90 protein-coding genes and 2 tRNA genes (2 of these 92 running past the window's edge) are annotated in these 115,343 nt (G+C 56.2%); 78 read left to right on the top strand and 14 right to left on the bottom strand.

Annotated features, from left to right (window positions below):
- Positions 1–498, bottom strand: the beginning of a protein-coding gene (gene clpB / locus P0120_00775) for an ATP-dependent chaperone ClpB (protein MDF0672863.1). Its footprint begins 2,118 nt before the window's first position; 498 of the gene's 2,616 nt are visible here — the first part of the coding sequence; the start codon lies at positions 496–498; its stop codon lies beyond the left edge, outside the window.
- Positions 499–654: 156 nt separating this feature from the next.
- On the opposite strand from clpB, the gene P0120_00770 reads away from it, so the two are divergent.
- From P0120_00770 to P0120_00750, 5 genes are all read left to right on the top strand, one after another.
- Entirely contained in the window at positions 655–1,485 is an 831-nt protein-coding gene (locus P0120_00770) for a hypothetical protein (GenBank protein MDF0672862.1), read from the top strand.
- Between the two features lie 180 nt (positions 1,486–1,665).
- Entirely contained in the window at positions 1,666–3,141 is a 1,476-nt protein-coding gene (locus tag P0120_00765) for an ATP-binding protein (protein ID MDF0672861.1), read from the top strand.
- Between the two features lie 17 nt (positions 3,142–3,158).
- A complete protein-coding gene (locus tag P0120_00760; protein ID MDF0672860.1) occupies positions 3,159–3,923 on the top strand; it encodes a hypothetical protein in 765 nt (254 codons plus the stop codon).
- Between the two features lie 25 nt (positions 3,924–3,948).
- A complete protein-coding gene (locus tag P0120_00755; GenBank protein ID MDF0672859.1) occupies positions 3,949–5,367 on the top strand; it encodes a sigma-54 dependent transcriptional regulator in 1,419 nt (472 codons plus the stop codon).
- A gap of 226 nt (positions 5,368–5,593) precedes the next feature.
- Positions 5,594–6,184 (top strand): hypothetical protein, encoded by a 591-nt coding sequence (locus tag P0120_00750; protein MDF0672858.1) that lies wholly within the window; start codon positions 5,594–5,596, stop codon positions 6,182–6,184.
- Between the two features lie 51 nt (positions 6,185–6,235).
- Here the strand turns inward: P0120_00750 and P0120_00745 are convergent, their stop codons facing one another.
- Complete coding sequence (locus P0120_00745) at positions 6,236–6,682, bottom strand: hypothetical protein (GenBank protein ID MDF0672857.1); 447 nt, start codon at positions 6,680–6,682, stop codon at positions 6,236–6,238.
- A 513-nt stretch (positions 6,683–7,195) separates the two neighbouring features.
- Complete coding sequence (locus tag P0120_00740) at positions 7,196–7,387, bottom strand: hypothetical protein (protein ID MDF0672856.1); 192 nt, start codon at positions 7,385–7,387, stop codon at positions 7,196–7,198.
- Positions 7,388–8,137: 750 nt separating this feature from the next.
- On the opposite strand from P0120_00740, the gene P0120_00735 reads away from it, so the two are divergent.
- From P0120_00735 to P0120_00695, 9 genes are all read left to right on the top strand, one after another.
- Complete coding sequence (locus P0120_00735; GenBank protein MDF0672855.1) at positions 8,138–9,865, top strand: phospholipase D-like domain-containing protein; 1,728 nt, start codon at positions 8,138–8,140, stop codon at positions 9,863–9,865.
- Positions 9,866–9,891: 26 nt separating this feature from the next.
- Positions 9,892–14,634, top strand: a complete 4,743-nt coding sequence (locus P0120_00730; protein MDF0672854.1) for a hypothetical protein — start codon at positions 9,892–9,894, stop codon at positions 14,632–14,634.
- A gap of 10 nt (positions 14,635–14,644) precedes the next feature.
- The gene (locus P0120_00725) at positions 14,645–16,927 is read left to right on the top strand and encodes a hypothetical protein (protein MDF0672853.1); all 2,283 of its coding nucleotides are present in this window, start codon (positions 14,645–14,647) and stop codon (positions 16,925–16,927) included.
- A complete protein-coding gene (locus tag P0120_00720; GenBank protein MDF0672852.1) occupies positions 16,924–20,433 on the top strand; it encodes a hypothetical protein in 3,510 nt (1,169 codons plus the stop codon). Before P0120_00725 ends, P0120_00720 begins: the two co-directional genes overlap by 4 nt.
- Before the next feature lie 17 nt (positions 20,434–20,450).
- Positions 20,451–22,088, top strand: coding sequence for a kelch repeat-containing protein (locus tag P0120_00715; protein MDF0672851.1), 1,638 nt, complete (start codon positions 20,451–20,453; stop codon positions 22,086–22,088).
- A 16-nt stretch (positions 22,089–22,104) separates the two neighbouring features.
- Complete coding sequence (locus tag P0120_00710) at positions 22,105–24,003, top strand: hypothetical protein (protein MDF0672850.1); 1,899 nt, start codon at positions 22,105–22,107, stop codon at positions 24,001–24,003.
- Positions 24,004–24,051: 48 nt separating this feature from the next.
- Positions 24,052–25,161, top strand: a complete 1,110-nt coding sequence (locus tag P0120_00705) for a hypothetical protein (GenBank protein MDF0672849.1) — start codon at positions 24,052–24,054, stop codon at positions 25,159–25,161.
- Between the two features lie 362 nt (positions 25,162–25,523).
- The gene (locus P0120_00700) at positions 25,524–25,658 is read left to right on the top strand and encodes a hypothetical protein (GenBank protein MDF0672848.1); all 135 of its coding nucleotides are present in this window, start codon (positions 25,524–25,526) and stop codon (positions 25,656–25,658) included.
- Positions 25,651–26,073, top strand: coding sequence for a type II toxin-antitoxin system VapC family toxin (locus P0120_00695; protein MDF0672847.1), 423 nt, complete (start codon positions 25,651–25,653; stop codon positions 26,071–26,073). Before P0120_00700 ends, P0120_00695 begins: the two co-directional genes overlap by 8 nt.
- A gap of 9 nt (positions 26,074–26,082) precedes the next feature.
- Here P0120_00695 and P0120_00690 read toward each other — a convergent pair whose 3' ends face one another.
- The 5 genes from P0120_00690 to P0120_00670 all read right to left on the bottom strand — a co-directional run bounded on the left by P0120_00690 (position 26,083) and on the right by P0120_00670 (position 29,956).
- Positions 26,083–27,300 (bottom strand): GDSL-type esterase/lipase family protein, encoded by a 1,218-nt coding sequence (locus P0120_00690; GenBank protein ID MDF0672846.1) that lies wholly within the window; start codon positions 27,298–27,300, stop codon positions 26,083–26,085.
- Between the two features lie 299 nt (positions 27,301–27,599).
- Positions 27,600–27,675 (bottom strand) — tRNA-Thr (locus P0120_00685).
- A 904-nt stretch (positions 27,676–28,579) separates the two neighbouring features.
- Positions 28,580–28,813 carry a hypothetical protein gene (locus P0120_00680; GenBank protein MDF0672845.1) on the bottom strand — a complete coding sequence of 78 codons (234 nt, stop codon included), beginning with the start codon at positions 28,811–28,813 and terminating at the stop codon, positions 28,580–28,582.
- Positions 28,814–29,394: 581 nt separating this feature from the next.
- Positions 29,395–29,622: a hypothetical protein gene (locus P0120_00675; GenBank protein MDF0672844.1), complete on the bottom strand. Its 228-nt coding sequence runs from the start codon at positions 29,620–29,622 to the stop codon at positions 29,395–29,397.
- Complete coding sequence (locus P0120_00670) at positions 29,600–29,956, bottom strand: BrnT family toxin (protein ID MDF0672843.1); 357 nt, start codon at positions 29,954–29,956, stop codon at positions 29,600–29,602. The genes P0120_00675 and P0120_00670 overlap by 23 nt, the downstream gene beginning before the upstream one ends.
- Before the next feature lie 521 nt (positions 29,957–30,477).
- Between P0120_00670 and P0120_00665 the strand changes: the two genes are divergently transcribed.
- From P0120_00665 to P0120_00545, 25 genes are all read left to right on the top strand, one after another.
- Positions 30,478–30,678, top strand: a complete 201-nt coding sequence (locus tag P0120_00665; GenBank protein ID MDF0672842.1) for a hypothetical protein — start codon at positions 30,478–30,480, stop codon at positions 30,676–30,678.
- 1 nt (position 30,679) lies between these two features.
- Positions 30,680–31,096, top strand: coding sequence for a PIN domain-containing protein (locus P0120_00660; protein MDF0672841.1), 417 nt, complete (start codon positions 30,680–30,682; stop codon positions 31,094–31,096).
- Between the two features lie 172 nt (positions 31,097–31,268).
- The gene (locus tag P0120_00655) at positions 31,269–31,586 is read left to right on the top strand and encodes a hypothetical protein (GenBank protein MDF0672840.1); all 318 of its coding nucleotides are present in this window, start codon (positions 31,269–31,271) and stop codon (positions 31,584–31,586) included.
- Positions 31,587–31,828: 242 nt separating this feature from the next.
- A complete protein-coding gene (locus P0120_00650; GenBank protein ID MDF0672839.1) occupies positions 31,829–32,068 on the top strand; it encodes a hypothetical protein in 240 nt (79 codons plus the stop codon).
- Positions 32,069–32,135: 67 nt separating this feature from the next.
- On the top strand, positions 32,136–32,561 hold the full coding sequence (locus tag P0120_00645) for a hypothetical protein (protein MDF0672838.1): 426 nt from the start codon (positions 32,136–32,138) through the stop codon (positions 32,559–32,561).
- 588 nt (positions 32,562–33,149) lie between these two features.
- Complete coding sequence (locus P0120_00640) at positions 33,150–33,701, top strand: hypothetical protein (protein ID MDF0672837.1); 552 nt, start codon at positions 33,150–33,152, stop codon at positions 33,699–33,701.
- On the top strand, positions 33,698–33,952 hold the full coding sequence (locus P0120_00635) for a hypothetical protein (protein ID MDF0672836.1): 255 nt from the start codon (positions 33,698–33,700) through the stop codon (positions 33,950–33,952). Before P0120_00640 ends, P0120_00635 begins: the two co-directional genes overlap by 4 nt.
- Before the next feature lie 92 nt (positions 33,953–34,044).
- The gene (locus P0120_00630) at positions 34,045–34,404 is read left to right on the top strand and encodes a hypothetical protein (GenBank protein MDF0672835.1); all 360 of its coding nucleotides are present in this window, start codon (positions 34,045–34,047) and stop codon (positions 34,402–34,404) included.
- A 716-nt stretch (positions 34,405–35,120) separates the two neighbouring features.
- Positions 35,121–42,926 (top strand): SpvB/TcaC N-terminal domain-containing protein, encoded by a 7,806-nt coding sequence (locus P0120_00625; protein ID MDF0672834.1) that lies wholly within the window; start codon positions 35,121–35,123, stop codon positions 42,924–42,926.
- A 123-nt stretch (positions 42,927–43,049) separates the two neighbouring features.
- Complete coding sequence (locus P0120_00620) at positions 43,050–43,202, top strand: hypothetical protein (GenBank protein ID MDF0672833.1); 153 nt, start codon at positions 43,050–43,052, stop codon at positions 43,200–43,202.
- Between the two features lie 14 nt (positions 43,203–43,216).
- Entirely contained in the window at positions 43,217–54,028 is a 10,812-nt protein-coding gene (locus tag P0120_00615) for a neuraminidase-like domain-containing protein (protein MDF0672832.1), read from the top strand.
- Positions 54,029–55,381: 1,353 nt separating this feature from the next.
- Complete coding sequence (locus P0120_00610) at positions 55,382–56,833, top strand: sigma-54 dependent transcriptional regulator (GenBank protein MDF0672831.1); 1,452 nt, start codon at positions 55,382–55,384, stop codon at positions 56,831–56,833.
- 172 nt (positions 56,834–57,005) lie between these two features.
- A complete protein-coding gene (locus tag P0120_00605) occupies positions 57,006–59,132 on the top strand; it encodes a tetratricopeptide repeat protein (GenBank protein MDF0672830.1) in 2,127 nt (708 codons plus the stop codon).
- Positions 59,129–60,406, top strand: coding sequence for an ATP-binding protein (locus P0120_00600; GenBank protein MDF0672829.1), 1,278 nt, complete (start codon positions 59,129–59,131; stop codon positions 60,404–60,406). Before P0120_00605 ends, P0120_00600 begins: the two co-directional genes overlap by 4 nt.
- A 16-nt stretch (positions 60,407–60,422) precedes the next feature.
- Positions 60,423–61,835: a sigma-54 dependent transcriptional regulator gene (locus tag P0120_00595; protein ID MDF0672828.1), complete on the top strand. Its 1,413-nt coding sequence runs from the start codon at positions 60,423–60,425 to the stop codon at positions 61,833–61,835.
- Between the two features lie 95 nt (positions 61,836–61,930).
- Positions 61,931–62,419, top strand: coding sequence for a flagellar basal body rod protein FlgB (gene flgB, locus P0120_00590; protein ID MDF0672827.1), 489 nt, complete (start codon positions 61,931–61,933; stop codon positions 62,417–62,419).
- A gap of 62 nt (positions 62,420–62,481) precedes the next feature.
- Complete coding sequence (gene flgC, locus P0120_00585) at positions 62,482–62,931, top strand: flagellar basal body rod protein FlgC (GenBank protein MDF0672826.1); 450 nt, start codon at positions 62,482–62,484, stop codon at positions 62,929–62,931.
- Positions 62,931–63,239, top strand: a complete 309-nt coding sequence (gene fliE, locus P0120_00580; protein MDF0672825.1) for a flagellar hook-basal body complex protein FliE — start codon at positions 62,931–62,933, stop codon at positions 63,237–63,239. The genes flgC and fliE overlap by 1 nt, the downstream gene beginning before the upstream one ends.
- 32 nt (positions 63,240–63,271) lie before the next feature.
- The gene (gene fliF / locus P0120_00575; protein ID MDF0672824.1) at positions 63,272–64,837 is read left to right on the top strand and encodes a flagellar basal-body MS-ring/collar protein FliF; all 1,566 of its coding nucleotides are present in this window, start codon (positions 63,272–63,274) and stop codon (positions 64,835–64,837) included.
- A 102-nt stretch (positions 64,838–64,939) separates the two neighbouring features.
- Positions 64,940–65,188 carry a hypothetical protein gene (locus P0120_00570; protein ID MDF0672823.1) on the top strand — a complete coding sequence of 83 codons (249 nt, stop codon included), beginning with the start codon at positions 64,940–64,942 and terminating at the stop codon, positions 65,186–65,188.
- Positions 65,189–65,417: 229 nt separating this feature from the next.
- Positions 65,418–66,410: a flagellar motor switch protein FliG gene (fliG, locus tag P0120_00565; GenBank protein ID MDF0672822.1), complete on the top strand. Its 993-nt coding sequence runs from the start codon at positions 65,418–65,420 to the stop codon at positions 66,408–66,410.
- Positions 66,410–67,435, top strand: a complete 1,026-nt coding sequence (locus P0120_00560) for a response regulator (protein ID MDF0672821.1) — start codon at positions 66,410–66,412, stop codon at positions 67,433–67,435. The genes fliG and P0120_00560 overlap by 1 nt, the downstream gene beginning before the upstream one ends.
- Complete coding sequence (locus P0120_00555) at positions 67,425–68,732, top strand: FliI/YscN family ATPase (protein MDF0672820.1); 1,308 nt, start codon at positions 67,425–67,427, stop codon at positions 68,730–68,732. The genes P0120_00560 and P0120_00555 overlap by 11 nt, the downstream gene beginning before the upstream one ends.
- Positions 68,729–69,169 (top strand): flagellar FliJ family protein, encoded by a 441-nt coding sequence (locus tag P0120_00550; protein ID MDF0672819.1) that lies wholly within the window; start codon positions 68,729–68,731, stop codon positions 69,167–69,169. Before P0120_00555 ends, P0120_00550 begins: the two co-directional genes overlap by 4 nt.
- Positions 69,166–69,909 carry a hypothetical protein gene (locus P0120_00545; GenBank protein ID MDF0672818.1) on the top strand — a complete coding sequence of 248 codons (744 nt, stop codon included), beginning with the start codon at positions 69,166–69,168 and terminating at the stop codon, positions 69,907–69,909. The genes P0120_00550 and P0120_00545 overlap by 4 nt, the downstream gene beginning before the upstream one ends.
- Positions 69,910–70,144: 235 nt before the next feature.
- On the opposite strand, the gene P0120_00540 is transcribed toward P0120_00545, so the two are convergent.
- Positions 70,145–70,306, bottom strand: a complete 162-nt coding sequence (locus P0120_00540) for a hypothetical protein (GenBank protein ID MDF0672817.1) — start codon at positions 70,304–70,306, stop codon at positions 70,145–70,147.
- 199 nt (positions 70,307–70,505) lie between these two features.
- On the opposite strand from P0120_00540, the gene P0120_00535 reads away from it, so the two are divergent.
- Positions 70,506–70,781, top strand: coding sequence for a hypothetical protein (locus tag P0120_00535; protein MDF0672816.1), 276 nt, complete (start codon positions 70,506–70,508; stop codon positions 70,779–70,781).
- A 386-nt stretch (positions 70,782–71,167) separates the two neighbouring features.
- On the opposite strand, the gene P0120_00530 is transcribed toward P0120_00535, so the two are convergent.
- From P0120_00530 to P0120_00515, 4 genes are all read right to left on the bottom strand, one after another.
- Positions 71,168–71,461, bottom strand: coding sequence for a helix-turn-helix transcriptional regulator (locus P0120_00530; protein MDF0672815.1), 294 nt, complete (start codon positions 71,459–71,461; stop codon positions 71,168–71,170).
- Positions 71,461–71,748, bottom strand: coding sequence for a type II toxin-antitoxin system RelE/ParE family toxin (locus P0120_00525; protein MDF0672814.1), 288 nt, complete (start codon positions 71,746–71,748; stop codon positions 71,461–71,463). Before P0120_00525 ends, P0120_00530 begins: the two co-directional genes overlap by 1 nt.
- Before the next feature lie 310 nt (positions 71,749–72,058).
- Positions 72,059–72,439, bottom strand: coding sequence for a type II toxin-antitoxin system VapC family toxin (locus P0120_00520; protein MDF0672813.1), 381 nt, complete (start codon positions 72,437–72,439; stop codon positions 72,059–72,061).
- The gene (locus P0120_00515) at positions 72,436–72,687 is read right to left on the bottom strand and encodes a type II toxin-antitoxin system Phd/YefM family antitoxin (protein MDF0672812.1); all 252 of its coding nucleotides are present in this window, start codon (positions 72,685–72,687) and stop codon (positions 72,436–72,438) included. The genes P0120_00520 and P0120_00515 overlap by 4 nt, the downstream gene beginning before the upstream one ends.
- A 269-nt stretch (positions 72,688–72,956) precedes the next feature.
- On the opposite strand from P0120_00515, the gene P0120_00510 reads away from it, so the two are divergent.
- The 3 genes from P0120_00510 to P0120_00500 all read left to right on the top strand — a co-directional run bounded on the left by P0120_00510 (position 72,957) and on the right by P0120_00500 (position 74,498).
- Positions 72,957–73,043 (top strand) — tRNA-Leu (locus P0120_00510).
- A gap of 272 nt (positions 73,044–73,315) precedes the next feature.
- A complete protein-coding gene (locus tag P0120_00505) occupies positions 73,316–74,083 on the top strand; it encodes a hypothetical protein (protein ID MDF0672811.1) in 768 nt (255 codons plus the stop codon).
- A gap of 154 nt (positions 74,084–74,237) precedes the next feature.
- On the top strand, positions 74,238–74,498 hold the full coding sequence (locus tag P0120_00500) for a sulfurtransferase TusA family protein (protein ID MDF0672810.1): 261 nt from the start codon (positions 74,238–74,240) through the stop codon (positions 74,496–74,498).
- On the opposite strand, the gene P0120_00495 is transcribed toward P0120_00500, so the two are convergent.
- On the bottom strand, positions 74,495–75,313 hold the full coding sequence (locus tag P0120_00495; GenBank protein MDF0672809.1) for an SAM-dependent methyltransferase: 819 nt from the start codon (positions 75,311–75,313) through the stop codon (positions 74,495–74,497). The genes P0120_00500 and P0120_00495 overlap by 4 nt on opposite strands.
- Before the next feature lie 11 nt (positions 75,314–75,324).
- Between P0120_00495 and ccsA the strand changes: the two genes are divergently transcribed.
- The 35 genes from ccsA to P0120_00320 form a co-directional block, all read left to right on the top strand.
- A complete protein-coding gene (ccsA, locus tag P0120_00490) occupies positions 75,325–76,128 on the top strand; it encodes a cytochrome c biogenesis protein CcsA (GenBank protein ID MDF0672808.1) in 804 nt (267 codons plus the stop codon).
- An 18-nt stretch (positions 76,129–76,146) separates the two neighbouring features.
- Positions 76,147–77,538 (top strand): glutamyl-tRNA reductase, encoded by a 1,392-nt coding sequence (hemA, locus tag P0120_00485; protein MDF0672807.1) that lies wholly within the window; start codon positions 76,147–76,149, stop codon positions 77,536–77,538.
- Positions 77,539–77,565: 27 nt separating this feature from the next.
- On the top strand, positions 77,566–78,513 hold the full coding sequence (gene hemC, locus P0120_00480) for a hydroxymethylbilane synthase (GenBank protein ID MDF0672806.1): 948 nt from the start codon (positions 77,566–77,568) through the stop codon (positions 78,511–78,513).
- On the top strand, positions 78,510–80,081 hold the full coding sequence (gene cobA / locus P0120_00475; protein ID MDF0672805.1) for a uroporphyrinogen-III C-methyltransferase: 1,572 nt from the start codon (positions 78,510–78,512) through the stop codon (positions 80,079–80,081). The genes hemC and cobA overlap by 4 nt, the downstream gene beginning before the upstream one ends.
- Before the next feature lie 49 nt (positions 80,082–80,130).
- Positions 80,131–80,523 carry a CBS domain-containing protein gene (locus tag P0120_00470; GenBank protein ID MDF0672804.1) on the top strand — a complete coding sequence of 131 codons (393 nt, stop codon included), beginning with the start codon at positions 80,131–80,133 and terminating at the stop codon, positions 80,521–80,523.
- Positions 80,524–80,531: 8 nt separating this feature from the next.
- Positions 80,532–81,503: a porphobilinogen synthase gene (gene hemB / locus P0120_00465; protein ID MDF0672803.1), complete on the top strand. Its 972-nt coding sequence runs from the start codon at positions 80,532–80,534 to the stop codon at positions 81,501–81,503.
- 6 nt (positions 81,504–81,509) lie between these two features.
- Positions 81,510–82,457, top strand: coding sequence for a riboflavin biosynthesis protein RibF (gene ribF, locus P0120_00460; GenBank protein ID MDF0672802.1), 948 nt, complete (start codon positions 81,510–81,512; stop codon positions 82,455–82,457).
- A 4-nt stretch (positions 82,458–82,461) separates the two neighbouring features.
- Positions 82,462–83,931, top strand: a complete 1,470-nt coding sequence (gene tilS, locus P0120_00455) for a tRNA lysidine(34) synthetase TilS (GenBank protein MDF0672801.1) — start codon at positions 82,462–82,464, stop codon at positions 83,929–83,931.
- Position 83,932: 1 nt separating this feature from the next.
- Complete coding sequence (gene hpt / locus P0120_00450) at positions 83,933–84,475, top strand: hypoxanthine phosphoribosyltransferase (GenBank protein MDF0672800.1); 543 nt, start codon at positions 83,933–83,935, stop codon at positions 84,473–84,475.
- Between the two features lie 100 nt (positions 84,476–84,575).
- A complete protein-coding gene (gene ftsH, locus P0120_00445) occupies positions 84,576–86,387 on the top strand; it encodes an ATP-dependent zinc metalloprotease FtsH (protein ID MDF0672799.1) in 1,812 nt (603 codons plus the stop codon).
- Positions 86,388–86,529: 142 nt separating this feature from the next.
- Positions 86,530–87,420, top strand: coding sequence for a dihydropteroate synthase (folP, locus tag P0120_00440; GenBank protein MDF0672798.1), 891 nt, complete (start codon positions 86,530–86,532; stop codon positions 87,418–87,420).
- Positions 87,413–88,762: a phosphoglucosamine mutase gene (gene glmM / locus P0120_00435; GenBank protein MDF0672797.1), complete on the top strand. Its 1,350-nt coding sequence runs from the start codon at positions 87,413–87,415 to the stop codon at positions 88,760–88,762. The genes folP and glmM overlap by 8 nt, the downstream gene beginning before the upstream one ends.
- 35 nt (positions 88,763–88,797) lie before the next feature.
- Positions 88,798–91,317: a DNA internalization-related competence protein ComEC/Rec2 gene (locus tag P0120_00430; GenBank protein ID MDF0672796.1), complete on the top strand. Its 2,520-nt coding sequence runs from the start codon at positions 88,798–88,800 to the stop codon at positions 91,315–91,317.
- 227 nt (positions 91,318–91,544) lie between these two features.
- Entirely contained in the window at positions 91,545–91,721 is a 177-nt protein-coding gene (locus P0120_00425; protein MDF0672795.1) for a YlcI/YnfO family protein, read from the top strand.
- A gap of 288 nt (positions 91,722–92,009) precedes the next feature.
- Positions 92,010–92,714, top strand: a complete 705-nt coding sequence (locus tag P0120_00420; protein ID MDF0672794.1) for an HD domain-containing protein — start codon at positions 92,010–92,012, stop codon at positions 92,712–92,714.
- A 10-nt stretch (positions 92,715–92,724) separates the two neighbouring features.
- Positions 92,725–93,519: an SLBB domain-containing protein gene (locus P0120_00415; GenBank protein ID MDF0672793.1), complete on the top strand. Its 795-nt coding sequence runs from the start codon at positions 92,725–92,727 to the stop codon at positions 93,517–93,519.
- A gap of 27 nt (positions 93,520–93,546) precedes the next feature.
- Positions 93,547–95,688, top strand: coding sequence for a polysaccharide biosynthesis tyrosine autokinase (locus P0120_00410; GenBank protein ID MDF0672792.1), 2,142 nt, complete (start codon positions 93,547–93,549; stop codon positions 95,686–95,688).
- Between the two features lie 23 nt (positions 95,689–95,711).
- A complete protein-coding gene (locus P0120_00405) occupies positions 95,712–97,094 on the top strand; it encodes an O-antigen ligase family protein (GenBank protein ID MDF0672791.1) in 1,383 nt (460 codons plus the stop codon).
- Positions 97,091–98,278 (top strand): glycosyltransferase family 4 protein, encoded by a 1,188-nt coding sequence (locus P0120_00400; protein MDF0672790.1) that lies wholly within the window; start codon positions 97,091–97,093, stop codon positions 98,276–98,278. The genes P0120_00405 and P0120_00400 overlap by 4 nt, the downstream gene beginning before the upstream one ends.
- Positions 98,256–99,443 carry a glycosyltransferase family 4 protein gene (locus P0120_00395; protein ID MDF0672789.1) on the top strand — a complete coding sequence of 396 codons (1,188 nt, stop codon included), beginning with the start codon at positions 98,256–98,258 and terminating at the stop codon, positions 99,441–99,443. The genes P0120_00400 and P0120_00395 overlap by 23 nt, the downstream gene beginning before the upstream one ends.
- Positions 99,444–99,484: 41 nt before the next feature.
- Positions 99,485–100,954, top strand: a complete 1,470-nt coding sequence (locus P0120_00390) for an oligosaccharide flippase family protein (protein MDF0672788.1) — start codon at positions 99,485–99,487, stop codon at positions 100,952–100,954.
- Positions 100,954–101,925 (top strand): glycosyltransferase family 2 protein, encoded by a 972-nt coding sequence (locus P0120_00385; protein ID MDF0672787.1) that lies wholly within the window; start codon positions 100,954–100,956, stop codon positions 101,923–101,925. Before P0120_00390 ends, P0120_00385 begins: the two co-directional genes overlap by 1 nt.
- Positions 101,926–101,933: 8 nt before the next feature.
- Complete coding sequence (locus P0120_00380) at positions 101,934–102,674, top strand: class I SAM-dependent methyltransferase (GenBank protein MDF0672786.1); 741 nt, start codon at positions 101,934–101,936, stop codon at positions 102,672–102,674.
- Between the two features lie 35 nt (positions 102,675–102,709).
- A complete protein-coding gene (locus P0120_00375; GenBank protein ID MDF0672785.1) occupies positions 102,710–103,999 on the top strand; it encodes a glycosyltransferase family 39 protein in 1,290 nt (429 codons plus the stop codon).
- A complete protein-coding gene (locus P0120_00370) occupies positions 103,999–104,841 on the top strand; it encodes a methyltransferase domain-containing protein (GenBank protein MDF0672784.1) in 843 nt (280 codons plus the stop codon). The genes P0120_00375 and P0120_00370 overlap by 1 nt, the downstream gene beginning before the upstream one ends.
- Positions 104,838–106,013, top strand: a complete 1,176-nt coding sequence (locus tag P0120_00365) for a glycosyltransferase family 4 protein (GenBank protein MDF0672783.1) — start codon at positions 104,838–104,840, stop codon at positions 106,011–106,013. The genes P0120_00370 and P0120_00365 overlap by 4 nt, the downstream gene beginning before the upstream one ends.
- The gene (locus P0120_00360; protein ID MDF0672782.1) at positions 106,010–106,897 is read left to right on the top strand and encodes a class I SAM-dependent methyltransferase; all 888 of its coding nucleotides are present in this window, start codon (positions 106,010–106,012) and stop codon (positions 106,895–106,897) included. The genes P0120_00365 and P0120_00360 overlap by 4 nt, the downstream gene beginning before the upstream one ends.
- Entirely contained in the window at positions 106,897–107,148 is a 252-nt protein-coding gene (locus P0120_00355) for a hypothetical protein (protein ID MDF0672781.1), read from the top strand. The genes P0120_00360 and P0120_00355 overlap by 1 nt, the downstream gene beginning before the upstream one ends.
- A 4-nt stretch (positions 107,149–107,152) precedes the next feature.
- Positions 107,153–109,084, top strand: coding sequence for an asparagine synthase (glutamine-hydrolyzing) (gene asnB, locus P0120_00350; protein ID MDF0672780.1), 1,932 nt, complete (start codon positions 107,153–107,155; stop codon positions 109,082–109,084).
- Positions 109,081–110,304 carry a glycosyltransferase family 4 protein gene (locus P0120_00345; GenBank protein ID MDF0672779.1) on the top strand — a complete coding sequence of 408 codons (1,224 nt, stop codon included), beginning with the start codon at positions 109,081–109,083 and terminating at the stop codon, positions 110,302–110,304. The genes asnB and P0120_00345 overlap by 4 nt, the downstream gene beginning before the upstream one ends.
- A gap of 10 nt (positions 110,305–110,314) precedes the next feature.
- Positions 110,315–111,502 carry a glycosyltransferase family 4 protein gene (locus tag P0120_00340; GenBank protein ID MDF0672778.1) on the top strand — a complete coding sequence of 396 codons (1,188 nt, stop codon included), beginning with the start codon at positions 110,315–110,317 and terminating at the stop codon, positions 111,500–111,502.
- Positions 111,495–113,075, top strand: a complete 1,581-nt coding sequence (locus P0120_00335; GenBank protein ID MDF0672777.1) for a hypothetical protein — start codon at positions 111,495–111,497, stop codon at positions 113,073–113,075. Before P0120_00340 ends, P0120_00335 begins: the two co-directional genes overlap by 8 nt.
- A gap of 15 nt (positions 113,076–113,090) precedes the next feature.
- Positions 113,091–113,798 carry a WbqC family protein gene (locus P0120_00330; protein ID MDF0672776.1) on the top strand — a complete coding sequence of 236 codons (708 nt, stop codon included), beginning with the start codon at positions 113,091–113,093 and terminating at the stop codon, positions 113,796–113,798.
- An 11-nt stretch (positions 113,799–113,809) separates the two neighbouring features.
- Positions 113,810–114,457 carry a PIG-L family deacetylase gene (locus P0120_00325; GenBank protein ID MDF0672775.1) on the top strand — a complete coding sequence of 216 codons (648 nt, stop codon included), beginning with the start codon at positions 113,810–113,812 and terminating at the stop codon, positions 114,455–114,457.
- Positions 114,454–115,343 carry the 5' portion of a DegT/DnrJ/EryC1/StrS family aminotransferase gene (locus P0120_00320; GenBank protein MDF0672774.1) on the top strand. 190 nt of this gene lie beyond the right edge of the window, so only the first 890 of its 1,080 coding nucleotides appear in the window; the start codon lies at positions 114,454–114,456; its stop codon lies beyond the right edge, outside the window. The genes P0120_00325 and P0120_00320 overlap by 4 nt, the downstream gene beginning before the upstream one ends.

Genomic DNA, 115,343 nt, shown 5'->3' with positions numbered 1-115,343 from the left:
ATCACGTCCGTATTTCACCAGCGACTGATAGGTACTTTCTGGATCCTGACTGGTGACACGCTGATTGCCGCGCACCTGTTGCAATCCGGACAAGAGACGGTCCCTGGTGAGTCCCAGTTTCTTGAGCACTCCTCCTTCCTGAACCATGGCCAACAGCACATGCTCGACGCTGAGAAAATCGTCCTTGAGGGATTTCTGTTCGTCCTCTGCACGATTGAGGGCCTGGGTCAGGCGGGTGGCGATGTGCATTTGGCCGGGAGCAGCCCCGGAGCCTTGCACTTGCGGCAGCTTTGCCAAGGCTTGTTCGACCGCTTGCCGAACCGCAGGCAGGGCAAGACCGGCCCCTTCGAGCAGCGCAGGAGTCGTTCCACCTTCTTGGTCGAGCAGCGCCAACAGGAGGTGCTCGACATCGATGCCCTGATGGCTTCTTCGCTGCGCATGCGCAGAGGCGGACTGGAGTGCCTCTTGCAACTTGATCGTCATTCGGTTCACATCCATGATGACTCACTCCTGAAAAGAGTATGTGTTGATGCAGCATGTGATAATCATCAGGTCGGGGCAAGTCAACCAAGAATCCATAGAATCCGTTTTTCCGTTTCCATGCGCGACTAGTTCTTGACCTCTTGCTCAATCCCGATTAGGGTACGCACCGGCATGGGCAACCTTGTTTCAGCCACGCTTCAGCTGTATCGGCATGTCCTGTATGCGACATGGCGTTCGTTCGCTCGAAGTTGGGTGACCATAGTGGCTCTCATCGCATTCGCCTTCCTGTTTTTGGGAACGTCACGGATCGCCGCTCCATTGGGAATAGGAGGCGGGTTCATACTCGGCATCGTCAACGCATTGTTGGTGGGCGCGACTCTCCGGCTGATCGAGCAGTCTCTCAGTGGGGCGAGGTCCATTCAATTCAGGGATGTGACCGAGAGTTTTGGGCATTATTTCTGGGACGTGATCGGCGTGGGATTCGTGCTGTGGCTGCCGACGATGCTGCTCGATATGGGGATGCAAGCGAATCCATATGGACAGTTTCTCTTGTCGGCGTTTCTGCTTCTGGTCTTCATTCTCTTGAATCCGGCGCCGGAGGTGATTTATCAAGTCCGCCATGATTCAACGCTGAACGTGTTCAAGACCTCCTATGAGTTTGTGTTGGAGCATTGGGTCGAGTGGTTCCTCCCGTTCGCGATTCTCATCTTGCCGGTGGTGCTTTCACCGAGCGGGTTGCAGGAATTTTTTGTGCTTTCCGGCCGTGTGGGTCGGGGAGCGGGCCTCGACTTTTTCCAAATCCTCATGCTGCCGCTCACGGCGATCGGGGGGTGGTTATCCTACGTGGGCTTGGATTCCGAAGGGCAAGGGTTTATTCTTCTACTCCTGACTCCGCCGATGGCCATGGCAATTTTGCTGTTCCGCGGCCACCTTTTTGCCTCGCTCCGTGGGTCGTCCAGACGGCAACGTCTATTTTCTCACCAGTTTGGCGCCAGGCAGTAGGGGTGAAGCGGGATAGGCTGGCACCGAGGCTCATGTCATTACATGCGTACCCGTGCCGGCTCGAGACACTTCTTGAGCTGTTGATGGTCCTTGGCTTGTGATCGGACCTGAAATAGTGTATGGGTTAGCCTACACCTGAGCTTGTTCCATCACGATGTGGTGCGGAGAAGGTGCAGACTCGTGGAACTTTCGATCTTTTGGCGGTTGGTGATGACCTCCCTCGTCATTATTACAGTCATGGGAGGAGTCAATATTTACGCCCTCCTTCAGCTTCGGCAGTTGACAGCAATGAGTACCCAGATGGCGTCCTACCATTATCCGGCTGCTGAATCCGCGAAGAGGCTGTTGGGTTCGCTCTATGCCCAATTGAATAGTGAAAAGAAATATCTTGCGACCAGAGATCACACCTTTCTGACGAACCTGACTGAAGAGGTCGATGAGTTTAAGCGCAGTCTTCAATTGCTACGAGATCAGGAAAGCTCTCCACAGGGGCTCAAACTGCTCCAAGAGACGGACGAACTGCTGAAGGAGCAGCTTCAGTTGTTTCAGAATGAATTGCAGATCGCCAAGGGGAAGATCCGTCAGCCTACTCCCGAGTATGAAACCCGACGCGATGGCCTGATGGATCGCATGTCCGCTTCGATCCAGGGCTATGTCGATCTACACGAGGCTCGAGTGAGTGTCGGGGTGACGGAATCCCGAGCAAGCGCCGCCCAAGCAGAGGCCGTCACAGAGCAACTTGTCTTGGTGGCGTTGGTGTTTGGCTTGGGGCTTGCCGGTATCGCCAGCTATACGATTTTGCGTCCGCTCCGGCAGCTGCAAGGGCACATCAAACAGATCGGGCAAGGAAACCTCGGGGCGTCCCTTCAAATCAAAGCTCCTGCGGAGTTACGCGAGTTAGTCGATACCGTAAATTGGATGGGCAAGAAGCTGCAGGACATAGACGATATGAAAACGGATTTCCTCGCGCACGTGTCTCACGAACTGCGTACCCCAATGGCCTCGATTCAAGAAGGCACGCACCTCCTGCTCGATGAGATTCCAGGTCCGCTGGTACAGGAGCAGCGAACAATCCTTCGGATCATGGCCGACAGCAGCAAGCGGCTGATCCATCTGATCTCCACGATTCTGGATTTATCGAAAATGGAAGCCGGGATGATGGAGTACCGCATTGTCCCGGTGGAACTCCACCGAATCGCTGAAATCTCCATGAATAAGGTTCGTCTGTTGGCGGACTCCAAACATGTGCAACTTATGCTGGATAGTATCGGGGAGCGGACGTGGGTCAAAGCGGACGCCACTCGTCTGGAACAAGTGCTCGACAATTTACTGTCAAACGCTCTGAAATTCAGCCCCGAGGGAGGTGTGGTAAAGGTTCAAATGAAGCCAGACTCACAAGCCGGAGTCCTTGAGGTGACTGTTTCCGATACGGGACCTGGGATCGCTGCGGAGGACCTCCCCCATGTGTTCGAGCGTTTTGTTCAAGGCCGCATGAAGGCGAAGCATACGGCGGGGAGTGGATTGGGCTTGGCGTTGGTGAAGAAGGTGGTTGAGGCTCACGGCGGAAGAATCTGGATCGAAAGTGAGAAAGGCAAGGGGGCGACTGTACGGTTTATCCTACGGTTGGCAAGGCCGGAGAAGGTAGGACAAGTGTGACCAAAAGAGCTCTGTCGATGACAAGAGCCTCCACTATCATCATCAGTTCTATCTACTTGTTGACAGGGTGTGCGGCCTGGACGACGCCACCACCCCGTTCTCATCCCTACTTTTCCGTGGAGTCTCGAGATCTCGAAGTTTTTCAGACGCTTGCAAAGAAACAAGAAAGTTTGGCCTCAAAATGTGGAGCATCGAGCTCCTGCGACCATGTGTACTTTACGCGGGCATTACTCGGGCTCTATGAAAGTCGTGAAGTGGCTGAAAAATATTTTAAAAAAATCGTGACTGTCGCTCCACAGAGCCAACTGGCGGAGTCGAGCAAGGCCTGGCTTCAATTGCTGCAAGAACCTTCTACTCCCGGACCTAAATCCTGGCCGGAGGCGGTGCTTACAGCACCAGCCCTCGCGAAGGCGAGTTCCTCCTCGGCGCTCGTTGCAGATCGTCTGGTGCGGGATTTGCTTGGTCAACAGACGGCGATTCAACAAATTCGTTCATCGAAGGACGGCGATTCTCAGACCGTTGAAGCGTTGCAACGTGAACTCGCCCAACGAGATCAAAAGATTGGGACGTTATCGTCGAAGAAAGATTCGGTCACGAAAGATTCGGCCGCTACGGTTCAAAATCTTCAAAAACAGCTTGCCGAGCGGGACAGAAAGATTGAGGAGCTGTCCACGCAACTTGAGGCGCTGAAACGAATTGATCAGGAGATGCGGGAGAAGGTGCGTCCGATACGTCCACCATTGACCACCGTTCCGGTTCCCGGCCACGAAACGACACCATGACGATCATTAGAAGGGATGGTGCTTTATGGAGCAAGAAAACATTCTCGTAATCGACGATGATGAGGGGCTGCTGCATTTGTTGAAAATGCGTCTGTCCGCGATGGGTTTTGGCGTCACATCTTGTACCACAGGGAAGGATGCGGTCGGAGAGGCGAAGAAAACGATGTTTAACTTAGCGATCACCGACCTGCGTCTTCGCGGGGAAGATGGGTTGGACGTGACCGAAGAGCTCCTCAGGAGTCATCCGGGACTTCCGGTCATCATCCTGACGGCCCATGGGAGTATTCCCAATGCCGTGGAGGCGATGCAACGGGGAGCTTTCGGGTACCTGACGAAGCCGTTTGATGACAAAGAGCTGAAAGCCACGATCGAGAAAGCGCTCGCGCAACAGCGAATGGGCCGAGAGATTCAGCGGCTCAAGTCGCTGGTCAAAGAGCTGTACGGACTCGAAAATGTCGTGGCGCGGAGTCCGGCGATGCAACGGCTCTTCCAGCAAATCGCGCAGGTGGCCGATTCGGATGCGACCATTTTGCTGTTCGGCGAAACCGGAACCGGCAAAGAGGTGATGGCGCGCGTCATCCATACCAACAGCCGGCGCGGGAAGGGGCCTTTCGTGGCAGTCAACTGCGCCGCCATACCCGAAACGCTGTTCGAGAGCGAGTTGTTCGGACATGTGAAGGGCGCCTTCACGAGCGCCCTTGGCGCGAAACGCGGATTGTTTCAATTGGCCAACGGCGGCACGTTGTTCCTCGACGAGATCGGGGAGATGCCGTTGTCCATGCAGGTCAAATTGTTGCGTGCCGTACAGGAGCGAGAGGTTCGAGAAGTGGGGTCGGAGACCTCGGTCAAGGTGGACGTTCGCATCATTGCGGCGACCAATAAGGACCTCGGCGAAGCGGTGAAGAACGGGACGTTCCGCAATGATCTCTACTATCGAATCTCAGTGGTTCCTCTGTTCATTCCACCCCTGCGGGAGCGTCGGGACGATATCCCGTTGTTGGCCCAACACTTCCTCAAACTCAGCGTGAAGCGGGCCAACAAGGAGGTGAAGGGATTCACGCCTGCCGCACTCCATCGGCTTATGGTCAATTCCTGGCCGGGTAACGTGCGCGAGTTGGAAAATGTGGTTGAAAAGGCCGTGGTGATGTCGCGGCAAGATATGCTCACGCCGGACTTGTTGCCGGCGGTCACTGTGTCCCCCGATTCGCCGCTCAAGCCGCTGACAGAGGCCAAAGAAGATTTCGAGCGGACCTATTTGAAAAATGTCCTCCAATTGACGAGCGGAAATATCTCTCGTGCTGCACAGTTTGCCGGGCGGTACCGAGCCGACTTCTACAAGATGTTAAGGAAATATGGTCTTCATCCGTCGACCACGAAAGGAAGGCCGGATTCGGAGATGGAGGAGCTCGAACGCGAAGCGAATATGACTGAAGCGGACCGATAGATCCTCGGCCCCTTTGAGCTGGAAAGAGGCATAGGTGGAATGAAGGAGCTGCGTCTCAGATGGTGCGGCTCTTTGTGTTTCAGGCAGCCCTGTGCCCCACCCCGTCGTATCCTAGAAGCCTGTGGTCCATGTCCGTCACGCCGTGCCTTTTCCATTGCGCTCCCCATCTTCGAACGCCTAGGATATCGATGACTGGTGCCGTCCTGCTGAGAAAGGAGAGGTGCTTATGACGCGAGAGAGGTCGTCCATGCTTGTGCCGGCGGGAGCGTTGATCATGGCCATAACTGCCGCACTATCACCGTCGTCGGTCCTCGGTGAAGGAGGGGCGCGCCGTGACGTAGTCCGTCAGGCAGCCGAATCGACGGGGGCTGAACGGGCCGCACCGTCGTCATTGTCCAAACACGCCACGATCATGAGCCGAGATGGGCAAGTCGTTCGCCAAGGCAGCAATGGATGGACGTGCATGCCCGACAATCCTGGGACGACGGGCACGGATTCGATATGCATGAACGAACCCTGGCTCACCTTCATGGATGCGATGAAGAACAAGAAGGATCCTGTCATCACCCAAGTCGGCATTGCCTATATGCTCCAGGGCGACCGGCCGGTGAGTAATACCGATCCGTATGCGACCGAACCGAAGCCGGGAGATGATTGGGTGGAAGGGGTAGGGGCGCACCTCATGATTCTGGTGCCCGACGCGGAGATGCTGAAAAATGTGCCGACCGATTCAACAAACGGCGGACCATGGGTCATGTGGGCCGGCACTCCCTATGCCCATTTAATGATTCCGATCGATAGTTATCCATCACGGTAGGTCGGGACGGGGGGGCTATTAGGTTTGTAGCATAGGAGTAGGATGCAGGCATCACTCGGCCCGCGGAGTGCCCGTTCCCTGAGTGGCCGGCATCGCTTTCAACATAGATGTACGTTTTCCCAGTGCGACGACATTGAGTATGACCAAGAGGGTGAAGGGCGGGTTAGAAAGAAGATCTTCCGTCTTGTCCAGCAGCGAACTGACGATCTGATACAGGCTGAACAGGACCAGGACTATGTTGAGGCGCCATGCGGTCTGCACAACCCTTAGCGTAGCTGTTGAACCTAATCCACGCCAGGCGTAAGACAGCGAAAGCACGTGAAGCGCAAACACGAGCAACGCGACGGTGAGGAAAGCAGTCAGCGGTACGAAACCTCCCTTCGATAGTCTGCTGATTTCTGCAGAAACTCGGATAGTAGTTCCTAGTACGTACAGCAACAGCATCGCGATGTTGGCAATGCGGAGCAGGCGAATCATCGTATCCATTGAGAAGGTCACAGACATCCTTTCAATTCTACGAACAGCTGATCGGCTGAGAACTTGAGGGCCTCTCCGAAGCCTAGCTCGCGGCTGTTGCTGGGAGGGCCAGACCTCTCACATGCTCCCCAGAATGGGACACATCCCGCAACCTAGTTGACGGTTCGAGACGGAGCTACCGGAGGTGGTTATCAGCCGGCGTCAATTGCGATACTACGATAAAGAGTCGACGGTAAGCATCAGAAAGATATTGAAGGTGCTTATCCAGCGACTCGATCCGATAAGACGATAAATGGCCGCTGGCCTAGCCGAAGGTTGGTAGGGAGCCGGCGAGAGGAATCGAACCGTCCAACCGTCGCCGCTCGGCTCTGAAGCCTGCCTCGCGGCTCCTGCTGAGGGGGCCAGCCCCCTCGCATGCTCCCCACGAAGGGGACACATCCCCTTCGGAACCCCCCGGTTGGAGGTTCGCTTCTTGTGGAGCTGGCGAGAGGAATCGAACCGCCAACCTGCGGTTTAAAAAACCGTCATGGTGGCTCACAATTTCATCGGTTGGAGCGGCTTCCGGCAATGTTTTCCCTGGGACGTGTCGACCGATTGCCGGCCATCCCGTTTTTGGTACTTCTCGACCACGGCACGGCCCGCCTCGACGAGATCCCGTTCTGAGATGATGTTGTAGTAATTCACGGCGTGCCGCTTCAACTCGGAAGTGGACCGGCGATGGTCCATGAAGCTCCTCCTCAGGGGTCTCGTGCCATCTTTTGGGGTGTCCGTCAAAACCGGACCAGGTCAACCTGACTCTGCTTAGGGTTTCCGTAGCGAGCGCGCGGGAAGGACCGTGGTACCAATTCGAGAAGCGCACGTAAAAATACTATTGACACCGGACCGCAGCGTGAGCATAATCCGCACGCCAGCGTAGTGCGGCTTCTCATGTGAGGGGCACCACGATGGGTCGTTACTTCCCCTGTCTCCGTGCGTACTCCCACGCCGCCACTCTCTCCGTCTGTGACCCGTGCCCTCGTCTTGATGATGACGCCTCCGTCACCACTCAACCACGGACCCATCCCGACGCGCCAGGCGGCCACCTCTTCGCGAGCGCTTGGGTTCTCTTGAACGTTCGAACAACGCGCTCAGATTCGCAACCAACGCAACGACTCCGGCCCCCTTGTCGGGGGCTGGCTGGAGCCCCACATGCGGCCCGTGGTGACCTCCATTGGAACCACGCGCGTAAGATTGATTACCTGACGTTCATGATAAGTGAGTCAGTGCTGCTGCCTTATGTGGCCGCGCCATTCACGTCGAACGACATCGAGGAGAGACGGGTTGAGCGGCAGCGTGAGGGCATCATGAACCCTGCATCACCATTCGGTGCGGACAGGAAGGCAGGTACTCGTAAACCGCAGCAGATTCGAAAATATCACTCAGAGCGTCTCACCACAGTAAGCACTCGTTTTTTTGGTTCCAGTTATTGAGGCTAATATGAGCAAATGGGACCCCAGTTACTGGTTTCTCGAAATAGCAGACGACACCGCAGGTGTGAATACGGTCAACCTGAACCAAGTACTTAAAAGTCGCCTTGAGAGCTGGAACCGGAAGAGAAAAGATTGGGGCTTTGAAAAGAATACAGAGTTAACACTCCCGTATACCTCCAACAATGAAGTTACGGCATTGGTCGATGGAACAGACTACATGGGTGACCTCAATAGAAATCTAGCCCTGCTCGGACAAAACGACTTCGTGTTACTAGCCGGATGGGAATTTTGGCAGTATCGGTCTCTTACCCAGCGCGTGTTGCAGCCTCTTGGCGAGCACGTGTTAGGCGTGTTAAAGCGCAACCCCCCGGCGAACGATGCAACGTCCCTGACGGCCGTTCTCAAGCAAGCCGTCGACCGTGGAGTGGAGATACGAGTGTTGGCCTTCGGGAAGGGCCCCCCCGGCTGTGATAAAAGGACGAAGCATTTTGTCGAAGAGGTTAATGGGAAATGTAACCACTCTGCGTGTCTTGCTGCGCCCAGCAACTTCGCAATGTCCCACCATCAGAAGGAAGTCCTGCTTGGTAGAGCCAGTTTCGATGATTCCCGTGCGTACGTCGGTGGGATAGATCTGGCAATTCATCGCATGGATGATCCCGCCCACAAGGCAAACTTCGCCGAGTGGGGTCTGCACACACGGAGAACAGGAAATTTCGGGTGGCACGACATTCAAGTTGTACTTCGGGGCGACGCCCTTATTCAATTGTGGACAAATTTCTCCGAGCGCTGGCGTTATGACGCGAGAACGGTGGACCAAAACCCGCTCCACTGCCCCATTCCTGAGTGGGCTGGACAGGGGCGTCAGAACTCATGGGACAAGCGCAACAGGAAAATCGGAAAGAAACATGTACAGGTGTTGCGAACCATTGGAGAGGCGAGTACGAGTGAAGGCAAGTTAGGACGCTTCATGCCGGAGGGAGAGCGCACTGTGCTGTGCGCTCTAAAAAAAGCCATCGATAAGGCGGAGTGTTACATCTACATCGAAGAGCAGTTCCTGTGGGACTGCGAGCTGGCTGATTTCATCGCTCAGAAGATGAACGCGCAAGGTTCACAACTCCACCTGATCATCGTCATGACGGCAGGCTGTGAGCTTCCCGGTCAATTTGGGGAGTATGGCCTTTTCCTGCGGGATGCGTTCTTTCGAAAAATATTATCAGTCGACAGGATGACAGGGAACGTTGTTTTTGGAGATACAACTAGGATCTATCCTTACGGGCTGTTTCAAAGGAGCGCTGATGGCCACAAGGAGATCTATGTTCACAGCAAACTGGTTATTATCGACGACCGCTACGTGGCAATTGGCAGCGCGAATGTAGATGCGCGAAGCATGCACATCGAGACCGAACTGACTTTGGGAATTGTGGATGGCGAGACCGTGAACAGCATCCTCGACAAGCAACCGACCACAGTCTGCAAGTTTGCCAAGGAGCTGCGCATGAAGCTGTGGATGGAGCATTCGGGCCAAGCCCAACCCATTGACGATCCTATCGCGGCATTGAAGAGCTGGTTTCCAGGTGTAGGTCAGGGCGCCTGGCCGGATAGCTCAAGAGAGGCGAAACAACATCAAAAGCATCATCTCCGATGCTACATCAACAAACCAGGAGCAAATCTCAGCAGGCCGTGGATGCGGCGCCTGATTGACCGCAACGATCGGAAGTTTTATTCATTCACGTAATCGAGCGGTAAGAAAGGACAGCAGCAGTGACGTTGGCTGACTTGCGTGTGGCGCTGACAAAAACGGGCGACACAGGGCAGATGAATGGCGCTCAACTGTCCAGCATCAAAACCTTCTTCGATAAGATCCTGCCCGTCAACTGGTCTATAACCATCGCTGCGGATCCAAAAGACTCGACGTTCAACGACGGCGATACGCAACGCTCTGCTTTAAAAGTGAATGGCACATTGCGCGGCAATTTCTTGAGCGTATTGAATCCCACATTCGAGGCTTGGTTTTTCGTGTCGGATAACGAGAGACCGGATGTTGTGATGACCTTCAGCGAAATATCCGATCTTTCCCGCAGTTTCCCCACTCTGTCCGAGGATCAAGCATTCTCGAAGTGTGTCTTTACGCTCGATTCGCGCCGGATTGACGAATTGGGTGGCGATTTCGACGGGCTCTTCAGTTCCGCCGACAATGTGAGACGGGGTCTGAGCCTCGAGGCAACTTTGAAGATCTCGACGATCGATGAGACTCTCGCCGACTTTAGGATTCCTGATTCCGTATCCGTCAAAGGACCAGTGGAGATCCACAACGGCTTTCCGCGGATGCGCCTCACGACAAAAGCCATGTCACTGCCGGACGTTCTTGAGAACCTTCCTCTAAAGGTTGAGTACCAATACCTGACGGCGGCAGTGAACGGTACGCAGAAAACAAAAGAGCGCCTGCGTTACACGCTGTGCGGGGATGGTGTGACGGTTCCGCTGGCGGTCACCTTTGAACCCAACATGCTCTCAGAGAGCATTCTCATTCGGAGCGACTGGAAGGCAGGTTCATCGCCGCTGGGCCTGAAGAGCCTGCTGAGTCTGTTGCCCAGTGACGTCAACGAGAGCCTCAACGCGTTGATTCCACAGAAGAGCGACACGATCCCCGACATACGATCGAAATTCGACACACGGCTCGCCGATTTGCTCGTAGAGATCAACGCCAATCCGCTATCCTTGTCCAGATTCGATGCCGGGGTTGAACTAGACCTGGATTGGTTAATCCTCAAGGGGCCGAATAACAACGACCTGGTTAAGCTCTGCAAGCTGAGACTGGATCTCAGCGTTTCGCACTTCGGCGCGGACTGGGAGGTATCACCATACCTCTCGGGTACGATGACCCTGTTCGGCGGTACGTTGTCCGGGGGGGTCGACCTCTCAACCGGCCAGTTCTGTTGCGTGCTGGACGATGATCCGGATAAAGACCACCCGAATCAGGTGGACCTCAAGCAATTTTTCACGCAGTCGCTTGGTCTTGCCGAGGATACGTTTCCGTTCACAAACTTCGCACTTACCCGCTTTGAAATCTGGGGCGACATAACGGGTGGGGCCTATGGTATTGACATCGGCACCACAGTCAGTTGGGAGCTCCTGAAGGTGGGCGAGCAAACCGTCACGATCAGGAATCTGTTCCTGCAACTTGAGTATGACAGGAGCCTCACGCTGGCGCTGGGAGGCTCGCTCGAAATCTTCGGGATGACCCTCGGGGCTTTAGCGACTTACCAACAGGGCGGGTGGACGTTCACTGTGGCTGTCTTGGACATCCGCCTCACGGATCTCTTAGTATCGATTTTGGGCAAGCAGGCTACAGCGAGCGAACTCCCCGACGTAACATTCCCAGCCCTCGATCTGACGATTACGCCGTCGACAAATGCATTCCGCTTCCACGGCAGCGCAGCTATCACCTGGCAGAATCCCTTTGGGGCTGACGCGACCTTCGACTGCACAATCAACCTGTGGCTCGATCGTCAGGGAAGAGCGAGCAATGAGGCTGCGAAACCAGTCACATGCAATATCCAGATCCGGGGAGCGGGCCGGATTACGATCAACGGCGTCGAAGTCGACGCGACCATCGACGTTGAGGCCAAGACAACCGCCGGCGCCTCGCTCCAGCTTACAGTCGATGGAACGCTCCTCGTCGCCCTGGATAAAGACAGCAAGCTATCGTTCGGACTCAAATTTGTCACCGGAAAGGATTCGCAGCGGATCACGGCGTGTTGGCCTAATCCAAAACAGCCAGGCCCACCTCTGGACTTCCCAAAATTGGCTGCCGCACTCGGGGCGAACATCAGCAACGTACCGGCCGAGTTGATCCCGACCCTGAACGCCCTGAAGTTCGATTACGAGTTCCGCAAGAATCACCTGGAGCTTACGGCTAAGACAGAGACCGCCACGCTCGCCTTGTTGACTGCGCCGACAGGCGTCGATCAGAAAAGGGTCGTCGCGTTCGGACTCAAACCCGGACCGATCTCGACAAAGGCGGCTCTTTCTGGAAGCGCGCTGGGCCACGCGCTGGACCCGTACGGTATCGCACTGGACGACCTGGTCATCGTGGCGGCAAACGCAATGGCGCCAGAAAATGTAACGCTCACGCTGAATGATCGCAAGGAGACGTTCACAAAGGGTCTTCTTCTGAAAGGTCTGCTGAAATTCGAGGGAACGTCGCTCAGTTACCCGTTCGAGTGCAACCTGGGAGGCGAGGAGCCGCGGGAAGCAGCGGCCCGCCGCGCTGGCGGGGCGGGCGCCGAGCCCGGTGTTCAGCCAGGAGCGGACGACAAGAAAGTGACTGAAGGCGGGAACAACGTCAAGGTCGGGCGCACGATCGGTCCGGTGACGTTCCGCAAGGTGCGTTTCGAGTCGCGCGAGGAATCCGGCCAGAAACGTGTCTATGTGCTGCTCGATGCGTCGCTCGGGAGCGGCGGGTTCGAGCTCGACCTGCAGGGATTCAACCTCAATTTTCCATTGACACTGCCTTTGGAACTGGTCAAGGACCCCGGCAAGCTCACGGAGATTCGCCCCGGCCTCGACGGGCTCAGCATCGCCTACTCGAATCCGCCGCTGACGGTCTGCGGCGGGTTCGTGAGAACGAAGGCTAATGAACCCTACGTCGACTACCTCTACGAGGGCAATCTCCTCATCAAGGCCGAGGTGTTTCAGATCGCCGTCGTGGGGTCGTATGGGACGATCCAAGTCGAGAAAGAGAAGAAGCCCTCCTTATTCCTGTACGGGGCCTTTGTCGGGGTGGTGGGCGGACCGCCCGCGTTTTTCGTGACCGGTCTGGCCCTGGGGGGGGGCTACAACACGCGGCTGGCCCTGCCGCCGGTCGACCAGGTTGCGAAGTTCCCACTGGTCACGGCAGTGACCGACCCGACCAAGTTCGACATGGCAACGCTCCGGAACGCCGTATTGCCGTCGTCCGGGGACTACTGGCTCTCGATCGGGGTGAAGTTCACCTCGTTCAAGATGGCCGACTCCTTTGCGCTGTTCTCGGTCGCCTTCGGCAACCGGTTGCAGTTCGCCCTGTTGGGGTTGACGAAGCTGACCTTGCCTACCGGGGCCGAGGGGGGCAACTGCGCTGTCTATGCCGAGTTGCAGATCCGTGCCGTGCTCGACCCGGATGCCGGGCTGTTCAGCATCGAAGGGCGGTTGACCGACAATTCCTTTGTCTTCGACACAAGGATCCGGCTCACCGGCGGCTTCGCGTTCTTTGTGTGGTTCGGCAAGGCCAAGGAAGCCGGCGATTTCGTCATCTCGCTGGGAGGCTATCACCCTGAGTTCCGGCTGCCATCGCACTATCCTGTGGTGCCGCGCGTGGGCATTCGCGCGCAAATCTCCAAGGAGCTGACGATCGTGGGCGAAGCCTATCTCGCCCTTACGCCCTCCTGTCTCATGGCCGGGCTCAAGCTGGCGGCGGTGTTCGAGAGCGGCAACCTCACGGCGGCGTTCGTCGCCTACGCGGATTTTCTCATTGCCTGGGCGCCGTTCCACTACGATGCCAGGGTGGGGATCGGGATCGCGGTGACCTATCGGAGCTTTCGCACCTTCAAACTGGAGATCGGTGCGAGTTTGCACATCTGGGGGCCGCCGTTTGCCGGCACGGCGACCGTGACCCTCTGGATCGTCTCATTTACGGTTGAATTCGGCGATCATAGTGGTGAGCAACTCAACAAGTCGTTGAAGTGGGACGAATTCCAGCAAGCCTTTCTGCCGCCGCCTGCGGGGAATGGGACAGGAGTCCCAGCGTCTGCCTATTACGCCATGTTGAATACCATCCGCATCACCGAGGGGCTGATGCGCGAGGTCACGAAGAAGGATGGGAAAGGCGTCGAGGTGACGTATCGGATCGCCAACCCCCACGAGTTGATGATCGAAACGGATTCGGTGGTGCCGTGCACAGAAGTCAACCTGGGCGGCAGGAAACGACCCGGCACATCCCCACCACTCGGCATCCGGCCGATGGCCGCAACCAGCCTCACGTCCGTTCATGCCGTCAGCCTGAAGACCAGCGCAGGGGGCAAGGTTGAGGAGAAATTCACGGCCGTGCAATGGTCGCGCAAGAATTTTCCGGAAGCCCTGTGGAGCCCCAAGGCGGCATCCGGCAAGCCCGAGGCGGAGATGCTTAAAGATGTGCCCTCGGGCGTTGTGCTTCGGGTGCAGCCGACGACGCCGGTCCATCGTCTGGGCCCCTTCGGAATCGCGCAATTCGCGTACGAAGACATTCCTCCAAAGTCTATTCCCTGGGGGACGCCTCCGACGAGGCCGGATGCGATCGCTCCCAAGTTCGAGAGGGTCGCGGTGACGAACGAGTTCCGCAACCAGATTCGCAATTCCCTCGTGCAACGAGTCGTAAGGCAGCGTATCACGAAGCCCGGACAATCTTGGTGGAACGAGATCGCCATAACGAAGCCGGGCGAACAGTTCCAAGCGCCGCCCACCTGTGCCGCGCTTGGACAAGGTCTCTAAGGATCCTGCCATGGGACTGAACAAGGCCATAGCCGAGCAGATCACGTTCTATAGCTACTGGCTTCCCGCCCTCGCGCCGGGAGAGTATACGGTGACGGTGACCCCGACGTTAAAGACCGGCGAAACCCCGCTCGCCACACAATCTGTTGCCGAGGCGTTCCATGTCGGCGGGCCGCGCTACGCACTGACCGGCTCAGAGACCTACTCCTGCTATCCGGCGCCGGGCCAGATCGGCCAGTTCTACGACACCCTGCCACACATCGTCTTCGACCGCTGCACGCTGCCCTGGGAGAGAACGGTTGACGGTTCGGACCCGACGTTGCCACACGATCCCTGGCTGGCGCTGATCCTGCTGACGGACGCCGATTTCACCCATGGGACTGAAAAACGTGTGCCGCCGATAGTCCCGAGGACGCTGGCGGAGGTTCTGAAGCACAACGAAGGAAGCATCATCGGCCCGTCAATTCATTTGGCCCCTTACGATGCGGAGACCGATCTCTGCCAGACCATCGACCTGTCGGCCGACCTGTTCAGCGCTGTCATGCCGCGCAAGGAGGATCTTCGGTATCTCGCCCATGTTCGCGAGGTCGAAACCGACAACAAAGAGACCTGGTCGCTGCTCAAGGAGGGAAAGTTCTCCGTGGTCGTCTGCAATCGGTTTCCCGAGACACAGCCCACGCCAAGCGGCGAGAAGGACTGGGGCATTGTCAACACGGTGTGCTTGGTGTCGCTCGAGGGCTGGGGTGACTATTTGAAGACGCATACGCTTCCACAGGGCATAAAGAGCTGTCGGCTGCTGGTGCTTGGATCCTGGCGCTTCACCTGCCAGGGAAGCAGCTTGTTCAAGAGCCTGATGGTAAGGCTCGATGATAAGCGCCTGCTCAACCGGGAGCCGCTACCCGGCGACGATGGCAAGGCGATCACCTACATCAACAGCGCTTTCCAGATGGGCTTTACTCCGGTCAACCACGACCTGCGTAACGAAGACAAAACGATCAGCTGGTATCGAGGACCGCTGGCCCCCATGTCGTATGAACGATCGATGAGCTATCTGGACATCTCCTGCGCGGATGCGGCGCTGCGCTACAACCCCGAGACCGGGATGTTCGACGCCAGTTACGCCGCTGCCTGGCAACTGGGGCGGCTCTTGGCGCTGCAGGACCAGGCGTTTGCCCAGGCCTTGTTTCGCTTTCGCACAGAGTACCAGCGCTGGATCCGGCGGACCAATACGGACGCGCTAGGCACCATGGCGAAAAAGGGAAAGGAACTTCAGGACAAGCTTGGCAGCACACGTGAGCACATCCAAGACTGGTACGCCAGGGCACTAGGAGGCGCCGGATACTTGGCCCTAAACGGCAACGCTGCGTCTGCCCAGAACCAGCTCGACGCGCCGCCCATTCCGGCGACGGTCCAGAACTGGCTCGGCCAGGCCATGCTGCTCTATGGCGTGCCGTTCCAGTACCTGGTGCCCGACGAGGCCATGTTGCCGGCGGAGTCGATCCGGTTCTTCTACCTCAATCCAGAGTGGCTTAACTGCCTGTTGCAAGGCGCCTGCAGCGTCGGCCGCACCAGCCAGACGGACGAGCTGGCGGACCAGTTGCTGCGTGCGCACTTCTTCAAGGTCTCGGAGAAATTGGCGTCCGAACTCCGGTCGAACGCGAAGCAGGCGGCCGACCAACGCAGGGATGGAGCCAAGCAAACAGATAGACTAGCTCCGGCGCTGAATGAGCAGCCCAACCAACAAGCGGAAGCCGTTCTGCACTGGCCCTTGTCCGGCTATCTGCTGCGCTCCGACGCGGTGGAGGCTTGGATCGGCCTGGAGGTCAAGGCCACCGGTGTGGACTCGGTCGACAAAGTGCTCGATCCTCTACAGATTCTGCGCATGGACCGCCTGGCTCCCGACATCCTGCTGTGCATTTATAACGGCAAGGTGACCGAGATCGAGATCAAGCAGCCGCCGGAGGCGATCCATTTCGGCGCTGCGAGCAAGCCGGGCGGAGGACATGAGAAAACCGGGCTGCGGATAATCAAGGGCGAGGCACAGTCGCTCGGTGCTAGATGCGAGGGAACGGTTCAGGTGCCGATGGATAATAGAGGCACGCGTGTCGTCAAGATGAGCGAGTTGGCAGCAACCATTAAAACGGAACTGGTCAACAAGCAACAGATGGGGAAGACGGATGTCTTCACTTCCGCAGAATTCGCCGTCGAGATGATCGAGTCGCCCGCGAGAGTGACCTTCACGGCCCGCGATAAGCAGGGCACTCGGTTGCCAGTGGGGAAGGGGCCGACATGAACGACTACCTCTTGGTGCCGACCAACGTGCAGGTGTTCGTGGTCGGGGAGCCTGTAGACGAACCACTCTACGACCTTGCGCCAGTGCCCAGAACGCAGGACGATATCACGGATTGGTACGGGAACGCGAAATATGCGTTTTCTTTCCAAGCCAGCCAGCTGAGTTCAGGACTCGAACCGGGCGTCCACCTGCATTGGGCGCTGCCGACCGCGCTTGCGAACGCGCGGCATGAAGGCAACAAGCAACCCGTGCAGCCGTGCATCCCCAATCGCTGGCTTGTGCTGCGCCTGTGGCATGCGGAGGGCAATACAACTATCTCCTCGAAGGCCTGGGTCGTCGAGAGCGACTACGTGACTGATAACGCGCAATCCGGCGGCACACCCTTCCTCTTTTTCAGTCCGTCTCTTGAAGTCAAATATGTCGGTCGCACCGTGCCGCTGGAACAGTGGCAGGAAACACAGAGCTCCTACCGCTTCGAGCTCACATCGTCCGGGTGGGGCGATCCCTCCTTCGCCGCCTATTATCCGGCCTGCAAGGGCCTGCTCGGGTTCCACGACAAGATGGAAGGCGTCGCGCAAGGAAATCGGCTTACCTACCTCGTCATGGGCTGGTATTCGGATCCTGCGAAGGATCCGTTTTACCCAGGGGGCGGACCGAATACCCCGGATGACTGCAAGGCGCGCTTGGCAGGTTTGGGGTGGTCGTGCCCCAACCTTGAAGAGGCGGCGTTGCCGCAGCGGACACTCTGTCACGGGGCCGTCGTCGGCATCACCTGGCAAGGGGCGGCGCAGTTCTATCCGTCGGCACCCGCCGGCTCAACGCCGCCAACCATCGTCATCGGCGGCAGCGCGGCCGAGGCGCTGGCTGCACTGGTGACGCGCAACGCGCCCAAGAATAACGACGCCCCCGATAAGAAAGTCCTCGAGCAAGTCCTCTGCGCCTTTCAGCATGGGCAGGCCACGCAAGTGGTGGATCAATACCAACTCGGCGAGTTGCTGCACCGGCACAGCTTCAACGCGGTGGCGGGCGGCACGCACTGGTCCATCGAGCCGATCGCCCGCTCCGCTGAGGCGCAGAAGACACTCCCGGCGCTGTCCGAGCAGGTTCAGAAGCTCCTCGCTGAGCTGAACCAGGCGCAGCAGAGATACGACCGGCATGCGAGGAAGATCGAGTCGTTGCGCTGGCAGCTGTTTTCTTGCTGGGCGACCTGGGCAAACGGCATCAGTGAGCGGACGGTGGTCAATCCAGCAGGCATGGCCATGCAAACGGCTGCTGGCGAACTACCCCGATATAGGAACGCCGCTGACGTCTGCCGTAACAGCGTGAGTGAAGTTCTCAGGGCGGAAAATACCGGCATGCAGCTCGCGGAGTCGACGATGCCGCCGTTCCTGCACCCGAAGGATCCGTTCGTGGTCCTGAAAGGAGAGAACTTAGTCGGCCCCGACCGCGCGCGTGCGCAACGACCCGATAAGGACGCAGGCGGCGCGCTGCGCTGCCGGCTGGCGATGGGTGTGGTTACCGGCGTGAGCCAGAGCGGGACAATTAGTCGGACATGGTCGGCGGACAAATGCTTCCCTGTGCCGGGTTTTCCCAATGTGGCGGGGGTGGGACCTGGCGACCTCGCTCGGAAGCTTGCGCTCGAGACGCTGCTCTTCGATCCGAATTGCGCGGGTGTGATACAAACGGCAGACGACGAACTCTTCAAGATGCTCCAGCAGAGTCTCGACCAGTCGAGGCGGCGCGGGGTCAATACGTTGACCTGGGTCGGCCAGCCTCCGGACCCGCTGGGGGTCACCTGGTGGGGCGGGACCAACCGGGACGGGACCAACCCCTGGTTACCCGTGTATTTGATGTGGCAGGCACGATGGGCGCCGTCTTACACGCCTGCACAAGGTTCCACCAACAGCCATAGCCAAGCATTACAAGGCTGGCGGCTGGATTTGGGACCGCTTGCCGGGGACCTCATCCCGCAGCAGATCGCATTGGTCCAGAGCGAGTCTCTACTCGAAGGCGCGACGATTATCTCGGCGCTCTCCGGTGCTCAGATGGTGGAGAATCTGAACAGGTTCGCTGAGATAGCGGGGCGCAAGGCCGACAACCTCGCGGGCATCAAACAGACGGAGGTTCTTGGCCAGTCCCTTGGCGGCTTCAATGATCAATTGCTTCGGCAAACACTGGGCCTGTGCCTGCCCCCGGTCGATCCGACGAGCAGGCAGGTGGATGCATCGATTTGGGAGGCCATGGGCAAAGGCCCACAGCCAACCATGCCGGTCACACGGACCTTCTTGCCGGTGCGCGCTGGCGCGTTAGCGCTCGTCAACCTGTATCTTGTCGATACCTTCGGCCAGACGCGCAAGCTGATTGACTCCATCCATGTAGGGGCTGCGCAGGCCAACATGATCGCTACGGCGCTGTTGGCGCCTTCGCCCAACGGTTATCATGCGAGCTTCAGCCCAAGGCTGGCCCAGCCCGCTCGGCTGAATTTCGACTGGCAGTCGGCCGAGGCCTCCGCATCGGGGCCGGTCTGCGGATGGATGGTCCCGAACTTTTTGGAAAAGAGCTTCGCCATCTTCAGCGCGAAGGGGGAGCCGCTCGGGGCGCTGGAGAGCATGCTGCCGGCGCAGGGTGAAAAAACCATCAACTCACCGGTGACATTCGAGTGGCGCCCGGTACCCGGTTCGACCCTCAAAAAAAGTGGCATCGCCAACGAGCGCTTGAAGCGCTTTGTTCAGCTCGCTACCGATTTCAGCGCGGACGAAGGGCAGGCCTTCCTGGAGCTGGTCGATCTGGTGCTGCGCAAGACAGAGGCGCGACTTCCCTCCGAGGACCCTGCCATGGCGGTCCTGCTCGGCCGCCCGCTGGCCCTCGTCCAGGCCTCGCTGAGCCTCGAACTGCAGGGGCTTCCCGCCGGCTATTGGAAGACCGATGGGGCATGGACGTTCGAGACCGAGGACTTCGAGAAACTGCGCGTGCCGGTCCGGCTGGGCGGCATGGCCCTGCCAGCCGACGGCCTTGTCGGCTACCTGCTTGACGAGGCGCCCTGTCTCTTTGCGAGTGAAGGCGCCACTCGACGTCTCGGTGAAAACACCCATATCAAATATGATCAGAGCCTGTCGGTTGCCTGTGCAGGCGACCCGCTGAAACTGACCCTGCTGATGGATGCGAGCGCCCGAGTGCACGCGTCCACCGGCATTCTTCCGCGCCACTTCATCCAGCTTCCGGAGGAGGTGGGCAAGCAGGTCAGCCTCATCGAGGCGGTCTACATCGCCGTGGCGCCCGTGTTGGGAGCCAGGTCAGAGGAGAGCGCGGCGCAGCCCACGATGCCGCGGCCATCGGACGCCTTTGGCCAGTGGTCCTGGGCGACCAGACCTTCCATGGTCTGGCACGCAATCAAGCCGGCCGACGACCGGGCGCGCTTCGCGGAGGGCCTGACGCTCAGCGAGGGATGGCTGAAGCTACGGCTGAAGCGGGATCAAGGTAATGCGGCGCCGGGCAAACAGACGTAACGGGTGAGACCATGGCGATGACAATCAAACTCGTGCCCAGGGCGACATCTCTGACGATCGGGGATGACTATCCGAAAAAAAATACGATCGAGTTCACGATCCAGCTCTCAGGGGACCCGAAGTTTAAACTGCTCGTTCTGGAAATCCCCGTTGGTGACGAAGGTATACTGCGGCGACCAGAAGACGCCAACAACATTGAATTCTTCATTAATAACGTTCCTACGAAGCTCACTCGAACAAGCCTGTCTCCCACGCTCATGTGGGTCATCGCTAAAAGCAGAGATGGCATTACTGCCGATACGCTGACCGTCAAGATTCAGAATATCCTCTGTAATGCAAACTCAGGGTCTTCAGGCCTGACAATTATTGGGAAGACAGGGGACAATGACCCGAATCCCGTCAAGGAACCGCTTACGATCGAGAAAAAGAAACCGGAGAAGCCGGAGACGCCGATCCTCTATTTCATTGCCGAACCTACGTATCTGATCGGCGGTGGCGAAGTGAAGCTCACGTGGGACGTGGTGGGCGACCAGAATGCCACATTGGACACGCAGCAGCAGACGGGGAAAAAGGTTACGTCTCCAACAACGGACAGACTCACCGATACCTGGACCTACACTCTAAAGGTAGGGGACAAACAACGGCAGGTCACAGTAAACGTTCTGAAGAAGGGCTGGCATCCGATACAACCGTTGGGCAATAACGCATTCCCTTCTGTGATATTCGACCCAGGAGGCCGGACCGTCGACGCTCTGTACACGATCTTCGTGCGCGGGACTGAGAGAAAGGCTGTGTTGTGCAAGTCGACAGACGGCATCACGGGCTGGCAAATTGTGAACGACGCGGTGCCCGACGGGATGGAATCGAGCCCTGGCGTGCGGTTAGGAAACCGCCTGTGGCTGATCGGTGGCAGTACCGTCGATTGGGACCAGAAATCGAAGGGGAGCTGCTATTACGACCTCGACCATGCCGACCAAGGATGGCAGGACGCTACCGTCACGGGGGCCGATGGTTTCGAAGAGCGCATGGGCCATGCCTGCGTGATTGTGGACGACAACACCATCTGGGTGATGGGCGGCCTCGGGAAATACCAATGTTTGAATGACGTCTGGAAACTCGCGATTGATAAAACAGACCGAAACAAGCTGCATGCTACCAGATTGATGACGTCGTCCTCCGCATGGAAGCCTCGTTGCATGTTCAGCGCTGTGAATTTCAACGATGAGATCTGGGTGTGCGGCGGCGTGACTTCCCCAAACGGCAATCCGCTGGGCGATCTGTGGGCCAGCCCATCAAGCCCTATGTCCTGGAAGGAACGACCGACAAGCACCTCGGGTTCTGTGGTTGATGCGATTGGTACAGGGGCGGCCTTTTGTGGCGACACGCTTTTCACGGTTCTCACAAACCGAACGGGTGGCCCCTCTTGGAAGTTCAAGAAGGAGATGTGGACGCTACAGAAGTCAGAAATCACGAGCACATCCGATGCCTGGAGCGATTCGAGCGCACCCGAGTTGCCGGCTGGCTGGACTTCCAAGCCACACAGTATCGCCGTGGTCGGCTTTAAAAACAGGCTCTATCTCAGGTGCTTGCACAGAAACGCGATGTATGGCGAGGTCGTTGGCGCGCCCCTGTTTGTGTACGTGGGAGCGACTTAGAGCGAGGAGTCCCTCCATGAAAAAAGCCCTTTTAACGGTACTCGCTGTCATCGCCGCGCTCCTTTGGTCCGGCGCGCTGAGAGCCGAGATCACGAGCGTCACGCTTTCGAACGATACGGCGGGGTCATTGACCATAGCGGCCGCTACAACTCCGACTAAGGCGACGCTCACGTTCGATATCCCGGACTTTCCACCTCACCCTACGGTGATGACGTGCAGGTTGCGCGTTGTCCCCACGCCGCAACCTAAGCCACCTCGCGCTGATCAGGATGTCTCGGTATTGTGGAAAGACAAGCAAGGGAAAGAGGGGCAAGTCGGGCAGTGGTCGGCATACAGTCAGACGACCAAGCCCTATGTTGCCGAGTTGAAGCCGGAGGCCTGCGCTCCGGGATCACGCGTCACCCTTACGCTCCAGACCGAATCCCAACACACCAGTTGGGAGTACTACGGCGGCGCTGCAAGCCCCGCTGCAAACCGGCCGCGCCTGATCGTGACCTACAACTCACCGAATCCCCCGCGCTTGGGAGACTCCATCGACTGGAACTACGCAGAGCCTACGGGATTTTTCGCCACTCCTTTGTGGCAAGGCGCGATGCTCGCGAATCCGGTCTCGTACGATGGCGCGGTGTATGTGGTCGCCGCCTGCGCCTCCCCCAACAATGGACGCTGCCTCTACCGAGTCGCCGGCGCAGGGAACGTGAGAAACTGGCCCTTAGGGTTTCAGGTTACCGCCCATTCCTTCGCCTTTGTCACGGCCTGGGGCCGCCTGCAGCTCATCACCGAAAACGGGATCCGCAGTTGCGATCTGACAACTCTGGTAGCGCTGAGAAGCGAAGACAAGTTGGTTTGCGATGCCACCAAGGACGGCGAACAGATCACTGTGCAGGCCAAAGAGACTCCGTCGATGGGGCCGGACGGCAGCCTGTACTTCAAGAACGTCAAAGCGGAAGGCCGCATTGTCGCCCGCAATCCCAAGTTCCAGGAAATCTGGCGCACGGAGCTCAAATTCACCACGGTCAGTCCCATCGCGCTCAGCGCGAACGGCCGGAATGCCTACCTGCTCGCTGACATCCCAATCGAAGGAAAGACCGCAGAAAAAATGATCGCCCTGCTTCGCGTTGATACCGCGACGGGCGAGACCGTGATGCACGAGATATTCCACTGTGGCTCGAAACCGGTTCCCTGTGGTGAGAATGACAAGGTGAAGCCAGATCTTAAAACATTGCTTCAGCCCGCTGTCGCCAGCAAGGTGATCAAGGTCCAGGGCGGGGAGTCAATCGTGGATTACACGTTTGTCGCGGGGAATACGAGCGACACGGGCGTCTTGCAGCTCATCATCTACGAACCCTGTGTCCCATCAAGCAAGCCCTGTCCTCCACCATCCATGCTGTGGAATCAAACGGGAACGGTCTCGACGGCCCCCGTCCTCAGTGTGGATGGCAATTCACTGTTTGTGGCTCAGGGCCAGGACGGTACCCTGACAAGCTACGACTGGTACAACGCGACGCCGCAATCCACAGGCGCAGTTTCAAATCCGGTTGGGCAAGCACTGAAGAGTCTGTCGGCTGTATCCTCTTTGTTCGTCGATGGAAGCAAGAGGGTCTACCCCTGCCCCAAGAGTAACCACTGCGAGTTCACGGTCGATGGGGCGCTTATTGGGTACTCCGACAATGCCATCTACGATCTCAGTCCGAAATACGTTCCCAGTCCGAAAGGCGCCACGGAGGTATGGCCGTCATCACTCAAGACGGGGATGATCTACAGCGCCGACCGCGTCACTGCTCCAGCCGCCCCAGGGGTGAAGGCCGGCGACCGAGTGATCCTCAAGGGACAGCGTATCGGCCTGCCGAACAATTTCCGCTGGCCGCTTGGCGCGACGTTAACGGTGCAGAGTGTGGGACCAGCGAGCCAATAAGGTCTTGTCCTGAACGAACGAGACACTGATGCGACGAAAGGAATGGCCATGAACGAGCAGCCCGACAGTGAACTGTACGCGGAACTCGCCGCACTGCGGCAAAGACTCAGCCACCTGGAAGCCGAGCATGAAGAGGTACAGCGCCAAGCCGCCCGCGCGCACCGGCCGGCCTTTTTGCGCAAGTTTCTTCTCGGCCCCCTTCCCGTGGCGCTCCTCGTCGTGGGTGGGGGCCTGCTCTATGCGCAAGGCGATGCGTTATTCATTGACCAGGCTGGCGACGTCAGTATCGTAAAGAAGTTGAATGTGACCGGAGATGTGACCACCAAAGGCAAGCTGGAGGCCGCGTCTGCCAAGGTGACCGGGCCGTTGACCACCGGCTCGCTTATCACGACCGGCGACGTCGGCATCGGGGCGACACCCCCGAGCCATAAGTTTCACGTGGTTGCAGCGGACGCGGTCGGTTTGTTTGAGTCATCGGGTGGGCAAGCCTACTTACGGCTTTCGACGAACGAAGGGTTGGGGAATCGGGTGGAGATTACCAATCGTCCAGGAGGACGATTGAGTTTGTGGACGGCCGGAGGAGGCGATGTCTTTAATATCACCAAAGACGGCAAGGTCGGCATCGGGACGGACAAACCTAACGCCAAATTGGAGGTCAAGGGGAACGCGCGGATCGATGGAGGCGTCTCTTCCATGGCTGTGTATCAGATAGACCAGGACGACCCACCGAAGACGTACGAGATTTCCCCAAGGTACCATCTGTCAGTGATGGCAGAGAGATTCGACGGCACCACAATACCAATTCCCAAGCAGACCTTGACAGACCTTTGCGGCGATCAAGACGGCTGCCAGGTTCGACTGGGGATGACCCGATGGGATTCCAATAGCAAGACTGAGACTGCATCTCGAACCTTTCAGTTCTACTACTCGCCCAACGATGGCCATTGGCGTTCCAATCATGTGCATGATGATTGGGCGGGGGTTATCGGGAACGGGAAAAGAGAGGATGCGATGAATATCTGGAATACTTGCTATTTCACGGACGGCACGTTCGTTAATAAAGGGGACAAAGGCGATACAAAAGCAGGCATGGCTCTGCTTGTCTGGGACGGTAACAAGAATCCGAAGCGCACCTGTGAGCTCACCCTGATCGACTGAGCCCTATCCGATTCCGCTGCTGATCGAAGCGAACAAAGAGCAAGAGCAGACGGGGCATGTGGACGATTCGCCGCTCGGCTCTGATGCCTGCCTCGCCGCTCCTGCGGAGGGGGCCAGCCCCCTCGCATGCTCCCCACGAAGGGGACACATCCCCTTCAAAACCCCTGGTTGGAGGTTCGAGATGGAGACTTCACCAAAGGTGTTTATCCGGCGGCGACAATGGGGAGAGGCTTTGCCTGAAGAGCCGCCGGTACGCACGAAGTGCGGTTTGGAGCCGGCGAGAAGAATCGAACCCTTTCACCGTTGTCGAATCAACATTTTAAAGGTATTGATTCTATTTTGTCATGAGAGGAGAGGAAGTCGTGTTGAAGGTTGTGAAGGGAACCATCCTCGACCTGAGAGGCTCGGTGCAGCCATCGGTCAGCCCGGAAGATTTTGAAAAGGTTCGGCGGTCGGTGAGGCAGGCCGTTGCCAAGCGGGAGGCCGGACATGGCTAGTCTCTTCGTGGACACCAATGTTTTTCTGAGGTTTCTGACGAACGACGACGTTGCCAAGGCCAAGCGAGCCGAGACGCTGTTTCGCGACGCCCTTCGGGGTAAGATCAGGTTGGCAACCAGCCTGGTTGTCATCGCCGAAATTATCTGGACGCTCGAGTCTTTTTACAAACTGGAGAAGTCGGATATCGCCACGAAGGTTGAGATGATCCTGAATACGCCTAATCTGCACTGTCCCGAAGCCTCGCTGCTATTCATGGCGCTCGATCTCTACGTTCATGCAAACGTCGATTTCGTAGACGCCTACAATGCCTTTTACATGAAAGAACAAGGGCTCACGCAGATTCTTACCTACGATCGCAAGCATTTTCCAGAGTCCCGTGGGTCCAGGTTGGGGATTTGTGAGCAAATCATTTGAGGTTATCTATCAGTTTTGAGACCTCTTAGACGAACACTTGGCTTCCACACTCAAGAGCTGATCGATGTCCGACAATCGTCTGGTCTTGTCCCTTACTTGAACGAATGATCCCTCCAGTACGTGGCGTCCAATGAGAAGGCCTGCCAAACGATTTCCCTTCACATTAGGATGATCATCGTAGGCCCAATACAAGTCATCGGGAGTCCTCGGCATTGATCTGCCGCTGCAGTTTACATACTGTCTGAACTCTGGCAACAGATCTACAAAGGCGATCTGGTCTTGCTGCAAGAACTCCGTCAGTCGTTGATTTGGATACTCCCACTGGAAGCTACCTTTCTGAGGTCGTAATGAGTCATACAGCTGACGACGGTCTGGAAATATCACCACAATCATGGTGGCATCCAATGCAGCGACCGCCGCCTTCAGCTGTCGCAGATTCTCAAGATGCTCTTCCCATGCTTGTCCCAACCAAGGAAACTCCCCTATGGGTTGAAAGGCTTCTAACTCACTCCGCCGATTCGACGACACTTTGAAGCCGAGCCATGACCCCACACGCTGGAGTAGTTCGGAATTCTCCAGCCGGTCATACAGGATGGAATAGTTGGCAAGCAATTGTTGGGTGTAGCCAAGGGGACCAAACTTGGGTTCCAGACGGTTTTTCAACAGTCTTTGTAAGAATTCATCGGAGCGGACTAGACGACCACCACTCATGGCATCGGCCGGCATCACCTTGTCAAGCATGTAGCCGTCGATGACCGTTCGACCAGGATAAAGGTAATCATCAAGGATGTCGTTCCATACGTGCCCGACAATAACGAAACGCGGCCGTCCAGCATGTGCCGTTACGTCGTCCAACTTGTGCCGCTCATGGCGGGCTCCATATCCTGAAACACCACACTTCAGGACTCTTACGTCAAGGAGCTGTTCAAGGATGGCTCCCCAGGTTTCTTCCAGGGCAACATATCCGTGAGTGACACTGTCTCCGATCAGCAAAACATAGCCGTCCTGAGGATCAAATGATCGGTCACGACAACCAAAACTGTTTGAAGAGACTGTGAACGGAGCTTTGTAGGTACGGATGTACTCGGGAAGCAAAAAGTCACCACTGGAAAAGTTTTTGGCAATATCATGACCATTGACCGAATCGGCTGCATAGTAGAATTGCGGGGTCATACTTCTGCCTGGAATGTGGAAGGCGCCGGGATGCTCAAAACCGACCAGTCGCAACACTACCTCGCACAATACAATGCCAACAATCACGCTCGCGACGACAAGAGTGGTATTCGTACATGCTCGAATGAAGCCTGTCATCTCTCTAGGGGATCCGTATTGATTTAGGGGAATCTGGGCAAGTGCATGTGCTTACGTGGGTGTGGAGCTGGCGAGAGGAATCGAACCGTCCAACCGTCGCCGCTCGGCTCTGAAACCTGCCTCGCCGCTCCTGCGGAGGGGGCCAGCCCCCTCGCATGCTCCCCACGAAGGGGCCACATCCCCTTCGGATCCCCTGGTTGGAGGTTCGCTTCTTGTGGAGCTGGCGAGAGGAATCGAACCTCCAACCTGCGGTTTACAAAACCGCTGCTCTGCCGATTGAGCTACGCCAGCATCATAACGATATTAAGGAGTTCCAGTTCTACAGACTCTCAGCCTTGGGGTCAAGTGTTCTGGGCGTGTTCTCCTGGAGAGATTTCCCAAGCTTGCTTGCGGCCTGTGTAAGGTCCTCCTCTCTGATCTGATTGTATTGTTTCCACATCTGCGGGGACGTATGGGCTACAATCTGCATGGCTGTAGTTGTATCAATTCCAGCTCGCCGTAGGTTTGTTGCAGCACAATGTCGAAGGTCATGGAAGCGAAAGTCACTTAAGCCTGCCTCTGTCAGGGCTGTTCTAAAGGCCGTGCGAAAATCCCGCAATGGTTCCCGATTGTACAAAAACACGTGTCTCGTTGAGAGACTTCGTACTTTTGCTAACCGGTGCAATGTTGCTTTGACGTCTGGGGTCATAGGAACTTGTCGCGGCTTCTTTGTCTTGGTGTCTTGGCTCTGCAGGGTGATAAAGCCTCTCTTCAGATCTATGCGGTCCCACGTTAAGCCGACTATTTCACTGAGACGTTGCCCAAGTTGGTAAGCTGTCAACGGCACTGGACGAAGGTGAGGCTTTGCCACGTGATAGAGCCTGCTCCATTCCTCCTCGGTCAGTACTCTGTCTCGTGCGTTCTGCGGATCGGGTAGAGGAACCCTCGAAGCTGGGTTAGCCTGCAATAACCCTCTTCGAATAGCCCCGTTGAGACAGTGCTTGAGCACAATATGGTCATTGTTCACCGTCTGAATGCTGGGCTTGCTTCCGTCTTTCTTCGTTCGTTGTGCTCGGAAGGCTTCGACATCACAAGGCCGGATCTCCGTTAAGACCTTGCCACCGAAGAAGGGGATCAGCTGCCGCTCCATGATTTCGAGTCGATCTTGATAGCTGCGGAGCGTCTTGACTGATTCGAGCTCCAGGTAGGCCGTTGCCTATTCCTTGAAGAGAATCGGCTTGGCCTGTTCGGTTTTCTCGTGGCCTAAGAGCAAACGGGTTTTGATCGCGGCTTCCATCTCGCGAGCGATCGTCTTGTTCAGACACCCCACTTTCCATCGCTTTTTTCTGGCACCGGGGACGCCACTCGAGAGGCTCCACGACTTGCCGTCCGCACTTTCAATCACGCGGAATTCGACATAGTAGCTATCGCGCCGCTTGGTGAGTCCCATGGTTGTCTCTCCGTGGTGTGACCGTGTGTTGATCGATCCAGGCGTCCAGCTGAGCCTGCTTGAATTTCACAAGCCGCCCGATTTTGACGTACCCCAGTTTCCTCGCGGAGACCCATCCGCACAGGGTCAATTTGGATATGCCTAAATACTTCGCGGCCTCATCCATTGTCAAAAGGTTATGCATGGCATTTCAGACAGACGTTTCCTTCATGTTCTACCATTGAGGTCGGATGCGGCGACGACACCTTCGCACACCTCTCGCGAGTGGAATTTATGAGAGGGTTCAGAATTTATGACCATACCGAATAAGTAGGGGAGGGCGAATAAAGGCGAAGTGTCGGACGAGTTTCTATTGAGTGGTCTCTGACTTGCGTTGGGGGAGGGGCTTCGGAAAACATGCCTCTGAGGCACCGCGTCCGGAGACGCCGTGCCATCTGGAGTTGGGCACCGTCGTGTCGCGCAACGCGGCCCGACCGTGCGGATGCGTTTGTCGACGACGGAGACGTTTCTTGAGTCAATCAACCGGGGGACAGTGAGTGGCACACCGTTCACCCGAACGCTCAGATAGCGTGGGCGCGTGGTTACGAGGCCTGTTTCATGCTCTCCAACCCACGGAGAATGAAGACGCGCATCAGGACCTGATAGGGAATGCCTTGATGGGCCGCTAGCGCCTTTAGCTCTTTGAGGGTGCGCTCGTCGAGGGCCACACTTGTCGGCTTCTTCTTCGCCGTCTTGTACCGTCGCATGGCCGCGAGCACATGCTCGGGCGCGAGGTCAAACGGGCCCTTATAGGTCGGGGAAGATTTCACGCGCCATCGTGTCATATTGGCTTCGCTCCTTTCGATGCGCCGGGCGGGCGCTGATCACGCGGATCTTGCTTCCTCGTAAGGTAAAGGCGATCTGCAGCACGCGTCCACGATCCGACTGACCCACCAGTCCCAGGCGCAGTTCGTTGACAACGGGGCTGGTTTGTACGCCGAGTGGGACGGCTCGTTTTCGCCGAAACACGCTCTCCACCTCGTCCGTGGTCACATCGTGCTTGGTCGTATTCTTGGTGCGGTTGCCCTGGTCCCATTCGAACACGAACGTCGTCGTGTCCAAGATCCAGATCAACAACCATTCGACAAACAGCCATGTCGCCATACGCCACTATCAATGCACTATCATAACACTATTCTATGAAACATACCAGGGATTCCGCACACGCGTCGTGCCAACTCGGTGCACCGTCGTGTCGCGCAACGCGACTGGACCGTGCGGAGACAAGAGCCGTCGCCCATTAGGGGGTGTGGCACGCCCAAAGCAACCGCGCCACCGTGGACGGTGTCACGGGTGCAGTCGTGCATGGCCACAGATTCAGAAGATGTGTTGCGCCCCCGCGTCGGTGAGGGGCGCAACAATGTGTTGAGAAGAGGTCGGTGCGCGAGTCCGGTGTCTGAGTCCGTTCATGACCGGTTTGGCTCTTCCGCGGAAGATCGAAGAAGAGAACGGAAACTCTCTCATAGGCCTCTTGTGTTGGACCCATCGTTACGCGTGAGGGTGTATGATCCGGTGTGTTCGGTGTGCGTATGCGTGTGGCGCCTGGACACATCGCCTGCTGCATTGACTGATCATGTTCATGCCTGATAGGATTATGTACATTCTCGAAGAGCCGGGGAGGAACCATGAGACACAGCGCCGCGATCCGACACAAACATCTCCAACTCGATCAAGCGAAGCTCACGCGCGCGAAGACCGTGCTGGGTGCCAAAACGGAGACCGAAGCCATCGAACGTGCCCTCGCGCTCGTGGTAGAGGAGCACATGCTCGACCAACCGTTGAAGCGGGCGAAGGGGCGCATGCAGCTACGAAAAGTCTATCGGTGAGATGCGGCGCCTCATTCTTGACACCAACCTCTACATCGACTGGTTTAACACTGGTGCGCACGAGCCGCTCCTGTTTCAATCCGACGCGGTCAAAATGATGAGTGCCGTGGTCATGATGGAGCTGTTAGCCGGTGCGCACGCCGTCCGAGATCGGACCCGTCTGCACGACCTGTTTAGAACCTTTCGGAAACTTGATCGGCTGCTCGTCCCGTCTGCCGAAGTCTACGAAGAAGCCGGAGGAGTCTTACGGGAACTTCAAGCCGCCCATGGATACCGTCTCCGACAGGCTCATTCACTCACCAACGACGTCCTCATTGCGCTGTCGGCCCGTACCGTTGGGGGAACCGTCGTCACGCAGAATCAACGGGACTTTCTCGCCATCCAGTCCATCCGTCCCTTCAAACTCAGTCTGGTCTAACAGTTGCCGGGATCGTCCGATCGTTTCGTCCGGCGCGGCGTGAGGCGGCTTCGTTCCCGAGAGGCGTGATGGGGAGAGCCTCTTCCTTGGGCGGCCTGTCCATGCCCATCACCGGAGGATCGCTGGACGCGTGAGCTCGCTGCGACGTGCTTGATCCACCAGAGTGTGACGGGTGGACCGGTCTTTCCTGGTGGCCTGGGACGGCATGCGACACAACGGGCCGCTTCCCTCACCATCTCCGACCTCGATAGACGAGACCTATGTCTTGCAACCCAGTCAGCCGTTCGGCATTCCACTGCGTTCAACGACAATCTGGATGGGTGCGTCGTCGCCTGCTGGCCGACAACCGCGTCAAGCTCAAGTCCGCCTCGAAGCCGACCCGTTGACCCTCTTCCGCCTGGACGAGCGTGCCCCATTCTTGTTGTCCTATGAGCACAGGACCTTCTCGCCTCGTGTCATCCCTCTGATCGCCTGTGCTCTCGATGCGTGAGGCCCGGCTGGTGGTTCGGTGCCTGTGCGCATCCGGCCGCCGCCCTGGCTTTTCACCGGCGGGCTGCGTCGATCATGCCCACGCGCCGCCAGAACCCGCGTCGTCTTCCGCGGGCATTCCTCCGCATCGTGCCCGCCGGCCCGCCAGGGTGCGACGTCCTCCCCATCTCCTTTGTCGTTGCTGTGTGGCCTCCACGCCTGGTGAGAGGCCAACACATCAACTCTAACCAAAGGAGACAACACATGGCACCTCAAGACAACAAACCTAAGCCGGTCACCACGCTGCGATGCAGCAGCATCAAGGCGAGCATTTGGAAGAACGAAGGCGTGAAAGGCCCGTTCTACAACGTGACCGTGGCCCGCGCGTACAAGGCGTCCGATGGGACCGTGAAGGATGCGGAGTCCTTCGGCCTGGCGGACCTTGACGCACTCGTCGTCGCCCAACAGGCGAAGGTCTGGGTCACGGAGCGGTCGGGTCGCTGACCGCAGTGCGGAAGCCTCAGGCCCTCCCGCCGGGGGCTTCCTTCGCTCGAAGAAAGGAAACAAGACAATGAAGAGCTATCAGGAATTTGCGAAGCACCTCGATCACCTGCTTGGCGGTGCGACTGCCGTCCGCATCACCGTACCCGACTACATGCCGCTATCGGTCGAGAAGATCGGATCAAGCGAGGACGGCAAGCGACTGGTCTCGCTGTGTCACTACGGCGAGCAAAACGGCGATCTCATGCGTGATCCCGATCTCGTGTTTCTGTTCCACGACCTGCCCGACGGCGCGGCGGCCGAACCGGTGTCATTCCGAAACGATTACCTGGGGATCTCTCAAGAAGTCTATCGGTATGACGAGGCGGGTAGGCGCATCCACGTGTTTCCCACGCTGAAACAGGACTTGAAGGAGTTTGCCCAGACCTGGTTTGCCAATCTTCAAGAGCAGGGATTCTTTGCACCCACCGCGGTTCGAGAGATCTTGTCTCCATGACCATTCAAGGGGCTCGATGCCTACGGGGTTCTTGCGGGGACGGGAACGCGAAGCTGACTGGAACAGGAAGGGGACGGCACCGCGCACGCGCCGTGCGGGGACAGGACCGTGTCGGACGAGTCAGGAATGTGGCCCGCTCTTGGGCAACCGCGCCACCTCGGAAAGTGTCATGCTCGCATTCGTTTGTGGCCACACACTCGGAAGTTCGATTGTCCTGTTTGCACCCCTTCCTTCTTCTTGACGGAGTGTCCTCCTCCGATCGACCAAGGGGGCGAGGAGGCACCACGTTCGACGATGACTCGCTTACCAGGCCTCCAGGCGGCACCAGGGATAATCCTATCCCGGCCGGTTCGTAGCGAGTTGGGCGGGTTTTCAACGGATGTCTGCGGCCTTGATCCGAGTGTGAGGATTCAAGGAGAGAGGTCGATTTTAAGAGGTTGCAGGATATGGCTTTTGCCCGTAGTTGTCTTACATTATGGGTTTATTGTATTGATGTGCCCATGTTCTTTGACCCTCCGATGACCAGAATCAGACGCAGGTCGGTGAGGGGCGTAGAGTGTCTCGACTTGGGTTGGTGCGGGTGAGTTAATGGGGCAGACGGTAAAACGGACGACTACGATCACGGTGGATCTTGGTGAGCTGAACGGGCCCTGGCGGGCTTGGTGTGACGAGCGCAAGCTAACGCCGAGCCATGCCCTGCGGAACGCCCTCCGGCAGGCCATGGACCGGGGAGCCACGCGGGCTTCTGTACCTCGGCTGCGCGTCACGCCGAAGCGAGAACGAGCGACCGCTCGCATCGAACTGAACCTGACGACCTCAGAGCTCGCCGCCCTGAAGAAAATGGCCGGACACGAAGGCTATGTGCCGACCAAATGGGTGGTAGCGATGGTGCGCACCAAGTTGACCGGGCAGCCGCAGGTCGGACAGCCGGAATTGGAGACATTGGCCCGGTCGAACCAACAGCTGCTTGCCTTGGGGAGGAACCTCAACCAGATTGCGAAAGTCTTGAATACCGCTCCTCAAAACCGGACAGCCTTTCGGGTCGAGGTCATCACCGAACTCTCTCGCGTGATCCAGGCCCATACGAAGAAGGTGTCCGATGTCTTACGCGGGACCGTGGAGCGATGGCAGCTCCAATGACTCCACCAAGCAACCAGATCGACAAGAAGCTCGATGAGTGGGGGAGTCGGCTCTTCAACGTCTCAACGGAGACCCTCCCACGGCCGCGTCGCAGCTCGCGCATGCCTCTTGGTTCAGCCAAGCCTGTGAGAGCCAGCAGAGGGCTCAGCACGCCGCAGGCTCGGGCAACCTACGTGCGGCAGAAACTGCAGGCCATGGTCCGCCGCGCGCCGCAAGTCGTGGTGAAGCTCGTCAGGGCGCCGAAGGGATGAAGGGCATCTCGAACAACCTCTCCTACATTTCGCGGGATGGCCAACTCGTGATTGAGGATCAGGACGGCTAGGTAATCCGGGGAAAAGAAGCGGTGGCCGATCTGAAAGCCGAATGGCGCGATGGCGGGATGCCGATCGCGGCGGACTCCACCATGCGCGATGCCTTTCCTCTCGTCCTCTCCATGCCGATACGCACCGATCCACTGTCGGTCCAACGGGCGGCGCGTGACTTTGCGAAGCGGGAGTTCTCAGGGTTTCAATACGCCATGGTCCTCCACACGTTCGAGACCGATCCAGATCCGCACCCCTCTCCGCATCCGCATGTCCATCTGACGGTCAAAGCTGCGGGCCTCGATGGGATGCGCTTGAATCCGAGAAAGGCGGCTGGCCGCTGTGAGGCGACAGCGAAAGTCCTGTCGCACCTTCACTCAATTATCCTTCTAAGTAGATGACATATGTCGACACAGTCGGAAGATTCAAGGTCACTACCACAAGTGGTGGCCTGCTTCTGCCACAGCGGACGCCTAAGAAATAGGCAACATGCTGAATGGGCCTGTGCTTCGCGGTGACGCTTGCGCATCACTCGACTTGCTCACAAAGTTATCCCCAGAAGATGTGGACGCAGAGCTGAGCGTGATGGCCTCGCTCTCGTGCTGCTGAGTGTTGTATAGGCGATGGGTTGAACATATTTCGCAGCATCAAGAGTCTTATCGACATCTGCTGTCCGATATTTTGATAGCCCTGAATCTTTTTCGATTCAGGTAGACCACAATTCGATACACCCTGGGTCATCGCATTCCCCGCGCTCGCTCGAAAACGAATTCCAGATCAGTCGGTTACGTACGTACTAGCCACAGCACGAATTTTGCTGTTCTGATCGCGATATTGTGCCGACCAATTCAGAAATATTTTTCTGGAAATGGTGATGGGATTGCGGTAAGGAGTTCGTCATCTTTCTCATCAAGATTTCTTGTCTCGTGAAGATCCAGTTGATGCTGGTTGGAAGGAGTGGATGATCGTGCAGGTAGGGAAGCAGCCGGTCCCGCCAAACCACTCCTCAGGTTCTGGTCAGTTAGCAACGTCATCCACTCAAGCATCTCAAGAAAAGCCTTTCCATATATCTGCTCCCACAATTTCACTTCCCAAAGGCGGCGGAGCTATCCGTGGCATGGGCGAAAAGTTCGCGGCAAACCCCGTCACCGGAACCGGCTCGATGACCGTGCCCATCGCCACCTCTCCCGGTCGCTCAGGCTTCGCTCCGCAGCTCTCGCTGTCTTATGATTCCGGCGCAGGCAACGGCCCATTCGGTTTCGGCTGGAGCCTGTCGCTGCCGGCTATCACACGTAAGACAGATAAGGGATTGCCTAAGTATCTGGATGCGGATGCGGAAGACTCGGATGCCTTTTTGCTCTCCGGATCCGAAGATCTCGTTCCAACCCTGGTCAAGACTGCGGCTGGCAAATGGGAGCCGGAAGATATCCCTGACAGAACTGTCGGCGGTCAGGTCTACCAGATTCGTTGCTACCGTCCCCGTATTGAAGGTCTGTTCGCCCGTATAGAACGATGGAACAATCAATCAGATCCCACAGATGTTTTCTGGCGGTCAATTTCAAAAGACAACATCACCACATGGTACGGGAAAACGGATGAAAGCCGCATTGCCGATCCGAACGATAAATCCCGCATCTTCAGTTGGTTTATCTGCCAGAGCTATGACGACAAGGGCAACGTCATCGTCTATCACTGCAAGTCTGAAAATTCCGACCAGGTTGATCTGACGCAGGCGCATGAGAAAAACCGGACGAATAACAATACGGTTAAAGGAGATGAATACAAGGCAAATCGCACTGCGAATCGGTATCCAAAGCGGATTTGCTACGGTAATCGGGAACCCTACTTGCCCAAATTAACCGCAACCGAATGGCCGCAGCCACCCGATCTGAATTCAGCAGGCGTCCAACCCAATTATTATTTTGAAGTGGTGTTCGACTATGAAGACGGCCATTGCAGCGAAGCTGCCCCTGATGCCGAAGGCCGTGTCTTTGCCCAGGCGGAATGTAACCCACCTGCCGGCGAAAAGTGGTCGACGCGCCTCGATCCCTTTTCAACCTATCGCGCCGGCTTTGAAGTCCGGACCTACCGTCTCTGCCAGCGTGTGCTGATGTTTCATCATTTCCCTGACGAACTGGGCACCCCAGACTATCTGGTCCGATCTACCGACTTGACCTATTCCTACGAAGACCATCCGACGGACGTCCGCAATCCCATCTATTCCTTTCTGAATTCAGTCAGCCAATCGGGCTACCTGCGTCAGGGAGCCACCTATCTGAAGAAATCTCTACCGCCCGTTGAATTTACGTATAGCAAGCCAGAAGTCCAGGATCTCATTGAAGAGGTTGACCCCGAAAGTGTTGAGAATCTTCCCGTCGGCCTCGACGGCTCGGTCTACCAATGGACCGATCTTCATGGAGAAGGCATTCCCGGCATTCTCACGGAGCAGGCTGGCGCCTGGTACTACAAGCGTAACTGGAGCCCTATCCCCGACAAGTTGCTGGACGGCAGCGAAGTCGTGAAGGCGAAGTTCTCAGCCCTCGAAACGGTTGCGTTGAAGCCCAACATCCCCCTCAGCAGCGGCGCGCAGTTCATGGACTTGGCCGGAGATGGCCAACCTGACCTTGTCACGCTGGATGGCCCAACGCCTGGCTTCTACGAACACGATGACGCCGAGGGATGGGAGACGTTTCGACCATTCGCAGCTCGCCTGAACCGTGATACTCGCGACCCGAATCTCAAGTTCGTGGATCTCGACGGCGATGGCCATGCCGACGTGCTGATCACCGAAGACGACACGTTCGTCTGGCATCCATCGTTAGCGGAGGAAGGCTTCGAGGAAGCCTGCCGAGTGTCGCAAGCCTGGGATGAGGAAAAGGGGCCTCGGCTCGTTTTTGCCGATGGCACGCAATCAATTTACCTCGCTGATCTCTCAGGCGACGGCCTCATGGATCTTGTCCGCATCAGAAACGGCGAGGTCTGTTACTGGCCCAACCTCGGCTATGGACGCTTTGGTGCTAAGGTGACGATGGACAATGCGCCCTGGTTTGATCAGCCGGATCTCTTCGACCAAAAGCGAGTTCGCCTGGCCGACATCGATGGCAGCGGCACCACCGACATCATCTATCTGCACGTGGATGGCGTGCGCCTCTACTTCAATCAATCAGGCAATAGCTGGAGCCAACCACAGACGCTGAATGTCTTCCCGCACATCCATGATCTCCTGAGCCTCGTTCCCATTGATCTGCTCGGCAATGGCACCGCCTGTTTGGTCTGGTCTTCCTCATTCCCGCAAGACTCCGGACAGCCCATGCGATATGTGAATCTGATGGGAGGACAGAAGCCGCATCTGCTCATCAAGACGCTCAACAACCTCGGTGCCGAAACTCGCGTTGACTACGCGCCCTCGACCAAGTTCTACCTCCAGGACAAGCGCGACGACAAACCCTGGATCACCCGGCTCCCGTTTCCCGTCCATGTCGTCGAGCGGGTGGAGACCTGGGATTGGATCAGCCGCAACCGCTTCGCCACGCGTTATGCCTACCACCATGGCTATTTCGACGGCGAAGAGCGTGAATTCCGAGGCTTTGGAATGGTCGAACAGTTCGACACTGAAGAGCTGGCTGCCTTCACGGAGAGCGGCGATTTTTCTAACGCGACGAACAGCGATCCCATCTCGCATGTGCCACCAGTCAAAACCAAGACCTGGTTCCATACGGGAGCGTATCTCGAAGGCGAGAAGATTTCCCGCCACTTCGAAGAGGAGTACTACCGGGAGGGTGATGTCAGTGACAAGGTTGCTGGACTCACCGATCTGCAACTCGAAGCCATGCTGCTGCCTGATACGGTCATACCAACCACGGTGAAGCAGAAAGATGGCACGTTGACTCCGTGGTCTCTCACAGCTGACGAAATCCGAGAAGCCTGCCGCTCGCTCAAAGGTTCCGTGCTCCGTCGCGAGATCTATGCGCTCGACGGCACTGATGCGGAGGATCGTCCCTATAGCGCGACAGAGCAGAATTACACGATCGAGCTGCTCCAGCCCCGAGGCAATAATCAGCATGCCGTCTTTTTTACTCATGCCCGTGAATCTATCGATGTTTACTATGAGCGAAAACTAGTCGATGTAGGCGGAAAACTCATTGCGGACCCTCGTGTCACACACGCCATGACGTTGGAGGTGGATAGTCATGGCAATGTTCTCAAGGCCGTTGCGATCGGGTATGGGCGGCGGCCAGGTCTCAGTCCGCTCGTTGGGGACGACAAGGGCAAACAAGAACAGATCCACATCACGTCGACAGAGAACGAATTCACGAACCCTATCGATGAGGCGAATGCCTATCGAGCGCCGCAGCCAGCCCAGGCACGGACATACGAGATCCTCAAGACTGTACCGGACAGCAATGAGCCTTCGATCACAAATCTATTCCGTTTCGATGAACTGCGCAACAAACTGGATCAGGCGGCTGACGGTATCCATGATCTGCCGTACGAAGATGTGGACGCCGCCGGAGCGATAACGGCTCATCCATACAGGCGCCTCATCGAACACATCCGATCACTCTATCGCAAGGATGATCTGACCGGGTTGCTCGCCCTGGGGAAGCTGGAGTCTCTTGCTCTGCCAGGAGAGAGCTACAAGCTTGCCTTGACTCCAAGTCTCGTGACCCAGGTGTACGGAGCGCGGGTGACGAATACGATGCTGGCGGACGAAGGGAAGTATGTCCATAGCGAAGGCGACAGCAATTGGTGGATACCCTCAGGCCGAGTATTCTTCTCAAATAACCCGGCAAATGTGGGTGCCCTGGAATTGGCCGAGGCGCGAGCGCATTTTTTCCTTCCATGCCGCTATCGCGATCCTTTCCATACGACTGCGGTCCCGACAGAAACCATTGTGACCTATGACCCGTACGATCTGTTGGTTCATCGTACGAACGATGCGGTCGGGAATATCGTTTCTGCGGAACACGACTATCGGGTTCTTCAACCGAGATTGCTGATTGATCCCAATGGAAATCGGACCGCAGCCGCATTCGATACGCTGGGCTTAGTCTTCGCGACTGCTGTGATGGGGAAGCCAACACCAGCGACGGTAGAAGGAGACTCATTGACCGGCGTTGTCGCCGATCTGACGAGAGCGCAGGTCGACGGTTTCTTCAATGCCGGCGATCCGCATGGACCGGCGCCAGGACTTCTGGGAGATGCCACGACTCGTGTTGTCTACGATCTTGATCGATTCCTCCGGACACAACAAGACTTTCCCACAGGTCGCGACAAATGGCTGCCTGCGTTTGCCGCCACCCTCGCCCGCGAAACACATGTGCGTGACCTTGACCCTGGACAACAGACGAAGATCCAAGTCAGTTTCAGCTACTCGGATGGATTCGGCCGCGAGGTCCAAAAGAAAATTCAGGCCGAGCCGGGCCCAGTCATCGATGGAGGACCGGTCTCCACACCTCGATGGGTCGGCAGCGGCTGGACCATCTTCAACAATAAGGGCAAGCCGGTAAGGCAATATGAGCCTTTCTTTACCGCCACACACCACTTTGAGTTTGCCGTGAAGGTGGGGGTGAGTCCGGTTCTCTTCTACGATCCCGTCGAGCGGGTCATTGCCACGCTGCATCCTAACCAGACCTACGAAAAAGTCCGGTTCGATCCATGGCAGCAAGAGACCTTCGATGTGAACGATACGGTCGCTTTGAAAGGCGATGTGACAGGCGATCCACGAACCGATCCGGACGTGAAAGGTCTTACCGAAAAATATTTCCTGACACAACTGCCAGGCTGGCAGACGTGGTATCAGCAACGCATCGCCGGTGCCAAGGGAACAGCGGAAAAAGATGCGGCGACGAAAGCGGAAAAACATGCCAATACACCGACCATCGTGCATCTCGATGCGTTGGGCCGCCCGTTCCTCAGTGTCGCAGACAATGGACCCGCAGGCCTGTATCAGACTCGCACTATTGTAGACATCGAAGGCAACCAGCGAAAGGTCATCGATGCCAAGGGCCGCGTCGTCATGGAGTATGACTATGATGTGCTCGGAACGCGCATTCATCAGGCGAGTATGGAGGCAGGCGAGCGATGGATGCTTAATGATGTGTCGGGAAAGCCGATCCGTTCATGGAATAGTCGTGGCCACAGTTATCGGATGGAATATGACCAGCTTCGACGCCCGGTGCGGACGTTCGTGACTGGCACCGATCCCATGAGTCCAACGAAAGAGATCCTGCTCCAGCGGACGGTCTACGGGGAGGGGCAGGCTGGCGATCTCGCCAACAATCTTCGGACAAGAGCTGTTTGGCAATTCGACAGTGGCGGGATGATCAAGAGCGAGCGCTATGACTTCAAGGGCAATCTGCTCCAAGGCACTCGCCGAATTGCCAAGGAATATAAAAGCCAACAGGACTGGTCGGTAATTGAACCGTTGCTGGCCGTCTCTTCAGTCAATGAACCGGCCTTGAATGGTGCCTTGGCAGGGCTCCTCGAAGCAGACCAATTCATTTCCACTACCACAGTCGATGCGCTCAATCGTCCCGTCACCATGACGACGCCAGATCTCAGCGTCTATCGACCGATGTTTAACGAAGCCAATCTGCTTGAGAAGGTCACGGTGAACCTGCGTGGCGCCGTGACTCAGACACTGTTCGTCACAAACATCGACTACAACGCCAAAGGTCAGCGCACAAATATCAAATATGGCAACAGCACGAAGACTGAATATGTCTACGATCCGGATACATTCCGACTCGTCAATCTCAAGACCACGCGGTTGTCAGACAACGCGCGATTCCAAGACCTCAGCTACGCCTACGATCCAGCCGGTAACATCACGCATATCGGAGACGCAGCCCAACCGCCTATCTATTTCAATGGCGCGGTCGCTTTACCGCAGAACGATTATACCTATGACGCGATCTATCGGCTGATTCATGCGACGGGGCGTGAGCACATCGGGCAGGTGGTCCAGCCGGAAACGACGTGGAATGACGAGTGGCGTGTCAAGCTCGCCCATCCGCAAGACGGAAACAAAATGCGTAGCTACACCGAAAGGTATGAATACGATGCTGTCGGGAACTTCGAACAAATGTTTCATCAAGCGGCTGGTGGCAATTGGACGAGAACATACACCTATAACGAAATGAGCTTTTTAGATTCCTCCATGAAGACTAACCAGCTCACGAGCACCACAATCGGACCCACAACCGAAAGCTACTCGTACGATGCCCATGGCAACATGTTGAAGATGAATCATCTCGCCAAGATGCAGTGGGACTGTCACGACCAATTGGCGCAGGTCGACCTCGGCGGCGGCGGAACTGGGTACTACGTCTACGATGCGACAGGACAACGCACAAGAAAAGTGATCGAACGACTAAGTGGCGAAATAGAAGAACGATTTTACCTGGGCGGATATGAACTCTATCGCGAACGCACCGGCGCAGCCATTTCACTCGAGCGCGAAACAGTACACGTCATGGACGACAAGCAGCGCATCACGCTCGTCGAAACTCGCACGAAGGGGGAAGATGGGTCGCCTGCCCAACTGGTGCGTTATCAGTTCAGTAATCATCTCGGTTCAGCATCCTTGGAACTGGATTTGTCGGCACAGGTGATCTCTTACGAAGAGTATTATCCTTACGGCTGTACATCGTACCAGGCGATGAATTTGACTATCAATGCTGCGGCAAAGCGGTATCGGTATACGGGGAAGGAGCGGGATGAGGAAACAGGGTTCACCTATCACGGTGCTCGGTACTACGCACCGTGGTTGGAACGCTGGGCGAGTTGTGACCCAACGGGAATTGCGACCGGCCTGAACTTATATGCATACGTAGCCGAATCGCCAATCTCCAAGGTCGATCCAAGCGGACTTGCGGATACGCCACCCGCGCAACTGCACCTCATCGAGCAGACTAACATCGACACACATGCGACCAACAGTGGGTATTCCCAGGAAAAAACGATCCAACGCTATACCCGGAATATGGCTGCGTGGTTTCACGAAAACCCGGATGACTACCAAGCTGGCCATCACAAGGATACGCCACAATGGAGTTCGCCTCCGGGCGCTGCGCAGAAAATCGGACCCCAGCACACCCTTGCAAATAATCAGCAGTCCCAACAGGAAGCGGCAGATCGCGCTGCCGCAGCTAATGCAGATCAGTATGTGCGCACGGCGAGAAAGCACACTGGTCCGCCGGTCGCCAATCCACCGGCCACTCAGTTGCCCAGTGCCGTCAAGGACATCGCCGCGCAAGATCGGGCGCAGCTTTTGGCCAATGGTCGGCGCAGTCCGATGGCGCCCGCACCTGCAGTGCCTGCGCCGACCGCGCCACCATCAGCTCAGTTGGAACTTCGTCCCGCAAATTCGTCGGCTGCAGCAACTGCCACGCAGGATGCCGCTCCCACGCCAAGCGTCTCCGCAGTGTCCTCGCCGAAACCGACAGCGCCTCCTGCCGCATCTGCACCGGCTTCTACTTTTGCACCGAAGAGTCCCACTCAGGCAGCTGGTGGATGGCGGGCCGGTGCAGTGGGGGTGGTTCGCAACTTTGCGCGCAATCCGCGACCCGTCGTCGTTGGCACCGCGACCGCGGCAGGTGGAGTCCTGGTGCGTACATTTGTGCCCGGCGCCGCCGAAGTCACCGAAACAGTTGGGGCGGTGGGTGTGCGAGGGGCAGCGCGTCTGGCGGTTGCGGCTGGCGCCGAAGGTGGGTTAGTGGCGGCTTCCGCAGTCGGGGGTGCCGCGGTCGGCTATGGCATTGAAAAGGCGTACCCCGGGTATACGCAGCACGCGGCGAATGTCGGAAGCCGTGTAGAAGCAGCCACCGGAAGCACAGTTGCGGGCGGAATCGCTACAGTTGTCACTGTTGTACCTGGCTATTGGTTAGCGACGAAGGCGTACGACTGGGTTACGCACTAATGACAATAACGATAACAAAGTGCTGATTAAGGCAAGAGAAGAAAAGGGGACAGGTGGCTTAAAATTGGAAGAACCTCAATTAGCTAACGATAGCGATCAGCTGCTCGAAGGAGAACTCCTTTCATGACGCCAATTGTCGCTCCGCTCCAACAGAACGACCATAAGCAGGAAGTGGCGAATCTCGAAAGAGGGCTGAGCTTCCTAGTCGAACGGCAAGTCATTGCTTTCCCCTCTGGGCAGGTTGTCGCGAATATCACGGGCCTGAAGAACGAATAACAAAGGCAACTACCATGGATCGGATCACGGCGGTCATCCTGAAAAACGATAGAGGTAAGGCGGTCCAAAATCTGCAGTCCGCATTGCTCCTGCTACTTGCCCACGAAGGAGGAGATGCCAACAGACAGGCTCTGCTGGAGCAACTGCTCTTGGAGCGCCGGGATGCACGTTATGGAGAAGCGACAGTTAAGTCTGTCGCTGAATTTCAATCCACCCATCATCTTGATCTGACGAGCGGCCAACAGGTCGACACAGCGACCGCAGACGCACTGAATCGTGAATTGAGCCGTCTTTCCGCATTCGAGCCGACTCTCTCCGAGGATTACATCGTCACAGGGCGCGTCGAGTTTGAAGATGGTTCACCCGCTGCCGGGATGCGCGTGGAAGTCTTCGATCGCGATCTCGGCGCTGCGCGAACGCCACTCGGAAACCGCGACAATCAGGTCGTCACTGGTCCTGACGGAGCCTTTAGTGCAATTCGCTATCACAAGCGCGACTTTGCGGAGAAAGAGGGAAATCGCAATCCAAACCCCGATCTTGTTTTCACCGTTTCCTCCCAGCGAGATGCGCACGAAATTGTCGCGATTTATCGCCAAAGGAACACGGGCAGCACAACGACGGAGCTTGATTCCGGCGATCTCGTGCTGGGATTTTCCGCCGGACTCGTAGAGGAGATCCGTATCGTCTTAAGGGGTTCACGGAACCAAGAGGGGACGGAGTACACAGAGCTGCTTGGCGATCTAGCTCCCTTACTCACCAGCACTCCGGCGCAATTAGATCAGGACCAGCATCGCGATTTCGACTTCGCGGCACGGGAAACCGGCTGGGATGCGCACTTGATCGGCCTGATGTACTTGTCTTGGACCCTCGCGGAACAGGCATCACGTGAGCCACAATCGCTCGCGGAAACGTTCTATGGGCTGTTACGCGACGGCCCACCGGTGGAAGTCGCTCCACTTCCGGCTGTGCTCGGCGAGCTGCTGGATCGAGATGGCGACTGGAGTGTGAAGCTGACCGATTCACTCAAGCATCGTGTCATCAGTGGAGCACTCGACGACCACCTCTCGCGTCTTTTTGAATTGCAAAGCAGGAGCGGCGCCCAAGCGGGAAACAGGCGCAGAGGAACGGTGGGCGATCTGTTGTCGCGCGCGGGAATACCGGAAGAAGACCGCGTCACTCTTCTCAATGAATACGGAAAGCACGACGGCACCCCTGAAGCGTTCTGGAGGGACGTTGTTGAACGACGGATGGGCTGGGACCGGAACCGCATCCGTGCCCTGCAGTCTCTGCTCCAGCTCGCTGATCTCACGGCCTATGACATGGCGCTGCTTGACGCGCTTCATGAACATGGTGTCCATACGCCCCGCGATCTTGTGCAATTGGACGAACGTCAGTTGGCGGAGATCGTCCGGGGTGTGGGGCCATCTGACGACGTGGCCGGCCATGACATGGAAGAACGTGTGTCGCGAACGGTCGACAGTATCCTTTCGGTGGCTGAAGCGATGTATCCCACGGCCGTCATGGCGCAGATCGTGCGAAGCTCATCGGATCCACAGCTCAGCGCGGCTCGCGATCACCTGGATCGATTTTTTCAGAACGAAAGCGACTTTGATATAGCGTCCTCTCCCGTCACAGCATACCTTGAAGAGCATGGCGACCGTATTGGTAGAGGGATGCACGAAGAGGACAAGGCGCTCCTCACTCGGCAGTTACAACGCCTGCAACGCGTGTTCCGCCTGGGAGTGGACCGCAAACAAACCGAGGCGCTGCTGGCGTCCAATCTCGATTCCGCGTTCAGAATTACACGTTTTTCTCCGGAACATTTTGTGACTGAGTTCGGCGACCGGCTCGGCGGTGAGGAGCGAGCGCGCACGACTTACCGAAGAGCTGAAAGCGTCGTGGGCACGATTCTTTACCTCTATACAGATCTTTGGACCGGCGGTGTGGCTGTTTCACCGATGGCGATCAAGTCTGCTGTCCCACCCCACGTACTACCGTCCATAAAGAACGTGCCAGCGTTTCACGATCTGTTTGGCAGTTTGCAGATGTGTGAGTGCGGACACTGTCGGTCATTCTATAGTCCCTCCGCTTATTTCGTAGATCTTCTGCACATGATTGACCGGCCCTCGCTTGCCCCAGATAACCCGGCAGATGTGCTTTTCGAGCGGCGACCAGACCTTGCCCATATCCAACTGACTTGCGAAAACACAAACACACTGATCCCCTACGTCGACTTGGTCACAGAGGTTTTAGAAAGCTTCGTGGCCAATAAAGTACCCGTGGCCTTCAACATGCCGCCCGCACCGCCGAATCAGAATCTGCCTTCACCCTCGGCTGAGGAATTGAGAGTCAATCCGGTCTATCTGACCGAGGCTTCTTCAAAGTTTTCCGACCAAGCATATGCGACCGTACAAGAGGCGGTCTTCCCGCTTGGTCTTCCGCTGAACCTGCCACTGGAAACCACTCGCTTGTATCTAGGGCACCTGGGCATAAGCCGCGCAGAACTCATGCCTTTATTGGATCGCGATCCCGGACTAGAACCACTGATGGCGCAGGCTGCGGAGATTCTATCACTCTCGCCGGAAGAGTTTGAAATCGTGTCGTTCTCGACGTTCGGTGGCGCCAGCTCGCTCCGACCTGAAACAGTTCCGGAATTCTTCGGATTTTCCACAGGCCCAACGCCAGCAGCCCTATTCAATCACGTCGAGCCGGAGTTCGTTCGCAATCCGGCGAACCCAGATCGGCGAACCAGCCTGATTCGTTCGCTACAAAACATCCTCAGTGTTTATGCGCCACCTCCGATCCCCAGTACTGAGTTCGGCAACTACGAAGCCGCAACCGAAGCTGCCGTGAATGCGGTCTTGACGAAAGCCGGACTCCCGGCAACCGGCCGAACGGACGGAGCTTTCTGGGGGGCGATGGAAGCACAAGGCTGGCCTCCCGTATCGGTTCTTATGTGTCCCGTTCTCATGTTTTTGTCGCGTAGCGGCCTCACATACGAAGAACTGATTGCGCTGGTGCAAACACGATTCGTCAACCCCAGGCTACAGGGCGATGGTGATTTTGATTACTTATTTAGGCTTGGTATTCCCACCGAGGATGTGCGCGTATGGATCGAAGCGGGTTTCCCCCCCCTGCCCGCAGCCATCACTGCCCAACTCGCGGCTGTAGGGGAGAATCCCGTTACTTTCACGGATTGGGTGAAGCGCCGGGCAAATGCCGTCGTCATCAATACTGGATTTGAGCAGCCGTGTGACATGGATCGTGCGACGTTAATGCATCTTGATGGGACGCTGCTCAGTCCGAAGGAACTGATGACGCTCTTTCGCTTTATCCGGCTTTGGAAGAAACTTGGCTGGACGCTGGATGAGATGGATCTAGCCCTCGAACACGGCTCCCTCGAAAGCAGCACAGTATTTGAGACGATTCTGTTACTCGCCAATATCAAGCGGTTGCATGACCGGCTCAACATGCCTATTGCCGAAGTCATCAGCCTCTGGAACAAGATTCCTACGTTCGGAAGCTCGGCACTGTACGATCGCTTGTTCCGAAACAAAGCCGCTCAGTTGATCAATCCTATCTTCAGGCTTGATGATAGCCGGACCGAGTTGGCAGCGGCACTGAGCGGTACACCCCCATTTCTGTCTGAGCATAAGGAGTTGATCCTGGCAGCATTCCGTTTGAGTGCCCAGGAACTCGACGCGATTCGCGACGCTGTGGGGCTTAGTGACGATCCCACTTTGCCCCCTACCTCGCGCCCACAACTGAACCTCGAACACCTCTCAGCAATTTTCCGTCGCGTCTCGCTCGCCCGCGCGTTGCAGATCTCCGTGCGGGAATTGCTATCGCTGGAAGCCTTGTTCGATGGAGTACTGTTCGAACGTCCGGACCGGTTTCCACGCGGAAATGCGTTGGCCTTTACGGATGTAGTCGACAAGGTTCGCGCATCGGGAGTGAAGGTGCGCGATCTGGATTATTTGTGTCGCCATGTGCCACGCTTTCCTTCTCAGCCAGGCACACAACCCGATGATCGGATTCGAACGCTTGCGGCTCTGCTAAACGGTCTCAACGGTATCATAGCCGAGGAACCCCTAGTGCAAGATTCCGATGGCGTGGCGCTAACCGTCGCGCTCACGTCAATCCTTGGACCAGACGATGCTAAAGCCACTGCGGCCTTGATCTATGGGACCATTTCCTACACTGCGGCTCTCGCAGGTCTGTCTCCGACGTTTGTATTTCCAGTATCGCTCGGGAAGAAAGTGCGCTATGACGCAACCAGAAAACAGCTACAGAGCCGGGGCGCGCTCACTAGTACTGAGTGTGCAACACTTCTCGGAGCCGCTGGCGTACCGTCCGCCGTTCAGCCGGATTTCGACCGAGCCGCGAAGTCGCTCCAGACGCAGCCGCGCGCCTTTGTCGCCCGAGCACTCAAGCCGCTCTTTGCTCCCGCCGACGCCGAGGCCCTGTTGATCGACGTTTCGTCACTCAAGAGCGATGGAACTCCCGTCTCTTCCGCCATTGAGGGGAAGGTGGAGGAGATCCTATCCCGGCGCAGAGTTGTCATGAGCCGCACGCTGATCAAACAAGTAATAAGCGCAGCAACCGAACTTCCCACCGACATGTTGAGCGTTCTCCTTGAAAACAAGGATGTTCTCAAGTCAACAGCGGGAACAGGCCCAGCACAAGATGACTTTGAGCATCTTGATGGGGACGGACTGAGTGCCCATTACTTTACAAACTCGACTTTGTCGGGAGTTCCTGCGGTCCAGCGAATTGACGAGTCTCCGGCATTTGCCTGGCTCGGTGCAGCTCCAGCTCCCGGTGTGCCGCCAACTGGATTCAGTGTCCGCTGGACAGGACATATTTATGTTCCCGCAGCGGGTGACGTCTCTTTTCGGATACGCTGCACGGACGGTGTTCGGCTAGTCGTCAATGATCTGCTGGTGATCGACGAATGGCGCGATCAGCCTGAGAGCGAATTCTCCGGGACGTTGCGCCTTGTCGGCGCACAGTTCTACCCGATTACTCTGGAGTACTACAATAAAACCGGTGCCGCGCAAATTACCCTTAGCTGGGCGAGTCCTGCAATTCCAACGACGCTTGTTACACGGGCTGTTCTCTACACCGACACCCGCTTTGAAGCTCTTCTGCAGCGCGTCGAGCGGATGTACAAGATTGCGACGCTACTCACGCCGTTCAAACTCGCTTCGCGGGATCTCGAAGGCTTAGCACGGCGTGGAGATCTCGATCTAGCGTCCATACCCTTGAACACACCAGTTGCTGGCATCATCGCTCGCAAAACTTTCGCCCAGTGGCTTGTCCTGAAAGACTTCTCAGGCCTGCGTGACCAGTTTCAAGTCTCGGATGTGTTGCTGCTGGACGTGTTGGAAGCACCCGATCGCGCCGCTGCCATCAATGCATTCGTGAAGTTCAGCGGAGCGGATGAGGCGACAATCTCCTCCATCATTGACGTGTTCACGATCCCGCTCTTCGATCCGGTTTCTTCCACGTGGTCAGATAGCCCCCTAGACCTTACCAAGCTGTCGTCATGGGTGAGTATTGCGTCCGTCCTCACGCTGCTGATGAAGATCGGCGCCCCCCCTGCGCAATTACTCGCCTGGGCGAGAACCAGAGAAATCAAACAGCTTCCTACCGGTCCGGAGACGTCCTGGTTCTTCTGGAGAGCCCAGGACGAAGCTAAGGTGGCTCGCTCCACGGAGAACTCTGCAAGTGCTCAGGCCGCTAAAAATGTCGTTCGCGCACGCTACGATGAACAGCGCTGGAAGGCGGAGGCGAGCAAATTGAATGATCTGCTCAGGATGCGGCGCAGGTCTGCCCTCATAGGGTTCATGCTGGCGATGCCGGAAATGATGCAGGCCAACGTCATCGACAACAATCGCCTCTTCGAATACTTGTTGATCGATGTGGAAATGGATCCCTGCATGCAGACGTCGCGCATTAAACAAGGCATCTCGTCTGTGCAGTTATTCATACAGCGGGTGCTGCTCGATCTGGAATCTCCCCGCGTGCCACCGAGCCGCATTGATCGCCAGCGCTGGGATTGGACGAAAAACTATCGCGTGTGGGAGGCCAATCGGAAGGTTCTGCTCTACGCCGAATCCTATACAGAAGAAGCGCTACGTGACGACAAGACACCGATTTTCCGGGAGATGGAATCGGAGATGTTGCAGGATGAGCTTAATGAAGTGAATGCAGAAAAAACATTCCGACACTATCTTGAGAAGCTCGACGGCGTGAGTAAGTTGACGGTGTGCGGAGTCTGTGCGGATAGTGAGAAGGGAATCCTGCATGTCTTCGCGCGAACCTCGACTGCCCCCTATGTCTTCTACCATCGCCGCTTGGACAGTTCGAGCCGGCTTTCATGGGTTGAGGGGGTTTGGTCACCCTGGCAGAAACTGCCAGTGGATGTGTCGACGTTTGATGATGGAGAGTTCAGCGGCGCGCATCTCGCCCCAGTGATTTGGAATCGGCGGCTCTATCTGTTCTGGCCGATTTTCGAGCAACGGCAGGACGATGACCAGAATGCTTCGCAGCCTGACGGCTTCCCGCAAGTTAGCCTTTGGCGTATTAAGCTCGCGTGGGCAGAATATAAAGATGGACAGTGGTCCACCAAGAAGACGGGAACTCCATTCCTGATCTCGCGCTCCGCAACTATGAAAGTCCAGTCGGACTTAGAGTGGACAAAGAGATTTGGACCGAAGATCGTGCATCACGACGCCTGGGTGGAAGAACGCTTGGAAATTCCACCGGGCAGCTGGGAACCGCCGCCTGGTAATTCAAACTATGAACAGTGGAAAAAAGATCATACAGTTCACATACCCCACGATGCTTGGGACGAAGTGACACCCAACACCATCTCGGACGACCTCTTTCTGGACGGGACAACCCTAGGACAGTATGACTGGGCTACACATCAGCATGTGGAGAAGACCACCACGATTTGGACGCTGTTACCCAAGCCATGGCACCATTTCCTTGATTTGGCAATAAGCGGCGCCTCGCTTACGATAACTGTGTACTGCCGTTTCTCAGGCATGGCGGACGGGCAAACGCGCACAACTACGACAGATACGATCGCCGTGGTCCGTGACGGACGCCGTACAGATCGAAAGGAGACTGGTCAAACGGATCGAGCGGCAACAAAGGAGGCGGTCCGGTTCTCCTTCTCACTCGGAAACTTCAATTTTCCTGCGTGCAATGCCGATCTCGCGGCGAACTCGTCAGTGAAGCAACTTGACTACAATCTCCCAGAACGTCCGCCTGGTACCACCAATTGGTATCAGGGTTTCATCCGCGAACGACTTGCGTTCGGTAAGCCGTTTCATCCTTTATCGCTCACCGATGCTGATCCCCCAATTCTGCGAAGTGTCTCTATGCGTGCGAATCTCATCGATTCTGATAATCGTTGGGGTTTTAATCGGAGCATTCCTTTCTTTCTTCAGGATCAGAAGCGATGTTACCTGGTGATCCGGGAACGCGCAGGGTACAAGTTCAGTCGGGCAGCGATTGAGATTCGTCCCGAACCCCGCTTCCTGTTGCGTGAGAAGGCGGTCGGTCTCAGCGCTCTTGCTGACCGTCAGATGAGCCTTGTACCGAATGATGCACTTCATGTGCATCCTTGGGCAGCCTCCGCATTGGTAAAGTGGGCAGCCGGCCCAGCACTTACACCGTCGCTTAACGAGCCGGTTCCCACGCGGACTCTGTCAGGCTTCACGGGCATCTCCGAGATATTCAAACCAGGCCTCGACTCTTACAGCAAGATCGGAAGACCGGAATATCTTTTCTTCACCCATTGGCACCCGTTCACGTGTCCTTTTCTCGCGGCATTAAACAACGGTGGCTTGCCGGCGCTGTTCTCTGTGGATATTGAAAGCCAAAGCGATAAGCCGTTACCGCTCGGCGGCGGGGGAATGAGCAAGGCCATTTTTGAAACCGCCTACGATCCCGATCCTATCCAGGTGAAGCAGCCGTATCCCCTTGAAGACGTCGATTTCGGAAGAACCGGTGCCTATGCCAAATACAACAATGAGCTCTTTTTCCATGCACCAATGACCTTCGCGGCGGCCAATTGTGCTGCGGGAAAACATGAAGCGGCTTTGACATGGTTCCACTTCATCTTCGACCCCATGACGAATGATCCCACCGAAGGACCGAAGCGGTTTTGGCGCTACCTGCCGTTCCGTCAAAATGACGACCTCACTCGGATCGACGAAACTCTTGGCTTGCTAACTTATACTGGCTCCGACCCCGCTATGCTTAAACAGAAGGCTGAGCTTCAGGCATCCATCCAAGAATGGTTGGACTATCCGTTTAATCCTCACATGCTCGCGCGCCGCCGGCCGGTGATCTATATGAAATATGTGTTCATGAAATACCTGGATAATATTATTGCCTGGGGCGATGAACTCTTTCAACGGGACACGATGGAGTCCATCAATCAAGCAACCCAGCTGTATGTACTCGCGGCGAATTTGCTCGGCCCCCGGCTGGAAAAAGCCACGGTACCTGGAACTGTTGCCGCTAAAACATATAACGATCTCCGCGGGAAATTGGATGAACTGTCCAACGTGCAGGTGGAGATCGAAACGCGACTGCCGTTCACGGAGATGTTTGGCCCTCCATCCGGTGGGACGACCACATTGAGTAGCTTGCCGTCGACTGCGTACTTCTGTATTCCACAAAACGACAAGCTGCTCGCTTACTGGGATACCATTGCAGACCGTCTGTTCAAGATCCGTCACTGCATGAATTTCGACGGGACGGTTCGAGAGCTGCCCCTGTTTGAGCCTTTCATTGATCCGATGCTGCTTGTCGAGGCGGTGGCACACGGAGTGGACATCGGGAGCGTCCTCAATGATCTCTACGCACCGCTGCCGCGTTATCGATTTCCCTATATGATTCAACAGGCGCTCGGCATGTGTAATGAAGTTCGCTCGTTAGGTGGGCTCATGTTCTCTCTTCCGGAAAAACGGGATGCGGAGAAGCTCGCGGCAATTCGGGCGGGCAATGAATCGCAGGTCCTTGACCAGATTCGAACGAACAAGAAGCTGCAAATTGATGAGGCCGTTCAAGCATTGACGGCTCTTGATGAGACCATGCGTCTAACACAAGGAAAGATCGACTATTTTGAAAATCTTCTGGCCCAAGGATTGATCTCGGAAGAGAATGATCAGCTGGGAAGCTTGGACAGCTCGAACAGCCGCCAGGAAATGGGGAGTTGGCTGGAAGCTACTGCACAGGGCCTAAATCTCATTCCCAACGTAAGCACTAGCGGCGGCGCGACCTTCGGAGGCTCCAACCTCGGGGCGGCTGCGTCCGCTATGGGGAAGAGTTACTCAAGCGATGCTGCATCCGCTGCCTATCGTGCGAATCGAGCATCGATCACGGGTTCTCACAGGCGTCGCGCAGAGGATTGGAGATTCCAACGCGATCAGGCAAAACGCGAGCTGCGTCAGGTGGAGCGGCAACGAGCGGCCGCCGCTATCCGGAAGCAAGTCACGGAAAACGAACTTAGGAACCACGAATTGCAGTTAGAGCAGTCGCGCAGTATAGAAGAATTTTTAGGCGGAAAATTTACGAATGAAACTCTATATTCTTACCTCGAGGGAAATCTCCGGGCTATCTACTTCCAGTGCTACAAAGCCGCGTATGATTTAGCCAAGAGCGCCGAACGGATCTGGCAGTATGCCGTCGGCTCAACGACCACATTCATCAAATATGGGGCCTGGGATAGCTCCGTGCGTGGACTACTCGCCGGTGAGCAGCTCTATTTGCAACTTAAACAAATGGAGCGCGCGTACTTAGAGCAGCAGGCGCGCGAGTTCGAGATCACACGTCATGTCTCCCTCCTCCAACTGGACCCGTTGGCCCTGATCGCGTTGAAAGAATCCAGCGCGTGCGAGGTCGACATTCCTGAATGGTTATTCGATCTCGACTATCCAGGACACTACTTTCGTCGCTTGAAGACTGTCAGTCTTACGATACCAGCTGTTGTTGGTCCGTACACTATGTTGAATGCAACCCTGACACTTCTCAGCAGTAGCGTTCGTGAATCGGCCAGAGTGAATGGAAGCTACGGCGATGAACAGAATTATCGTCCAGATCATCTGCCTGTGGAAGCCGTGGCAGTCAGTGCAGGCCAAAATGAAAGCGGGCGCTTTCAACTGGATCTCCGGGATGAAAAGCTTCTGCCATTTGAAGGTTGCGGAGCGATCTCTCGCTGGAGGCTGGACCTCCCCCCTCAGTTCAGAGCTTTCGACTACGACACCATCTCGGATGTCATTCTGCACCTGCGGTACACGTCGCGTCGAGACGATACGCTACAAGCCCCAGCACTAGAGGCGGTCACCAAAACGCTCAAGAGCACTGCGGCAGGACCAGGAGTACTCTTCCGCATGATTAGCCTTCGGCATGAGTTCCCCATTGAATGGCAACTCCTGCGTACGTCGACAACTCACCAGGTGACAGTGATGATTTCCAAAGAACGTTTCCCTCTCTTGGTTCAAAGCGGTGTAGTCACAGTGCTGGATGTGTATGCAGCGCTGACTCTCAAGGAAGCCCGCCCGGCTCTAGCATACCATGCCACTCTGACGCCCCCAGGCGGCGCCCCGTCAATCGCGATCGACTGGCTAGCTCAACCCGGTCGCTATCGCAGCGCTGTGAACGCCGGCTCCACAAATGGCACTGTAACTCTTGTCCCAGCCGATAATGAATGGACATTCCGTATCAGTGCGCCGGCCGCGATTGAGGAAGTCGATAACATCAAGGACTTGTTTATTGTGTTGGGGTACACAGTTACAATTTAAGCCCCTCATGGAGAGTAGTAGGAGCCTGGAAGCTGGCTGTACATTCGAAAATATTTGCCGCGGTGACAAGGCCAAATGGTGAATATCTCCAAAAGGATGAAGTCACCGACTTGTTTGTGGTGTTGGGGAATCAATGGGAGTGACAGCCAGTATGATTTTGGACTATATGCCGTTATCCGTCCGGCCCTCAGAAACTGACACGCGTTGGATAACTTGCACTCACTCAAAACGAAAAGAAGAAATCCTATGCACCCGGTAGAAATGAACATACGACGGTTATATTTCTATCGTTTTTAAATCCAAGTATCGCGAAATCAGGCCCTCAACTCCCGCCCTCTGTGTTGCCTCCATCAAAACTTAGTAGTTGCAAAGCTCTTGAAAACGCTTTTCTACATGGAGTTGCGAGCGATGTGACTCTTGTCACGAATGACAGTAAGTCATTGGCTGTTACGTACCTCACGGGTCTACTGCAGACCAATCAGACCAGAACGGTCCTTACTGGAGATGTGAAGGAGTACATGAGCAGTAGAGCCCTGGTACTTAGCGATGGGGCCAGAGAATTGCAGCCATTTTCGGTACGAAATACCGAAGCATCGCATATTGAAATTGCGAAGCCAAACAAACTCACTATTGCATGGCCTGGAGGTGGGACCACGGTGAGTGACCTCACATGTACTTTTAGTAGAGCCTATGAGTGGAGCTATGGTAGCTACAGTGGCCTACTAACTATTCGAGAACAAGGAGTTCGATAGCGGAGACAATTCACGGCAAATAATCTTGAAGAGTTCGGGATTGAAACCCTGATCATGGATGGGAAGGCGCACACCCGTCTTTGTGACGAGATCCGAACGAGCACGATGGTCCTCTGAGCCGTGACCGGCCAGGTGTCACACGAGCCTCCCAGACAGGCGAGACGAGCGCTTCCCCCGACTGTTCAGGAGGCGTCGTGAGCATCCGACGTCTCTAGAGACTAACACTACGTGTTCCCGGCGTGTTCTCTTTACGGCGAAACTCGGCGAAACTCCCCTGAATTGCACTGAGCACAACTGAGCCCGCAAAACGACCAAACTCCGCTGCTGGAGCGCTGTTCCACTTCTCTGACAAGGACATGTGTGGGAGTGTCCGAAAGGTTTACAAAACCGCTGCTCTGCCGATTGAGCTACGCCAGCCCGGTTATGAGATCGTGTTCGAACTTCGTCTCGCACAGTACCAATAGGCCGAAGAACCTGTCAAGAAAGGGGCCCTCCTCCAAGGGAGATCGATTGCTGAGTTTATTGATACGGCTTGCATTGCCTGCCGCAGGTCATTATTCTAGGTTCGTTTTCTCAATTCGTATTCCAAAGGACATTGAGCATGAGTCAACTCCACATACTGGTGGTCGATGACGATCCTGCCGTGCGTGATGTTCTGCAGGAAGCCCTGATCCAGGAGGAGTATCACGTCTCAACTGCCGAGGACGGCGCGGTGGCAATCCAGACGGTGAAGGACTCAGTGGTCCACATCGTGATCACGGATTTTCAGTTGCCCGATATCGATGGACTCGAGATCATCGATCGCCTTGCGAAGCTCGACGCGAAGATCATTCCCATCATGATGACCGGATTCGGCACCATTGAAACAGCGGTCCGTGCCATGAAGTCCGGCGCGTTCGACTTCATTACCAAGCCATTTGACCTTGAGGCCGTAGCCATGGTGGTTCGAAAGGCGGCTGAGCTCCTTCGGCTCCGGCAAGAAAACCACCTTTTGCGGAAGACCGTACGCGATCAATATCGGTTGGAACAGCTGGTGGGCACCAGCGAGCCGATCCAACAGGTGATGGAGTTCGTCCGAAAAGTCGCCGACAGCGACAGCACGGTCATGGTTCAAGGCGAGAGCGGCACCGGCAAGGAGTTGGTGGCTCGCATGCTGCACTTCAATAGTCTCCGAAAGGATCGTCCGTTGGTCCCGGTAAATTGCGGCGCCATCCCGGAAAGTCTATTGGAGTCGGAACTCTTCGGGCATGAGAAAGGGGCGTTCACGGGAGCGACTCATGCGCGGATGGGCCGTTTTGAACTGGCAAACGGAGGGACCATCTTTCTCGATGAGATCGGCGAAATGAGCCTGCCGTTGCAAGTGAAGCTGCTTCGGGTGTTACAGGAGCGGGAATTCGAGCGTGTGGGAGGAAATCGGACGATTCATGTGGATGTGCGTATCGTTGCCGCGACCAATCAGGATTTGGAAACGTTGGTTGAGGAAAAACGATTTCGCAAAGACCTCTTCTATCGTCTCAATGTGATTCCCATCGTGATCCCTCCGTTACGAGAGCGCCGGAGCGACATTCCGCTCCTGATCGACCATTTTCTGAGTCGCTTCAATCAAACCAAGCACGCCGAGGTTTCAGGCCTTGCTCCCGAGGCGCTCCATCTGTTGGCCACGTACGACTGGCCCGGCAACATTCGGGAGTTGGAGAACATGATCGAGCGGTTGGTCGTGCTGAAGAAGCACGGAGAGCTCTCCATCGGAGATCTCCCCGAGAAAATCTGTCGGAGGTCGTCGGGACCCGAACTCACGGAGCAGTTCATCCGGTTCAGTGAGGACGGCATCAATCTTTCCAGAGAAGTTGAGCAGTACGAAAAACATCTCATCATGGAAGCCTTGCGCAAAGCCAACGGTGTCACCTCTCGCGCAGCGCAGCTGCTCCACCTGAACCGGACGACATTGGTTGAAAAACTTAAGCGTAAGGGTGTGGATCCACGATCCAATCTAGACACCCTCCCGTTATGGCCGCGGCCTGCCAGTCAAAAGATTGACGACCTCTCGACCTAGCCGACGCCAATCCTGACACGATCCATCCAGGCACGCGATTTCTCTCGATAACTCTCCTGATTTCCTGCGAGTTTTCTGGACCGGTACAGGGCATGAGCTTTGCTGATGCCCTATCGTCGTGTATCGATGCTGTTTACGATATCGTCCATTCCTGTGCTCAATGGCCGCCTGGATGTCGTTCTCTTCCCCGACACTCGGGGAGGCCCCCTCGTATTCTTCTCCCAATACTTCGATCGCGGCAGTCACCGAACGAACGACATCGATACGGCATCCAGTATCTGGTGAACGGCTGGCCCAACCGCTGCCTGATGACGGGCCTCGTCAGGAGGGCCGATCGTCGGGGATTGACGGTCTGGCTTGGCAAGAAGGCTGGTCCGCGTACAAGAAGAACGCATGGTCGGAGGCGCAACGTTTCTTTGGGAAGATCGTAAAGGAACATCCTGAAAGTCCGCTCGTCCCATCGGCGAAGGCCTTCCTGGTCGAACTCTTGTTGCGTGAGGGTGTCTCGGGCCAATCCCGGTTCGAGGCGATTGTGGAGTACAAAAAACTCCTTCGAGATCATCCACAATCGTCAAATGCCGGGAGAGCGGGATGGCGGATCGCGGATTTATATTTTGAGCAAGGCGCGTTCCAAGAGGCCCAAGCGCTGTACGAGCAAGCTATGGCCCATTCCGTCACTGTTCCCTTCGATAGGAATCGGGCTTTGTTGGGTCTTGGGTACACGTTCATGGCCATGGGGAAATGGAGCGATGCCGAGCATGCGTTTGTCGACGTTCGAAAACGACGTGAAGACGAGCTGTTGCTCCAAGGAGCGACGTTGGGGTTGGCTCATGCGCTGTTCAGAGAGCAACGATTTTCCGAAGCGCAGCCGATGTTCGATATCGGCTACCGACGATGGCCGCATCTCCTGAGAGGCGACCCTTTGTCTCTTCAGCGGTATGCCGTCACGCAGGCGAACCTGCATCACGTGGCTTCCGCTCGAGAGCTCATGTTGCTCTTCTACAATCTCTATCCTCGCCATGAATATGCGCCTACGGCTCTGCTGCACGTAGCCGAGGGATTGCGGGCTGGTGCCAAACAGCCTCTTGCTGAGTTCATCTATGCTCTGATTCCCTCGCTCTATCCGACCAGCGCGTTGGAGACGACGGCCAAACTCCGGCTCGCTGCGTTACGCGCGGAGAACATGTTGCCGGCCGGCAGCAATTCGCTCGGGCTCACGGTCAGCGCCATGATCCATGATGTGCCGATTCCGGACCAGACGGACGTCTCCTACCGATCGCTGCTCGAAGAGATTGCGACTCGCGAAGTCGGTAATGCGATGGGAAGTGAGGCCCTGTATTACCTCGGCAAAGAATACGAACATGCACGCGACATGCATCGAGCGCTTCAAACCTACAAGGAGATCACGCTTCGAGTCGCCAATAAGAACGATCCATGGGCCATGAAAGCCTCGGAGCGCCTGTCCGCACTGCTGACACCGTGGGTCGAGGCGGCGATTGCGTCGCGAGACGACCTGACGGTCGTCAGTCTGTTTCATAGACATGGGGCAATGGCCGAGCAACGCTATGCGCGTTCTCCTCTGTTGCTTGACATAGCGGACTCTCATCGGCGCTTGGGATTCTCCCTGGAGGCCGTACGGCTGTACCAGTCAGTCATTAAATCGCACAGCGATTCGGCATTGCTCGAACCTGCCTTGATCGGCCTTGGAAAGATCTATCTTGATCAGCAGGATCCTCAAGCCGCCAGAAAAGTGCTGGAGCGATATCGGTTTCAATTCCCTCTCGGAAAGTACGAAGGGGAAGTGGTGGATCTCCTGATCGATACCATGCGGCAACAGCGGGATCTGCAAGGGCTTCTCCATTTGTGCCGTACGTGGCTCTTGCGCCATCCCGTTCATCCGGAACGACCGGCCATGTATATCCAGTTGGCCAAGACGCTGGGCGAACTGGAAAAACTCGATGAGTCCGCACTGGCCTACGAAGAGGCGTTCAGAGCCGGCGCAGCGCAATCGTCCGATGCGCTCATATCCTATGCGGATACCCTGTCGCGACTGAATCGATATGAGCGGGCGATCGCCGCCTATCAATCAGTGTTGGAAAAGAAACCGAACGCGTCTCAAGCCGATTGGGCGCGTCTGCAAACCGCCCAACATTGGACGGCGTTAAAACAATATGATCGTGCCACCGTCGCGCTGGCCGAGCTCGATGTCACGGACGATCCGATGCTGAACCGACTGTCGTCGTTCCTTAAAGCGAGTTTGCGGACGGCCGGTCGTTCGGGGAGATCAGAGGGACTATGACGAATGCCGTGGCCGGGCATCCGGAGGAACGTGAACTGCTGCGCGCCGCATTCAGAAGTTTTGATGAGGCTTCTCAAACGTTGCAGCAGTCGTACAGTGCGCTCACGGCACGCGTGGAACAGATGGATCTGGAGTTGGCGCAGAGCAACGAGGCTCTTCGTCGGCAGCTTGGCGACAACGAGGCCATGCGCGTGCATCTGGATGGGGTTCTTGAGTCTTTGTCGACAGGGGTGTTGGTGGTGGACGATTGCGAGACGATCAGTCGCAGCAATCGCGCCGCCGAGACGGTACTGGACGCCACGGATGTCGAACTTCGGAACCGTCGGGCGACGGACGTATTGGCGGAGGTGGGCCTCGGCCTGTCTGATCGGCCGCAACGCGTCGGACAGACGGTCGTCTCCATTAGCCGGGTTCCGCTCCGCAACGATTCCGGAGAGCGCTCCGGCCACCTCATTCTGCTTCAGGACATCACCCGCATCTATCAGCTTGAGGAACAGCTGCAGCGCAAGGAACGGCTTGCGGCCATGGGAGAGCTGATCGGCCGGATCGCCCACGAGATCAGGAATCCCTTGGGCAGTGTGGAGCTTTTCGCGTCCATGCTGCAGCGCGATCTGGCCGAGCAGTCGTCCGCCAAGCGTTATGCCCTGCAGATCTCGGAGGCCGTCCAATCGATGGATCGTTTGCTGGGCAATCTCTTGCTGTACACCAGACCCGTTCGCATGGTTCGTGATTGGCACTTGGCTGAGCCATTGATCGGCGAATCGATCAAGTTGGCCGCCCATGCGCTCACCCGAGTGCCGGTTGACATCCGAGTGGATATGAGTCGGAAGGTCCATTCGATCTGGTGTCATGACGGACAGCTGAAGCAAGTCCTCGTAAACCTGATCGTCAATGCGGTTCAGGCGATGCCGAATGGAGGTGTTTTGGCGATCAGCCTTTCCCAAGAACCGCCGCAGACGCTTGGCACGTCCGCTGTTCGGCTGACCGTACGAGATTCCGGCATCGGCATTGATCCTGCTCATCGCTCGCGCATATTCGATCCATTCTTCACGACGAAGGAGGAGGGAACCGGTCTCGGCCTGGCGATTGTGCATTCGATCGTTGAAGCGCACCAAGGACGGATCGATGTCGAGAGCAGGGTCGGGCAAGGCACCGCATGCTCGATTATTCTCCCTCATCCTTCGATCGGCGGAGATCCACATGAGGCGCAAGTCCGAACGCGGAGCGAGCCTGAATCCAGTGACGCTCTCTCAGTTGAGCATGGGGTAATGTGAGCGGAGGAATGGTCTCATGAATGACCGTGAGAAGAGTAACCTTCTTTCTGAAAATGGTGACGAGAGCGAGCGCATTCTCATCGTCGATGACGACCCCTCCATGCGGAACGCGCTCATGGAGACGGTCAAGCGGCTCGGCTATTCTGTGCAAGGAGCGGTCGATGGGATGGACGCCATCGAACGGATCGCCCATTTTCGTCCCTGGATGGTGCTGACCGACCTCCGGATGCCGCGTCTGAACGGGCTCGAATTGATCAAGGAGGTCAGGGCGCGTGCTCCTCAAGCCACGATCGTTCTGATGACGGCTTATGGAGCCATAGAAACCGCCGTCGAGGCCATGAAGCTGGGTGCCGGTGAGTATCTCTTGAAACCGTTCTCAATGGACGTGCTGGAGCGAGTCATCGCAAATCTCAAATCGGGACGAGAAGAAGGAACCGTCGCTGGTCACTCGCCCAATCCCCTGGATAACAGGGCTCTCTTAACCCAAGACCCAGGAATGATCCGGCTCATCAGTACCATCGAAGGGGTGGCATCCAGTCAGGCCACCGTACTGATTCAGGGGGAGAGCGGCACCGGAAAAGAGCTGTTAGCTCGGTTTATCCATAATCGAAGTCCACGGGCTCATCGGCCGTTCATCGCGGTCAATTGTGCGGCGTTGCCGGATGGGTTGCTCGAGAGCGAACTCTTCGGCCACGAGCGCGGTGCGTTCACCGGCGCATTGATCAGAAAAATCGGCAAGTTTGAGATGGCTCATACCGGCACACTGCTCCTGGACGAGATCAGTGAAATGAACTTGAGCCTCCAGGCAAAGTTGTTGCGCGTGCTGCAGGAACGTGAGGTCGATCGTATCGGGGGGCGCGATCCGGTTTCAATCAATATTCGCGTGATCGCGACGACCAATCGGGCGCTCTATCGAGAAGTCGAGCAAGGACGCTTTCGGGAGGATCTGTACTATCGTCTCAATGTTTTTCCGGTCACGGTTCCCCCACTGCGTGAACGCACGATCGATATTCCATTGCTCGCGCGGCATTTTGTGAGCCAGTCGGCCACGAGGAATGGTCTGGCGCAACCGACACTGTCGGAAAGCGCGACTGCTCACTTGCAACGGTTGACATGGAAAGGAAACGTCCGTGAATTAGAGAATGTCATGGAACGGGCGGTGTTGCTGGCAGGGCATGGTCCGATCCTTCCCGAACACTGTCCTTCTGAACAAAGCGGAGAAACGCCGGTTCAGCCTATCCGTCCGCAACAGCCGGTCAACGGCTCCCTGTGGGAAATGGAGAGGGAGTTGATTTTTAAGACGCTGGCACGAGTGAAGGACAATCGTACCCACGCGGCGAAGGAGCTGGGCATCAGCATTCGTACGTTACGAAATAAACTGCGAGAGTATCGAGAAACTGAACGACCATTGTCTATCACTGCGCCATGAACGAGGCAAAAAGTGCCGGTCGGCAAGTTCTTGCTACGGTCAAGCAGGGGCCGGATGAGTAGAGTGAGTCCGATGGACTGCACGTGGCAGTGCCCATGGCCGTCACCTCACTGCTCCGACAGGCATTATGGTTGCAAGGATTAAGCGTCGTTGGTGGAAAGGAGCATGGGGTCATGACGATTTTTGATCGAACGATGCGGCTATTGGAGCGAACACTTGATCTTCGCAGCGCACGACAACGAGTGATCGCTTCGAACTTGGCCAACGAAGAAACGCCGGGCTATCGTGCATCAGAGTTGACCTTTATGGATCAATTACAGTCGGCCCGCAAGGGACGCCTGCCGATCGTCATGGCTGCGACTCAGTCTGGACACTTCGGCGCTCACGTGCCGCAGGGTGTTCAGGCAGTCACGGGGAAACTCAGTGAAGTCCCTGCCGGCGATCTCCCGCTCGACGCAAACTCCGTGAATCTCGAGTTGGAGATGGCCAAATTGTCCGAGAACGCCATGCAGTACAACGCAGCTGCGACGATACTGGCCAAGAAGTTCAACGGATTACTGAGTGCAATACGAGATGCGAGATAACACATAGCCGCTCAGCTTGCCGAGTCGGCAATCCGGCTGACAGCTGATAAAGGAGGCCCATCATGGAAATGTCCGACAGTCTGGCCGTATCGGTTTCCGGTTTGGATGCCCAGCGGCGACGACTCAACGTGATCGCCAGCAATCTTGCGAATGCCCAATCGACCAAGACGCCGACGGGTGGTCCGTACAAACGACGGGATGTCGTCTTTCGTTCGACGGCGGTTCCAGGTGCCTTTCAGCAAGCGTTCCACAAAGTCGCGATCGGACCGGCGGCGCACGCGCTCGAAGGGGTCTCCGTCGCACGAGTGGTGGAAGATCCCAAGCCTGGACAGCTGATTTATGATCCCCATCATCCGGACGCCGATCCCAAAGGGTTCGTGCGCCTTCCCAACGTGAATGTCATGGAAGAGATGGTGAACATGATCGGCGCTTCTCGCGCGTACGAAGCCAATGTCCAGGCGATCAATGCGACACGCGCCATGTGGAACAAGGCGCTCGAGATCGGGAGGTGATGATGAGTCAGATATACGGTCCGACATCCGGTATCGCTCCCATTCCCGATGTGGCTCAGGGGGTTGGGTCAGCCGGGACAGCCGGCACCTCCGGATTCGTGGATTCTCTCAAGTCCGCGATTGGAAAGGTTAACGACACGCAGCTGGAAGCCGGCCGCGCGGTGGAGGCCCTCATGACAGGTGACACGCAGGACATTCACCGGACGATGGTTGCGCTGCAGCAGGCAGACGTGTCTTTCCAGTTGATGATGCAAATCAGGAACAAACTGGTCGCGGCCTATGAAGAAATTCAACGGATGCAGGTGTGATCGGTCAGACGCGATGAAGGGGAGTGGCTAGCATGTTCTCCAAGTTCTCCGTCAATCAGCGGATGATCATCCTCATCGCTCTGGCCGGATCGGTGGCCGGCCTCATCGCCCTCGCGCTATGGACGCAGCAACCCGACATGCAGGTGTTGTTCACGAATCTCAGCAGCGAAGACGCCGCCGCCATCATCGATAAGTTGAAGGAGACGAAGGTGCCGTACGAAACAACGGGCGGTGGATCAACGGTGTTGGTTCCGAGCGCTCAGGTCCATGAGCTACGACTGCAACTGGCGACCCAAGGGCTTCCCCACGGCGGAGGAGTCGGGTTCGAAATTTTTGACCGGACGTCGATCGGCATGTCCGAATTCGTCCAGAAGCTCAACTATCGGCGCGCGTTACAGGGCGAGTTGGCCAGAACCATCGCACAGCTGCCGGAAGTCGAACGAGCGCGGGTTCATCTGGCGATTCCGGAACGGCGGCTCTTCGCCCACGAGCAGGAGAAAGCGCGAGCGTCCGTGATCGTGTCCCTTCGCAACGGACAACAGTTGACTCAGTCGCAGGTGCAAGGGGTCATCCACCTGGTGTCCAGCAGCGTGGAAGGCCTGCAGGCCCGCGATGTGACCGTGGTGGATGGGCACGGTCGTATGTTGTCGACCACCATGACGGACGAAACCTCCGGTTTGACCAATGCACAACTCGACTATCAGCGCAGCGTCGAAAAGGACGTGGAAACGCGTATCCAAACGATGTTGGAGCGGATCGTCGGAGCCAACAAGGCCGTGGTACGCGTATCCAGCGTGGTCGATTTTCGAAAGGTCGAGACGACGGAGGAGCGGTACGATCCGAACAGCCAGGTGGTGAGGAGCGAACAGCGAGGGCAGGAAAAGGCCAACGGCACCAACGGCGTCGGCGGCGGCGTGCCGGGTGTGCAGTCGAACGTGCCGCCGGGAACGGATCAAGAGCCCGCGCAAAGCAGTTCAAGCAACAGTCAGACGAAAAATGAGACGGTCAACTACGAGATCAGTCGAACCGTTTCAAAAATCGTCGAGCCGGTGGGCGTCATTAAACAATTGTCCGTGGCCGTGCTGGTCGATGGGATCTATGAGACAGCCAAACTCGGTGAGGGACAGTCGACGGATACGCCGGCTGCCGCGCGCAAATACACCCCACGTTCGGAAGAAGATTTGAAAAGGATTGAGGAGATCGTCAAGAAAGCGATGGGCTTTTCGACCGAGCGGCAAGATCAGGTTCAAGTCGTCAACGTTCAATTCGGTGCGGAACCGGACGAGGTGCAGAGTACGACGGCAGAAGCCATGGCGGAAGGCCCAAAGTCATGGTTGCCGTATCTCCGCTATGCGGTCGGAATCCTTCTGTTTACAGTGATTCTCCTGTTCGTTGTCCGTCCGTTGTTGACGATGTTGGGTTCGACGACGGCGCAGACGCAGGCCGAAGCGTCGATATCTTCGCTGCCCGGCACAGTCGGAACGGCGGAGGCCTCATTGGCCGGCTCGCCGGACCGGGTGCAGATCATCGACATGGCGAGAAAGAATCCCGACACGACCGCCGTCGTTGTGAAACAGTGGCTCAAGAACCCCACATGAGGATGTTGCAAAAGCCCTCCATAACAATCCAACGGCTACGGGCGGCGCGCGTAGACGTGGGGGCAGTGCCACGATTCGGGGACCGTTGCGCGGAGGGTATCGGTGGTAAGCATCATATGGCAGTGCGTGTCCGAGAAGAAAGGAACTCAGGATATGGCGGGCAAACCTGACGGAGTGTCAACGGTGGACCGTGCGGAGTTTTGCCGGACGGCCACCGGCAAGTTCCTCCTGTGCATTCATGGCACACGCGGGGAGTACGCCGAGATCCCGGCGTGGCCCTCGCCCGCGGCGGCACAGGCCGAGCGCGAGGCTCGCGTCGTGGCTGAATTTGACCAGGACGCGGCTCTATAAGTGAGCCATGTGGAACGGCTTGCGCCGTAAGGAGTATCAGCGTCGTTCTCGCATCGCTCAAGACCTTAACGTACCACCCCCGTACGCCTCGGTCTTTCACTCGCAGCGGCCTTGGAGGGGAAAAAGTGCATCTCGGCGCGCGGGGGTTGGGCGGGTGAGACGGCGAGCTTTTTCAACACCCTCTGCGGGCTATTTACGATATTGCAATAACCCCATCTAGCACATCGCCATGGCGAAGAATCTGACGGGTGAACAGAAGGCGGCCATTCTGCTTCGTGCCATCGGAGAAGAAGCGGCTGCCCAGGTCATGAAACAACTCGATCCGAAAGAAATCAAGCGGCTGGGAAGTTTCATGAACGGCACCGCCCACATTTCACGAGATGAGGAAGACGCGGTCATCTCGGATTTCCGGACCGCCAGCGCGTCCGGCGAGGTTCAGTTTCAGGGAAAAGAGTTCATCAAGGCCGTACTCATCAAGGCGTTGGGTCCGGAAAAGGCGGCGCGGATCATCGAATCGATGACCCGAAAAAGTTATCCGGGGCTGGAGGCGCTGAAATGGGTCGATGTGAAAACGCTTGTCCAAATGTTGAAGGTCGAGCATGCGCAAACGGTGGCGGTCACTCTCGCGCATCTTGAAAGTGACCAAGCCGGGAAAGTGCTTGCAGGGCTTCCGGAATCGATGCGCGGAGACGTGGCGCTCCGGCTTGCCACCATGGAGGAGGTGCAGCCGGACATCTTGGAGGAACTGAGCCAAAGCATGCAGGAGACGTTGTTGGCGAGTAAAGGAGTGGGTTCACAGAGCATCGGAGGGCCTGAGGTGATGGCCGACATTCTCACGCGGATGGATAAGGCCAACGAGGGCGGCATTATGGGCAAGATTGCGGAGAAGAGCCAGCCGCTGGCGGACGCGATCCGGGCGCTCATGTTCGTTTTCGACGACCTGGTGAAGGTCGACGATCGCGGTGTACAGGAATTGATGAAAGAAATCAGCAAGGACGACCTTCCGTTGGCTCTCCGCGGCGCCAATCCGGAGGTGAAGGAGAAATTCTTCAAGAACATGTCGAGTCGTGCCGCGGACATGTTGAAAGAAGATATGGAGGCCAAGGGGCCGGTCAGGGTGTCCGATATCGAGAAAGCCCAACAGAATATCCTGAAAGTCTGCCGAAAACTCGAGGAAGAAGGCCGCATCATCATCGCAGGCGCGGGAGAGGAGATGCTGTAGTGACGGGGCCGCCCATACCGGAGGTGACTGTTCGCGAACGAGGAATGTCGCAATTTCAGGGATCCGTTCTAGTGGTTGATGACGAGGAGGGGGTACGAAACCTCTTCCTCGAACTATTCAGGCCCGAGCGAGTGCCTATTCGCGTCGCCGCTTCCGGGCAAGAGGCGATTTCGATGCTGACGCAGATGGCTCCTGCGCTGTTGATCGTCGATGTTCTGCTCCGGGACCGGGATGGAATCGCAGTCCTGGAAGAGGCACAGAGGATCGACAGCCGGATTATCGGAGTGGTGATGACTGGAGCAGCGACGGTGGAACGTGCTGTCCGTGCGATGAAGGCAGGCGCTGCCGATTTCTTGATGAAGCCTTTTCAGGCCGATGTTGTGCGCTCGACCGTGCGCCGTTTATTGGAACTCCATCGACTGCGTAACGAGAATACGGTCCTGAAACATGCCGCTGTAAAGGCCGGCGCAGTACGGCTGCAGAGCATGCCGCTTCAGACATTCGGAGATGACGGCGCACTCCGAAGGGATGACGGTCAGATGGAATATGAGCGTGGGCTGGCAGAGGGCCGGCGACAGTCCGAAGCGCAGCGTCAACAAGATCTCGCTGTAGTGACCGAGGCCGTCCGAAAGTTTGATGCGGCTCGATCCGCGCTCCGTCAGACGGTCGAGGAGGAAATCATCGCGCTCGCGCTTCAGATTGCGTCCAAAGTACTTCATGAGTCCGCCGAGTCTCACCGCGAACAAATCGTGATGCAGGCCAAGGCGGCACTAGGCGCGGTTGAAGAGTCGGATGGCGTGGTGATACAGGTGCATCCGGCAGACGCGGCGGTACTTGAAGAGGTTCGGGAGGAGCTTGTGGGACGGCAGAATATCGCACGGAAGCTTACCATCGAGCCGGTGGCTTCTCTCCAACGAGGAAGCTGTCTTTTGCACACCGCAACGCGATTGGTCGATGCCTCCCTCGATACGCAGTTGTTCCGTTTGGGCGATGTCCTGAGGAACAGGGCTCATCATGAGTCTTAGTAAGCTGATCGAGTGCGTCGACCCCATCGAAGTGTCCGGAAGAGTGGCTCAAGCGGTTGGGATCGTCGTGGAAGGGTATGGGCCGATGACGACCGTAGGAGAGCTTTGCCGAATTACGAGGGAGGTGCCTGGAGGGCCGATTCCTGCCGAGGTTGTGGGATTCCGTGGGGACCGTGTTCTCCTCATGCCCTTGGGCGACATGCAAGGGATCGGGCCGGGAAGTCGAATTACCATGTCCGGCCAAGTGGCCGATCTTGCCGTCGGACCGGGCTTGCTGGGAAGAGTTCTCGACGGCTGTGGAAATCCGATGGATGGCAAAGGGTCGCTGATAGCCGCTGAGCGCTATCCCCTTTATGCGGCTGCGCCGAACCCGTTACAACGAGCTCGTCTACACACTCCGCTTGATCTTGGAGTTCGTGCGATCAATGGATTTCTGACCTGTGGACGTGGCCAGAAGATGGGCATCTTTTCCGGTTCGGGAGTCGGGAAGAGCGTGTTGTTGGGGATGATCAGCCGTTACACGAAAGCGGATGTCAATGTCATTGCCCTCATCGGAGAGCGAGGTCGTGAGGTCAACGAGTTCCTGGAACGCGATCTGGGCGCAGAGGCACTCGGACGTTCAGTGGTGGTGGTGGCGACCTCCGACCAAGCCCCGCTCATACGGCTGCGTGCTGCATTGGTCGCGACGACGATTGCCGAATACTTCCGTGATGCGGGGAAACAGGTCTTGTTGTTGATGGATTCACTGACGCGACTCGCCTATAGCCAGAGAGAAGTAGGTTTGGCGATCGGGGAGCCTCCGACGACCAAAGGCTATACCCCCTCCGTGTTTACTCTCCTACCGAAACTGCTCGAACGTGTCGGGACCGGGCCAGGTCCGGGAACCATTACCGGCTTGTATACAGTGCTCGTCGATGGCGATGACCTCACCGATCCAATTGCCGATGCTGCTCGCTCGATCTTGGACGGCCATATTGTCCTGTCACGCACATTGGCCGCCCGTAATCACTTCCCTGCGATCGATCTCCTTCAGAGTACCAGCCGTGTGATGCGGGATATCGTCGGACGGCCCCACTACGATGCCGCCAGGACAATCCTCGAATTGGTGGCGAGGTATCGCGAATCCGAAGACCTGGTTGTGCTTGGAGCCTACAAGCCGGGGATGAACGCCGCTCTCGACCGTGCCGTACAAGCACAGGAAGCGATCAATGGGTATTTGCGGCAGGACATCGACCAGGCGGCCGGCCTGCCTTCGTCGGTACAGCAACTTGAAGCGCTGGCCCAGCAGGCGGCATGAGCCTCGAGTCGTTGAGAAAGCTACGCGTCCAGACTGTAGAGCGTCTGATGATGGAATTGGCGCAGGTCACTCGCACCCTGGCCCAGAGTGAGGAACGGTGTCGCGACATCGAAGCCCAGATTCAGCAGGATGTCGTCATCTATGACCGACAATCAGCGCAAGGGCTGACGATCGAAGCCTGGCTGGAATGGCAGGGGCGTCTAGATTCACAACAGGCAGCGTTACGGCGAGTGCGTTGCGAGATCGACCAAGCCGTCGAAGCGTGGCAGCATACCAAGGCGCTTCTTGTCGAAGCCAGCCAGGAGCGCAGGCTTCTTGATCGTGTCGCCGACAAACGCCGCGAAGTGCAGCGAGCCGAGGAGGGGCGTCAGGAACAGCGGACAACGGATGAAGGGGCGAGCCGTCGGTATTCCGTTGTCAAAGCGAGCAACTCATGAGGGCACGATCCATCAAGGGCTGGACACATTATCTCGGTCTCGGCAGCCTTGGGCTGGTGGCGAGAACTGTGCCGGGGATAAACCGGCATTCCCAGCTTTGGACGATGATTGCTGGGATCGTCGGTTCGACTATTCTTTTGTGGATCATGGTGCAATTGGGACAAGCCTCCTCCGAACCAAAATACAAGACACAGTCCGTAACGACGAGTGAGCTGAAGCAGAGGGTGCCGCCACAAGTGCAGGATGCAGAGGGCTCAAGCGCAGAATCCGACGACAACGATCTCAAGCTGTTCGCCCCGCCTGCGACGCAAGGGCCGGCGATCGATGTTCCTCGTGAAGTACTCGAGATGCTGGACCAGCGCAAGCGCGATCTTGACCGGCGTGAGCAATCGATTCGCCAGAACGAGGAACGGCTCATGATCGTGAGGGGGCAGGTTGAGGAACTGTTGGATCAGAACGAAGCGTTGGAAAAGCGGATTCAGAGCGCGCAGGCGAAAGAAGATGGACCACGAGCCAAGGAGAAAGAACGTTTGGTCCAGGATCAACGGACGCGGCTCGCCAAAATCTACGAATCCATGCCGTCTGAGGACGCCGCCTCGCGTCTCGAACATATGCCGGATCGGAAAGCGATCGAAATCCTCAGGCTGGTGAAAGCCAAGACTGCCGGGGCAATTCTCGCGCAGGTCAAAACCGACCGGGCCGCGAAACTGACCGAACAGCTGCTGGCGCAAACACCATAGTGGCTAGCGCACATGGCGTTTGTTGACGTATTGAGTGACAAGGTCGATCTGATCTCCTACGCCATGCACGATTCAAGATCCGACCCTAACTGTTTTGAGCATTTACTGAGTCTCGCACAATAGAGTGACAAGATGTGGTCTTTCGGGGTGCGATGGGACTTGGCTTTCTTTTTGATTTATGTGTCACTGTATTCTACGAGGATCAGTAAGGTAGTGCCACGAGTATCCGGCTCCTTTACTTTCGCAGTCGGTCCCGGAGCCGGCGAATGTGGCGGGGCGTGAGCCCTAACACCTCAGCGGCTTTTTGGTGTGTGAGCTGCCTCGCGAGGACTTGGTGAATCACATGGACTTGTCGAAGTTCTTTCCCGCTCATGACGATGCTGTCCTTTCCGACCATCCCGCCCTCCTTGTGAGAGCCGGCAGTCTACAGAGGACAGTTCTATTGTGGGAAAGGCGGACATTATCATTGTGGGATTACATGCAAAGAATTGACTATATTGAGATTCTTAGATATAAGACAGCCTCGCCATTTTGGATTCGACAGTGGGACAGCATTTCCATTTTAGTCCGTCAACCCGCTGCAAGGAGGTTTTACAGTGAGATACCAGCATTTGCTCCTCGGCATCGCTCTTATGAGCCTCGACCTCGCCGGCTGTCAACCTGCAAACGTTTTATCAGCCAAATGGGATAGCGGAGCCAACGGTCCAAACATTCAAACACGCTGTGAACGTGTTGACATGCGGGACAAAAATGAGATGGATTCCATTTTCACAAAGTATGATGGTTGGAAGATGGTCTACGTCTCTGAATATACGACTGGCAACAAGTTTGGAACCGATGCTGCTGTCTGCTTTGAAAGGGGTGGGAAGTAGTACATCCCCCCATATCATGGCCGGACCGCTTTTACGACCGTCCGGCATTCCTTTTTGCAGAAATCTCCACTTCAGCGATAAGAAATATGGGTTAGTAGAATATTAGTAGGGTCAAGTATTGGAGAATGTTAGTAGGGTCAGATCTTGAATCGTGCGTGGCGTTGGAGAGTAGATTCGACCTTGCCATCCAAATGTTCCAATAAACGCCATGTTCGCGGCCTCTATTCTCCTCATGACGCCGCGCCTTGGGCGATTTCCGATGTGGTGCTTCGGCCACCCCACGGTGTAAGAAACAGATACGGTTGTCGGTAATACACAGTACAAGGTCTGACCCCACTCCGGCATGATGCACCCAAGTAGAGTCGCACCAGCATGTCGGTGGCTGGTTACGCGACTTCCAACTCCACATGCACGCGCCGGCCAAGTGCCGTGGCGATATTCACCAGGGCGTCCAGCCAAAACCGCGACACACGCCCGCGTAACAAGTCGTTCATGCGAGGCTGGGTGACGCCGCAATGTGTTGCGGCGTCGGCCTGCTTCCAGTCCTTGGCCTTGATGATAGCCGCGATCTGCCGCATCAGTTCGGCCCGCGCCTGGAGATTGGCCGCCTGCTCAGGGGTGTCGGCAATCGCATCCCACACGCTGCTGAAAGTGTTTGTTTTGGTCTTGGTCTTCGTCATTATTGGGCACCTCTCATCAGTTCGGTGATTCGCTTTTTGGCAAGCTCAATGTCACGCTTGGCCGTCGCCTGCGTTTTCTTCTGGAATGCGTGCAGCACATAGACCGCATCGGCTAGCCTGGCCGTGTAGACCATGCGGTATGTGCCGGTGTCGTCCCACATCCGGATTTCTTCGACGCCCTTGCCGATAGAAGGCATCGGCTTGAAATCGTCCGGCTGTTCACCGCGCTGCACCTTGTCCAACTGATAGCCCGCGTCGTGCCTGGCGGCCTCGGGAAACTCCCGCAAACCGTGAGCGAGTCCCCAAGGAATCGTAGTCGCTTCATGGGTAGAATATACTGGATTGGATATACATGCCCAACCTGACGGCGCGCGAGTCAGTTTCGCACCTGCGGTGAGCCAGAAAGCGGCCAAGGCGATCAGACAGAGAATGCGTCGCTGGCAGCTGCATCAGCGTAACGATCTGGCCTTGGAAGAGATCGCCCGGTGGACCCACCCTATGCTGAGAGGCTGGGTGTGTTACGAAAACTCGCATTTTTCATCCCCGCCCTTCCGGGCGGGGCATTCAAATGCGAGTTTTCGTAAACGCTCACTTGGCCTAAGAGACCATCTGACACACCGCACCATACGGCTTTAAACTCGAATCACACGTGAGCAAGCGCAGACCTTCCACATGGGCTTGCGCCAACAAGATTCGATCAAAGGGGTCATGATGATGAAGCGGCAACTGTTTAAGAGCAAGGGCGTGTCGCACAGACACCGGCAATTCCTGAAAACCACTGTCAGCGATCTTGACAGCGAGCTCGTCGGGATCCGCGGAGAGCTTTTTCAGCTGAATCTTAATGACCACTTCCCACAGAGAGGCCGCACTGATATAGACCTCGGACGTGGCCTCTATCTGGTGATAAATGACTTTCGAGAGTCTTGGAGAATGAATCACAAACCACAAAAAGATATGGGTGTCTAACAGGAGATTCATGGTCCACCCTCGAACGCGGCCATCATGTCGGGTGGTAACGTCGCATCAAAATCGTCAGAGACGGTCACTCGTCCTTTCAATAATCCTGGACGGCGGACAGGAATTTTATGTTTCAGAGGGCCAAGTTCGGCTACGGGCGTCCCATCTTTGCAAATGGTGATGTGCTGGCCCTTGGCAACGGCGGCAAGCAGTTTGGAAAAATGGGTCTTGGCCTCATGGACGTTCACAGTTCGGGTGGCGGCTTTCATGTGTATCCTCCCTATGGACTAAGCTTAGTCTACTTCTGACATCCGCGGGAGTCAATCCTCGTTGTAGGATCAATATGAGGGTCGGTATTTGCGACGTGCCGTCTCTGGGCGGTCGCTGTGTGCGTGCGTGATGGGGCCTCTATACTAAACGAACGCTACAACCGACGTGACCGAACTACTGCGGGTCATCGGTACGCGAGATTGATGCCGATTGACCCTCTGGCTGCGGCGTGTTAGAACCACACCCGCTGTGCCTGTGCGGTGGATGTGCCCGGATGGCGGAACTGGCAGACGCGCCGGACTCAAAATCCGGTTCTCGCGAGAGAGTGGGAGTTCGACCCTCCCTCCGGGCACCAGATGAGTGTCGAGCTGATTGATTACTGGTCGAACAATGCCAACGTGTCTTGATGAGCGGCGTCGATTTCTGAACGTCCCACTCCGTGATCGTGCTACCCACTTGACAGCGCCGTGCTATTAGCCTAATTTCTGCAATGATTCTCAAGATGTAGGTATCAATTTCTGATGATCAGACGAAAGCAGGGAAACGCTCAAGATGTCACTATGATCGATCGATTTCTTTCTTACGGGACTATCCGTCCCGTCCACCTACTTTTTAAGGAGGCAGCACATGCGTAAAGCGTTGGCACTAGGGGCCGCACTGCTTTGTGTCGGCTCTATGAATGTTGCAGTAGCTCAAGAGCGACTACAGCAATCATCCGGCGGGTCCGCAATGGGTGTGGGAACCGGGGTTGGCGATGTGTCCGGAAGTTCCAATCGGGTCCAGACCTTTGATCGCAGTGCATTTCTTGATCGCCTCTCTCTTCCTGAGACGATTTATGGTCGTGTCCTGGCGATAGATTTTCCGGCGGGGAAGATGCATCTGGAAACCGGGGGAAGCTCTCACGACGAAGGCCGTGCGGGAACCGGAGCCATGAGCTCGCTGACGGTCTACTTCGACGAAAGAACCAACCTGGATCAGTTTAAGGTGTTGAACAACGGCGATGATATCGCGCTCCAAGTGGTTGAAGCGACTTCGCCCAATCAACCGTATGGCACGGGCCGCAAGATTGTTCGCGAGGTGTACTTGCTGCGAGGCAACGAGAAACTCGCCGGATTCGGCGGCCTAGGGCAGCGACCGAATCCCTCGAACGAGCGCGCTATTGAGACAGCCAGTACCACCACGACAGGTGGAGTGGCGGGATCTGTGTTGCCAGGCAAAATTACCGGGATTGTGGATACCACCATCGGCGAATACACCGGTACAGCTCCCTGTTGGAATTGCGAACCTCAACCAGGATGGGGGTATAAAACAGTAACTCCGGAAACAAAGATGCCCAACACATCCGACTATGGAACTGACGCGTCAAAACCGAATCTGGTAAAGGGATTCAATTAAGACGCTCTGGAGTTCGAGTTTTTGACAGGGGCAGCTTGCGCTGCCCCTGTTCATTGAGCTGGGACTCTGCTTGCTCAATTCCAATGATCCTTGATAGCCTGATGATGCGGTCAAATTGTTCTTCACTCAATCATCAGGATGAACCAGCATCAGAATGAACGAGCATCAGAATGCACCGGGGGTGCCGACGTCAGAGCTTGATCTTCGTGGAGTGATTTGTCCCTACAACTTCGTGAAGACCAAACTCAAGCTTGAAACGATGAAGGAAGGCGAAGTGCTGTCGGTCTTGTTGGATGACGGCGACCCTATCCGGAACGTGCCGCGTAGTGTCGAGAATGAAGGACACACGGTATTAGCACAGGAACGAGTGGACCAAGCCTACAGAGTTTTAATTCGTCGGGAGGATAGTGACTAGACGCTCCTTGGTTTTGTGTTCCGCCCGCCTCGGTTTTTTCCCGCAAGAACAATCGTGATCTGTTCCCCCTGCACGTCGGGCAGGCTTCGGCTTACTTGAAGTGATGTCCCGCGAATAATATGCTCGCTGGACCTTGTCAGGTCACAAGCCAACACGACAAGGCGTCGGGGCGCGATGTTCACAAGGAAGTGAACCGCACGCATCAGTGAGTTCACAGTGCAAAACGCCACCGTGGGAACTTCCCTCTTCAACGCATCGATAAGGCAGCGGGCGAGATGGGGGGCCTTACTCGGCAGATATCCAAGAAGATAGAACGACTCGCAGGGCACGCCTGCGGCGGTGAGGGCCGCAATCACTACGGAAGGGCCCGGTATGGGGATCACAGGGATTCCATGTGCATGCGCTGCGACCACGAGGAGATGGCCTGGGTCGACCACAAGGGGAGATCCGCAATCGGAGACAAGCGCGACATCAGTGCCCCGCTGCAACCGCTGCACAAGAACCGCCGCCTTCTCCTTCAGATTCCGGGGGCCGTAGCTCGTCACCATCGCTTGAATATGGTGATGTGCGAGGAGTTGTTGCGTTGCCTTCGGATCTTCCGAAGCGATGAGATCTACTTTCCTCAGGACCTGAATGGCACGCACGGTCACATCGTCAGGATGTCCGATTGAAACAGCCACCACATAGAGTGTTCCTTTGCGATCGGGCGGACTGCCGGAAGTCCTTGAAGCTCCTGCGTTTTGTTGACTCCCTTTGGTCGGCATCGATATAATTTCAAACTTATCTTGTTGACGTTCGATCAGTAGACACCTCAAGGGTGTTTCCGATGGCAGCTGTCTGTTTCATGATCACGCTGGTACTGTACATCGTGGCCACGGTGTCGTTTCTTTCCTATTCGCTGCGGCGCTCTGAAGCCCTGTCACACGTGTCGCTGGGTATGACGGCGGCCGGCTTTGCTTCACATACCGTTGCCCTCGTCGTGCGGATAGCTGGTGCCTCATCATCGGCGCCGCCCAGCTTTTCCGATGCCCTTTCTTTTTTCTCGTGGATGATCATCCTGGTGTTTTTAGTCGTCGAGTTCCGCCATCGGATTCATGTGCTTGGGTCCTTCATGGTGCCTTTAGCCTTGGTCTCGTTGATTTCGGCCGCAGCCCTTCCAGAGACGGTACCTACCCTCCAGCCGGTGTTCAAGACCTTATGGTTTCATGTCACGCTCAGCATGCTGGGCGCCGTGGGATTTACGGTCGCGTTTGTCGCGGGTGTGATGTACCTGATCCAGGATCGGCTCCTCAAGTCGAAACAGTTTAATGTTCTCTACAGCAAGCTCCCCGCGCTCGACTTTCTCGATCACCTTAATCAACAATCCATCGTGTTAGGGTTTCCGTTGCTTACGCTGGGAATCGTAACGGGAGCCATCTCAGCGCAATTTGCACGCGGATCGTATGTGAGTTGGAATCCTGAGCAGACCTGGGCGCTGGTCACGTGGCTCTTCTATTTCATCGTATTGCTCGGAAGACTGACCATCGGGTGGAGAGCCAAACGCGCGGCCTATCTCACGGTCATCGGATTTGCTTGCGTGATCCTTACATTGGTAGGCGTCGTCCTTAAAGGACATAGTGCGTTGTCGTAAGATGCGTCTGAGAATCCTATGCATCTGATCGTCGTAGGGTTAAGTCACAAGACGGCTCCCGTCGAGATCCGAGAGCGGGTGGCTGTTCCCGAAAGCCGACTCGGCGAAGCCCTCACCCGCCTCTGTTCGTATCCCGGTGTCAAGGAAGGCATCCTCCTCTCGACCTGTAATCGAGTCGAGGTTTACTCAGTTGTCGACGATATTGAAGCCGGATATGGTCGTATCCAAGAATTTCTCGCCGACACGCATCTGTCGTTGTCTTCCGAACAGCTGACCCCGCATCTCTACTGGCATACCGGGGATCGAGCGATCGGTCACTTGTTCAGAGTCGCAGCCAGTCTCGATTCAATGATTATCGGAGAATCTCAAATCCTGGGTCAACTGAAGGATGCGTTTGAAGTCGCGCTGGCCTATAAGACAACCGGCGTCATCATGAACAAGGTCGTCAAGAAGGCTATCTCAGTGGCCAAGCGCGTGCGGACCGAAACAAAAATTTCTGAAATGGCGGTGTCGGTCAGCTATGCTGCCGTTGAGCTGGCCAAGAAGATTTTTTCGAATCTGCACGAGAAGACGGTGCTGTTGGTCGGTGCCGGGGAAATGGCGAAGCTGGCCGCGCGCCATCTGATCGCTCAGGGTGTGGGGCATGTGCGTATCACGACAAGAACTCCACAGCATGCGGTTGATCTCGCCGCCAAGTTCGGCGGCACGGCGGTCCCATTCGATCAGTTCAAGGATGATATGGCCTCAGCGGATATTGTTCTCGTCTCTACGGGTGCGGCGCATTATCTGGTCGGGGCAGAGGATGTGCATCGTGCGGTCGAAGAACGCATGAACCGTCCGATGTTCTTGATCGATATTTCGGTTCCCCGAAACATCGATCCAGCCGTTCGGCATGTCGACAATGCGTTTCTCTTCGACATCGATGATCTGAAACATCGAGTCGAACAGAACCGAGCCGAGCGAGTGCAGGAGTCGGAGAAGGCCGAGAGGATGGTTGTGGAAGAAGTGACCACCCTGCTGGACTGGATGAAATCCCTGGAGGTCACGCCGACGATCGTTGCACTCAGGAACCGCGTCGATGATATGAAGCGGGCGGAGGTCGACAAGGTGCTCGCGCGACTGCCGCATCTGTCTCCTCAGGAGCGCGAACTGGTTGAAGGCCTTGCCTCCTCGATTGTGAACAAATTGATTCATCGCACCATGGTCACCCTCAAGGCCGAAGTCAACTCTTCGAGCGGTCCTGCGTTCGTCGAAGCAGCGCGTCGGTTTTTTTCGCTCGACCTGCAATCTGCGTCTGTTCAACAGATCGAGACCTACAGGCAGTCGACGCATTACCAGACCGAAAGCTCTGCAGAGTCGGGCGCTGAGGATTCAGTTCCGGAAACGTCAATCCATAAACGAACCCGCTGATCGGCGGGCTACGAAAAGAGTCTCAACGTGTCGATACAGAACGGCAGGCGCTCAACCTTGGTTCTTGGGACGAGAGGGAGTAAATTGGCGCTCTGTCAAAGCGAATGGTTCCAATCCAAGGTTCAAGAGGTCGTGCCGGAGGTCCGGGTCGTGCTCAAGAAGATTCAGACGTCCGGCGACAAGATTGTCGATGTGCCATTGGCAAAAATCGGGGGGAAAGGCTTGTTTGTCAAGGAAATTGAGGGCGCCTTGCTCGCCGGTGAGATCGATTTCGCCGTTCACAGTATGAAGGACGTTCCAGCGCAATTGCCTGAAGGTCTCGGAATTCTCTGTGTTCCTCAGCGCGAGGATGCCCGGGATGCCTTAATCAGTCGTGAAGGATACTCGTTTCAGGATCTCCCGTTCGGAGCCAGCATCGGGACTGCAAGCCTTCGTCGCCAAGCGCAATTGTTACAGGCCAGGCCGGACTTGAAGATCGCGATGCTACGCGGCAACCTGGATACACGCCTGAGAAAACTCAAGGAAGGACAGTTCGATGCCATCGTCTTGGCAACTGCGGGTCTGCACCGGTTGGGTTGGTCTCAGACCATCACGGAATATCTTTCCCCTATCCTCAGTCTGCCTGCGGTCGGACAGGGAGCCCTTGGTATCGAAGGTCGGACCAACGATGCATTCGTGCATTCCGTTTTATCCCGACTCAATCATCAGGCCACCCATACGACTGTGACGGCAGAACGGGCTTTTTTGCATCGTCTAGAGGGGGGCTGTCAGGTGCCCATTGCAGCCCATGCAACTCTATTCGGTGAGAAGCTGGTATTAGAGGGTCTTGTCGCCAGTGTCGATGGGAAGACCGTTATTCGCGACGGGATGGAGGGGACAGATCAGCAGGCTCACGCGCTGGGTGTTCAGTTGGCTGAACGACTGCTGACGCGGGGAGGGGACAAAATTCTTCGGGAGATTTACGGGTCGGCATGAACATGGTACGAGAAAGGAAGGGGAAGGTCTATTTGGTCGGAGCCGGTCCCGGAGATCCTGGGCTGTTGACCCTTCGAGGAAAGGAGTGTCTTGGGCAAGCTGACGTGGTTCTCTATGATTATCTGGCGAACTCTACCCTCCTTACCCATGCCCGGGACCAAGCGGAGCGAGTCTATGTCGGACGGAGAGGCAGAGGGAAATACCCTGAACAGGAGGTCATCAATCGTCTGCTGATTGAGCGAGCAAACGCAGGCAACGTGGTCGTGCGGTTGAAGGGAGGCGATCCGTTTGTCTTTGGGCGAGGAGGAGAAGAAGCGGAAGTGCTGGCGGAGGCTGGGATCGAGTTTGAGGTGGTTCCCGGGGTGACTGCCGCAGTGGCGGTGCCTGCCTACGCCGGGATTCCGGTGACACATCGAACGTTGGCGTCTACGCTGACGATTGTCACCGGGCATGAGGATCCGGAGAAGCCCTCCACGGCCCTGGACTGGTCAAGACTGGCGATGAGCCGGGGTACGGTCGTCTTTCTCATGGGTATGAAAAACCTCCCAATGATCTCGACTCGTCTTATCGAAGAAGGGTTGGCGCCGACGACACCCGTGGCCATTACCAGGTGGGGGACAAGGGTTTCCCAGCAAACCGTTGTCGGCACGTTAGCCGATATCGTTCAGAAGGCCGGAGCGCTGAAAATGGAGCCGCCGACCGTCATTGTCGTGGGAGAGGTTGTTCGACTCAGGCCGAAACTCAACTGGTTCGAGCGGCGCCCGCTCTTTGGGAAACGGGTGCTCATGACGCGAGCGAAAGAACAGGCCGGCGAATTAGCCGCTCGATTGACGGATTATGGCGCTGAACCGGTGGAAGCTCCGACGATCAGGATCGTTCCTCCTCTCGACTGGGGGCCTGTCGATCATGCGATCTCCAAGATCGGGGCGTACGACCGGATTATTTTTACCAGCGTCAACGGCGTGAGCCGTTTCATGACCAGGCTGTTCGCTCGTGGGTTCGATTCACGATGCTTGGCTGGACGGCAGCTTTGCTGCATCGGGCCCCGCACGGCTCAGGAACTGGAAAAGTTTGGTGTCAGAGCCGATCTGGTTCCGTCAGATTATCAGGCGGAAGGAGTGTTGGCTGAACTGAATCGGCGAGATGTAGAACAAACGCACATCCTGATCCCTCGGGCAGAAGTGGCCAGAGAGCTCTTGCCGGACGAACTTCGTGCCGCCGGGGCGCATGTCGACGTCATCCCCGTGTACCGAACGCTCACACCGGAACAAGATTCCAGGGGGTGGCGGCAGGAGCTGATGGATCATCGGATTCATGTCGTCACGTTTACCAGCTCTTCCACGGTCCGCAACTTTGTCGCGATGCTCGGCGGTGCGGAAGCGGTGAAGCCGCTCTTGCAATCCGTGCTGATCGCTTGCATCGGACCCATCACGGCCAAGACGGCAGAGGAATATGGTTTGACGGTCTCGATCATGCCGAGTGAGAATACGATTCCCGCACTGGTGGACGAGATCGCCCAGCATTATTATGGAAGCCGTGCGCAGGTTACGACGGGAGCGCTGGAGTGACGAATACACGCAAGATGTACGATGGGCTTTTACAAGGAGGGAGGGTGAGATGGTCCCTGTAAAGTCATTCATGATTCCCCGGGAGAAGTTCGTGACGGTGCCTCGTGACACAGATGCTCAGACAGCTGCCCGCATGATGCGAGACCGCGAGATCGGCAGTTTGTTCGTGACCAACGATCGCGAGATTATCGGCATTATCACGGATACGGATATGGTGCGCCGAGTGGTTGCGGCTGGGACGGCTGCAACCCAGACGACGGTTGAACAAATCATGTCGGCGCCGATCATGACCATTGAAGAGAGCAAGACGTTGCTCGATGCCAACGATTTGATGGCGCAATCCCATCTCCGCCATCTCGGTGTCACGCGCGAGGGGAAGCTGGTCGGGGTTATTTCCGTTCGCGACCTTGTCGTATTCTTGACGAACCTTCCAAGAAAGTAAGACGGGGTATGGGGTTTCCGATCCAGCGGCTTCGACGACTGAGACAGCATGAATCGTTGCGGCGGATGGTACGTGAAACGACGCTGTCCCCGTCGGATTTTATTTCCCCTCTGTTTGTGGTCGAGGGACAGGATCGCCGTGAAGAGATTGCTTCGATGCCTGGCCAATGTCGGCTATCCGTCGATCTGCTGGTCAAAGAAGCGGGAGAGATTCAGGCCTTAGGGATTCCGGCCATCATGCTATTTGGGATACCGGCGCACAAGGACGAGCGTGGCAGCTCGGGGTGGGATCCGAACGGCATTGTGCAGCGGGCGATCAGGGCCGTCAAACAGCAAGTGCCGGAATTGCTTGTGATCACGGATGTCTGTATCGACGAATATACCAGCCACGGGCATTGCGGACTCGTCAAAGAGGGAAAAGTCCTTAACGATGAGACGCTCGAATGCCTCACGGTGATGGCACGCTCTCATGCCGAGGCCGGCGCCGACATGGTCGCGCCGTCTGATATGATGGACGGTCGTGTCGCTGCGATCAGGCGCGAATTGGATCGCGTGGGGTTCTCTGATCTGCCGATCTTGGCGTATGCGGCCAAGTTCTCCTCCTGTTTCTATGCGCCATTTCGGGACGCGGCATTTTCCAGCCCTCAATTCGGTGACCGACAGTCCTATCAGATGGATCCGGCTAATGCGCGCGAAGCGCTGCGCGAGATCGAGCTCGATGTCGACGAAGGTGCAGACATCGTGATGGTCAAGCCGGCGCTGCCTTACCTGGACATCATTGCGATGGCCCGTGCACGTACGCTTCTCCCGCTGGCGGCCTATCAGGTGAGCGGCGAGTACAGCATGATTAAGGCGGCAGCCGCGGCGGGATGGCTCGATGGATCACGTGCCATGATGGAATCGCTGCTGGCGATCAAACGGGCTGGAGCCGATCTGATCCTGTCGTACTTTGCGAAGGACGCCGCCAAGCTGCTTCATTGATCGACGATGAGAGTGACCAGCGGATATTCGGACGAGATCGTACGGCCGTATCCGGTGGGAACCATCGGGAATTTCGACGGCCATCATCTCGGTCATCATGCGCTCTTGAAACAGGTGGTCGAGACGGCGCGCCGAGCCCCTGGAACGGCTGTCGTCCTGACATTCGACCCTCACCCGGTGAAAATCCTTGCGCCTCACGTTGACCTGCGGTTTTTGACAAGCATAGAAGAAAAACGTGCCCGTTTCGAACAAGCCGGAATCGATGAAGTGGTCTCTCTGGGGTTTACCCAAGCATTTGCCGCACTCTCTGCGGAGATGTTCGCCGAGCAGGTCCTCTTCAAAGGGCTTGGACTAAAAGAGATTTTTGTCGGGCAACATTTTGCCTTTGGGCATAAGCGAGAAGGACGGATCGGCGATTTGATCACGCTCGGCAAACGATTCGGCTTTATCGTCCATCCGATTCCTCCCGTGGTGATCGACGGAGGAGTGGTCAGCTCGACGAGAATCAGACAGCTCATCGTCGCGGGGCATGTCGATCAAGCGGCTGTCTTGTTGGGACGATGCTATGCTCTGAGCGGCGTCGTATCTTCCGGCGAGGGGAGAGGGCGAACATTAGGATGTCCTACCGCGAATCTGCGGTTACCGCCAGACCGCGTGACTCCTGGCGACGGAATTTATGCCTCCGTCGCAATTCTGGACCAGGAACGACATGATTCGGTCGCCTATATCGGTACCAGACCGACCTTTGATGGCGGTGAGCGGAGATTGGAAGTATCGATTCTGGATGGAATCCACGAGCTGTATGGGCGAACGCTCACTGTTGAGTTTATCGGTCGTATCCGAGGCGATGCACAGTTTGATAGCGGAGAAGCTCTGAGTCGGCAAATCACGGCCGACATGGATTCTGCGAGGGGCATCCTACGTCGATATCATAAAACAAACGGAGGACGATGAGTCTTTGGAACCGGCCTTAAACAGCTCTCTCAATAAGATGGCTTGGCCCCCGCTGTTGCATCGGGTCGTTCGAACTGTTCGGTCCAGACGCCTCTTTCTCTGTGGACAGCACCTATTGGTCGCCGTCTCGGGCGGGCCAGATTCCGTCGCACTGGTATCGATTCTGCATCGTCTCCGGTCGAGTTGGAAGCTGACGCTATCGGCCGTTCATTGCAACTATGGACTGCGAGGAGATGAGTCCGAAGAGGACCAACAATTTGTGGAGGCCTTTTGCCGACAGCTCGAAGTGCCTCTCCATGTTCGACGGGTCGGAATTCATGTCGATGGACGCAAGGCCTCGCTGCAGGCTGAAGCCCGTGACCTCCGCTATCGGGTGATGCGGGAGGTTGCCGAGCAGTGCGGGGCCGACCGTATCGCCGTAGGCCATACGGCAGACGATCAGGCAGAAACGGTCTTGCTGTGGATGCTCCGTGGTGCGGGACTGACGGGCCTTTCCGGCATGCCGGCATTCCGCGATAACAAGGTTATTCGGCCTCTATACGACACCAAGCGGCAAGAAATTCTGACGTATCTTCGCACGGCAGGATTGTCGTTTCGCGAGGACTCCAGCAATCTCCAGCCGCGCTACTTGCGAAACCGAGTGAGGAGAGAGGTCATGCCAGTTCTGAATCGGCTGGTCCCGTCGAGCCTCGATGCGCTCTGCAGGCTCGCGGATATCTGCCGAGAAGACGATCATTATCTGGATCAGCAGGTCGCCGTCCTCTCCTCTTCCGCTGTGGAACGGGGATCGACTGGAGACTGGGCGATCGATCGCACTTTTCTTCTCGATCTTCCGCATGCACTTCAACGGCGTTGCATCCGAAACCTTCTTCGGCAGCATGACGACCGATTTTACTCACCCAGTATCCGAACGGTTGATTGCATCATTCGCTTGGCCTCCAAGAGGGGATCTGGTTCGAGTCTCGATGTGAAGGGAGGGCTGGTTGTTGTCGGTGATCGCCATCTACGGTTTGTTCCGCTTCAAGCACGCGTAATATCCCATGCTGGACCACCGTATCGCAGATGTCAGGTACTTTTATCTGTACCAGGAGAGCTTATATGGTCTGGAACGAGGCAACGACTTCAGGTACAACAGCAGTCACGAACCCAGCTTGGTGCGGCTCCTCTCGGAAGGGATCGGATTCTGGTCGATGCCGATCGAGTGTCTCAGCCATTGATGGTACGGAACTGGTTGCCGGGAGACCGATTTCATCCTTCCGGTATGGGAGGGCAATCGAAGAAGCTGCAGGATTTTTTTATAGATCTGAAGATACCGATTGCGGCCCGATCGCTCATTCCCCTGGTCGTGGCTCCCGAGGGAATCCTGTGGGTCGTTGGGTATCGACAGGATGGTCGCTGGGCACCCACTGCCGCAACGGAACGCTGTTTGGTGTTCACTGCTGACAATTTATCTTTGAGAGAAGGGACGGAGTGAAATGGAACGGATATTCGGACGCCCGATCGTGACCCAGGAGCAAATGCGGAGCCGCATCCGCGATCTGGGAAGACAGATCAGCACCGACTATGCCGGCAAAGACCTTGTGCTCATCGGGGTACTAAAGGGAGCCTATGCATTTTTTGCGGATTTGGCACGAGCGATCCGAATTCCGGTGCAGGTAGATTTCATCGTCGTGACGAGCTACGGAACGCAGGTGAAAACGACCGGGAAGATCAAGCTCATGACCGAGCTGACCGAAACGATCAAGGATAGAGATGTGCTGCTGGTTGAGGACATCGTCGATTCCGGCTTGACAGTTCAATATCTCACAAAGACGTTGGCGAAGCAGAAACCTAGAAGCATCAAGGTTTGTACCTTGCTGAGTAAGCCGGAGCGCCGCGTCGTCAATGTGCAGTTGCAGTATATCGGGTTCCGAATTCCGAACCGGTACGTCGTCGGATACGGACTCGATTACCAACAAAAGTACCGGAACCTTCCGTATCTCGCTGTCCTCGATCATCCGAGTCGGCAAGAAGAGTAAGAGTTTTCCAGCGAGCTGTTGTCAAGTTGCGCAAGGCTATGTTAACATCATCACGATTTCTACATACGTTGCGTCCAACGTTGTCGCGAAGGAGAACTGGATGAATTCCCGGGTCAAGAACTTGCTCTTCTGGGTGGTGGTCGGCTTGTTCATGATTCTCCTGTTTAATCTGTTCAGTGTCCCGACTCACGCACCTGAAGAAGAAGTGATATTCAGCGATTTCATGGCAAAGCTCGACAAGGGTGATTTTGAAAAGGTCATCATTAAGGGTAATCACATCAGCGGGGTCTTAAAAGACAAGACCCGTATTCGTACCTATTCAGCCGACTACCCTGACCTTGTCAAAGTCCTTCGTGAAAAGGATGTTCAGATTGAGGTCAAACCACCGGATGAGAGTCCGTGGTATATCACCTTCCTCGTTACGTGGGGACCCTTTATCCTCTTCCTCGGCCTCTGGTTTTTCCTGATGCGTCAGATGCAAATCGGTGGGAACAAGGCTCTGTCCTTTGGAAAGAGCCGAGCACGTATGCTGACGGAAGAGCGAAAAAAAGTCACGTTTTCCGACGTGGCCGGTGTCGATGAGGCGAAAGAAGAAGTCCTTGAAATCATTGAATTCCTGAAAGACCCTCGGAAGTTTCAAAAGCTCGGTGGACGCATCCCCAAGGGCGTACTTGTTGTCGGCCCTCCGGGAACAGGAAAGACTTTGCTGGCCAAGGCGATTGCAGGCGAAGCAGGGGTGCCGTTCTTCAGCATCAGCGGTTCTGACTTTGTAGAGATGTTTGTCGGCGTCGGAGCTTCACGGGTGCGGGATTTGTTTGAGCAAGGGAAGAAACATGCCCCTTGCATTATTTTCATCGATGAAATTGACGCGGTCGGCCGCTTACGGGGCGCAGGTCTCGGTGGTGGTCATGACGAACGGGAGCAAACCCTCAATCAGTTGTTAGTAGAAATGGACGGCTTCGATACGACCGAGGGAGTCATTTTGGTCGCAGCGACCAATCGCCCCGATGTACTCGACCCGGCTTTGTTGAGACCTGGACGCTTTGATCGGCAGGTGGTCGTGAATCGCCCAGACCTCAAAGGCCGTTCGGAAATCTTGAAAGTCCATACGAAAAAGGTTCCTGTTGCTGCGAACGTGGAGCTGGAGAAGATCGCCAGAGGGACACCCGGGTTCTCCGGCGCAGACTTAGAGAACCTCGTGAACGAAGCGGCGCTGTGGGCGGCTCGTCAGAACAAAAAGGAAGTTGAAAACATCGACTTTGAGATGGCCAAGGATAAGGTCATGATGGGTGCCGAGCGCAAGAGCATGATTCTCACCGAAGAAGAAAAACGAGTGACGGCCTATCATGAAGCCGGCCACGCGTTGATGGCCAAGCTTCTGCCAGGAACCGATCCCGTTCACAAAGTGACGATCATTCCCAGAGGTCGGGCGCTGGGTGTCACGATGCAGCTGCCGACAGATGATCGGCACAACTATTCGAAGGAGTTTCTTTACAATACCTTGGCGATTCTTATGGGTGGACGTGTTGCCGAAGAGCTTGTATTCAAACATGTCACGACCGGAGCCGGGAACGATCTTGAACGTGCGACGGACCTTGCCCGCAAGATGGTATGCGAATGGGGTATGAGCGAGAAGTTGGGACCCCTGACCTTCGGGCAGAAAGAAGATTCAGTGTTTCTCGGAAGAGACTTTGCCACTAAGCGAGACGTCAGTGATCAAGTTGCGCTTGAAATCGACTTGGAGATCAAGCGCTTCGTCACAGAAAATTATGAACGTTCTAAGCGTGTGCTGACTGAGCAAATGACGAGTCTGAAGGCCTTGGCGGAGGCGCTTCTTGAAAAAGAAGTGCTCGACGCACCGGAAATTGATCAGATTCTGTTGCAATCCTCCTCTCAAACTGTTCCAGCCTAAATATATTGTGCCAACGGTTCGTTGGTATTGGAACCGTTGTCCCTATAGTGCTGTACTCATGGGTCGCATTGCGTCTGATTCCTCCATGATGACCGGATCGACGGGTTGGATCTTCCTTTCGTCGGGAGGCTAGTTGGAGCGAGTGTCACTACAGACAGTAACGGCACAACATTGGTTCTCCGCCAAAGGGCGCAAGATTCATTGCAAAGGGCGTCCACTCATCATGGGCATTGTGAACGTCACGACTGATTCCTTCTATGATGGGGGACGATATGTCGAGCCTGAAAGAGCCATCGCCCACGCACTGGAACTTGTTGAGCAGGGGGCGGACATCATCGATGTTGGAGGAGAATCGACTCGGCCTGGAGCACGTTCCGTAAGTGAACAGGAGGAATTGGCTCACGTGATCCCGGTGGTGACAGGACTGGTGCATCGTGTGTCGGTCCCGATTTCGATCGATACCACCAAGTCGCGAGTGGCAGAAGTAGCCCTGGATTGCGGAGTAGCAATCATCAATGATGTGAGCGCCTTGCGGCAGGACCCTGCGATGGCGTCGGTTATTGCCCGCTCGGATGCGGGAGTCGTCCTGATGCATATGCAAGGATCTCCGCAAACGATGCAACAATCACCGCACTATTTCGATGTCGTCGGTGAAGTCGTGCAGTTTCTTGATGAGCGCCTCCAGAATGCTATCCGTGCAGGAATTGCTCGAACGAACATCATTCTTGATCCGGGCTTTGGTTTTGGCAAGCAGTTGGTCCACAATCTTGACCTTCTTGATGGATTGTCCGCGTTAGCGGCATTGAACCGCCCAGTACTGGTCGGCTTGTCACGGAAGGCGTTTATCGGGAAAGTGGTTGAACAGCCTGTTGAACATCGAGAATGGGGGACCGCAGCGGCGGTGGCATTGGCGGTCGATCGCGGCGCTCATATCGTGCGAGTCCATGATGTTGCCATGATGATCGACGTAGTCAGGCTGGCTGCGGCATTGAATCCGCGCTGGTCATCTTGCGGAGGAGAGCACGATGCGTAAATTATTTGGAACCGACGGCGTCCGAGGGGTTGCCAATCTTGATCCCATGACGAGTGAAATGGCGATGCAGCTCGGCCGAGCCGCAGCACATATCTTTATGAGACGAGCAGGTCGCCATCAGATCGTCATCGGTAAAGATACTCGTATTTCCGGATATATGCTGGAGTCTGCTTTGATGGCAGGAATCTGCTCGATGGGGGTGGATGTGCTGTTAGTCGGACCGATGCCGACACCGGCGATCGCGTTCTTGACCAGGAGCCTACGGGCGGATGCAGGGGTGGTCATTTCGGCATCGCACAATCCTTACCAAGACAACGGGATCAAGTTCTTTTCAAGCGACGGGTTCAAGCTTCCGGACGAAGTGGAAGCTCGCATTGAAGAATTGATCGTCTCGGAAGAAATCAGCCATCTTCGACCGACGGCAGATCTCATTGGCAAAGCCTACCGTATCGACGATGCAGAGGGGCGCTACATCGAATTTGTAAAGCGGTCGTTGCCGAAGGATTTGGATTTTCAAGGGATCAAGCTCGTCGTCGATTGCGCGAACGGCGCGGCATACAAGGTGGCTCCGATGGTTCTCAGGGAATTAGGCGCCACGGTTGAAGTCATCGGCAATAACCCGGACGGGATGAATATCAATGCCGGTTGCGGTGCCGTCCATCCGCAACTCCTGCAAGAGTCGGTACGCCGTTACAAAGCGGATCTTGGTATCGCCTTGGACGGCGATGCCGATCGGGCCGTCTTTGTCTGCGAGCAAGGAACGGTCATCGATGGCGATCATGTGATGGCGGCCTTGAGCCTGGATCTTCATCGCAGCGGGCTCCTAACCAAGCAGACCTTGGTGGGAACCGTGATGAGCAACTTTGGACTGGAACTGTCGATGTCGAAAGCGGGCGTCAAGCTGGTTCGGACACCGGTCGGTGATCGATATCTGCTCGAACGAATGTTGGCTGAAGGCTATAACTTCGGAGGAGAGCAATCGGGACACTTCATATTCCTTGATCATAACACGACCGGGGACGGCCTCATCTCGGCTCTGCAGATGTTGTCGTTAGTGAAGCGAACCAGGCAGCCGTTATCTGAGTTGGCCAAGGCGATGACCGCCGTACCGCAAGTGTTGATGAATGTGCATGTCACGAAGAAGCCGAGATTGGAATCGATTCCCGACATTGGTTGCGCGATACAAGAGAGCGAACGTCGCCTGAACGGGTGTGGGCGGGTCCTCATCAGATATTCCGGAACAGAGCCGCTGTTGCGGATCATGGTGGAAGGAGAACAGTCCACCCTGGTTAGGGAATTGGCTGAGGATCTGGCCAGGGTTGTACGAAAACATATCGGCTGAGTCTTCCCTCATCTCCCGGCACATGAGGGAAGCTCATGCTCCCATCCCTCACAGCAGCGTTTGTCCTCGGTCTTCTGTGTGGAGCGCAGATTTCCTTTTTTCCGTTTTCCATCATAGTCCTGTTAGCCGGGATTGCCGTTGGATTCAGCATTCTCGAGCGAGCCTGCTATATCGACTCAACCTCCGCACTGTTGCTGTATGCCGGCCTGCTCTGCGGAGTAGTGTACTGGAGTCTCGCCACTCCAACATCGGAGTTTTCCCGGCTGTCACCGCATCCTCATGAGCCGGTTCAAGCCTCGATCGGGGGTCGGATTGTGGCTCCCGTTCAACACAGTGCGGGACGACAGACGATCTTGCTTCAAACAGACGACACGGATTCTGAATCGAGGCGCATACGTCTTGTGTGGCGCGACCCTGGTATCACGCTTCATCACGGTGACCGAATTGTTTTTCGGGGAAAACTTCACGGTCCACGCGGGTCGTTGAATCCAGGTGGATTCGACTATACTGCCTATCTGGAGCGTCAGGGCATCGACTTGCTGGGCACTGTATCCGGTGCTCAGGCGGTGACGTTGTTAGATGCAGAGCGTCCAATCGGGTTGTGGAGCTTGTGGAACCGGATCGATCATTGGAGGGCTACGATACGTGCGGCAGCCATCAAAGCATTGAATCAACCGACACGAGGGCTATTTCTCGGCATGATCATCGGTGAACGAGGCTATCTCGAACCAGAGCTCCAAGACTGGTTCATGGTGACCGGAACCGTGCATCTGCTCTCAATCTCCGGTTCACATCTCGGTCTCGTGGCCCTCGTGGTCTTTTGGTTGGGGAGAAGACTTGTACTTTGGCTTCCGCCCACTCTCTTGTTGACGCTATCACGAAGCGTCACGCCGTCGAAAATTGCAATTTTGCTCGCCTGGCCCGCTGTCGCATTGTATGCCTTGCTTGCGGGTGCCGAGTTAGCGACCATGCGCTCGCTCGTGATGATCACTCTGGCGATGATCACAATGTGGCTGGGGTATGAACGTCATCTGGGTCATGCGATGGCCGTGGCTCTCTTGGCGATCCTCCTGCACGATCCCCGTGCCATCTTTGACATTTCTTTTCAACTCTCCTTTCTGTCCGTACTCGTGATGGTCAGAATGATCGTACTCACGAAATCATGGGACACCGACGGTGCAGGGGCCGACGGTCGACTGCGAGACCGTTTCATGCGCCATGTGCTCACAGCGCTGTCAATGAGCACGGCTGTGACCGTGGCTACTTTTCCCATGGTTGCGTTCTATTTCAATCAGGTTCCATGGATGGGAATCGTCACCAACCTCATAGCTATTCCGTTTACCGGTATCATCTTGGTGCCTTTAGGACTGCTCGCCGCCCTGTGGACGATCGTGACTGGGGATGAGTCTTTGATGCTAGGCTCAACGATGGAGCGATTGTTCGGGTTTATGGTTCTTGGATTGCAGTGGTGTGCCCGCCTCCCAGGAGGGGAATGGCATGTGGCGGCACCATCCATACCAACGATCGCTCTGTTTTATTCTGCGTTACTGGTGACAAGTCTTCAGGAAATGCCGTGGCGCGTCCGAGTTGCCGGCGCCGGTCTGACGGTATTGCTGCTCGGCTGGTGGTTGAGCCCTCCCGTGTCGCAAGCAGACGGCGATCATTGGCGTGTCACATTCCTTGATGTCGGACAAGGAGACAGCGCCGTGGTCGAGTTGCCGGATGGGCAGACCGTTCTAATCGACGGAGGACCTCGATATGAACGATTTGACATGGGGAAACATGTGATCGCACCGTTTCTATGGAGTCGAAGCATCCACCATATTTCCCATGTCATCGGGACACACCAGCAATTGGATCACGTCGGGGGGTTGATTTGGGTACTCCGGCATGTGTCGGTCGGACAGTACTGGGGTGGGGGGATAGAACGCTCTGAGAAATTCGTTGAAGATCTGAAGGCTGCCCTTCGCGATCGGCATATCGATCAACGCACCGCTGTGAATGGCCAAGACCTGCTACAGTCCGGTCAGTGCCGACTCAGCATTCTCAGTCCACCGGAAACATCCGTGGCCCGTGAGTCGACTCGCCCTCCTACCGGGACGCTATTGAATAATCTCTCCATCGTCTCGCGACTGCAATGTGGAGCCAATTCCATCCTTTTTGCAGCCGATATTGAAACTGCCGGATTGAGCCAGTTGAAGGAGGAAGGGTACCAACCGGTGACTGTCCTGAAAGTGCCCCATCACGGAGCGCGCAGCTCGCTGGATCCGGACTGGCTTCGTCGTCTCCACCCACAGTACGCAGTCGTCTCGGTCGGCGCGGCTAATCCCTATGGACATCCGGTTGAATCGGTATTGCAAGCTTATCGAGATCAGCACATTACGGTCTTTCGCACGGACCGTGACGGGGCAGTCTGGGTGACAGGACGGCTCTCAACATCGGAGTTCACGGTGAGCCGCATGCGAGATCTTGTGGTGCAACCGGTTGACTTTCCACACTGTCCTTGGCGTTGCGAGTATCAGAATTGGCGTCGGCTCTCCCTCCAATTCTCATAACGACAAACATTCCTCCGCTTCGACTCACGTAGCTGCATCCTCCGGGAACCGCTCCTTCCTGTACAAGACCGGTAATGAATGACAGTTTTTGGCGCTTTTCGGCAGAAATGCTGATAGAAAACAGCAAAAGTGTCAGCTTTTTCATACCGTTAACGAGATGCTAGCAAGGCACAGCATGTGCAGAAGTTCCATGCCGGGCTAGTACTTTGCCAAAGGGAGTCGCAATCATGTCCAAGCTTGTTCGCATTGTTGTTCAACTTCCTATCGAGTTGAAGGAGCAACTCGACGCCCTCAAGCAACAGGGATACACGACGAGTGGTTTCATCCGCGCCACGTTGGAGCGAGAGCTGAATAGGCTCAACCCACGGCCGGATCCTGTCGCGAGAAAGGTTGTGAATAAGTAAGGTCATGATGCATCCAGAGTCACAGGAGTAAACACAAGGGTGGCAAGGCTTTCTGACTTGATCCGAGAGCGTACGCCTGATTCGCAGAATGGGGGAGCATTGTCCCCGAAGCTGGGATCCTCATCTCTGAACAGCGATCGTTCTTGGTGTGTTTCGACAAGGCATGAGCTATGGAAGATCAGAGAGGCGGTTCGTTCAAGTAGGAGCCCACAGCTCACAGGATGTACAGCTCTCGCCAGACAGTTGGTACAGCTCCTCACTCACAGCGACGAACTCGTCAGGTGGGCCTTGAGCGATCAAGCCGAGGACTATGTCTTAGACAATGCGCTCCATGTCGCAGTCTTGGGAGCCAAAGTCGGCATGGGGCTACAGTACTCTCAGCAGAACTTGGAACGGCTGGTGTTGGCAGGCCTGTTGCACGACATCGGTATGTGGACCCTCCCGGTATCACTCGTCGAGAGAAGAGAAGCCCTACCTGAGGAAGAACGAGATCTGATTCGTACTCATCCTGAACGAGGCCGTCGGATTCTCGCGGGCCAGGGTAGTGCGTTTGAATGGGTCTCGACGATCATTGCGCAGGAACATGAGCGGTGTGATGGCAGCGGATATCCATGTCGACTTAAAGACAGGCAGATTGCCGAGTCTGCACAGGTCATTGGAATGGTCGATACACTCGATGCGATGGTCACGCTAAGACCCTATCGCAAGCGCCTTACGCCCCACCAGGGAGTCCGTGAGTTGCTTCTCCATGCCAAGACGGCGTTTTCTCTCCCTGTGTTGAAAGCCTTGGGGGATCAGATCACTCTCTATCCGATTGGAACCGACGTACGCCTCAATACGGGCGAAAACGGGACGGTGACGAAGGTCAATTCGCGCTATCCACTCCGGCCTCTGGTGGCGATTTCTAAGCTCGGGGAAACAAGCGAGGTGGACCTGTCGCAAGCCACGTCCTCGCATATCGTGGAGGTCGTGCAAACTGGGATAGTCTTGTAGGAGAGACTGTATGCGGCAGCTTCGGAAGGAATCAGTAGCGGTCGGTCTATTGCTGGCCGAAATCGGGCTCTTGCTTCTGGCTGGTTGTCGAAACCCCGGACAATCCACCTTGCCCCCATCCGCCGTGCCTATAACTCCTCATGCGCTTCCACCCTTGCCGAAGGGCGATGTGTATGCGGACGAGACGGTCCCAACTTCGGAAACACCGATCGAGGCGGGAGACACCCTGGAGGTCGTTATCCGTAGAGGAGCGGGAGAAGAAAAGTACAGCAGCTTGGTACGCGAGAACGGATCCGTATCCGTGGGATTCATGGAGATCGACGTCGGAGGTATCACGGTGGCTGAGGCTGAACGGCGGGTGCAGGAGTCGGCCAGACCCTTCATGCGAGAGCCCCGTGCTCAGATCGCTCTGAAAAAAAAGCTGCTCAAGGTCAAACGCGTCTTTGTATTCGGGGACGTCAAGAAACCCGGCATGGTTCCCATGGCGAGGAATATGACGGTTCTGCAGGCCCTCGCCGCAGCAGACAACTTCCAAGAGACCGCGCTATTGGAAGAGATTCGAGTGGTTCGAGGAGGAGATTTCACCAAGCCGCATATTCTGACGGCGGACCTCGCGCGTGTATTCACATACGGCGATCTTTCGCGAAACATCCCCCTCGAGGAGAATGACGTGATTTATGTCCCACGTGAGCACCTGGGTGATGCGAAAGAAGCGGCGCTGAAGATGATGCCGATTGTTCAAGTCGCCATGATGCCGCTTTATCCGGCGTTTCTGATCCCGGCGTTCATGACGGTTAGGCCATAGATCGATAGGTAGAGAAACGGATCACAGATGGCACAATACGAATTGAACGTCATCGATTACTGGCTGATCCTGAAGAAGCGCAAGTACATGATCCTGCTTTCCGCCGTCATGGTGGTACTGTTCACGGTCCTCTTCTCAGAGCTCCTGAAACCAAACCCAATATACGAAGCCTCCGCAAGGGTAAAGTTCGAACGCAGTACAACGGTGGCCCAGCAACTCCTGGAGTCGCTCTCATACTCAAGTGTGAACGATCTCAGCACTCAGATCGAATTCATTCGAAGCTTTCCCGTCATGGAGCGGGTGGGGATGGATCTGGGACGAGTGTCTCATGATTCGTCAGAAGAGGAGAAACGCTCGGCCACCTATTTGAACATTGTGTACAACCTCGGCCAAGAAATTGCGGCGCAACGCGAGGGTGATACCAACATCATTCGCATTTCAGCGACGTCTGATAACCCGGAACAGGCGGAACGGATGGCCAATTCTGCAGCGACGGCCTACCGAGTGGAAAATATCGCCGCGCGCAATCGACTTGTGACCGAATCCCGTCGGTTCGTCGAAGAACAGCTGGAGAATTTGGAAAAGCGGCTCAATGACTCCGAGGAAGCGTTGCGGGCTTTCAAGGAAGAGGAAGGGCAGGTGTTTCTTTCGGACGAAGCCCGAGCGGCGTTGGATACTTTCACCAAGCTTGAAGAACAGTCCAACGACGTCTTGCGACAGCGCACCGAAGGCCAGCGACAAATCGAGGTCTTGAAACGATCGGACGCCGTGATCGGTCATCAGAAGAACGGGAGGATTTTTACGGAAGAACCGAGTGCGCTCCTCACAATCCTGAATCGACGGCTGCTGGATCTGATCCAAGAACGAGATACCCTACTGATCAATTACACGTTCGATCATCCGCAAGTCACCGAACAACAAAAGAAGATCGACAATGTCAAGTTGGAGATGATTCAGGAGCTGAAATCAAAGGTGGCCACGCTGAGTGATCGAGAGAACGCGCTTCAAAAACAGCGGAACCACTACCGACAGCGCTATCTAGGGTACCCTCGATCCGCCATTCACATGAGCCGCTTGGAACGCGAGGTCAAGGTGAATACGGATCTTCTGGCGACCCTCAAGGCCAAACACCAGGAATTGTTGATTAAAGGAGCAGAGCGGATTGAAGAAGTGACGATTATTGCTCCAGCCATGACGCCGAACAAACCTATCAACGCATCGAACGTCACATTGAACTTGATGATCGGATCGCTGATGGGATGTGTGCTGGGTGTTGTGCTTGCGTTCGGTCGTGAATCCTTTGATACCTCCATAGGAACCATCGAAGGGGTCGAGGAGTTTCTCAAAGTGCCTGTCTTGGGAATCATTCCCCAGTTTGATCACAAAGCGCTCAAAGACATGGCCCAAGAAACCCTGCCTCCTGATACACCTTCCGCTGTGGCGGAGAGTTTATCGAAGTTGATCTGCCTTCTCGACCCAAAATCCGTCTTGTCGGAGAGCCTTCGCTCGCTTCGGACAAACATTCAATTCGCCAGCATGGATCGCCGAGTCAAATCGATTATTTTTACCAGCGCCGGTCTAGGAGAGGGTAAGAGCACCTGCGTCATCAACCTGGCGATCACCATGGCTCAAGAAGGGATGAAGGTGCTGCTGGTGGACGCCGATCTCCGCAAGCCGATCGTGCACCAACGGCTGGGGTTGGACCGCGAGCCGGGATTGGTCGATGCATTGCTCGGGGCCACTTCCTGGCGATCCTACGTCCGTTCGGCCACGGATCTTATGCTTGGGACCGTTGGTGTCGATCGAGTCATGAATACCCCTGGGTTGGATAACCTTCACGTGCTCACCAGTGGGTCAGAATCCGGAAACCCCAACGAGTTCTTGAATATTAATAAAATCAAGACGCTGACATCAGAAATGCAAGCAGATTACGACATCGTGCTGATCGACACACCACCAATTCTTCCCGTGACGGACGCGGTGGCCTTCAGCTCGCGTGTCGATGGGACCATCTTGGTGTATCAGGTTGGTCGGATCGGGCGGAACGCCCTGAAGCGAGCCAAATTCCTGCTCGACCATGCCCAGGCGAATGTTCTCGGCGTGGTCTTGACCAATGTGAAGTCGGAAGTGACGCCGGAGTACGGACTCTATCGGTATGAGCACCGATAACCAGACGGAGGAGGCTCCGTGTCATGCAACAAGCAACCATCAGTCCCCAAGATAGTCTGGTTATCGCTGTACTAGCCGCCGTCACCGCAGTTGGTCTCACACTCACGACCCCCACAGTCGGCATGCAAGCCGTCGTGGGGTTTTTGATCGTTCTGACGGCCTTCACCTCCGTCTCTGCTGCTCTCTACCTGCTGATTGCTTCCATGCTGTTGTCTCCCGAGGTCGCGATCGGGCGGATCGAAGGACGTGGTGTCGGTGGGCGAGAGTTGTCGTTTCGGATGGACGACATTCTATTAGTTGTCATTGGATTTAGTTGGTTAGTCAAGAACATTGTCTATCGTGAACTGGCTTTATTTCGTGAGACACCACTGAACCGACCGATCGCTGCGTACATGGCGATCTGTGTTGTCTCAACTTTAGTTGGTGTTCTGAACGGACATGTCAGACCCATGACGGGGTTTTTCTTTGTTCTGAAGTACTTCGAATATTTTTTCGTATTTTTTATGGTCGTCAACCATGTGCGGTCTCAGCAGCAGGTGGTAGGCCTCGTGGTGGCCCTCCTTACCGTCGGCCTTCTTGTCAGCTTGTATGCGATTTCCCAAATACCGAGCGGCCAGCGTGCCTCAGCCCCGTTTGAAGGTGAAAGCGGAGAGCCGAATACGTTGGGCGGCTACTTGGTGTTCCTTCTGGCTATCATGACAGGGCTCTTGCTGCATGTTCAGTTCGGCCCGATTCGCGTCGCATTGTTGGTACTCGGTGCATTTGCCGTCTTGGCCTTGATGGCCACCTTGTCGCGATCTTCATACCTGGCCGGCGTCGTCCTCCTCATGGCGGTAGGGTTGACCCAGTGGAGACGTCCGCGGGTACTGACACTGTTGCTTGTCGTCATTGCATTGGTTCCATTGCTGGCGCCTCCCAATGTGAAACAACGGGTCAATGAAACATTTTTTGGCCGTCAATATGGCGGAGAGATCAAAGTGGGTCACGTGGGACTGGACCTCTCTACAACGGAGCGCCTGAAATCATGGGCATATATTCTCAAGGACTGGGTCCATGATCCTATTCTTGGGCGAGGGATTACTGGGTATGCATGGGCCGACGCGCAATACGTCAAAATCATCGGTGAGACCGGTCTCGCCGGACTGGTCGCCTTTGGGTTCATTATCTATCGACTTTGGCGCTGTGCCCGTGAGTCGTTCTTGTCTCAAGCCGATCCCTTTGCCAAAGGGTTGGCACACGGGTTTCTCTTGGCGTTAGTCGCCATGCTCGCGCATGGGATCGGAGCCAATACATTCATCATCATCCGCATCATGGAACCGTTTTGGCTCTGCGCTGGGTTAGTCATGCTATTGCCCGTCCTGTCTACCCAGGCCGAGCCATTGATCAAGCCAGAGGAGGCCCTGTGACGTGGTTTCTCTTTTGTTATTGGTATGAGCGGGATGCCCCGCATGATCCTGTCGGACTGGTGCGTATCTGGGCGCTGGCCGATGCCTTAACCGACGTTGGAGACAGAGTGACGCTTTTCCCTCCGCGGTATCGATCGGCACGAGCTCAACGAATCTGTACGGTCATTCCGATTCCCCTTATTCATCTGCCGCTGATCCGTCCACTGTCATATGCGTTGTTGTCGTTCGTGCATGGCCTGATGCAAGCGCTCATCATCAGGCCGGATATCGTGTACTACCGATGGATGGACAGTCCGCATGCACTAATCTTGGCCAAATTGCTCCGCGTGCCGTGCGTCTGCGAAGTCAACGGCGAACCAGTTCCCCAATGGCCTGGAAACCAGAGAAAGCTTGTCCGTGGGTTCACGCATCTGTTGACCCGGTTGGCGTTGAAACGTTGCGATCGCATCGTTGTTCTGACAGAGGGATTGCGGGCATTGCTTCAGGAACGGTATGGGGTCCCGCTTGAGCGGATCGCTGTACTTCCGAGTGGCACCGATGTGCAACGGTTTGCCGCGCGAGAGGCGGTGGCCAGTCGCCTGGAACTGGGGCTTTTGCCGGATCGGCCGTACGTCGGGTTCGTCGGAAGCTTCTATCGATACCAAGGATTGGCTTGTTTGCTCGACGCGATGGTGTTGGTCAGGCGGGTCCATCCATCGGCTGAGCTTCTACTTGTGGGGGACGGAGAAGCGGTTGAAGAACTGAAGCAACAGGCCAAGGAGATGGGATTCGGCGGCAGTGTTACGTGGGTTGGCCGAGTCCCTTACTGGGAGGTGCCGACTTGGATTGGTGCGATGAGCGTGTGTGTCGCACCATTCCGCGGGGATCGAGGAGAAACTTCGCCGGTTAAGCTCTTTGACTATTTAGCCTGCCATCGTCCGGTCGTCGCAAGCGCGATCCCCAGCGTCGTATCGACATTTACTCCTGACAGCGGTGTGCAGCTTGTCCAGCCGGACGATCCTCGTCCGCTGGCCGATGCGATTCTTGCCCTGTTGAATGATCCAGGTCGGTGTGCGCGGTTGGGTAGGCAGGGGCGTCGATTTGTTGAAGAGAGGTTCTCCTGGACGGCTATCGTAGAGCAACTTCGTCAATGGGTCGGCAAAGACCTGGGAGTCATCCGGCGTGCGCATTCTCACGTATTGTGATGAAGACATTGGGGTGGCTGCCGGTGGTTCCCGACAGGTGCTGGAGCTTGCCAAGGCACTCGCATTGCGCGGTCACGAAGTCACTCTAGTGGCTCCGCAGTCAGAGCGAAAGAGAATCGCCCTCGCGGCTTCGACTCAGGTGCATGCTGCGTTTGTCCCAGTGGTGCGGTGGGGTGGGTTGCGCCCTTTTTCTTTTTTCTGGGGTTCCATGAGAATGTTGAAAAGGCTTTTGTTGGCACGGCGTCCAGAGGTGTTGCTGTGGTTTGATTCACCGGGACAGCTGGCCCCGCTCTGGGCACTTAGAACCAGCAATTGTCCGGTTGTGTATTTTGTAAACGGACTTCCTCTTGAGGAAATCCAAGGCCTATGGAGCCGTCAGCCTCTTCACGGGCTACTCTCCTATGGTCTTCGTCTCGCTTCCAGGAAGGCGACCGCATTAGTAAGCGTGTGTCCGGAGGTATTGATCGGTCTTGGGAAGTTAGAACCCATCAATACGAAGCGATGTTCCGTCATCAGAAATGGGGTTGATCCGGATCACTTCTTTCCACAGCCTCAAAAACAACTCAGAGCGGAACTCGGCCTCTCTCTTCAGGGCCCTTACATCACATTTGTCGGTGGATTCTTCCCCTGGCATGGTCTCGACACACTCGTCGCCGCCATCGCCGTCCTTGCGAGGTCCTTCCCCACGGTTCAATGTCTCATGGTCGGAGATGGACAAACGAAAAGGGCTCTCGAGGAACAGGTTCGACAGTTACAACTCTCTGCTCACGTTCAATTCATCGGGCGTGTCGACTTCGACATGATTCCAAAGTGGATCGCGGCGTCAGATGTCTGTGTGGTGTTGCATCGGAAGACTCGTTCCTACCCTGGAGATTCGATGAAGCTGTGGGAATACCTGGCTTGCGGGCGACCTGTTGTTGCGACAACCGGTCCTGGATATGGGGACACCGTTGAGGAGTTGCGCTGTGGTTTGTCGGCTAAAGCCGAGGATCCTACCGATCTTGCCCGTCAACTTCTTTGTCTCTTAGTCGACCAAGGTCTTCGGAGAAGTATGGGCGAACGGGGACGGATGGCCGTGGTCCAATCTCATACCTGGGCCTCGCGGGCTGCGCAACTTGATCAGGTTTGTGATCACGCGGTTGCGGAAATGAAATCGGCGGCTTAAACAAATCACGGTTCCAAAAGGCCATGACTGACTTGTCGTCGATGAGTATCCAGGACGCTGAATCGAGTCCGTTGCGTTTACGCCAGAGGATTCTCCGGGCCGGTTGGTGGACCGGAGGAGGATTCCTGCTCGATAAAGTGATCGCGGCCATTCAATTGGCGGTATTGGTACGAATTCTGACTCCGGCCGATTTCGGTGTGATGGCGGCCTCTGCCGCCGTCTTGCTGGCAATGCTCACCATCAGTGAGCTGGGGTTGGACTCGGCACTCATTGCCAAAGAGATCGTCAGCGAAGACGACCTCGCGGCGGCCTGGACATTGTCTGTCGCCAGAGGGCTCTTGATGGCCAGCGGGATCTGGATTATGGCGGGTGTGATCGGTGAGATCATGCGCATGCCGGCGCTGGAGTCTCTATTGCGAGTCCATGCATGGGCCCTGATCATCCAAGGGCTCCAAAGCCCAGCTTTGGCGCTCATGCTGAAGAAGCTGGACTTGCGTCGAAGAGTCGCGATCGATGTCGTCCGACGCATCGTGGAAGCAGTCGTGACCCTTACCATCGCCATCCTCTATCGGACCGTGTGGGCGCTGGTCATCGGACAGTTGGTCGGCTTGACGATCGGGAGTCTTCTTTCTTTCCGAATCGCACCGTGTATTCCAGGTCGGTCCCTTAAGCTATCGGCGCTCTCTTATTTCGTCCGGTATGGTGGACATTCGAACCTGACCACGCTGTGCGCATTCGGCGTCATGACCGGGGGAGAGCTGGTGATCGGTCGTCTGCTGGGACCCGAAGCGTTGGGATTTTATCAGGTAGCGCTGACCATTCCGCTCCTGATCGGTGCTCGTGCCACAGCGCTCATGCAGCAAATCAGCGTACCGACCTATGCTTCATTGCAGCGGGATCAACTCGGTCTGATTCGTGTCTTCGATCTGCAGATGGGACTTATCGGCATCGTCTATATTCCCCTTGCCGTCGCAATAGGTTCCTTGGCACCCATCATGGTTCCGATCGTATTCGGCCCGCAATGGACCACCATCAGCGACTCTCTGCAAGTCTTTTGCATTTATTCCGTCTGTGCCGGTTACGCCAGTGTCATGGCTTCCTTGCACTATGGCTTGGGACGGCCTGATCTTCAGGTGAAAAGTTGGTTCGCACAATGTGCTCTGTACTTGACGATGATCGTTCCCATGACGGTCTCGCTCGGAGTGTTCGGCGCCGCGGTCTCGCTGACGGCAAGCTATGTGTTCGGCACAACTATGCAAGTGATGGAAACGCGCCGGCTTCTCGGCACTTCGACTGACGATATGTTTGTATCGCTTGGCCGAACCGGACTCTTTGGCCTGGTGGCCGGCGCATTGCTGTGGACCGGAGTCGGTCAGACCCGCATCGCCATCCCCTGGACACCGGAAATCCTAGCCATGGCGACGGCCGGAGTATTCGGTTGGTATCTCTGGCAGGTTGAGCGGCCGCGACTCAAGACACTATGGAACTATCAATCGCAGGTAGGCGCGTAATGTCCGACGACCCCGTGGATCTATCCATCGCGATCGTGAGTTATAACACCAGAGTCATCATGCTTGAGTGCCTGAGATCGGTGTTCGAGTCCAATCTCACGACCCGATTCGAAGTAATCGTCGTCGATAACGACTCCAAGGACGCGACGGTGGAATCCATTCGCACAAGCTATCCCACGGTACACCTCATCGTGAATCACGAGAACCGGGGATTCGCAAAGGGCGTCAATCAAGCGTTGGAAGCTGGTACTGGACGATATCTCCTCATGTTGAACAGCGATACGTTGGTGCGACGGCAGGCATTGGATCGGATGGTGGAATGTCTTGATGGAGATCCGGAGATCGGCGCCGTAGGGTGCAAACAATGGACGGAAAACGGCCGGCTATACCAGTCCTGTTTCCCGTTCCCTTCGATCAAGGATCATCTCATCCACACATCCTTCCTTCAAAAATTCGCTCCGACATGGCAGGAGGCGTTGGCGGCAAGGCAAGCGATCGACTGCACGAAATCGCAAGATGTGGGCTGGATTAATGGAGCCTGCTTGATGGTTCGGACGGATCTGATGAGGGCCTGCGGCGGATTGGATGAAGGCTACTTCATGTATTTTGAAGATGTCGATCTATGCCGAGCCCTTCATCAGCGGGGCTATCGCATTCGGCACCTGGCCGACGCAGACATCGTACATTTGATCGGCCGGAGCGGAGAGCGAGATCGTACTCGACTGAACCTCGTATGGGAGTTCAGCCGTATCCGCTACGTGGAAAAGCACTTTCCGTTATTCAAGCGTTGGATCATGAAAGCGTGGATCGCGCTCGGCGCGGTCGTGCGGCTGATCGGTGCGGTCCGTCGCCGCTCGTCGACCGTGAATGACTGTTCGCTCGACATGTATGCCTCGGTTGTACGACGACTCTGGCACTGGGGGCAGCCGGTTCCATCAAGGCTCGTGTGGACCGGGCCAAACAGAGAGTAGGGGCAACCGTGGAGCGAAGGGCCGCTTATCCTACAGATACGCAGTATGTCGTGAATCTATCAGGATATGTGTGGGCGGCTCGCCAACTTGGACCGCTTGAGGAGCGGTGCGTCTTGGACCTTTCATGTGGTACCGGCTATGGCAGCGACTACTTGGGTACCTGTGCCGGTCGAATCGTGGGGATCGATTGCGCTCCTGACGTTGTCGCCAAATGCCGGGTGGACTATCCTCGATCGAACGTCGTGTTTCTTGCGATGGACGCTTGTGTCCTGGCATTTCGAGATGCGTCGTTCGACTGCATCGTCTCACAAGACACCATCGAGCATGTCCAGGATGATCGTCGTTTTGTGTCTGAACTGACTCGGGTGCTGAAACCAAACGGCGCGCTCATCATATTCACCCCGCACGGAAAGGGTCGGGGAGCGATTCCCGACGATCCGTACCACGTTCGTGAATATATGCCGGACGAATTCAAGGCTTTGCTGCAACCGCATTTTTCGACTATCCGCTGGTTCGGTCGCCGCCAAGGGCATCGTCTCAAGGCGGTTGAACGCTCCATGGACCGCCTGCGCAATTTGGATCCGGTCGGCCTCCGCAATTGCGTTCCACGGCCCATTCGTCATTGGCTTGGAAGTGTGATGAGCCAAGCACAAGGAGGACCTGCCTTACATGAACTTGTTCCCGACGATATCGAGTATCGCGAAGGGGTCACGGACGACACCAATTTGATCGGGGTTTGCATCAAATGAATTGGTCTGATTCCCCAATCATAGGGAAACCCCAGATGCTCCTTCTCTCTGCAATGGTTGTCGGTCTATTCGCCCGAACCTGGGTCATTCTGCATGCCCCTGGCCATGCGTTTGCCGTCGATCAGCTATTCGATAGGTTGGCGTGGAATCTCGCGACCCTGCATCAGTTCACAGCCGACGGAGTCAATCCGGCAGCGCATGTCGGTCCTCTCTATCCTCTGGTACTCGCCGGCTTCTATACCTTCGTGGGTCATCGGCCGGAATGGGTTCCGATGCTGCACGTGCTCTTCGATCTCGGTACTGCATGGTGCATGTATCGAGTCGCGACCGCATTGTGGGGGTCATGGATTGGAGCTTGGACCGCCGCTCTCGTGTTCCTCTATCCCGCCTATTGGACATATGATCCGAGGATCAGGAGCGAAGCGCTTCTCACGCTCCTCATGAGCGTCTGGCTCTGGGCAACTGTCGTCTGTCGTCAAAGTCCATCCAGCCGTCGATGTGCGTTCGTGGGTCTTGCAGCTGGTGTAACCATCTTATGTAAGCCGGTGGTGCTGGCTCTGGCGCTGCTTCTCACGGGACTTCTGTGGATCGACAGGGATCGCCTTTCACGCAAGATCGGCTATGTGATTGTATACGGCGCAACCTGTGCCACGCTCATCATCCCTTGGTCGCTACGAAATTACGTCGTATTTCATGACATCGTTCCTGTTTCAGCAGGGATCGGGGCAGGATTGTGGATGGGGAGCGATCCGATATCTCGTGGAAGTTGGCCGATGCCGCCGGAGCGAGAGCAGGCCATCTGGGAAAGTGCCGGCATCACCCCGCTTCCCTATGCGCACGCGATGTACGACGTGCAAACAGATCAGCTGTTACGTGAAAAAGGCCTGAGTCGGATCGCAGCCGATCCTATCGGCTATGTCGGTTTGACCTTCACGAGGGTGTGGGATTTCTGGATCGGCAATTCGTTCTATTTAGTCAATGGAGAGGGGCTGACGCGTGGATTGCAGAAGGATGCGGAAGAGCGAGGATGGACGGTGGCAGCATACAGTCTGCTCAAACGACTTCTCGTGGTGCCGGGCTTTCTTGTTGTCGCCATATGCAGCACCTGGGTTCATCGAAAACGCTGGCGAGAACTTCTGCCGCTCTATCTCTTTCCTGTCGGACTTACAGCGAGCTACGTTCCATTCACGGTGGAAGCCGGTCGGTATGCTTTGCCTGTCTTACCGTGCCTCATGATGCTTTCGGTGGCCCTAGTGCCGCACTGGCAAACCCTTCGATCGTCCTTCGCGCAGAGACACACTTCTCCACAGGCCAGGGCCGTGTGATGGCGTATGAACTGACCAGACATCGCTTTCTCGACCTATTGAGAACATACCAGCCGTCTCCCTACGAGGCGTTCGGGCAAGGTGACACACGCTTTACCATTCCCATGCACCATGCGATGAAATGCCGTGACCGATTGCATGTGGCCTTGAAAAGCGGCTTGCGTAGATTGCCGTCTGAGAAACAAACGATCGTCGATTTAGGCCCGTTTCCTGGAAGCCTCTTGCGGCTCTTGCGCAGACTGGACTACACAAACCTGGCTCGGTTGTTCGGCGCTGGTCTGATGGTTTCAGACGAGTTCATTCACTTCATGCATCGAGATGTGCAGGCGGACATTCATGCCGTCAATCTCGATCCGACAGGAGGGCAGTTTCAGAGCAAAGGATATTGCGAGAAAGTGCCTCTTCCGGATAACTCCGTCCAGTTGGTATTTGCGCTGGAAATCATCGAACATTTGACGTCACCGTTCCATTTGCTATCGGAAGCCTATCGCATATTGGGATCGGGTTGTCATGTCGTTCTGACGACTCCGAACGTGACCCGGATCGGGAACGTCTTCAAGCTTTTGATCGGTCGGACGTCGAACGATCGGCTTGCGCCGCCGGGCTATCACAACCCCGATGATGAATGGCGCCCGCACGCCCGCGAGTACGCCATGCATGAATTGATCGACATGCTGCGCCAAACCGGTTTCGACATAGCGGAAACACGGTTTTTTCTCGGTGAGGATACACAAGATTGCCATCGGTCCTTGCGGCAGCACGGCATCGATTGGGCTAAATGGCCGTTCTACGTCGTGTCCCATTTGCGCGGTAGCCTGTTGATTGTGGGGAGGAAGCCGTGAAGCCGGTCGTTCTCGCAGAGCTTGCCGGCTCAGCCGGAAACGGGGGAGGAGAACGGTACTTGGAATTGCTGTTCGATCGGTTGGACCGCAACCGATTTTCCCCATTCTTAATTTGTCCGGAGCCGGGCCTGTTCGTGGAGAAAATGAAAGCAATAGGGATTCCAACCGACGTGGTGCATCTGGCGCCGCTCTTCAACCCGCTTGCGCTCGCACGACTAGCACAGGTCCTCAGGAGGGAGGAGGTCTCAATTCTACAGACCCATGGAGCTCGTGCGAACGTCTACGGCCGTCTTGCAGCCTGGTTGGCCGGAGTCCCTTGCGTGGTGTCGACCGTGCACAACTCCATCAGGGATTATGAGGTCAATTCCATCCAACGATACGTCTACAGCGTCACCCTGCGCGTGGTGCTGCCGCTGACAGATCGAGTGATTTGTGTGTCGGAGGCGCTTAGACAAGACGTCATTGCCGACTGTCCCAGCGCGGCACCGAAGACGACTACGGTGTGGAATGGAGTTGACCCTGCGCTCCTCTTCTGCAGGGGAGATCGCACCAGGATCAGGAGGGAATGGTGTGCAGGCAGCGGACCAGTGCTCCTCACCGTTGCCAGACTCACGGAACAAAAGGGCCATCGGTATTTAATCGAGGCGTTACCTGCGCTTCTAGCAGAATGGCCGTCACTCGTCTGCTTGTTTGCTGGCGAAGGTGAATGCCGAGAATCGCTTCGGGCCATGGCAAGAGAGAAGGGCGTTGAACAATCCTGTCGTTTTGCAGGAGCGCGGAATGACGTGGTCGATTGGTATGCGGCGGCAGATGTGGTCGTGGTGCCTTCTCTCTCTGAAGGATTTCCTTTCGTGCTGCTCGAGGCCCTGGCCATGTCTCGCCCTGTCGTCGCAACCAATGTCAACGGTGTCCCGGAGCTCATCCGCGACGGCATTCACGGTTTGCTGGTGCCGCCGCGGAATTCCCAGGCATTGCAAGTAGCGATTCGGACCCTGCTTCATGATCCCTGTTTGGCTGCATGTCTAGGAAAGGAGGGACAAAAAGAGGTTGCAGCGCGTTTTACGTCAGAGAAGATGGTTCAAAACACGATCAAGGCAATCGAAGAAGCGATGCCAGCGCTGTGCCGCTCAGCAGACTTCGCTCAGCGAGAGGTACAGAAGGAAGCGGCATGATTACGGCAATCGATCAACAAGAAGCTGTTATTCGGTGTGCATGCGGAGCTGTAGAGCGACCGGTTGAGGTGTTTCACACTCCAACGCGACGATATGTTCGCTGTCCTGCGTGCGACCTTGTTTTTCTCTATCCTCGTCCGAGTCGCGAATCGGTCGAAGACTATTTTCGTGAAGCCTACGACCGCGACTACGGGGCGGTTGAGGCGTGTGATGATCGGCAGCCGGTGTACCAGAGTGTGTTGAAGCACTTGTCCCTGTATCGGTCGTCGCCGGGGGCGTTGCTTGATGTTGGATGTGGAGATGGAGAGTTCTTACTGCTCTGTCGACGAGCCGGATGGGACTGTACGGGAATCGAGTTATCGGAACAGGCTGTGACTCGTGCCGCTCGAAAGGGATTGACGATATTGCCGCCGCACACGCTTGAGAGTGGTGAAGAGGTTCGGCATTTTGATGTTGTGGCCTTGATCAACGTGCTGGAAACCGTGGCCGATCCCTTGACCATGCTTCGGCAGGCGGCCGATCTCCTCGTGCCCAGAGGGTTGGTAATTGTACGGGCCACAAACGGAGACTTTCATTTGCCGATGCGGGAACCGGCCCGCTGGATCGGTTCGCAATATGACCAAGCGTTTCACTGGTATCTGTATACGACCAGGGCCTTGAAGACGCTCATGGCAAGTGTCGGTCTCAAGGTCATTAGTCTGCGCAATTCCAGACCGAGTCGAGGACCGCTTTCGCCCGTGCATCCCTGGTTCAGTCGATTGAAATGGACGGTAAGCCGCGCGCTGCTGTGGCCATTTACCCAGACCCTGTACCACGCAACAGGCGGACGCATCATATGCGCTCCGTCGTTTGAAATTGTCGCTCAACAACCAGGAAAAGGGTGATGAGTCAAGATCCCACATACCGTCGGTCGTGGAAACGCACCCTGCGTGCATGGGGGACGATTCTCTTTCTTTGTCTCTTGGGAGCGGTGGCGGCGCTTGGTGTGCGGGCACTACTCGAGTCGCTCGGAAGCGTCAAGCATACGCGGTACGAGCCGGTGGACGTTCCACCTCAGTCGGTTTCGCCCCGTCATGAACGGGAGCGAGAAGAATTGGAACGCCGTGACCGTCTCGTGCTTGAAAGGGAGAAGTAGTGAAATGTGCGGCATTTGTGGAGTCATAGGAGAGGATGACGGTTCGGCACTCCAACCCATGCTGCGGCGTCTAATCCATCGTGGTCCGGACGAAGAGGGGATGTATCGTCAGCCTGGAGTCGCGCTTGGCGCTCGGAGGCTTCGGGTGATTGATCCAGTCGGGGGACAGCAACCAGTCCGCAATGAGAGGGGGACGGTTTGGGTCGTCATGAACGGAGAGATCTATAACTATCGAGAATTGCGGCAAGAGCTCATGAGCAGAGGGCACCGCCTCGCGACTCGCTGTGATACCGAAGTCTTGGTCCACCTGTACGAGGACGAAGGATTTGAGGCTTTTCGCCGATTGCGAGGAATGTTTGCAATAGCGCTGTGGGATCAGGAACGCCGTTCTGCGTGGTTGGTCCGTGATCGCCTTGGTATCAAACCGCTGTACTATGCGATCCGTCAATGCCAAGCCGGTAGGGAGCCTTCCGTCATATTTTCCTCGGAGATTCCGTCTTTGCTCGAAGCCTTGCCGGATTGGCGGCTCCGGCCGGAAGGGGTCGCCGAGTATCTAACGTATTTGTATGTACCAGGGCCGGACACGATGATCGCAGGAGTACATCAATTGCGTCCCGGCGAAGCGATGAGCATATCGGACGGACGAACGGAGTTGTTGCGGTACTACCGTCCTGAGGAAACGCTCCACATTCACGACCAATGGACCGCTAAAGAGGCAAACCGAGAGGTGTTGCATACTTTTGAAGAGACCGTGCAAGCCCATCTGGTCAGTGATGTCCCGTTAGGGTTATTTCTCTCGGGCGGTATCGATTCGGCGTCATTGTTAGCCATGATGGCAAGAGCACAGAGTGGGCCGGTCAAGACGTTCTCGATCGGGTATGAGCATCCCTTCGACCAATCATTCAGCGAGCTGGAATCGGCGCGATTGTTGGCTGATCACTTCAAGACCGTTCATTCGGAGACGATTCTGAGACCGGATGCGGTCGCGCTGATCGAGAAAGTGGTGGAGGGCATGGGGGAGCCATTTGCCGATTCGTCGGCTATCCCCACGTATCTCGTTTCGGAGGTTGCGCGACAGACTGTCACGGTTGCTCTTTCGGGCATCGGCGGAGATGAGCTTTTCGGTGGATATCCTCGCTATTTGGGCCTCCGCACCGCAGCGCAGTATCAACGAATTCCTCGGGTGCTGCGGGAGCACATGGCTCAATGGAGCAGGCGTATCGGCGAACATGGAAACGCTCGTGATCAAGCCGCCCGCATGAAACGATTTCTGGGCGATGGACATTTGTCGCTTCCCGAGCAATACCGCCGCTGGACCACGTTCATTCCAGCCGAATGGGACGGTATCCTCTGGGGAGAGCGGTTGGCAGCGATGTTTGTCAACGAGAGGCTGCTTGGACCGGGTGAGGATCTGTTCAACCAGTGGCCATCGTCCGACCCGACGGACTGTGCCATGGGCGTCGACCTACAGAGTTATCTGCCTGACGATCTCCTGCACATGGCCGACCGTATGAGCATGGTGCACTCGCTCGAGTTGCGTGTCCCGTTTTGCGATCATCAGCTCTTGGCCACAGCACTGCGAATTCCCTCCCCAGTACGTCTCACTGGTTGGGAATTGAAAGGGTTTATGCGTCGAATGTTGCGGGGTCTTCTGCCGGATCGAATTCTTCATGCACCCAAACAAGGATTCATGGTACCCATGGCTCGATGGCTTCGAGAAGACCTTCGCGAGATGGCACACGATCTGTTAACGGACGATGTGATCAAGGACCGGGGGTATGTCAAACCGGCTTATGTGCGGTGGTTGCTGGGGCAACATGAGAGCGGCCGCCGAAACTTTTCAGATCAATTGTATGCGCTGATGGTGCTGGAGCTTTGGCATCGAGGTTTATGCGCCGACGATTCTGAACGAATGGCAACGAAGGCCAACTTATGAATATTCTGTTGTTGGCTGAAGTTTCCGCTGAGCGAGTCATCGGCGGAGCGGAACGGGTTCTTCGCAACCAAGCCCTTGGATTGGCGATGTTGGGACATCACGTGGAGCTGCTGACGCGGGCTTCCGAGCATGCATCGGAGGGGGTGCTGGAGATGAGCGGCATTCGCGAGTGGCGCTATTCAGTCAGTCGCAAGCACGAAGCGGCGTTTCTCTGGTCTTCAGTGCGTCGATCGGTTGAACAGTTCGATCGCTTATGTGCGACCGAACCGCTGGATGTCGTCATCATTCACCAGGCGCTGGCAGGCCTGGGCCCAATTCTGGTTCGTCGTCATGCGGCGTCCCGATGGATTTATATGTGTCACTCTCTTGCTCATGAGGAATATGAAACGAGGCAAGGTCAGACTTCTTCGACTCTGGCAAGCTTGCGTCGACAGGCCAATCTTCGGGCAAGGCGCTCAGTAGAACGCGCGGTGATATCCCGATGTCACCATGTGGCCGTTCTCAGTCAATTTATGCGCCAGCGAGTCGTAGGAACGCACGCTATTTCGGTCGATCGTTTGGCACTCATCCCGGGGGCGGTTGATCCGCATGCCTTCGTCCCGTTAGAGGATCGGCGACTTGCGAAGGCAGCACTCAATCTGCCGGGCAATCGTACGGTTCTCTTCACAGTTCGAAACCTTGTGCCAAGGATGGGGCTCGACAATCTGTTGCGTGCGATCGAGATGCTGAACAGGACACAGCACGAGCTGATGCTGGTAATCGGTGGGGAAGGCCTTTTGCGTGAACAACTCCAAGCAGACATACAACGGAAAGGACTCAGCGATGTCGTACGTCTGATCGGGTTTGTTCCCGAATCCCAGCTCGGGCAATATTACCAGGCTGCGGATCTTGTCCTGATGCCGAGTCTCCAATTAGAGGGTTTCGGTCTGGTGATGGTCGAAGCAATGGCTTGCGGGACACCAGTGCTCGGGACGCCGGTTGGGGCGATTCCGGAGATCTTGAACCAAGTTGATCCCATCCTGGTCGCGGAAGGAGTCGATGGTCGGTCGATCGCACGAGCGCTTGAACGAGTCTTGCGACGTTTACAAGAACCAGGCGAGGCGAGTCGGCTGGCGAGAAAGGGCCGCACTCTGATTGAACGCCGCTACAATTGGACGCAACATTGTAACGAACTGGTCGACTTGTTGGAGGGTCCAAAGCAGTTGCGTCTCGCGGCATAGAACTGGACCGATGGCTGTTCAAAAGGTTATCCACATCATCACTCGGCTGGATCAGGGTGGCTCTGCTCGGAATACCATGCTCACAGTGTTAGGACACGATCGGGCTCAGTTTGAGCCGGTCGTGGTTACCGGACAAGCTGGAACATGGGATGCACAGGGGGGACTGACTGCAATAATGGAAAATCTGCTAGTTTTGGATAAAGAGGCGATCCGTTACCACATGGTCCCGTCGCTGGTTCGTCAGATCAGTCCAATGGCCGATCTGGCGGCGCTCTGGAATCTGGTTGTTCTGTTACGACAGGAACAACCCCACATCGTCCATACGCACACATCCAAAGCCGGGGTGCTGGGCAGGTTGGCCGCGTGGATCACAGGTATTCCCAAGATTGTTCATACACCACACGGGCACGTGTTCTATGGTCACTTCGGTTCGATATGCTCGTGGATGTTTCTACAGATCGAGCGCGCACTGTCATGGATCACCGATGAGTTGATCGCACTGACACCAGTCGAAAGGACCGAGCATCTTGAGCGAGGAATCGGGGGCGTTGATCGATTTGCCGTCATACCAAGCGGTATTGATATCGATCGTTTCAAACAGGCTCGGACGGCCGGAAAGGTGATGCCGGAGTGGTTCGACTGCCCACCTGACGCGACGGTCATCGGCTCCGTCGGCTGGTTGACGGATATTAAGGGGCATCGGTTTTTGGTCGACGCCGTCGCTCATTTGAAGCAGGAGCATCCTCATCTGCACCTCGTCATTCTCGGCAGCGGGGATCAGCATGATGCCCTGCTACGCCAGGCAAGCCAAGCAGGAATCGCTCAGGCCCTGCATCTGGTAGGTTGTCGAGAGGACGTCGATCGCGCGTTGGCTGGGATGGATTGTTTCGTCTTGCCGTCGCTCAATGAGGGGATGGGGCGGGCCTTGATCGAAGCCCTGGCAGCGGGGCTGCCGGTGATTGCCAGCCGAACTGGAGGAATTCCTGCTCTGGTCGAGGATGAGAAAAACGGCCTCCTTGTTCCACCAGGAGATAGTCTCGCGCTAGCCGTCGCGTTGCGACGGATATTGTCCGATCCTCCCTGGGCCCGCACATTAGGACAGAACGCCATGCTGAGTATTGGAACAGACTACGGCGTCCCTGCCATGATCCGGGCCATTGAGTTGGTCTACAGAGGGGCAGCAGTGGTTCATGCGTAGAGCCGGCCGTAGAATTGCGACCGGACTGTTTGCTGCCGTGATCGGCCTGGCAGAGGTTGCAGCTGGTTCAGCTGCTACACCAGCCATGAGCGAGTACTCTCTGCGGGCCGCCATTCATGTACACAGTACGATGAGTACGGGATCTCTCAACCTGGAATCGTTGGCCAGAAGAGCCGAGGACCAACAGCTGGATGTCTTGATTCTGTCCGAAAATTTCACTTTGCGATATGACTATGGACTCCAGCCGTTTGAAGGATTTCTGAAGTACCACGTCACATTTCCCTCGATCATGGAGTACGGCGTACAACGATTTCTCGATGAGGTTCGCGCAGTGCAGCACCGCCATCCAAATCTGATCATTATTCCAGGGGTCGAGGTCGCGCCACATTATTACTGGACCGGTTCGCTGTTGCACGGGGATCTCACCATGCACAACGCCCAGCGGAATCTCCTCGTCATCGGGCTGGAAAAGGCCGAGGATTACGAGCATCTTCCGGCTCGGGGGAATTCTTGCTCGTTTGTATGGGGTTGGCAGAGCGTGGTCAATGGACTCCCACTGCTTCTGTTGGTTCCCGCAGTCTGGTTGTGGAAACCTCAAGACTCGCGATGCTCTGATTGGAGAGGGTCCTCATCTCGCCGACCCGTTCTCGTCATCGTCCTCGTGATCACCTGTATTGTTATGATGATGAATGCGTGGCCGATGAAGACGCCTGTTTACAGCGCGCACGACGGAAATGTCGGCTACCGGCCTTATCAAGCCTTGATTGATCGGGCGGTTGAACGGGGCGCGTTGGTGTTTTGGTCGATGACAGAGGCCCGTGATTTCAGCCGGCATTCATTCGGTCCGCTGGGAACCATTACGATCAAGACTGAACCCCACCCCGAAGCGTTAGTCTTGACACGAGGCTATACAGGATTCGGCGGATTGTACCAGGACGTCAGGCGAGTGATAGCGCCGGGTGGCGTATGGGACCAACTGCTGAGATCAAGGTCGGTATACGATCAGGACATGTTTCCCACCGTGATCGGGGAGGTGGCATTCCATGGAACTACGGATGCTGGAAAGGATTTGGATCGGGTGTACACGATCATCCAGACACCCGAGCGAGCCGTAGCCGGCGTCATGACTGCGCTCAAGAGTGGTCGAACCTATGCGGTCGCGAGAGGTGACCAGAATATTCTGCTTCGGCTCGACGAGTTTCGCCTGTTGAACAACGAGCAGTCCGCTGGAATCGGGGAGACTCTTCGCAGAAGTGGGAACGGCGACATCATCGTCCGTGTCGGAGTGTCCGCCATTGATGGAAAGCCATATTCGGCAAAGCTTCGTGTCATCCGATCCGGTCAGGTCATCAGACAGATCGAAGGCCAGACTCCCTTGCGGATAGAGCTCGCGGATCGTGTGGCACAGCAGGAAGAGTGGATGAATTATCGAGTGGAAGTAGTCGGCAAGGGAGGGGAGTTACTGACCAATCCGATCTATGTCTCACCGACGGACGGCTCAAACACAAACGTATCTCGGCGAATGGCCCTTCGCCCAGGAGCCATCGCTCACGGACGGACCGCAACAAGCTGAAAGCCGGAGTAACGCATGCGCGTGACCATTCACCAACCGCAATTCCTGCCGTGGCTTGGGTATCTCGACAAAATCGATCAGGCCGATGCGTTCATCATGTTGGATACCGTCCAGTTCAAGAAGAACGAATGGCAAAATCGAAATCGTATCAGGACCGCCAAGGGATGGCAGTGGTTAACGGTTCCGGTACTGCAACATTTTGGCCAACGTATCGACGAAGTCCTGATTAACCCGACCACCGCATGGAAAACTCAGCACCTCCGAGCGCTGGATATACATTATGCTCGGGCACCATATCGAGACCGGTATCTTTCTGAGTTGCGGAAACTGTACGCTCGACCCTGGTCTAGGCTGAGTGATCTCAACAAGGCGACCGTGCAATGGTTGCTCGATGCCTATGGAATCACCACACCGGTCCGTAGCGCCGCTGAATACGCGGCTCGCGACGAGCCGACCGACCGGTTGATCGATCTCTGTCGGGCGGTCGGCGCCACAGGGTATCTTGCCGGACCGGGCGCTGAGCACTACATGGATAAGACGCGATTCGAATCCTCAGGCGTACGGCTTGAAATACAGGTGTTCCAGCATCCCAGCTATCGCCAGGCGTACGAGCCGTTTGAGCCGAATCTGTCCGCACTGGATCTCTTATTGATGCAAGGACCCGACGCGCTCTCGACGTTACGCCGAACGCGCTCGATGGATCGTTCTCTGACGAGTGTGTAGGAGGATCAGGTATGAAGAGCCCCAACGTCAAAGAACCGATGCGCATTCTTGCACTCGGAGCCCATCCTGACGATATCGAAGTGGGGTGTGGCGGAACATTGATCAAGTATGCGGAGAATGGCCATCGCATTTTTCTGATGGTCATGACACAGGGCGGAGCGGGCGGCAATGTCTCGGTTCGCAGGAGAGAGCAAGAGCTGTCAGCCAAACTCCTTCAAGCCGAAGAAGTGTTCTGGGGAGGGTACCAAGACACGGAAGTTCCCCTTGGACGAGACCTGATCCAAACAGTCGAGGAGATCGTGCGAAAGATCGAGCCGCATTTCATCTTCGTTCACTACCATGACGATACCCATCAAGACCACCGGCATTTGGCGATGAGCACGATTACCGCCACGCGTTACACCAAAAACGTGCTGTTTTATGAAGGACCAACCACGCAGAACTTCGCACCCACGGTTTTTGTGGACATCCAGCAAGCATTGGACCGAAAAATTCAGGCATTGGAAGCGCATGCCTCCCAAGTGATGAAAACCAATATCGAAGGGATAGGCATCGCGGACCTCGTGAGGTCGTCGGCACATTTTCGCGGGATCCAGGGTCGGGTGAAAACCGCCGAAGGCTTTTTGCCCTTGCGATTGTTCATAAATATCGGCGTATGACGACGGTTGCCACGATGGTTCCTCACTCACGACCCTTTATCGAAACTGATGAACTCCAGGCGGCGATCGAAGTATTGCGATCTCGCCGGCTGACCCAAGGAGGTATGGTCGAGCAGTTTGAGCGTGGGATGGCGGCCTATCTTGGCCTGGTCGGCGGAGTCGCCGTAAGCTCCGGAACAGCGGCGCTGGAAGTTGCACTTCGAGCATTGGGAATCGGACCAGGCGATGAGGTCGTACTTCCAAGTTATGTCTGTGCCGCACCGCTGGTGGCCATCCAGCGTGTCGGAGCAATCCCGCGAGTAGTCGATATCGATTTGGAGACTTTTGCGATCGATCCGGAAGCTGCGCGACAGGCCCTCACATCGAGGACCAAGGCCATGATCGTCCCTCATCTGTTCGGTCTTCCCGCTGATCTGACGGCTCTTGAACGGTTGGGAGTGCCGATCATCGAAGACTGTGCGCAGACACTGGGCGCGATGGAACAGAGAAGAGTCGCGGGGTCAGTCGGTCTGTTAACTATTTGCTCGTTTTATGCGACAAAGCTACTCTGTACAGGTGAAGGAGGGATGGTGTTGTCCCGCGATGAAAGTTTGTTGGAACGAGTTCGCACACTGAGGGAATACGACGAGGCGCCGTCTCTCCGCCCGGGAGCGACGAATGTAAAGATGACCGATCTCCAAGCTGCGATCGGCTTGGCGCAACTGAATCGCCTGGCATTTTTCCTCGAACGACGAAACTGTATCGCGGATGAATACCGATCGAGGCTGGATGGTGCCGGACTTGTGCAGCCGATCGTACCGGCCGGACGCACGCACGTGTACTACCGGTTCGTGGTGCGCATGCCGGACCTGCACGACCAAGTGGACGGTGTGAGCAGTGTGATCGC

This window comes from Nitrospira sp., assembly GCA_029194675.1.
In the GTDB taxonomy this organism is placed as follows: Bacteria; Nitrospirota; Nitrospiria; order Nitrospirales; family Nitrospiraceae; genus Nitrospira_D.
Note: the sequence above shows the minus strand (reverse complement) of the source record. Positions and strands in the feature narration are given on the sequence as shown.

Excerpts from the sequence above, each read along its gene's own strand:
- ccsA (MDF0672808.1), top strand. The coding sequence starts at position 75,325 with ATGGCAGCTGTCTGTTTCATGATCACGCTGGTACTGTACATCGTGGCC.
- P0120_00600 (MDF0672829.1), top strand. The coding sequence starts at position 59,129 with ATGACGAATGCCGTGGCCGGGCATCCGGAGGAACGTGAACTGCTGCGC.
- P0120_00345 (MDF0672779.1), top strand. The coding sequence starts at position 109,081 with ATGAATATTCTGTTGTTGGCTGAAGTTTCCGCTGAGCGAGTCATCGGC.
- hpt (MDF0672800.1), top strand. The coding sequence starts at position 83,933 with ATGGAACGGATATTCGGACGCCCGATCGTGACCCAGGAGCAAATGCGG.
- asnB (MDF0672780.1), top strand. The coding sequence starts at position 107,153 with ATGTGCGGCATTTGTGGAGTCATAGGAGAGGATGACGGTTCGGCACTC.
- P0120_00605 (MDF0672830.1), top strand. The coding sequence starts at position 57,006 with ATGTCGTTCTCTTCCCCGACACTCGGGGAGGCCCCCTCGTATTCTTCT.
- P0120_00370 (MDF0672784.1), top strand. The coding sequence starts at position 103,999 with ATGGCGTATGAACTGACCAGACATCGCTTTCTCGACCTATTGAGAACA.
- P0120_00325 (MDF0672775.1), top strand. The coding sequence starts at position 113,810 with ATGAAGAGCCCCAACGTCAAAGAACCGATGCGCATTCTTGCACTCGGA.
- P0120_00430 (MDF0672796.1), top strand. The coding sequence starts at position 88,798 with ATGCTCCCATCCCTCACAGCAGCGTTTGTCCTCGGTCTTCTGTGTGGA.
- P0120_00755 (MDF0672859.1), top strand. The coding sequence starts at position 3,949 with ATGGAGCAAGAAAACATTCTCGTAATCGACGATGATGAGGGGCTGCTG.
- cobA (MDF0672805.1), top strand. The coding sequence starts at position 78,510 with ATGAACATGGTACGAGAAAGGAAGGGGAAGGTCTATTTGGTCGGAGCC.
- P0120_00750 (MDF0672858.1), top strand. The coding sequence starts at position 5,594 with ATGACGCGAGAGAGGTCGTCCATGCTTGTGCCGGCGGGAGCGTTGATC.
- P0120_00505 (MDF0672811.1), top strand. The coding sequence starts at position 73,316 with ATGCGTAAAGCGTTGGCACTAGGGGCCGCACTGCTTTGTGTCGGCTCT.
- P0120_00610 (MDF0672831.1), top strand. The coding sequence starts at position 55,382 with ATGAGTCAACTCCACATACTGGTGGTCGATGACGATCCTGCCGTGCGT.
- P0120_00375 (MDF0672785.1), top strand. The coding sequence starts at position 102,710 with ATGCTCCTTCTCTCTGCAATGGTTGTCGGTCTATTCGCCCGAACCTGG.
- fliF (MDF0672824.1), top strand. The coding sequence starts at position 63,272 with ATGTTCTCCAAGTTCTCCGTCAATCAGCGGATGATCATCCTCATCGCT.
- ftsH (MDF0672799.1), top strand. The coding sequence starts at position 84,576 with ATGAATTCCCGGGTCAAGAACTTGCTCTTCTGGGTGGTGGTCGGCTTG.
- P0120_00740 (MDF0672856.1), bottom strand. The coding sequence starts at position 7,387 with ATGGACCATCGCCGGTCCACTTCCGAGTTGAAGCGGCACGCCGTGAAT.
- P0120_00355 (MDF0672781.1), top strand. The coding sequence starts at position 106,897 with ATGAGTCAAGATCCCACATACCGTCGGTCGTGGAAACGCACCCTGCGT.
- P0120_00705 (MDF0672849.1), top strand. The coding sequence starts at position 24,052 with ATGAACGAGCAGCCCGACAGTGAACTGTACGCGGAACTCGCCGCACTG.
- flgB (MDF0672827.1), top strand. The coding sequence starts at position 61,931 with ATGGCCGTCACCTCACTGCTCCGACAGGCATTATGGTTGCAAGGATTA.
- P0120_00615 (MDF0672832.1), top strand. The coding sequence starts at position 43,217 with ATGGATCGGATCACGGCGGTCATCCTGAAAAACGATAGAGGTAAGGCG.
- P0120_00555 (MDF0672820.1), top strand. The coding sequence starts at position 67,425 with ATGAGTCTTAGTAAGCTGATCGAGTGCGTCGACCCCATCGAAGTGTCC.
- fliG (MDF0672822.1), top strand. The coding sequence starts at position 65,418 with ATGGCGAAGAATCTGACGGGTGAACAGAAGGCGGCCATTCTGCTTCGT.
- P0120_00625 (MDF0672834.1), top strand. The coding sequence starts at position 35,121 with ATGGGCGAAAAGTTCGCGGCAAACCCCGTCACCGGAACCGGCTCGATG.
- P0120_00620 (MDF0672833.1), top strand. The coding sequence starts at position 43,050 with ATGACGCCAATTGTCGCTCCGCTCCAACAGAACGACCATAAGCAGGAA.
- P0120_00470 (MDF0672804.1), top strand. The coding sequence starts at position 80,131 with ATGGTCCCTGTAAAGTCATTCATGATTCCCCGGGAGAAGTTCGTGACG.
- P0120_00735 (MDF0672855.1), top strand. The coding sequence starts at position 8,138 with ATGAGCAAATGGGACCCCAGTTACTGGTTTCTCGAAATAGCAGACGAC.
- ribF (MDF0672802.1), top strand. The coding sequence starts at position 81,510 with ATGAGAGTGACCAGCGGATATTCGGACGAGATCGTACGGCCGTATCCG.
- P0120_00725 (MDF0672853.1), top strand. The coding sequence starts at position 14,645 with ATGGGACTGAACAAGGCCATAGCCGAGCAGATCACGTTCTATAGCTAC.
- P0120_00500 (MDF0672810.1), top strand. The coding sequence starts at position 74,238 with ATGAACGAGCATCAGAATGCACCGGGGGTGCCGACGTCAGAGCTTGAT.
- P0120_00530 (MDF0672815.1), bottom strand. The coding sequence starts at position 71,461 with ATGACGAAGACCAAGACCAAAACAAACACTTTCAGCAGCGTGTGGGAT.
- P0120_00520 (MDF0672813.1), bottom strand. The coding sequence starts at position 72,439 with ATGAATCTCCTGTTAGACACCCATATCTTTTTGTGGTTTGTGATTCAT.
- P0120_00635 (MDF0672836.1), top strand. The coding sequence starts at position 33,698 with ATGACTCCACCAAGCAACCAGATCGACAAGAAGCTCGATGAGTGGGGG.
- hemA (MDF0672807.1), top strand. The coding sequence starts at position 76,147 with ATGCATCTGATCGTCGTAGGGTTAAGTCACAAGACGGCTCCCGTCGAG.
- P0120_00680 (MDF0672845.1), bottom strand. The coding sequence starts at position 28,813 with ATGGGACTCACCAAGCGGCGCGATAGCTACTATGTCGAATTCCGCGTG.
- P0120_00650 (MDF0672839.1), top strand. The coding sequence starts at position 31,829 with ATGGCACCTCAAGACAACAAACCTAAGCCGGTCACCACGCTGCGATGC.
- P0120_00410 (MDF0672792.1), top strand. The coding sequence starts at position 93,547 with ATGGCACAATACGAATTGAACGTCATCGATTACTGGCTGATCCTGAAG.
- P0120_00670 (MDF0672843.1), bottom strand. The coding sequence starts at position 29,956 with ATGGCGACATGGCTGTTTGTCGAATGGTTGTTGATCTGGATCTTGGAC.
- P0120_00720 (MDF0672852.1), top strand. The coding sequence starts at position 16,924 with ATGAACGACTACCTCTTGGTGCCGACCAACGTGCAGGTGTTCGTGGTC.
- P0120_00385 (MDF0672787.1), top strand. The coding sequence starts at position 100,954 with ATGTCCGACGACCCCGTGGATCTATCCATCGCGATCGTGAGTTATAAC.
- P0120_00550 (MDF0672819.1), top strand. The coding sequence starts at position 68,729 with ATGAGCCTCGAGTCGTTGAGAAAGCTACGCGTCCAGACTGTAGAGCGT.
- P0120_00695 (MDF0672847.1), top strand. The coding sequence starts at position 25,651 with ATGGCTAGTCTCTTCGTGGACACCAATGTTTTTCTGAGGTTTCTGACG.
- P0120_00760 (MDF0672860.1), top strand. The coding sequence starts at position 3,159 with ATGACAAGAGCCTCCACTATCATCATCAGTTCTATCTACTTGTTGACA.
- P0120_00645 (MDF0672838.1), top strand. The coding sequence starts at position 32,136 with ATGAAGAGCTATCAGGAATTTGCGAAGCACCTCGATCACCTGCTTGGC.
- P0120_00540 (MDF0672817.1), bottom strand. The coding sequence starts at position 70,306 with ATGGTCGGAAAGGACAGCATCGTCATGAGCGGGAAAGAACTTCGACAA.
- P0120_00425 (MDF0672795.1), top strand. The coding sequence starts at position 91,545 with ATGTCCAAGCTTGTTCGCATTGTTGTTCAACTTCCTATCGAGTTGAAG.
- P0120_00640 (MDF0672837.1), top strand. The coding sequence starts at position 33,150 with ATGGGGCAGACGGTAAAACGGACGACTACGATCACGGTGGATCTTGGT.
- P0120_00415 (MDF0672793.1), top strand. The coding sequence starts at position 92,725 with ATGCGGCAGCTTCGGAAGGAATCAGTAGCGGTCGGTCTATTGCTGGCC.
- P0120_00710 (MDF0672850.1), top strand. The coding sequence starts at position 22,105 with ATGAAAAAAGCCCTTTTAACGGTACTCGCTGTCATCGCCGCGCTCCTT.
- P0120_00715 (MDF0672851.1), top strand. The coding sequence starts at position 20,451 with ATGACAATCAAACTCGTGCCCAGGGCGACATCTCTGACGATCGGGGAT.
- glmM (MDF0672797.1), top strand. The coding sequence starts at position 87,413 with ATGCGTAAATTATTTGGAACCGACGGCGTCCGAGGGGTTGCCAATCTT.
- P0120_00770 (MDF0672862.1), top strand. The coding sequence starts at position 655 with ATGGGCAACCTTGTTTCAGCCACGCTTCAGCTGTATCGGCATGTCCTG.
- P0120_00545 (MDF0672818.1), top strand. The coding sequence starts at position 69,166 with ATGAGGGCACGATCCATCAAGGGCTGGACACATTATCTCGGTCTCGGC.
- P0120_00390 (MDF0672788.1), top strand. The coding sequence starts at position 99,485 with ATGAGTATCCAGGACGCTGAATCGAGTCCGTTGCGTTTACGCCAGAGG.
- P0120_00595 (MDF0672828.1), top strand. The coding sequence starts at position 60,423 with ATGAATGACCGTGAGAAGAGTAACCTTCTTTCTGAAAATGGTGACGAG.
- flgC (MDF0672826.1), top strand. The coding sequence starts at position 62,482 with ATGGAAATGTCCGACAGTCTGGCCGTATCGGTTTCCGGTTTGGATGCC.
- fliE (MDF0672825.1), top strand. The coding sequence starts at position 62,931 with ATGATGAGTCAGATATACGGTCCGACATCCGGTATCGCTCCCATTCCC.
- P0120_00665 (MDF0672842.1), top strand. The coding sequence starts at position 30,478 with ATGAGACACAGCGCCGCGATCCGACACAAACATCTCCAACTCGATCAA.
- P0120_00360 (MDF0672782.1), top strand. The coding sequence starts at position 106,010 with ATGATTACGGCAATCGATCAACAAGAAGCTGTTATTCGGTGTGCATGC.
- P0120_00335 (MDF0672777.1), top strand. The coding sequence starts at position 111,495 with ATGCGTAGAGCCGGCCGTAGAATTGCGACCGGACTGTTTGCTGCCGTG.
- P0120_00340 (MDF0672778.1), top strand. The coding sequence starts at position 110,315 with ATGGCTGTTCAAAAGGTTATCCACATCATCACTCGGCTGGATCAGGGT.
- P0120_00660 (MDF0672841.1), top strand. The coding sequence starts at position 30,680 with ATGCGGCGCCTCATTCTTGACACCAACCTCTACATCGACTGGTTTAAC.
- P0120_00405 (MDF0672791.1), top strand. The coding sequence starts at position 95,712 with ATGCAACAAGCAACCATCAGTCCCCAAGATAGTCTGGTTATCGCTGTA.
- P0120_00330 (MDF0672776.1), top strand. The coding sequence starts at position 113,091 with ATGCGCGTGACCATTCACCAACCGCAATTCCTGCCGTGGCTTGGGTAT.
- P0120_00515 (MDF0672812.1), bottom strand. The coding sequence starts at position 72,687 with ATGAAAGCCGCCACCCGAACTGTGAACGTCCATGAGGCCAAGACCCAT.
- hemB (MDF0672803.1), top strand. The coding sequence starts at position 80,532 with ATGGGGTTTCCGATCCAGCGGCTTCGACGACTGAGACAGCATGAATCG.